The sequence below is a fragment of the Kosakonia sp. SMBL-WEM22 genome (genome assembly GCF_014490785.1).
Classification (GTDB): domain Bacteria; phylum Pseudomonadota; class Gammaproteobacteria; order Enterobacterales; family Enterobacteriaceae; genus Kosakonia.
In genome coordinates this window covers 172,867-288,209 of the sequence record NZ_CP051488.1, presented here as the reverse complement: position 1 = coordinate 288,209, position 115,343 = coordinate 172,867, and the positions used below count along the sequence as shown (strand labels likewise).

Sequence of the window (115,343 nt, the reverse complement as noted above, 5' to 3'; positions counted from 1 at the left end):
ACGGGCCAGATTTATTGACGGGATGTCAGTCAAGATCCGGGTTATGCGGGACCTTATTATTATCACACCGCAGCTCACCCGTGAACTCTTTGGCTGTATTAAAGGGATGAGCGTTACGCGCATTAATAAGCAGAAGGTGAACGCGTGGCTGAAAAAAATTCCAGGCGCGCTGGATCATACTAGGGATATCCCGGTTATTAAGCGAGGCAGAACCCAAGGCGGGACCTGAATGGTTAAATAATAAAAAAGCCGGGAATATTTTCCGGCGTTTAATCTTAATCGACTGACAAACCAAATGAGAACAATAGTCCAAGAATCGATGCCTTTTTATCTTCGGCATCAAAGTGGGTTACATCCATATCAAATTCGCACAAAAGATTTTCTTTATCCATCAGAACAAAACCATGAGAATTCAATATATTTGCCAGACCAGGAAGTGCCTGATAAACATCATCATTACAATCAATAACTTTTCCTTCGTAGAATACGAAAGCATATGTTGACACTAAAGACAAATATAAATAAATTGGTTTTTTTAAATACTCAAGCTCTAATGAAACACACACATCATAATTTAAATCAGTATGATCTTTAACTTTGAATAAAGAATAAATATCACTCAATATTTCTTTATACTTCAGAGAGTTATATGATTCCATCACAAAATTGAAATTCGGGCTACTTAAGTCACCATATGCTTTATAAATATCAGATAAAATCTTTTCTCTTTGTATAGTCATGAAAATCAAAGCTCCCTTCCGGCAGGATGCCCATGAGCTTCGCCTTTGGAATCAACATGAACCCTGACTTTAGTTTGTGAACCTCCATTAGGACCAGTTCCAATAGGGCTACCTGTTTCCAAATCAAACTTACCCGGTTGATTGGGGACTGGATTCCCGCGTTCTAATGTGTCACGAACTAATTTATCAACATCGGCTTGACTGTCAAATGCTGACGTTGGTTTCCCCTGCTTTAATCTATTTTTATATTGAGGAGTACCCTGAATATGACCCGCTTGTTTTTGCGGGTTAATTCTTATCGTCTTAGCCGCTTCAGCCCTAGAAATAAATCGACCATTTGCCCCCTGGAACCGTTGAGCTTTATCATTCCATTTTATACAACTTAAACCCAGCGGATCCACCCACCCCAGCGGATCAACCACATAGGTATAAGTGTTCAGCCCGCCCAGCAAACCAATCGGGTCCATCTGGGTGTAACACCCGCCCGCCGGGTCGTAGTAACGGAAAGTATTGTAGTGCAGGCCCGTTTCGCGGTCCAGGTACTGGCCCTGGAAGCGCAGGTTCTGCGGGGTATCCCAGTTTACCGGTGTGCTCTCGCGCAGGCTGCGGCCCCAGGCGGAGGAAGTCCCGCGCCAGACGGTGTCGCCGTTGCTGTCGGTCACGCTCTCCGGCAGGCCGTTCAGTTCCGTGTGGTACCAGAAGATCTCCGCATGCTGCCCATGGCTGTCAACACGCGCCAGCGGTTCATAGCTGTTTTCGGTGTAGATATACTGCACCGCTGCGTCCGGGTGACTGTCGCTGGTTTCACCCACCATCTGCAGGCCGGACCAGGCGTACTGCGTGCGTTCCGGTTTACGGGCATGGCGTCGCCACACCTGTTTCTCCGTACGGCGGCCTGGCGCGTCGTAGCGGTATTCTGCTTTTGTGAACTCCGCGTCACCGTCGATTTCCACCCGGCTGATGCGGTGTTCGTCATCGTAGCTGAAGCGCTGCGTCACTCTCCGGTGCGTGTCGTGGCGCACGGTCATACGCCCGAAACCGTCGTACTCACGGCTGACGCCGTCCAGACGTTTCAGCAGGTTGTTCCATACCGGTTGTAAATCCGGGGTGGTACGGTTGTCCGCCGCGTCATACCAGAAACGCTCCTCCACTTCCGGCTGCAGGCTCTGCGTCATGCGCCCTGCCGCGTCGTAGCCCCACAGGGACTGACGGTACTTCTCTGCCGGGGTGGACGGCGCGCCGTCGGTGTACATGCGGCGGATTATCTGGTCCGCGCGGTCCCACTGGTAGCGGCGCTCGGAGACCAGGCGGTCGCGCAGGTTGTCGGTGCAGCGCCGGTGCGTGATGCGCCCGGCCATGTCGTAGTGCGTCTCCAGCTCCAGCGCGCCCATCGTGCGGTGCGTCTCCCGGTGCAGGCGGTCACGCTGGTAGCCGGTGATCTGCAGCGTTTTGCCGCTCAGGGAGAGCTGCATCTCCAGCAGGTGCCCGGTGCCGTAGCGCAAGAATTTCAGCACCCTCCCGTCCGGGAAGGTGGTGGCACTGAGGTTGCTTAAGGCAACGACTATCGCAATTTTTGATACTTAATAGATAAAGTCATCTAACTAGAAATGATATTTGTAAAATTCGATAACTCAAACTTCGCTGTCCAAATCAAATATTGAATATACTCAATTTAATATGATTTGTGGTAAGATAGTACACATTAGCTTATATAGTAAAAGTTGGAGCAAGAATATCATGAAAAAAACCCAATAAATACCCCTCTACCAGAAAAAGAGATTAGAGCTTTTTATACAGAAGACTTTATTCGCGTTTACCAAGCATATTCTGACAATATTGCTGACAGCGCTCTTGATAATAAAACTTTTGTTTCTCCTCCTTTTAGCACGTCGAGAATGACATGGATTAAACCTTCTTTCTTATGGATGATGTATCGTTCGGGATGGGGCACGAAAGATTATAATCAAAGCCGTATTTTGGCAATTGACCTCAGCCACGAAGGCTTTAAAGACATTCTTTCTAAAGGCATACTAAGTAACCATAAAAGCCATGAGACAGAACAGCACACCGAATGGAAGAAAAAAATAAAAGAATCAGACGTTGTTATACAATGGGATCCAGAGCGAGACATATTCCTAAATAAACTTAATCATCGTACGATTCAGATCGGATTGCGTAATCAAGCCGTAATCGATTACTGCCAAAAATGGATAATTAACATATCAGATTTAACTAAAGATGTAAGGCATATATACAAGTTAATTAAATCAGATAATGTAAGTGAAGCAATAGGACTTCTACCGAAGGAAAGGGTTTATGATGTCACCTTATAACTAATAATTACAGGTATAAATCAGCATTGAAGAAATTAAAAAACAAAAATATATAATAAACATCTAAATTATATATTTAAAGATTTAAAATCTATAATGCTTGTTTTAAAGAATAGTGATGCAGAATTTATATTTTCACCATTTCATTCTTGATTTTACTTAATCTCTCTAAAAAAGTGAGTTATCAATTCATATTAAAAATTGGTTTAGTAAGCATCTGGTATAATAGTATCGGGCACTTAACTTTAATAAATAAGCATTAATCAACCCAATATAACTCTTGACCCTTTAATTTGTTAGTTCTAATAAGGAGTCTCAAAAACCGATACAGTTATAAACAATCTATACCCCCTAGTGTCTACCACAAGCTTACTCTAAAATTATTAATATTATTTCATTTAAAAGTCTACTAATTTTTAAAATCAACCTTTCAATAAGTTTTTCCTATAATCCATACCATTTCTTATCCAAAAGCGTTCACAATCATCCAACAAACCATCATCACAAAAATCAACTACTTCACCCACCCAATTTTGTGGTACATATTTCTCATAGTGCATATTTTCTACATATTGTGAGTAGAGTTTTTTCTCGTCGAAGTCAATAAACAAATCAGGCATAAGATCGTACACACTCCACCATGAATCTTCTATTGATAATCGCTTGTAAAATTCATCAGCGATCTCGTTCTTGTTATAAAGATATCCATCTTTAATCAGACGGCGTATGAATTCATCTGCATTTTGTTCATTAAAAACAGGGATATCATATCTTTCTTGATGAATATAAAAATTCAAATCATCAATACCATTTCTAACAAAATCCGCTACCCATTTAATTCTGTCCATTACCCACATTTCTTTAAAAGCGGCAAACCAATAATAATGGTGATTATTTTTTAATATAACTAAAACATTTTCATCTTTGTTAATATTCATAAAAACCTTCTATTATTTAGCTGTTCCAGATCCCGGGATAGCAACTGCTTCCAACCACTCAGCCCATATTGGGGGCAATTCATAAGACCTACCGGGAGTAGTAGGATCAACACGTTTTGGAGCTAACCCCCTTGATTTAATGGGTTAGTACGGTACCCCGCCTGAGGTATAGCAGTTTCTTCGATAAAGTCAGTCATCCATTTAGGCACTTTAAAGCTTACAACTTGTGCATTATTTCCCCTTATATCAAGGAAATGTTGAGCATGTGCACTATCTCCAATACTAATATTTAATGTCCCACGCTGAATCTTAGGACTTTGAGAGTCATCTAAAGTGATTCTAATACGGCTGGCATTAGGCGGAGTGCCTCCCTGAACCCTAAAAATAGATTCGGTCGTATTGCTGTTCACTGTTTTACACATCAACCCCAACGGGTCCACCCACCCCAGTGGATCAATCATATAGGTATAGGTGTTCAGCCCGCCCAGTAAACCAATCGGATCCATCTGGGTGTAACACCCGCCCGCCGGGTCGTAGTAGCGGAAGGTGTTGTAGTGCAGGCCCGTTTCACGGTCCAGGTACTGGCCCTGGAAGCGCAGGTTTTGCGGGGTGTCCCAGGTTACCGGTGTGCTCTCGTGCAGACTGCGGCCCGGATGGTGTCGCCGTTGCTGCCGGTCACGCTGTTCGACTTAAACCCCATTTTTATAGTGCTAAAAAGTCTCTACATTATTTCTCTAGATCGATACGTTTACAAAGAATGATTTATACATCAATTTATTGAATTCAAGCTTTATAAAAAGAAAAAATTTATATTTTCTGTTTTTATAAAGTAGTAAGCTTCTCTATATAATGGCCGCCTTTTATTGATACGAAAAGATCGTGGCCTATAAATACATAACCTACCCTCTCTTTTTTCTCATCTATTTCCTCATAAAACCCGGGAATAAGATCGGAACTTTTCTCATACAAAGATAAACCTGATGAGTTATCAGAGAAATAAAATTCACTAAAAGAACGAAAAATAATGTGCGCCACCCTGTATCCAGAATTATTATAGTTTTCATCAGGGATATCATCCTGAGAAATTAAACTGTTTTGTGACATATATGCATTTAAGTCTTGATTTCTAACATCTTCCCCCATAAAAACCATAAAGTAAACCTCTAATCCTTTATCGTCATAATTAAAAAATGGCTCAGTAACACTTTCCATTTTCCAAGAGGACTCCACCATCTTAAGAGTGTTTTTCATTTTACTAACCTTATAATATCTAAAATCGTATTGTTTTTTGGGCCCGGCGTAATGGGAATAGAAGACCCCGGCATGGAAAATACTTCGCCTCGAGATCTTAGTGGGGCTTCCTCTAAGCGAGCTAATAAAATATTAGTAACGGGTACTTCATGTAAAATTGTTGGCCTCATATCCGCAGCAGAAAGTGCCGCCAGTGTTCTATTACTTTCAGCTATTTTCTGGCCTGTTTCTGGATGCACAAAATAGCTAACCGGTAGTTGGTCAGGATGAAGTTTTCCGGTTCTCAAATCGTTAGCCACATCATAAATGCTCCTTCCACGAATATAGTCAGGAGCATCAGAGCCTACATCTCTGAAATTCGCACTAATCCTTTTTTGTCCAAAGGAAATATCACATCCGTTTAAGCCTAACGGATCTAAATGAATTAAAGGGTTTAATACATAAGTATATAAGTTTATACCGCCTGCCAGACCAATCGGGTCCATCTGGGTGTAACATCCGCCCGCCGGGTCGTAGTAGCGGAAGGTGTTGTAGTGCAGGCCCGTTTCGCGGTCCAGGTACTGGCCCTGGAAGCGCAGGTTCTGCGGGGTGTCCCAGGTTACCGGTGTACTCTCCCGCAGGCTGCGGCCCCAGGCGGTGGAAGCCCCACGCCAGACGGTGTCGCCGTTGCTGTCGGTCACGCTGTCCGGCAGGCCGTTCAGTTCCGTGTGGTACCAGAAGATGTCCGCATGCTCACCGTGGCTGTCGACGCGTGCCAGCGGTTCATAGCTGTTTTCGGTGTAGATATACTGCACCGCCGTGTCCGGGTGACTGTCGCTGGTTTCACCCACCATCTGCAGGCCGGACCAGGCGTACTGCGTGCGTTCCGGTTTACGGGCATGGCGTCGCCACACCTGTTTCTCGGTGCGGCGGCCTGGCGCGTCGTAGCGATATTCTGCTTTTGTGAACTCCGCGTCACCGTCGATTTCCACCCGGCTGATACGGTGCTCGTCGTCGTAGCTGAAGCGCTGCGTCACTCTCCGGTGCGTGTCGTGGCGCACGGTCATGCGCCCGAAACCGTCGTATTCCCGGCTGACGCCGTCCAGGCGTTTCAGCAGGTTGTTCCACACCGGCTGCAGCGCCGGCGTGGTGCGGTTGTCCGCGGCGTCATACCAGAAACGCTCTTCCCCTTCCGGCTGCAGGCTCTGCGTCATGCGCCCGGCCGCGTCGTAGCCCCACAGGGACTGGCGGTACTTCTCCGCCGGGGTGGACGGTGCACCGTCGGTATACATGCGGCGGATTATCTGGTCCGCGCGGTCCCACTGGTAGCGGCGCTCCGAGACCAGACGGTCGCGCAGGTTGTCCGTGCAGCGCCGGTGCGTGATGCGCCCCGCCATGTCGTAGTGCGTCTCCAGCTCCAGCGGACCCATCGTGCGGTGCGTCTCCCGGTGCAGGCGGTCACGCTGGTAGCCGGTAACCGGCAGCGTTTTGCCGCTCAGGGAGAGCTGCATCTCCAGCAGGTGCCCGGTGCCGTAGCGCAGGAACTTCAGCTCCCGCCCGTCCGGGAAGGTGGTGGCACTGAGGTTGCTTAAGGCATCGTATTCATGCTGATAGATGCCGGAGTGGTTCTCTTCGCGGACCAGGTCGCCAAGCTTGTTGCGCGCAAGGATAATGACGTCGGTGTGCGCCGGCTCGCGCATCTCCACCGTAGCATGGCGCCACTCGGTGTAGGCAAACCGTGTTTCGCCCCCGTCGGTACGAATGCAAAATAGCGGGGGCCGACGGGGCTGTTAGAACACTTATTTCTTTAAAGCACTGGGATCAAATACGATCAGATCATGGCCTTTGAGACCACAAGGCCAGCCGCCTTTTTTATAGCAATCAAATATTTCCTCAAGAAGGCTATTGAGTAGAGGATTATCTAAGAATCTATTTATTGCCACTGCAGAGAGAACAAAAAAAGCATCTTCGCGAGCATCAGAAAATAAAAAATCATCATAATCAGTGTTGAGTTTTTTTACTTTCCTCTTCCTGTATTCCAATAAAATACCAGCATGTTTGATTTGTAAGTTTGCTAAATATTCATTAACAACCTCTTCAGCATCATCAAACTTATCATGAACCCTTAAATCTTTTCTATTATTTTCAATAGCATCCTTCCAGACTTTATATGGTGAGGATAGATTTTGCTCAAAAGCAAATTCATACGCGTCACTCAAAGAATCTGTAATTACATAACTTTTAACATCTTTTGCAGATAAACCTTTAAAAAAAGAATTTGTAAAAATAAAACCTAGCGATTCAAACACATAGCTTGTATTCACCCCCCTCCTCCTTTACTGAAAATTTTGGCCCATACGTCGTTAACTTTAGAATTACCTATTGCCCCACCAGCTGTATCCATATCTAACGGCCTAAGCAGGTAACCATTTTTCAAACCGGTACGTGCAATATCCTGTATTTCAGCACTCTATGTTGAAATTGCTTTTAGACTGACTTAAGTCAATCCTATCTAATGCAGACTTAATTGCTTTAGTATAGCCATCATGGTTTACTTGATGCCGGGCCATAGCACTTATCTGTGAATCTTTTTTCCTTAAAAAGATTCCGTTTACGTTGTCATCAATATAATAATTGATTCTCTTAAGCGCAGGGTGATTAGCCAATTCTTTAGGAATGATATGGTGAGCCTGGTATCCTTTCCACGAGGTTGAACGTGGCAACCCCATCCCCTCCATCATATTTTTACCAAGAGTAGTAGAACAACCAACTAACCCCAGCGGATTAACCACATAGGTATAGGTGTTCAGCCCGCCCAGTAAACCAATCGGGTCCATCTGCGTGTAACACCCGCCCGCCGGGTCGTAGTAGCGGAAGGAGTGAAGTACAGAGTCATTTCCTTGTTCAGATAATGACTCTGGAAGCGCGACTTCAACGAGATCGCCATTTCAGTGCATTGTTTCACGCCTCGTCCATAATAATGGAACTACACGCACCGCAAGAAAAAAACTTCTACATATAATTATTGTTATATTCTATTTTTAAGATAGTAGTCTAAATATTTCTGAGGTCGATCCTGGAACGCTCTTTTTTTCCCATAGCTATATGCTTCATCAAAATACTTTATAGCTTCATCGTATTGACCAAGTTCATAACAAACCATCCCAAGATCGATCAATGGAGATGTGTCAATTTCTGAACTACGCGTTTTTAGAGAGACTTCCCCCCATTCTTTCGATGTTGTGAAATTTTCCAAATCAAAATATATACTATACAAGCAGGATGCTACCCAATTTGAAATTTCCCATTCTATCTTTGGTTCTGGAATCAAGGACCAAGCTTTGAGATATAATAGCAGCGCCTCATCTAATTTATTAACATCATGTTTTGCGTTGCCATTCTCAATGACAAAAACAATTTCACCTTCCAGCTTTTCATTAACTTTAGATAATTCTTTCATTAGCTTTCATCCTAGTCAGTTAAAATATCTCGATTTCTCAGCTGGCCCAATAAATTCCTCAATGTCTTTATATCTATCGGTCAAAAGGGCTCCTTGAGAACGGTTATGTCCGTAATACTCTAATTCATAATTATCAGGATCCAGCATCCATTTTCTGACATCTTTGGATTTAGCCCCATAGTATCCTCCCTTCTGATTCCAATGTTTGACTGCATCTGTTAAATGCGCCATATCAGCATCACGGACACTATACCATTTACCATCTGTCGAACTCTTAAACTGCATGCGAGGCCCTGTACCACGAATGCGACCCTCGCTGCGCATTCGCTCAATTACGAGTTTCCCTGTACGACTATTTTTTCCAGGTGTTCGACCCATATATTTCAGACGACAACTCGTTAACCCCAACGGATCCACCCAACCCAGCGGATCAACCACATAGGTATAGGTGTTCAGCCCGCCCAGTAAACCAATTGGGTCCATCTGGGTGTAACACCCGCCCGCCGGGTCGTAGTAGCGGAAGGTGTTGTAATGCAGGCCCGTTTCGCGGTCCAGGTACTGGCCCTGGAAGCGCAGGTTCTGCGGAGTGTCCCAGGTTACCGGTGTGCTTTCCCGCAGGCTGCGGCCCCAGGCGGTGGAAGCGCCGCGCCAGACGGTGTCGCCGTTGCTGTCGGTCACGCTGTCCGGCAGGCCGTTGAGTTCAGTGTGATACCAGAAGATGTCCGCGTGCTCACCATGGCTGTCGACGCGCGCCAGCGGTTCATAGCTGTTTTCGGTGTAGATATACTGCACCGCCGCGTCCGGATGGCTGTCGCGGGTTTCGCCCACCATCTGCAGGCCGGACCAGGCGTACTGCATACGTTCCGGTTTCCGGGCATGGCGTCGCCACACCTGTTTCTCCGTGCGTCGGCCCAGCGCGTCATAGCGGTATTCGGCTTTTGTGAACTCCGCGTCGCCGTCGATAGTGACCTGGCTGATGCGGTGCTCATCGTCGTAGCTGAAACGCTGCGTCACTCTCCGGTGCGTGTCGTGGCGCACGGTCATGCGCCCGAAACCGTCGTATTCCCGGCTGACGCCGTCCAGGCGTTTCAGCAGGTTGTTCCACACCGGCTGCAGCGCCGGCGTGGTGCGGTTGTCCGCGGCGTCATACCAGAAACGCTCTTCCCCTTCCGGCTGCAGGCTCTGCGTCATGCGCCCGGCCGCGTCGTAGCCCCACAGGGACTGGCGGTACTTCTCAGCAGGGGTGGAGGGGGCGCCGTCGGTGTACATGCGGCGGATTATCTGGTCCGCACGGTCCCACTGGTAGCGGCGCTCGGAGACCAGACGGTCGCGCAGGTTGTCCGTGCAGCGCCGGTGCGTGATGCGCCCGGCCATGTCGTAGTGCGTCTCCAGCTCCAGCGCGCCCATCGTGCGGTGCGTCTCCCGGTGCAGGCGGTCACGCTGGTAGCCGGTGACCGGCAGCGTTTTTCCGCTCAGGGAGAGCTGCATCTCCAGCAGGTGCCCGGTGCCGTAGCGCAGGAACTTCAGTTCCCGCCCGTCCGGGAAGGTGGTGGCGCTGAGGTTGCTTAAGGCATCATATTCATGCTGATAAACGCCGGAATGGTTCTCCTCGCGGACCAGGTCGCCAAGCTTGTTACGTGCCAAAATGATGGCTTCGCTGTGCGCCGGCTCGCGCATCTCCACCGCGGCCTGACGCCACTCAGTGTAGGCAAACCGTGTTTCGCGCCCGTCGGTACGAATGCAGAATGGCAGGGTCCGACGGGGCTGTTAGAATACTTATTTCTTTAAAGCACTGGGATCAAATACGATTAGGTCATGGCCTTTGAGACCACAAGGCCAGCCGCCTTTTTTATAGCAATCAAATATTTCCTCAAGAAGACTATTGCGTAGAGGATTATCTAAGAATCTATTTATTGCCACTGTGGAGAGAACAAAAAAAGCATCTTCGCGAGCATCAGAAAATAAAAAATCATCATAATCGGTGTTGATTTTTTTTACTTTTTTCTTCCTGTATTCCAATAAAATACCAGCATGTTGGGTTTGTAGGTTTGCTAAATATTCATTAACAACCTCTTCCGCATCATCAAAATTATCATGAACCCTTAAATCTTTTCTATAATTTTCAATAACATCCTTCCAGACTTTATATGGTGAGGATAGATTCTGCTCAAAAGCAAATTCATAGGCGTCACTCAAAGAATCTGTAATTACATAACTTTTAACATCTTCTGCAGATAAACCTTTAAAAAAAGAATTTGTAAAAATAAAATCTATCGGTTCAAATACATAACTTGTATTCACTCCCAACCTCATTTACTAAAATTTTTGGTCCAAACGTTTTTTACAGATTACTTCACCATGTGTATCCACATATTCAAACCCGAGCTTAAGAAAAAAGTATTTTTACTTAACGAGATTTTGTTTACACTAACATTAATATAGCAGATAAAGTTTTACTCGTAATGTGATTTAAATAATTACTCGCACTGGTTGATTTATTTTACTCAAGCAACCAAACAACTTCACTTATATTAACCAAGGGTCTTAAGGGTGTTTGTCATTCTTTATAAAACCGCCTTTTGAAGCGACTTACCATCATTTACAAAAATGAAGATACGTTATTACTTTAAGATAAAATTGCAAAAACAAAAAAAATAAAAATTTCTAATGCGATGCAATGTCGAAATAAAAATTCGACATAGACTTTGTTGCAGTGGAATTTAAAATAACATTACTAATAACACATTAAATTAGTTAGAAATGGTTGCATAAACCACTTCTAACTAAGAAGGACGTCAGTTTTATTATATGTTGTTCCAAAAATCTTGATTGGTTGCACCTGTGAACTTAATCGCATCCTGCGCGGAAATTTCCTTTAAAAATAAAGAACCCACCACTCTAATAAATAATTCAAAATCGTCTGCGACTGGTCGATCATCATTTACACTAGGTTCACTGGTGATTGCATATATCATTCCTGTAACTGTATTCAAGAGAATAGTATATGGGTCTGACAAAGCAATAACAATGATTGATTTTGGCCGTAAACTCCCTTCCCACCAATTATTAAAACCATCTCCTTCATTTAAATAAATTAATTTCTCAAGATAATCACCCCCTGTTCCAAATGATATATTCCCAAGAGAGAAATTATCTAAATTGTATTCCATGATAAAAGATAAAAAACTACCTTTTAATTTCACATGAAGGTGACTTTCAAGTTTTTCCAAGTTGTTTACGGGAGTGTCTCTTTTCCTCAAAATTAAATCATCCATTTCACCTTGAAAAGGAGAGAATTTATTATATAACTCAACCTCAATTTCTTTAATAGTTAATAACATTACACCTCCTATCATTTTGTATGCCAAATGCCGCCACTACCTACATGTGTTTGGCCCGGCACAGGTATAGCATATGGGCCAAAATCAACATGGTGATGAATAATTGTATCACCTTTATAATTTATATGCTCTGGAAAAGCGTTAATCCACGTGTCATCTATTTTTGGTGATAACCCTAGCTCTTGTATTCTATAAAGATTGTTTTTACTTAATGAGTCTGGTTGTAAATCAATCCATTGCTGCCAAAACTCTTGATTATTTCGGATGCCACCTTTTGAAGTTGGAATACCGCTATTAAATGTACGAGTATCTATCGAGAACGCTGGATCGGGTCTTCCTGTAAAATGGGGATCGATCCTACTTTGATAGGGATTATTACCTCTGGATATATTACAGAAGCTTAACCCCAACGGATCCACCCACCCCAGTGGATCATCCACATAGGTATAGGTATTCAGCCCGCCCAGCAGACCAATCGGGTCCATCTGCGTGTAACACCCGCCCGCCGGGTCGTAGTAGCGGAAGGTGTTGTAGTGCAGGCCGGTTTCGCGGTCCAGGTACTGGCCCTGGAAGCGCAGGTTCTGCGGGGTGTCCCACTCGACCGGTGTGCTTTCTCGCAGGCTGCGGCCCCAGGCGCTTGATGCGCCGCGCCAGACGGTGTCGCCGTTGCTGTCGGTCACGCTGTCCGGCAGGCCGTTCAGTTCCGTGTGATACCAGAAGATATCAGCGTGCTCACCGTGGCTGTCGACGCGCGCCAGCGGCTCATAGCTGTTTTCGGTGTAGATATACTGCACCGCCGCGTCCGGGTGGCTGTCGCTGGTTTCGCCCACCATCTGCAGGCCGGACCAGGCGTACTGCATACGTTCCGGTTTCCGGGCATGGCGTCGCCACACCTGTTTCTCCGTGCGTCGGCCCAGCGCGTCATAGCGGTATTCGGCTTTTGTGAACTCCGCGTCGCCGTCGATAGTGACCTGGCTGATGCGGTGCTCATCGTCGTAGCTGAAACGCTGCGTCACTCTCCGGTGCGTGTCGTGGCGCACGGTCATGCGCCCGAAACCGTCGTATTCCCGGCTGACGCCGTCCAGGCGTTTCAGCAGGTTGTTCCACACCGGCTGCAGCGCCGGCGTGGTGCGGTTGTCCGCGGCGTCATACCAGAAACGCTCTTCCCCTTCCGGCTGCAGGCTCTGCGTCATGCGCCCGGCCGCGTCGTAGCCCCACAGGGACTGGCGGTACTTCTCAGCAGGGGTGGAGGGGGCGCCGTCGGTGTACATGCGGCGGATTATCTGGTCCGCACGGTCCCACTGGTAGCGGCGCTCGGAGACCAGACGGTCGCGCAGGTTGTCCGTGCAGCGCCGGTGCGTGATGCGCCCGGCCATGTCGTAGTGCGTCTCCAGCTCCAGCGCGCCCATCGTGCGGTGCGTCTCCCGGTGCAGGCGGTCACGCTGGTAGCCGGTGACCGGCAGCGTTTTTCCGCTCAGGGAGAGCTGCATCTCCAGCAGGTGCCCGGTGCCGTAACGCAAGAATTTCAGCACCCTCCCGTCCGGGAAGGTGGTGGCGCTGAGGTTGCTCAGGGCATCGTATTCATGCTGATAAACGCCGGAATGGTTCTCTTCGCGTATCAGGTCGCCAAGCTTATTACGCGCGAGGCTGATGACGTCGGTGTGCACCGGCTCGCGCATCTCCACCGCGGCCTGACGCCACTCGGTGTAGGCATAACGGCGGATTTCGATGGTCAGCGCGCTGTAACGATACTCGGTGCGGTGCTCCGGGGTTTCCCGCGCCGTCATGCGCCCGAGGGCGTCATATTCATAATTCAGCACCTGCGCCGGCAGGTCGCTGCCGCGCTCCGGGTGGCGAACAAGCGAAGCCACCTGTTGCGCGGCGTTGTAGTGATACTCCGTCTGACGCCCGGCATAATCCTGCTGACAGGTCAGCAGCCCGGTCGGGGTGTAGCCGAAACGCCACTCCTGGTTGTTGGCGTTGGTCAACGTCACCAGACGGCCCGCCCGGTTGAAGCGAAAACGGGTCACATGCCCTGCCGGGTCGGTGGCTTCCGTTACCTGGCCGCGCGCATTGAGTTTCACCCTGCGCGTACTGACGCCATCGACGCTCTGTCCGCAGAGCAGGCCGGATTTTGTGTAGCTGAACTGCGTCTCGCGCCCGTCGGCACGAATATAGGTCTGCAGGCGACCGGCGGGGCTCCAGACGTAGCGGTCCGTATTGCCGAGCGGGTCTGTGCTGCGGATAAGACGCCCGGCACCATCATACTGATTCTGGCTCTGGTTACCGGAGCAGTCCTCCTCGCGGATCAGCTGGCCCAGCGCATCCCACCAGAAGCGGTGGCTATTCTCCAGCGCATCAATGCGGCGGATTAAGTCGCCCTGATCGTTCCACTCAAAGCGCGTCACGCCCCCTTCCGGATCGGCCAGCGCCACCACATCGCCGGCCAGGCTGTATTCGTACTGCCAGACGCCGCCGTCCGGCAGCACCTCTTTTAACGGGAAGTCATACAGCGGATGCCAGGTTTTCAGCGTTGCGCGTTCGAGCGGATCGCGCTCCAGCGTCATATTGCCGCGATCGTCCCAGGCATACTCCCAGCGCCCGCCGTCGGGCTGAACGGCTGACAGCAGCTGTTCGGACTGTCCTGCCCAGTTGAACTGCCACTTACCGCCGTGCACATCGGTGTACGCGGTGATGCGGTAGATCTCATCCCAGTAGTGTTCGCTGACAACGCCTTCATCGTTGCTGACGCGGGCGTAGCGTTTGCTCTCATCGGCGTCGATACGCCAGTTTTCCAGCACCGTGCCCTGCTCGTCGTGAACCTGGTACGCCTTCACGCGCCAGTGTTCTGCATCTGCGGTCGGCTGCCACTGATAATGCACTTTCAGGCCGGTAGAGAAGCCGTGCCAGGCCAGCATATCGCTGGCGCGATCCCAGCCAAACTGGCGGCTTACCACATCATCGGCATCAATGACCGCTATCAGCTGCGCCTGGTCGTTGTAGCGATAGCTCACCAGCAGCTGACGTCCGCCATCAACAATCTGGTAAACCGCGCGTAAGCGCCCGCTATGGGCGTCGTACTCAAGCTCGACATCCAGGGCTTCGTTGTCACTGGAGATACGCGCCAGCTGGCCTTGTTCGTTCCAGCTGAAGTAGTGGGCATTTTCATGGCGGTCATACATGCGGTGCATGCGCCACTCGCCCGGGCGGGTGGGATCCGGTTCATAGACCTGATGACCGTCTTCGCCGGTCTGGATCGCAATCGCACCGTTCGGGCTGGAGAAGAGCCTCAGCCCCTCGTCCGGATAGGAGATCATATCGCCGCTGAGCACTTCGCCGAGCCCCAGCTCGCGCCCGCTCATATCTTTGAAAACCAGCTGATTGTCCGCCAGACGGTAAAGACGCGTCTCAAACGGCATCATCCAGCCAGGACCGAACATGCCGGAGGCGCGGTTGCGGCTGTTGTAGATACGCTGCCAGTAGAGCGGCATACGATCCGGCAGGACAAAGTCGAGATCTTCCTCTTTGGCGAGGATCTTGGCGCCGCTGGCGATATTGACCGGAAACGCGGTGCTCGCCGCGGAGATAAGAACGGAAGAAACCACATCTGAAACTACCGCGCTGCCAAAAGCACAGACGATATTTTTCAGCACGCTGCGGGTTAGCATGCGTCGGCAGAGCATTCTTGCCAGATTGGGCAGTTCAGCGACCCCCAGCGAGCCGACAATGGCACCCAGCAAGTAGGCCAGCTGGTTTTTGCCACTGCGGATATCGCGAACGGTGATGGTGTCACCACCGATGCGAACCCGCGGATCTTCGTTGACTTTGATCTCCGCTTCGCAGGTGCTTTTCTCACCATTGCGCGCTGCAGGCTGATTATTGATTAGGACGCTTTTGGAGCCCTGGGCGATAAAGTTACTGCTGGTGACCGCATGGCCTTTTTTGCAGTCAACGGTATCGAGTGGCATCGGGGTCGCATGGGGATCGGCGCTTTCAACCAGCGGTTGCGAAAGCGATTCCCACAGGTTCGAGCCCCACTTTTTCATGTCATCAAGGGTGAGATTTTTGGCGCGTTCGGCAAGCGCTATTGTCATGCCGCCGGGCGTCACGATGAGTTTTGCCGCTTCAGCCGCAGTGGCCAGCGCCAGCACGCCAACAGCCGCCCAGTCGATGCTCTCTTCAGGAGCAGGAGGCGCGAGAAGATAATCACGGTCCACGGTTCCGGCGGCACGTGCGGCTTTTTTGCCCTTGATGTGTACGTTCTCAGAGCCGGTAACGATATGCGCGTCGGGGGGCCCGGGGTCTATCAGGCTGTCGACCAGTTTCCCGGCAGCGTCGCCAATTTTTTCCAGCTCGCCACTGAAAACCAATGCAGCAATCACCACACCGCCCACTATTGCACCGACACCTGAAAAGAGGATCCCGGCAATAATCGCCCCTTCCACAACAGCGCCGACAAAATCCGCCAGCGCTGAACTGTGAATCAGTGGGTCATCAATACGGGCCGCGATGTAATCCGTCATCGTTACGCCCCTAACTGTAAGCCCGATTTGATCGATGCCCAGAAAGCATCAGCAGGCGCGTCAAACGGCGCAGTGCGGCTGAACGTCAGCACCAGAAGATGATCCTCCACGCGGGTGATAGCCAGCTTCTCATGCACCAGCACGCCCTGATTTTCAAAGCGTAGTGAAACTTCACGGGCAGGCTGGTTCGCCACCTGGCTATCTCCCACTTCGCCCATTACGACTTTCTTCATGCTGCGCTTCACTTTCGCCAGCTGTTGGCTGATAAACGCCTCTTCCTCGCCTGGCTTGATGTCCCACGCACGGGTGATCACCAGCGTCGCGTTGCTCTCATTAAAGCGCAGCACGTTAATGCTGCGATCCTGGCATGCTTCCGGCAGGTTGAGGATGCCTTCCGAAATAAGAAACTGTGCGGTCGCCATTATTTATCTTTCCCTTGATTAAATGCTTGTTTTACCGCGTCCTGGATCTGCGAAATGGTAGGGGCAACTTCACCCTGCGGTTGTGGCTTCGATAAGTTCAAATCCAGCAGCCCGCCGGTATTAATCTGACCGTTCCCCTGCGCATCGATTTTGAAATTCTCACACTGCAGCGTAACCGTACCGTTAGCACCTAAAGTCAGCACCGATTTACCAGAAACAAGCTGAATGGCGGTGTCAGAGGCCTGCACCAGAGGGCCCTGCACTTTCTGTGTAAACCCACCGCCGATCACCTCGTCGTGGGAAAGCTGTGTCGCCTGGAAGTGGGTTCCCGCCACTTTACCGGTGTGATCGCGCGTGATGTTGACGGTCTGTGAGCCGCCAACGCTGCGCGTCTCATCGTTTTTCACATGGGTATCAAGGTTACGCTCGGCCTGGATCCACACCTGCTCTTCGCCCGCTTTATCTTCAAAGCGCAGGGCGTTGGCGTTATCCACCGAGCCATCTTTCGAGCGGCTGAGGAAGCCCATCTGCGTTGCGGCGGCAGGCAGCGCCCAGGGCGGCATGCTCGCTTCGTTGTAAACGCGGCCGGTAACAATCGGACGATCCGGATCGCCGTTGATAAAATCGATGACCACTTCGTCACCGACGCGCGGGATCTGCACACCACCATAGCCCTGACCGGCCCAGGCGCTGGAGACGCGCACCCAGCAGGAGCTGGTGTCATCGCCCTTCGCCAGCCGATCCCAGTGGAACTTCACTTTTATGCGGCCATATTTATCCGTCCAGATGCTCTCACCCTGCGGACCCACGACGCGCGCGGTCTGCGGGCCGTAAGTGCGCGGCCAGGGGGTGTGCTGCGGCGGGCGAAACACCACCGAGGAGGGAATAACGCTGAAGTCGATGCGGTGCACCGTCTGGCTGTCGGCACCGCTGGCATAGCGGTTCTCTTCAAAGTTGTAGTGCGCGGCGGTGACAAGATATTCGCCATTGTCATTAAAGAATGCGGCGTTGGTGAGCTGGAACGTGCAGCCCGGCACAATACCGATTGCCGTGGCGGTGCCTTCGATTTGTTGATGCTCAACCTGCCAGCGCTCCTGGCGAATGCGGGCGTAGAATTCGCCATGCCCATGCTCGACAAAGCGACCCGGCCAGTCATAAACATCAATCGCGCCAGGGGAAGGAGAGTTCGGGTTTTGCCGCGCCTGGAAAAGCCACGCGTTCGGTTTGCGGAAATCGTAATCATCCAGACTGTAAATCCCTGGCGTCACGCTATCTTCCAGCGCCCACTGGCTGATCCCCTCTTCATCGGTACTGCCGCCCGATGGCGTCTGGTGATAGGGAATAAACTCATAGCCGCTAAAGGGCTGATGTTGGGTGGCCGCGTCGGTCAGCACCAGCGTGTGTTTGTCCGCTTCATGCTTGAAATGGTAGGCGATGCCTTCCAGCTCCATCAGACGGCTGATGAAATCGAAGCTGCTCTCCTGGTACTGCACGCAGTACTCCCACGTGCGGTAGCTGCCGGTCAGCTTATCTTCAATATTGACCTGGTATTCGCCCAGCAGAGTTTTCACGATTTGCGGCACCGTCTGCCCCTGGAAAATACGCAGGTTGCGGTCGCGCTTCATCGGCCAGAGATCCGGCTCTACGGTAAGTTGGTAAACGGCATAACGCGTACCGCTCAGCTCGACGGCGCTTACGGCGACGCGGGTGATTTTACCGTTAAGGTAGCGGCTGCCGGACAAGCCCTGGGTTGGCAGGGTGACGGTGACCGGTTTACCGAGCAGCTGGCTGCGATCCATGCGCGCGTCAGTACCGAGCAATTGCAGGGTAAAGGAGAATGCTTCGGACAGGGCTTCACGACCAGAAATTTTCCAGAAGAGCAGCCCCTCGGCAGGTAACTGAACAGTGATGCGATTGCTCATAAAGCGGATCCTGACATAAAACGCGCCACTCCAGGCGCGTTCATCGGTTTAACGTGGCGGGCTTGATAGATAGCTACCGCACCCTTTCTGCAAGTGAAAAGGCCTCTATTGTCTGATTTTTCGGCGAAACAAGTGCCAGGAATTATCCTAATCCATAGCAAACCTACCAAAAAAAGCGTCTGTTTTTAGCGAGTTAATAACACTCTCGCAAAAATAAAGACGCTTAAATCAATGGCCTTCAGCGTAATTTGCTTTAAGTGAAAAGGATTGTGTGAGTGTGAAGCCGCAGAGTCAAATACTCACGTCGCGGTTTCGCGAGGACTCTCGCAATTTATGGCCTGAAGAATGAACATCGCTTGCGATAAAGCGGGCGCGTTCGAAGACGCTTATACCTCTTACTCCGCCAGTGCCTGTGCGCAGGCCCAGGCGCTGGACCATGCCCACTGGAAGTTGTACCCCCCCAGCCAGCCGGTCACATCCATCACTTCGCCAATAAAGTAGAGCCCCGGAACATTTCGCGCCTCCATCGTGCGCGACGAGAGCTCATGGGTATCCACGCCGCCGAGCGTCACCTCTGCAGTGCGGTAACCTTCGGTGCCGTTAGGCTGGACGCGCCATGCGGTTAATGTCTCGACCAGCTTCTCCTGGTGACGGCTATTGAGCTGCTTCAGCGTCACATCGGGGATCTGCCCGAGCTGCTGTAAACACTCCACCAGCCGTTTTGGCAACTGCATGCCGAGGGTGTTTTTCAGGCTCTGATTGGGGTGCGCATCGCGCTGCTGATTGAGAAACTCCGCCAGGTCGCACTTCGGCACTAAGTTAATGGTGACAAACTCCCCCGGTAGCCAGTAGCTGGAGATTTGCAGCACCGCAGGCCCCGACAGGCCGCGATGGGTAAAGAGCAGGTTTTCGCGAAATACCGTCCCGTTTTCAGCGGTGATAACAGAGGGTACAGAGACGCCGGAGAGGGTTTGCACCTGCTCGAGTAAAGGTTTGTGCAGGGTAAAGGGCACCAGACCGGCGCGAGTCGGCAGCACCTTCAGGCCAAACTGCTCGGCGATTTTGTAGCCGAAAGGCGAAGCGCCCAGCCCCGGCATCGACAGCCCGCCGGAGGCGATAACCAGTTTCGCCGCCTGCACCGTGCCGCCGTTCAGTTGTAAGGTGTAGCCGTTGTCATCACGCTCGACAGAGAGGATCTCCGTGCGCAGGCGCTGGGTGACACTGCCCTTCTCGCACTCCGCCACCAGCAGATCGACAATCTGCTGCGCCGAGTCGTCGCAAAAGAGCTGGCCGAGCGTCTTTTCATGCCAGGCGATGCCGTGTTTACCCACCAGATCGATAAAATCCCACTGGGTGTAGCGCGCGAGGGCAGATTTACAAAAATGGGGGTTCTGGCTTAAGTAAGCCGCCGGTTCGACATAAAGATTAGTGAAGTTGCAGCGCCCGCCGCCGGACATCAGGATCTTACGACCCGGCTTTTTGCCGTTATCCAGCAGCAGCACGCGCCGGCCCGCTTGCCCCGCCAGCGCCGCACAAAACATTCCCGCCGCGCCAGCACCGACTATAATGGCATCAAAGCTTTCCACATTTTCACCCTCTCTCTTACCTGGTCGCGAATTGTAAAGAGTTCAGGCTGGTCACACCAGCGCAGTGTGGTGAGAAAAGAAACATGCCATTGAAATTTATAAGATAATTTTAAAAATTCAGCGGAATGTAAGCGATGATGTCAAAAAAAGTCGATATTTCACTTTGCCCATACCGCCAATGTCCCTGATAATGCGCGGCGTTCGTGTCCCCAAAATGGCTTAACGACCTATGGTACATTTGTTTGCCGGCCTGGATCTCCACACCGGGCTACTCCTCGTGCTTGCACTGGTTTTTGTTCTGTTTTACGAGGCCATTAACGGCTTCCATGACACAGCGAATGCCGTTGCAACCGTGATTTATACACGCGCTATGCGTTCTCAGCTGGCGGTTGTGATGGCGGCAGTGTTTAACTTCTTCGGCGTTTTGCTGGGCGGGTTAAGCGTTGCGTATGCCATTGTGCATATGTTGCCAACCGACCTGTTGCTGAATGTTAGCTCCGCACACGGCCTGGCGATGGTCTTTTCCATGCTGCTGGCTGCCATTATCTGGAACCTCGGCACCTGGTATCTGGGCCTGCCTGCTTCCAGCTCTCACACCCTGATTGGCGCAATTATCGGTATTGGTTTAACCAATGCTCTAATGACCGGCACCTCGGTGGTCGACGCGCTGAACATCCCGAAGGTGCTGAATATCTTTGGTTCGCTGATCGTTTCACCGATCGTCGGCCTGGTATTTGCCGGCGGGCTGGTGTTCCTGCTGCGCCGCTACTGGAGCAGCACCAAGAAACGTGCGCGCATCCATATGACGCCTGCGGAACGTGAGAAGATCGATGGCAAGAAAAAGCCGCCGTTCTGGACGCGTATCGCACTGATTCTCTCTGCTATCGGCGTTAGCTTCTCTCACGGCGCAAATGACGGTCAGAAAGGTATCGGTCTGATTATGCTGGTGCTGATTGGCGTCGCGCCGGCGGGCTTCGTGGTCAATATGAACGCCTCCGGTTACGACATCACCCGTACGCGGGATGCTGTTAATAACGTGGAAACCTACTTCCAGCAACATCCGGCGCTGCTGCAAAAAGCGACGGGTGTGGATCCGCTGATCCCGACGCCGGAAGAAGTGGCCACTAAACCTGGTGAGTTCCACTGCCATCCAGGGCGCGCTATCGGTGCGCTGGACCGGGCGAAAGCGATGCTTACCGGGATTGAGAACTACGACCAGATCCCGCTGGAACAGCGCGGGCAGCTGCGCCGGATTATGCTCTGCCTCTCCGATATCACGGATAAAGTGGCGAAGCAGCCGGAAATCAGCGCCGACGATCAGCGCCTGCTGAAGAAACTGAAAGGCGATATGCTTAGCACCATTGAGTACGCGCCAATCTGGATCATCATGGCAGTCGCGCTGGCGCTGGGTCTGGGGACGATGATTGGCTGGCGTCGTGTTGCCACCACCATCGGCGAGAAGATCGGTAAGAAAGGCATGACCTACGCTCAGGGGATGTCCGCGCAGATGACCGCAGCGGTGTCGATTGGTCTGGCAAGCTATACCGGTATGCCGGTCTCAACCACCCACGTGCTCTCTTCGTCCGTAGCCGGTACGATGATTGTTGACGGCGGCGGTTTGCAGCGTAAAACCGTGACCAACATTCTGATGGCCTGGATCTTCACGCTGCCGGCGTCGATTATTCTCTCCGGCGGTCTGTACTGGATTGCGCTGAAGCTGATTTAATGTAAGCCTCAGAGACGAAAAAAACGGGTCAGGAAACTGACCCGTTTTTTTATTGCCGGAACCGTGCGCATTGCCGGATGGCGGCTGACGCCTTATCCGGCCTACGCCAAAAGCCCAGCCCGCTCATCCGTAGGCCTGATAAGCGCAGCGCCATCAGGCAGTTGTTGAAACCATGCGCATTGCCGAATAGCGGCTCGTGCCTTATCCGGCCTACGCCAAAAGCCCAGCCCGATCACCCGTAGGCCTGATAAGCGCAGCGCCATCAGGCAGTTGTTGAAACCATGCGCATTGCCGAATAGCGGCTCGTGCCTTATCCGGCCTACGCCAAAAGCACAGCCCGCTCATCCGTAGGCCTGATAAGCGCAGCGCCATCAGGCAGTTGTTGAAACCATGCGCATTGCCGGATGGCGGCTCGTGCCTTATCCGGCCTACGCCAAAAGCCCAGCCCGGTCACCCGTAGGCCTGATAAGCGCAGCGCCATCAGGCAGTTGTTGAAACCGTGCACATTGCCGGATGGCGGCTCGTGCCTTATCCGGCCTACGCCGAAAGCACAGCCCGCTCATCCGTAGGCCTGATAAGCGTAGCGCCATCAGGCAGAAACAGCGCTCAGTGCCAAATCATCAGTCCAATCAGGCTCAGCACCACCAGCCCGCACAGCGAACTGGTTAAAATAAACAGGTGACGCACCCGCTCGCAGCGGCGGATAAACTCATCGTCATGGTGATCGCGGTAGCGTTGAGCGTAGATGTACCACACCAGCCGCATCTGCTTGCCCGGCTGACCGTGGGCGGTAAAGAAACCGCCGCCATCGACATATTGATACAGCAAGGGATCGCATCCGCGAAGGACCACCAACAGGGCGCGCAGCGATGAGTAATAACGCGCCATGTTCACCACACACACCACACACAAAGCCCAAAACAGCGCAACAGTGCTGATCACCATATCCCCTCCCCGGCGAGAGCCCCTGAGTTTCACTCCAGCGCTCGCGCTCCTGAAAACCCCACTAAGGTAGACAACAAAGAGTGTAACCAAGGCTCCGGACGGACCACAACGAAGGCGATGTTCCGTAGTTGACCTCGCGCAAAGAATCAGGCCAACTTCGGGACACCGTCTCTCTCTTCCGTACGGTTTCTTAATAGTGTAGGAGATAGCGCTCTTTTTTTGCCACAAGCGCACGCAGATCCCTGCATCTCGCTGTAAATATTACGTAAGTGAATCGTGATCCAGGTTGATTGACGGTGCTGTTAGAGCGTTATAAGGTAGGAATCATTTTGAATGCGACCTGAAAAGTCGGGCGCAACGCTCACGTACAACGCAGGATGCGAGCGCAGCGCAACCCCATCAGGGTTTCACCCGGATGGCCATCGACAACTTATGGAAGGAGTAACATTATGGCTTACAAACACATCCTTATCGCCGTCGATCTCTCCCCTGAAAGCAAGCTGCTGGTTGATAAAGCCGTCTCTATGGCGCGCCCATACAACGCAAAGATCTCTCTGATTCATGTCGATGTGAACTACTCCGATCTCTACACCGGCCTTATCGACGTTAACCTCGGCGATATGCAAAAGCGCATCTCCGACGAAACGCACCAGGCGCTGACGGAGCTCTCCACCAACGCAGGCTATCCGATTACCGAAACCCTGAGCGGGAGCGGCGATCTGGGCCAGGTGCTAGTCGACGCGATCAAAAAATATGATATGGATTTGGTGGTGTGCGGCCATCATCAGGACTTCTGGAGCAAACTGATGTCCTCTGCGCGCCAGCTGATTAACACCGTTCATGTGGATATGCTGATTGTCCCGCTGCGCGATGAAGAGGACGAATAATCGTTCGTTGACCTTTCGTCAATAGCCTGAATACCGCCCGGTGCGCGCAACGCCACCGGGCTTTTTCATTCCCCGGCGCCGGGATAGATATCGAACCGGTGGCTTTTAGTCACCACCGCAGATTGCGTGGCAACACCGGCCAGCGGCGGCGCGTAGTCGGGCCGTTTTACCACCACGCGTTTAATCGCTAACTGACGCGCAGGCTCCAGTAAGCCATCGGCATCGAGATCCGGGCCAACCAGCGACTGAAAGACCCGCATCTCTTTTTTCACCAGCGCGCTTTTCTGCTTATGCGGAAACATCGGATCGAGATAGACCACCTGCGGGCGCGGCGTAATATCCGCCAGCCCCGAAAGGCTTGAAGCGTGAATCAGCGTTAAACGGTCGCGCAGCCACGGGCCGACTTCCGCATCCGCGTAACCGCGCTGCAAACCATCCTCCAGCAGAGCGGCAACCACCGGGTTGCGCTCCAGCATGCGGACCCGGCAACCGACGGAGGCCAGTACAAAGGCGTCGCGCCCAAGCCCGGCCGTGGCATCCACCACCTCCGGCAGATAGCTGCCTTTAATACCGACCGCTTTTGCTACCGCTTCGCCTCGCCCGCCACCGAACTTACGCCGGTGCGCCATCGCACCTGCGACAAAATCGACAAAGATACCGCCGAGTTTGGGCTCATCGCGTTTGCGCAGTTCAAGGTGGTTCGGGGTGCGAACCAGCGCCATCAGGTTGTCGTCATCCGGCTCCAGCCCAAAGCGGGCGATAAGATCGGATAAGGCACCGTCTCCGGTGCCTGTTTCATCCAGTAAGCAGATCTTCAAGTGTTAGCCTTCGATACCATAATGCTCAAGCATCGCGTCAATCTGCGGCTCGCGACCACGGAAACGTTTGAACAGCTCCATTGGCTCTTCTGAACCGCCGCGCGTCAGGATGTTATCGAGGAACGACTGCCCGGTTTCGCGGTTGAAAATCCCCTCTTCCTCGAAGCGGGAGTAAGCATCGGCAGCCAGCACATCGGCCCACAGATAGCTGTAGTAACCCGCGGCGTAACCGCCAGCGAAGATGTGGCTGAAGGCGTGCGGGAAACGGCCCCACGACGGCCCAGGCATCACCGCCACCTGGCGTTTGATCTCGGCCAGCGTGTCGAGGATTTTCGCCCCCTCTTGCGGGTTAAATTCCGCATGCAGACGGAAGTCGAACAAGCCGAACTCCAACTGGCGCAGGATAAACATCGCCGCCTGGTAGTTTTTCGCCGCCAGCATTTTATCCAGCAGCTCCTGCGGCAGCGGCTCGCCGGTCTCAAAGTGACCGGAGATAAACGCCAGTGCCTCTGGCTCCCAGCACCAGTTCTCCATAAACTGGCTCGGCAGCTCAACCGCGTCCCACGGCACACCGCTGATGCCCGCCACGCCTGCGGTTTCAACCCGCGTCAGCATATGGTGCAGGCCGTGACCAAACTCATGGAACAGGGTGATCACTTCATCATGGGTAAAGAGTGCCGGTTTGCCGCTCACCGGGCGGTTAAAGTTACAGGTGAGATAGGCGACCGGTTTTTGCAGCGTGCCATCGGCGCGGCGCATCTGGCCGACGCAATCATCCATCCATGCCCCGCCGCGTTTGTGCTCGCGGGCATAGAGATCGAGGTAGAAGCTGCCGCGCAGCGCGTTGTTTTCGTCATACAGCTCGAAGAAGCGCACTTCCGGGTGCCAGACATCAACATCGGTACGCTCTTTAGCGGTGATGCCGTAAATGCGTTTTACCACTTCGAACAGGCCATTAACGGCGCGGTTTTCCGGGAAGTACGGGCGCAGTTGCTCATCGCTGATGCTGTAGAGGTGCTGCTTCTGTTTTTCGCTGTAGTAGGCGATATCCCACGGTTGCAGATCGTCAACGCCAAACTCCGCTTTCGCAAAAGCGCGCAGCTGTGCCAGCTCTTTTTCACCCTGCGGACGGGCGCGTTTCGCCAGATCGGTTAAGAACTCCAGCACCTGCGCCGGGTTTTCTGCCATTTTGGTCGCCAGCGATTTATCCGCATAGCTCTCAAAGCCAAGCAGCTGCGCCAGTTCGTGACGCAGGGCGAGGATCTCCGCCATCACCGGGCTGTTATCCCATTTACCCGCGTTCGGCCCCTGATCGGAGGCGCGGGTGCTGTACGCGCGATACATCTCTTCGCGCAGCGCCTGGTTGTCGCAGTAGGTCATCACCGGCAGGTAGCTCGGAATATCGAGCGTTAACAGATAGCCCTCTTGCTCTTTGGCTTCTGCCTGCGCTTTCGCCGCGGCTAAGGCGCTCTCCGGCATGCCGGAGAGTTCAGATTCGTCGGTAACCAGCTTGCTCCAGCCCATGGTGGCGTCGAGCACATTGTTGCTATAGAGGTTGCCCAGCTCGGAGAGGCGCGCGGCGATTTCGCCATAGCGTTTCTGCGTCTCTTTCGGCAGGCCGATACCGGACAGTTTGAAGTCGCGCAGAGCGTTATCGACCGATTTTTTCTCGGCAACGCTCAGTTCAGCGTAGTGGTCGCCGTCGCGCAGATCGCGATAGGCGTTATAAAGCCCTTCATGCTGGCCGACCCAGGTGCTGTACTCGGAGAGCAGCGGCAGGGTCTGTTCGTAAGCTTCACGCAGTTCCGGGCTGTTTTTCACGGAATTCAGGTGGCTGACGGGAGAGAAGAGACGACCCAGACGGTCATCCACTTCCGCCAGCGGCTGGCAAAGATTGGCCCATGTATAGGGGCCGCCCTGCGCGACAACGCTCTCAACCGCGTTTCGGCAGTCGTCCAGCGCTTTCGTTACCGCAGGGACAACGTGTTCAGGACGAATTTGAGAAAACGGCGGTAATTCGAAAGGCGTCAAAAGGGGGTTGGTCATATGCGCAGTCCTGTTGAAAAGGGTGTTTGATTAGCATGGGGCTAACTTATGGAGATTTCAATGCCGGAGGGTGCGCTTAAGCCGGGTATCGCTGCAATAAGCGGAGGGTTGAGCGGTAATCCGCCGCGATCTGCGATAGACTGTGCGAAATCTCGTTTAATTTCTGGAATCTCCAACGCTATGCTCAGTTATCGCCACAGCTTCCACGCGGGCAACCACGCCGACGTCCTCAAACACACCGTTCAGAGCCTGATCATCGAAGCGCTGAAAGAGAAAGAGAAGCCGTTTCTCTATCTCGACACCCACGCAGGCGCGGGGCGTTATCAGCTCTCCGGCGAGCATGCGGAGCGCACCGGTGAATATATGGAAGGGATTGCGCGCATCTGGCAGCAGGACGACCTGCCTGCCGAGCTGGAACCTTACATGAATGTGGTGCGTCACTTTAACCGTGGCGAGCAGCTGCGTTACTACCCGGGTTCACCGCTGATCGCCCGCCAGCTGCTGCGCGAGCAGGATAGCCTGATGCTGACCGAGCTCCATCCGAGCGACTTCCCGCTGCTGCGCCAGGAGTTCCAGAAAGATGAACGCACTCGCGTGGCGCGTGCCGATGGCTATCAGCAATTAAAAGCCAAACTGCCGCCGGTCTCGCGCCGTGGTCTGATCCTGATCGACCCGCCGTATGAGATCAAAACCGACTACCAGGCAGTGGTGAGCGGTATCAGCGAAGGCCATAAACGTTTCGCCACCGGCGTGTACGCCCTCTGGTATCCGGTTGTAATGCGCCAGCAGATCAAACGCATGCTGCGCGATCTGGAAGCGACCGGCATTCGCAATATCCTGCAAATCGAGCTGGGCGTGCGCCCGGACAGCGACCAGCGCGGCATGACCGCCTCCGGCATGATTGTTATCAACCCACCGTGGAAACTCGAATCGCAGATGAACACCGTGCTGCCGTGGCTGCACAAAAAACTGGTGCCAACCGGTACAGGCCATACGCTGGTAAACCAGGTAGTACCCGAGTAATCGCAGCCATCGGTGGCGCATTGCGCCCGGCGCGCTACAATCGCGCCACGACTGTCGACTTCGTTCAGGATTAAGGAAACGACCATGAGCAAACATTATGACTACCTCGCCATCGGTGGCGGCAGCGGCGGTATCGCCTCAATCAACCGTGCCGCCATGTATGGTCAAAAATGCGCACTGATCGAAGCCAAAGAGCTGGGCGGCACCTGCGTTAACGTCGGCTGCGTGCCAAAAAAAATGATGTGGCATGCGGCACAGATTGCCGAAGCAATTCATCTTTACGGCCCGGATTACGGTTTCGACACCACGGTGAACCACTTCGACTGGGGCAAACTGGTCGCCAGCCGCAGTGCCTACATTGACCGTATTCACACCTCTTATGACAACGTGCTGGGCAAAAACAACGTGGATGTGATCCGCGGCTTTGCGCGCTTTGTCGATGCTAAAACCGTGGAAGTGAACGGCGAAACGATTACCGCCGACCACATCCTCATCGCCACCGGCGGTCGCCCGAGCCACCCGTCGATTCCCGGCGCGGAGTATGGCATTGATTCCGATGGCTTCTTCGCTTTGCCCGCGCTGCCGAAACGCGTTGCAGTGGTAGGCGCAGGCTATATCGCCGTCGAGCTGGCGGGCGTGATCAACGGTCTTGGCGCTGAAACGCACCTCTTTGTGCGTAAACACGCACCGCTGCGCAGCTTCGACCCGATGATCTCCGAGACGCTGGTGGAAGTGATGGCGGCAGAAGGCCCGAATCTGCACACCCACGCGGTGCCGACAGCGGTTGTGAAAAACGATGACGGTAGCCTGACAATTACGCTGGAAGATGGCCGTTCGCAAACCGTCGACTGCCTGATCTGGGCAATTGGCCGCGAACCGGAAACCGATAACTTCAACCTTGCCGCCACCGGAGTGAAAACCAACGACAAGGGCTATATCGAAGTGGATAAGTTCCAGAACACCAGCGTTCCCGGTATCTACGCGGTGGGCGATAACACCGGCGCGGTTGAGCTGACGCCGGTTGCTGTCGCCGCTGGCCGCCGCCTCTCCGAGCGCCTGTTTAACAACAAGCCGGACGAGCATCTGGACTACAGCAATATTCCGACCGTGGTCTTTAGTCACCCGCCAATCGGCACCGTTGGCTTAACCGAACCGCAGGCGCGCGAGCAGTATGGCGACGACCAGGTGAAGATCTATAAATCTTCTTTCACCGCGATGTATACCGCCGTCACCTCTCACCGCCAGCCGTGCCGCATGAAGCTGGTCTGCGTTGGGCCGGATGAGAAGATTGTCGGTATTCACGGCATCGGCTCGGGGATGGATGAGATGCTGCAGGGCTTCGCCGTGGCGCTGAAGATGGGCGCGACCAAGAAGGACTTCGACAACACTGTCGCCATCCACCCGACGGCGGCGGAAGAGTTCGTCACCATGCGTTAATGCTCCACGCAAACTGGCCCCCGCGGCCAGTTTTGCTTTTACACAAGGTTTGAAAGATGGCGGTGCAACTCCCCGTGTTTGATGGTCATAACGATCTGCTGCTGCGCCTGTGGATGGAGCAGCCAAACACGCCTGTGGAACAGGTTTTCAGCGGCCTTAACGGTGGCCATCTCGATTTTCCCCGTATGCAGCGCGCCGGTTTTGCCGGCGGGCTGTTCGCCGTCTTTGTTCCTCCCGCCCGCTATATTGCAGAGATGCGCGGCATCACGCCCGCTGAAGCGCAGGCGCTGCACGATCCGCTCCGGATCACCTACCAGCAGATCGATCTCTTCTACCGCATGGTCGACGCATCCGAGGGCAGAATGCGCGTCTGCCACAGCGCGCAGGAGATTGCGCAGTGCCTGCAAGATGGCACGATTGCGCTGGTGCTGCATATTGAAGGTGCCGATGCCATAAACGCAGAGTTAGAGCCGCTGGATGCGCTGGTCGCACGCGGCGTGCGCAGTATTGGGCCGTTCTGGAACCTGCCAAATGTGTTTGGCGAAGGGGTAAACGGCCGCTTTCCCGGTTCGCCGGATACCGGGCCGGGCCTGAGCGAGGCGGGCAAACGCCTTATTCGCGCCTGCAACCAACGGCGAATCTTGATCGACCTCTCGCATATGAATGAGCGGGCATTCTGGGACACCGCCGCCCTCAGCACTGCGCCGCTGGTCGCCAGCCACTCCAATGCTCACGCTCTCTGCCCACAGCCGCGCAACCTCACCGATGCTCAGCTGGAGGCGATTGCCGCCAGCGACGGCCTGGTGGGCGTAAACTTCGGCACCGCCTTCCTGCGTGAAGATGGCAAGCGCGACGCCCACACCCCTTTACACAAAATTTTCCAACACATCGACTATCTGCTTACTAAACTTGGTGAGGATCGTGTAGCATTCGGCTCCGACTTTGACGGCATCGACCTGCCGGACGAGTTGGGCGATGTCACGGGGCTACCGCGACTCATGGCCCTGCTGACGTCGTCTGGCATCAGCCAGTCGTTGGCAGAAAAGCTTGCCTGGCGCAACTGGCTGCGAGTTCTGAATATGACCTGGGGTAACTGAATCACACCGGTTACCTCCTCTCATCCCAAGGAGTTACGCTATGTGGACTAAACCAACGTTTGTGGATCTGCGCTTAGGTCTGGAAGTCACTCTCTATATTTCCAACCGCTAAACGCGCCCGCCCGCCTCGCTGCGGGCTTTCTTTTTTTGCTTACCGGTTTACACAGATGCTGATTACTGTTTTAGGTTCCGCAGCGGGCGGCGGCTTTCCCCAATGGAACTGCAACTGCCCGAACTGCGCGGGAGTGCGTAACGGCACAATGCAAACCTCGGCGCGTACGCAATCGTCAATTGCGATAAGCGATGATGGCAAAAACTGGGTGTTGTGCAACGCCTCGCCCGATATCAGCCAGCAATTACGCGCCACGCCTGCGCTGAACAGACCCGAACAGCTGCGCGGTACCGCCATTGGCGCGATTATCCTCACCGACAGCCAGATTGATCACAGCGCGGGGCTGCTCAGCCTGCGCGAAGGGTGCCCGCACCAGGTGTGGTGTACGCCGGAAGTGCATGATGACCTCAGCACCGGCTTTCCCGTCTTCCCGATGCTCAGCCACTGGAACGGCGGGCTGCAACACCACCCTGTCGAGCCGCTGGTGCGCTTCCAGGTGGCGGTTTGCCCGCAGCTGCACTTTACCGCTATTCCGCTTTTGAGCAATGCACCGCCCTACTCGCCCTACCGCGATCGCCCGCTGCCCGGGCACAACGTGGCGCTGTTTATTGAGGACAGCAATAGCGGGCAGAGCCTGCTTTATGCGCCGGGTCTCGGCGAGCCAGATGAGACGATTATGCCGTGGTTGCAGCGCGCCGACTGCCTGCTGATCGACGGCACGCTGTGGCGTGATAATGAGCTGAGCGCCACCGGCGTGGGCGGCCACAGCGGCAAAGCGATGGGTCACCTGGCGTTAGCCGAAGAGCAGGGCCTCGCATCCCTGCTCGCGACGCTACCCGCCCGTCGCAAGATTTTAATTCATATTAATAATACCAACCCGATCCTGAATGAAGCCTCCCCGGAACGACAGAGCCTTGAGCAACAGGGGATTGAAGTGAGCTGGGACGGGATGGTTATCGCGCTATAAGAGGTTTCATGAGCGAAGCAATATGCCTGACACCCGCGGAGTTTGAAGCCGCATTACGGGCGAAGGGTCAGTACTATCATATTCATCACCCTTATCACATCGCGATGCATAACGGTGAAGCGACACGGGAGCAGATCCAGGGCTGGGTCGCCAACCGCTTCTACTACCAGACCAGCATTCCGCTGAAAGATGCGGCGATCATGGCCAACTGCCCGCATCCGGAAGTGCGCCGCCAGTGGGTGCAACGCATTCTCGATCACGATGGCGAAGGGGAAAACGAGGGCGGCATCGAAGCGTGGCTGCGCCTTGGCGAAGCGGTGGGGTTAACCCGCGAAAGCCTGCTCTCGGAAGAGCGGGTGCTGCCGGGTGTGCGTTTCGCGGTCGATGCTTACGTCAACTTTGCCCGCCGCGCCTGCTGGCAGGAGGCGGCATGCAGCTCGCTGACCGAGCTCTTCGCGCCGCAGATCCACCAGTCGCGCCTCGACAGCTGGCCGCAGCACTACACGTGGATTGAGCCGCAGGGGTATGACTACTTCCGCAGCCGTCTCGGCCAGGCGCGACGCGATGTCGAGCACGGTTTGTCGCTGGCGCTGGAGTGGTGCGACACCGCCGAGAAGCAGCAGCGGATGCTCGATATCCTGCAGTTTAAACTCGACATCCTCTGGAGCATGCTCGATGCGATGACGATGGCCTACAGCCTCGATCGCGCCCCCTATCACACCGTCACCGCAGACGCGGTGTGGCACACAAGGAGACTGGTGTAATGCATATTCAGGCACACTACATTCCCGCCTTCCGCCGGGGTTACCGCCTGCAGTGGGAAGCCGCGCAGGATTGCCATGTGATCCTCTACCCGGAAGGGATGGCGAAGCTGAACGACAGCGCCACGGCGATCCTTTCAGAAGTGGATGGTATTAAAAACGCGGGCGAAATTATCGCCACGCTGGAGGCGCGTTTTCCCGACGCCGAAGAGCTTGCCGCCGACGTGCTCGATTTCCTGGCGCAGGCCTATGCACAAAAGTGGGTGATTTTCCGTGAGTGAGGCCGCTAAAAGCGTCAATCCGCCGCTCTGGTTGCTGGCGGAGCTGACCTATCGCTGCCCGTTGCAGTGCCCCTACTGCTCCAACCCGCTCGACTTCTCAACCCAGGAGCAGGAGCTGACCACGGCGCAGTGGATTGAGGTATTTCGCCAGGCGCGGGCAATGGGCAGCGTGCAGCTGGGTTTTTCCGGCGGTGAACCGCTGTTGCGCAAAGATTTGCCGGAGCTGATTGCTGCCGCGCGCGGGATGGGGTTCTACACCAACCTCATCACCTCCGGCATTGGCCTGAGCGAGAAGAAGCTGCACACCTTTGCCGATGCCGGGCTGGATCATATCCAGATCAGCTTCCAGGCCAGCGATCCTGAACTGAATGCCGCGCTGGCGGGCAACGAAAAGGCCTTCCACCAGAAGCTAGCGATGGCGAAGGCGGTCAAAGCGCTCGGCTACCCGATGGTGCTGAACTTCGTTCTGCACCGGCACAATATCGACCAGATCGACCGGATTATCGCGCTGGCATTACAGCTGGAGGCCGATGACGTTGAGCTGGCAACCTGCCAGTTTTACGGCTGGGCGCAGCTTAACCGCGAAGGGCTGCTGCCGAGCCGCGAGCAGATTGCCCGCGCCGAAGCGGTGGTCAGCGACTACCGGGTTAAGATGGCGGAAAACGGCAATCTGACCAACTTACTGTTTGTTACCCCGGACTACTACGAAGAGCGCCCGAAGGGGTGCATGGGCGGCTGGGGAGCGATCTTCTTAAGCGTGACGCCGGAAGGCACTGCGCTGCCGTGCCACAGCGCGCGCCAGCTGCCGGTGAAATTCCCCTCGGTGCTGGAGCACTCGCTGGAGCACATCTGGTATGACTCCTTCGGCTTTAACCGCTATCGCGGCAACGACTGGATGCCGGAGCCGTGCCGCTCCTGCCCGGAGAAGGAGCAGGACTTCGGCGGCTGCCGCTGCCAGGCTTACATGCTGACCGGCGACGCGGCAAATGCCGACCCGGTGTGCAGCAAATCGCCGCATCACGGCACTATTCTCGCAGCGCGCGAAGAGGCCAACCATAGCCGCATCGGCGTACATGAACTGCGTTTTCGCAACCGTGTTAACTCGCAACTGATTGTTAAAGGCTAACCATGCAGACCCGACAGCTCCACCTCGACAATGGGTTGCACGTCACCCTGGTGCATCAACCCGACGCGCGCCTGGCGGCGGCGCTTTGGTGCGTCAACGCTGGCAGCCTGCAGGAGCCGCAGGCCTGGCCGGGGCTGGCGCATCTGCTGGAGCATATGCTGTTTCGCGGCAGCCTCGGTTTTCCGCAGGCGCAGCGCTTAATCAGCTGGGTACCGTCGCAGGGTGGGCGGCTTAACGCCTCAACCCGCCTGGCGCAAACGGCCTACTTTTTTGAGGTGCCTGCGGATCTGCTGGAGCCGGGGCTGTTGCGGCTTACTGACATGCTGGTGACGCCACAGCTTAACGAGAGCGAGATCCTCGCAGAAGCCTCGGTGATCGACGCAGAGTATCGTCTGTTACAGCACGATGCCGAAAAACGCCGCGAAGCCGCTCTGCTCAAAATGCTGGATGGCGATGGTCAACTGGCGCGTTTTCGCATCGGTAACCACGCAAGCTTTGGCAACGAAGCCGCCCCGCTGCAGCAGGCGCTACAGGCTTTCCACCAGCAGCACTACCACGCCGGGAATCTGCGCCTCTTTTTACAGGGGCCGCAGACACTGGAGAATCTCGAAGCGCTGGCGCGCTGTAGCGCCGCGCCGCCCCCCTCTGCCAGAGAAGCCGATGCGCTGATGCCGCTCACCCTCAAACGTGGCGATTGCGCGCTGCATCAGCCGCGCGAAACCATGTTGGTGTTGAGCTTTACCCTCCCTGCCGCCGCCAGCGGTGCGCTACGTCTGCTGGAAACCCTGCTGCTGGACGAAACCGCAGGCGGGCTGATGGAGATTTGGCGCCAGCGCAACCTGGTAACCGCTATCAACCTGCAGGCCGATTGCCTGAATTGCGAAACGCTCTGGCTGCGGCTCACCTTTACGCTACGCGATGAGAGCGTCAGCGCCGCACAGGTTGAATCCCTCTTCTTCCGCTGGCTTGATGCCGTCAGCGCCCTGAGCGAGGCGCAGTGTCAGGCGCTCTGCCGCTTTACGCAGCACGCCTTTAAACAGCTCGCACCGCTTGAAGCGCTGCGCGCCCGTGCCATTGGCCTGCTGCCGCCCGATCCAGACGGCTGGCCTGCCTTGCTGGCAGCCCTCACCCCGGCAAACGCCAGCCGGTTATGGGCTTCGCCTGAAGTAAGCGGAGAAAGTGTTGAGAGCCAGGGCTTTACCCTGACGCTGGCCCCTTTTGCTGCGCAAACAGCATCTGATGAGCCGGTCACTTTTACCCCTTTTCCGACGCCTGCGCCGCTGCATGCACCTGCGCTCCCTTCAGCCGCTGCGCCGCTGGCCTGGCAAGCGGCAGAGGGCGATGCCTCGCTGCGCCTGCGTCCACAACCTGCCACGGCATTCAGCGATGAAACCGGCTGGTGGCTGGCATCGCGCCTGCGACCGCTCAGTGCGTGGGCAGCTCGCCAGGGTGGCGTGTTGACGGTGCAGCGTGAGCAGGGGATCTGGCAGTTGCACCTCTGCGGAGAGGCGCTATTAATGCAGTCCCTGCTGGCGGAAATTAATCAGATTTTGCAGCGCGAGGATGCTAACGCCGGGGTGCAGGCACACCTTGCGCTGGCACAAGAGACCGCGCGCGAAATGCAGGGCAGCGCCGTGCGCCGCCTGCTGGCGCAGCTGCCGCGTGAACTGACAGCCTCTGTCGCCCAGCCCACGCAACAGGTGTGGCAAGCGCATCTGACAGGCGGCGACGCGGCGCTGCACCAGGCGCTCTCTCGCCTGTTAAGCGACTTTATCTTTCCTATTGAGACCGAAACCGACGCGCCGCCGCTTAACGCGGTCGGCAGGCACTTCACGCTGGAGACGCAGGAGGAGGACAACGCGCTGCTGCTGTTTTTGCCAGTTGAAGAGGATATTGAGGAGATGCAGGCGCTTATCCAGCGCTACCAGCCGCTCTTCTTCCACCAGATGCGGGTAGAGCGCAGCCTTGGCTACGTCGCCCAGTGCCAGTGGTACTACTGCGCGGATCGCCAGGGCGTGCTGGTGGTGATGCAGTCGCCGACTCACTCCTCCGACGCACTGCGCGACGAGGCGCAAGGGTTCTTTGTGCAGCAGGCCAGCGCAACGCCCGGCCCGCAGACCGCGTGGCTGGCGCAGCAGTTGCCGAATGCCTGGCGCGGCACGAGCGGGAAAGAACCGTTTAGTGAAGCGCGTTAAAACTCACTGTCGTTAACAACGACAGGCTTCGCATGACCTGCGTCAATCGCGAAGGCAACATTAAAGCGGCGCGTATTGAACGCCGTGGTCTGCGCTTTGGCTTTCGAGGAGAGCACAAATGTCGCAATAAATTGCCCGCTATCAGGGAATTTATAGAGGCTGGGTGGAATGCACATTTCCCCCTCTTTTATCGTCAACCCCGGCGATTGTTGATACCAGCGCTCTTTGTACGGGGTGGTGCGCGGCGCGATTGAAATAAAGGCAGGCTGATAATCTTCAGCCTCTTTGATGGTAAAGCAGACCTGAGCGTTTTTTACCACCACCGGGGCGGTTTCTGCGGGCTTATAGCGCTGATCAACGCGGTCGCCCATCGGGCAGCCGCTAAGTAGAGGCATAAGAGCAAACAGGCTGCATTTGAGATAATTTTTCATTTTGTTATCCAGAAGCGAAGAACTTACCGCAATTAGGGGCGATGAATAGCGGTATTTGGATGCAACGTTTCCAGCGCCGAGAGCACCTGCGGGTGTGCCTGAAATACAGTAAACCACACTGACCAGTGTCCCTGCGCAGCTCCCGTCAGCACATCATTAATGACCATCGTTCCATTTTCGTAATGGGCAAGAAATAGCTCTGCAACATTGAAGGCCGCCCGTCGGGCAAGGTTTAAATGGTTTTGTGGTTGCAGGGAGTCATCAAGAGAAACGAGGTTAATGGTATTCACTACCTCCTGGTGCGTTGCCTGAGCAAGACCTGGTGCGGGCTGTACGCGACCATCAGGCCAATACTTCAGTAATTTGTAGGTGTTATGTGTGTCAGGCCAGACATAACTCAACCGGCTGTTGTTATTGCTTCTTTTGAAATCACGGTTACAGCGCGGGCAACCCAGCAGCATATTACTCCACGTGGTTGCCAGCGCAGGGTTAAGTGATTTTGGCGCCACATGCTCCACATCGAATTTATCCAGCCGTTCACAATATGAGCAGTAAGTGCCGAAAGCCTCGATCAGTGGCTGCAAATAAGCTTGATAATGTCTCACCGCCGGGCCGGTATATGCAGGACGTTCAACAGGCCTCATTATTTCGCCTCCTGCGTTTTTTTTCTGCGTTCAGCCCGTAATAAAGCCACATAGACGGGGTTATCGCCAAAATAGGTTTCCAGCCGGTCTAATTCCTCTGACAACGCTGCTACTTGAGGATCGTCCTCAGACTTACCGCTATTTAACAGGGCGTAATAACGTCTCGCTGCCTCAACTTGTCTGTTAAACAGTGCGCTACGTTGCACATTGTCCATGCCCATCCACTCCTGCGCGATATCTTCAACGCTCATCTCTTTCCCGAGGTCGGGAGTGTGGTTCACGTTGAGCTGGTCGAGGTCGATCAACTCGCCCTCTTTGACGGATTGCAGAATAAACGGCGAGTGCGTGGAGACAATGAACTGAAGGTTGGGGAAAACATCCACCAGCCGCGGCATAAACTCACGCTGCCATTCAGGATGAAGGTGCAGATCAACTTCATCAATAAGGATGATCCCTTCACAGGCCAGCGGGTCTGATGAAAATGGATTCGCCTCTGCCAGCCTGGCGGCAATATCCATCACCATCGCAAGGGTGGTGCGATATCCATCGCTAAGCTGTTCAATCTTTAATTGATGTATTTCCGATTTTTTTATGTTGCTGCTTTCGGGTAATGGCGTGAGTTTAATTTGGCTATCGGCATCAGAATCATGCGCAACATACTGCTTTTCCCAGTCAACCATGATCCCCGCAGGTTCAACAGAGCGGATATTACTGAACTGCGGCATCAGACGTTTGATCGCAAGCCTTATTGCTGAGAGTTCTGGCAGCTCAATATCAAAGGAGCGCTGCTCTTTCTGCAGGCGATTTTCTCTCTCTTCAAGGCCGTAAAAATATTGCACAAAACGGCGGAAATTGGTTCGGCTTTCAAGTGCGCCATCAAGCGCCTCAAAACGGGTAAATGTGCTTTTAAAGTCACGCTTGCGCATAGGAACATCAAAAACACCGCGCCCGGTGCCGTAATAGATGAAAACCGGCAACGTATAGTGTTCGCCATCATTGTGCGCATTAATAAACGTATCGACATGTTTGTTGAGCGCTTTTAATCCCACTGCGGGTGGAATGGCATTGAGCGTTTTTTTGGATTTGTCGCGCTTTTCTGTTCTGTCCCACACCACGCCAGAGAAACTTTCGCATTTAATACGCATGTAAGCAGGCTGCTTACCATCAGGTTTGATGCGAAAATCTGTTTTCTTGAAACTGAGGCCACTCACCCCAGGCAACCGCGTCAGAAAAGGACCTAATCCTAGTGCAATTGCGTCTAATAACGTTGATTTCCCTGCCCCATTACGCGCGATAAGAATCGTCAAACGAGGATGAAATTTAACTTCCATATTTTCAAAACAGCGGAAGTTGTTAAGGGTAATTTTAGCTATCTTCACAATCGTGAACTCCGGCTCTCAGGGCGATGCGGTATAGTTGGGGAAAATTCACACGAAAGCAATGATAACGCTTTCTATGAATTTAGATCTCCCCGTTATCTCTCTTTTGCTTATAGATCAGCGCGTTTCTGATTGCACACACCGCAATACTCCCTCCTATATCCGCACCGTTTTTAACTCATTGATCAGCCACTGCACGGCGGGCTGGTAGTCATAGAGACGGTGCGACAGCAGCAGTAAATCGTATGAGGGCGCGCCTTCTGGCAGGGTCATGATGCGCAGCGGCAACATCTTTGCCAGCTCCTGGGCGATACGAAACGGGACGCACATTACATACCCCGATGCCACCGCCACACGGCCACCGACGGCATAGCTTTGCACTACCGTCGCCAGCGGGCGGTAGAGGTGCTGGGATAAGAGCCAGTTGTCGATATGGTCCGCGCCGGAGCTGACGGCGGGCAAGTGGATTTGCGCCTCGCTGACCAGATGGCGCATCGTCAGCTGTTCCGGCAGATCGCTACGCTCCAGCGAAGCGATAGCGACAAAGTGATCGGAGATAAGCCGGTGCTTATTAAAATAGTGTGGAATGTGCTGCACATTTTCGACGCCGATAAACGCATCCAGCTGCCCATTCTCCACCCGTTCGACCTTAATCGTTTCCGAAAGGATATCTACTGAGAGCCGCACATTTGGCGCGATGGTTTTAAAACGCGCGGTGAGCACCGGCATAAACATAAATTCGAAGTAGTCGACCGCGCCGATATAGAAGGTGTGCGCATCGCGCGCCGGGTCGAAGTGGCTTGGCCCGCGCGTGGCGGTATCGAGCTTGCTCAGCGCGCTCTCAATTACCGGAATCATCCGCGCCGCGTAGGGGGTTGGCTCCATACCGCTGTGGGTGCGAATAAACATCTCATCTTTAAGTTGTTCACGCAGACGGTTCAGTGCGTGGCTAAAGGCCGACTGGGATAAATTCGCCTTCTGCGCCGCGCGGGTGACGTTTTTCTCTTTCGCCAGAATCGGGATAAGGCGCAGCAAATTGAGATCGACCACTATTATGCATCCTGTTCATGTTTTCATGATAACAATACATTTTATTCATAACGCAGATCGTTGCTATAGTTTGCGCCACAATAAGTGCTGAAATTTTGCGCTAACCGAACCGAGACCTACGGGAGATGTTTATGAGAAATGTAACTGTCGCCGCTACCCAAATGGCATGCACCTGGGATCTGGAGAAAAACGTACAGAACGCTGAGCGTCTGGTCCGTGAAGCTCACCGCCAGGGCGCGCAGGTTATCCTGATTCAGGAGCTGTTCGCTGCGCCTTACTTCTGCATCGATCAGAGCCCGGAGCACTATGCGCTGGCGCAGGAAGTGGACAACAGCCCGCTTATCAAACATTTCTCTGCCCTGGCAAAAGAGCTGGAAGTGGTGCTGCCGCTGAGCCTGTTCGAAAAGAGCAATAATGCCTACTACAACTCGCTGGTGATGATTGATGCCGACGGCAGCGTGCTCGACACCTACCGTAAAACGCACATTCCGAACGGCCCGGCGTACCAGGAAAAACAGTTCTTCATCCCCGGCGATACCGGCTTCAAAGTGTGGAACACCCGCTATGCGAAAATCGGTGTCGGCATCTGCTGGGATCAGTGGTTCCCGGAAACGGCTCGCTGCCTGGCACTGCAGGGCGCGGAACTGATTTTCTACCCGACCGCTATCGGTTCAGAACCGGCATACCCGGATATCGACAGCCAGCCGCACTGGACCCGCGTCCAGCAGGGCCACGCTGCCGCGAACGTTGTGCCGGTTATCGCCTCTAACCGTATCGGTACCGAAGCCAGCAAATATATTGAAGGCCTGGAAATGACCTTCTACGGCTCCTCTTTTATTGCCGATCAGACCGGTGCGCTGGTTGAGCAGGCAAACAAAACCAGCGAAGCTGTGCTGGTTCACACGTTCGATCTCGATGCGATTGCCGCACAGCGCGCCTCCTGGGGCCTGTTCCGCGACCGTCGTCCGAACATGTACACCGCGCTGGCAACCTCCGATGGCAGCGTAAGGAGCAAGTAATGTCACAGCTGACCATGCCGGTAAAAGACGGATTCAGCATGCCCGCCGAGTGGGCGCCACATCAGGCCGTGTGGATGATCTGGCCCTACCGTACAGATAACTGGCGTGCTGACGCCGCACCCGCGCAGCAGGCTTTCTCTGCGGTGGCAAAAGCGATCTCCCGTACCACGCCGGTCATTATGGGCGTGCCGGCAGCGGAAATGGCGAAAGCGCGGGCAGCAATGCCCGCCGACGTCACGCTGGTGGAGATGGAGAGCGACGATGCCTGGATGCGTGATACCGGCCCAACGGTCGTGACCAATGCCGCGGGCGAAAAGCGCGGCATTAGCTGGACGTTCAACGCCTGGGGCGGCCTTAACGGCGGGCTCTACGCCAGCTGGGATCGCGATCAGTTAGTGGCAGAACAGGTGGCAAACTACCACCAGATGCCGTGCTACCATACGGACCTGGTGCTGGAAGGCGGCTCAATTCACGTGGATGGCGAAGGTACACTGCTGACCACCGCAGAGTGTCTGCTTAACGCCAACCGCAACCCGAACCTGAGCAAAGCGCAGATCGAACAGCAGTTGCGCGACTACCTTGGCGTATCGCAGATTATCTGGCTGCCGGACGGCGTGTTTAACGATGAGACCGATGGTCATATTGATAACATGTGCTGCTTTGTGCGCCCGGGCGAAGTGGCCCTGCACTGGACCGATGATGAAAACGATCCGCAGTACGCCCGCTCAATGGCAGCGCTTGAAGTGCTGCAAAGCGTGGAAGATGCGCAGGGCCGCCGCCTGAAAGTGTGGAAAGTGCCCTCTCCGCAGCCGCTTTATGCCAGCGCGGAAGAGACGTGCGATGTCGAGAAAGGCACGGCGATTGAGCGTCACGAAGGCAACCGCCTGGCGGGCTCCTACGTTAACTATCTGGTCAGCAACCAGCAGATCATTTTCCCGCTGCTGGACCCGGCGACCGATGGCACAGCGCAGGCGCTGTTTAGTGAGATGTTCCCGGATTTCATCATCACCGGCGTGCCGGCTCGCGAGATCCTGCTCGGCGGCGGTAATATCCACTGCATTACGCAGCAAATTCCCCGCTAATTCCCTTCCCGGCGGCCCTGGTCGCCGGGACTCTTCACTCTTTCTTTCGCGCCGTATGGCGGGTATGACGACATTGCTCTAACGTATTAAGAGCGTATTCTGATTTCTTTCCCCAGCGATAAAATGAACGACCCTGTTCAGCCGTGGTCAACTGCGTAATACCGGGTTTATTCATAAATCGTTGCAAAACGAATGCTCCGAAATTTACCGCTACTTAAAGCATAGGAATAAGTCATTTATTCGTGCTTTATCAGACAGTTGTGGATTTTTAGCTGCTGTAAGGCCGATTTTAAAATGTGATCATCCGCACACTTTGATCACCAGAGATCGAAGCGAATGACTAAGCTTTATAGATAGCCGGGCAACACCCGTAGTTTTTTACGACGACATCCGGAGGCCAACGTCACTATGTTCAACCAGAAACTACAAAGCGCAGAATTAATGGAATGGGTATTCGAAGATGAAACCTACGACACCGATCCGTGCGAGTTAAAACTGGATGAAATGATCGAGGCGGAACCGGAACCGGAGATGATTGAGGGGATGCCCGCATCTGATGCGCTCACGCCTGCCGATCGTTATCTGGAACTGTTTGAGCATGTGCAATCATCGCGCATCTTCGCCGACAGCAAAACCTTCCCTGACTGTGCGCCGAAGATGGATCCGCTCGATATCCTGATTCGCTATCGCAAAATTAAACGTAAACCGGAATTCAACTTACGCCAGTTCGTGAAGGCGCACTTCTGGATGCCGGAAAACTACGCCAAAGAGTATGTCTCCAACCCGGAAAACTCGCTGAAAGAGCATATCGACCAGCTGTGGCCGATCCTCACCCGTGAGCCGCGAGACCATATTCCGTGGTCCTCCCTGCTGGCGCTGCCGCAATCCTATATCGTGCCCGGCGGGCGTTTCCGTGAGACCTACTACTGGGACTCCTACTTCACCATGCTGGGGCTGGCAGAGAGCGGGCGCGACGACCTGTTGCGCTGCATGGCGGATAACTTCGCATGGATGATTGAACGTTACGGGCATATCCCTAACGGTAACCGCACCTACTACCTCAGCCGTTCCCAGCCGCCGGTCTTTGCGCTGATGGTCGAACTCTTTGAGGAGGATGGTGTGCGTGGCGCGCGGCGCTACCTCGACCATCTGCTGATGGAGTATGACTTCTGGATGGATGGCGCGGAGTCGCTGGTGCTGAACCAGGCGTACCGCCATGTGGTGCGTATGCCGGACGGCTCGCTGCTTAACCGCTACTGGGATGATCGCGATACGCCGCGCGATGAGTCGTGGATTGAAGACGTGGAGACTGCACGTCACTCCGGTCGCCCGCCAAATGAGGTCTATCGTGACCTGCGCGCTGGCGCGGCTTCCGGCTGGGACTACTCCTCCCGCTGGCTACGTGATGCGCACCGTCTGGCGAGCATCCGCACCACGCAGTTCATCCCGATCGATCTGAATGCGTTTATGTTTAAGCTTGAGAGCGCGATTGCCAACATCTCCGGGCTGAAAGGTGACCGGGAGCGTGAAGCGCTGTTCCGCCAGAAGGCGAGTGACCGCCGTGCGGCCATCAACCGCTATCTGTGGGATGACGAAAGCGGCTGCTTCCGCGACTACGACTGGCGTCGCGAGGAGATGGCGCTCTTCTCTGCTGCGAGCATTGTGCCGCTCTATGTCGGCATGGCAACGCATGAGCAGGCTGAACGGCTGGCGGAAGCAGTTACCAACCGTCTGTTGACGCCGGGCGGCATTCTGACAACGGAGTATGAAACCGCCGAGCAGTGGGATAAACCTAACGGCTGGGCACCGTTGCAGTGGATGGCGATCCAGGGCTTTAAGCTCTACGGCAACGATGAGCTGGGCGACCAGATTGCCCGCAGCTGGCTGAAGACGGTGAATGTTTTCTATCAGCAGCACCACAAGCTGATTGAGAAGTACCATATCGCCAGCAGTACGCCGCGCGAAGGTGGCGGCGGTGAGTATCCGTTGCAGGATGGTTTCGGCTGGACCAACGGCGTGGTACGCCGGTTAATTGGCCTTTACGGCGAGCCAAAAATGGACGAGCCGGAAGAAAAACCGCAAGAGTGATAACGCTGCACACTCCGTAGGCCGCCATCCGGCATTCAACGCCTGAAGCGGCTTACGCCTTATCAGGCCTACAAAACCTCACCTTGCCAATCTGTAGGCCGGATAAGCGCCTGCGCCATACGGCAAATCCTGCCTGATGGCGGCTTACGCCTTATCAGGCCTACCAAACCTCACCTTGCCAACCTGTAGGCCGGATAAGCGCCAGCGCCATACGGCAAATCCTGCCTGATGGCGGCTTACGCCTTATCAGGCCTACAAAACCTCACCCTGCTAACCTGTAGACCGGACAAGCGCCAGCGCCATGCGGCAAACCCTGCCTGATGACGGCTTATGCCTTATCAGGCCTACAAAACTTCTCCCTGCGAACCCGTAGGCCGGATAAGCGCCAGCGCCATCCGGCAAACCCTGCCTGATGGCGGCTACGCCTTATCAGGCCTACGGGATTACGGACCCTTCGAGCCTTTACTCAATCGATGGCGTTATAAATGGCGGTGTGGGTCTCTGACCATTTACGGTTCTCATCGCTAGGATTCGCCTCAAAACGTAGCTGCGCCTGCTCCATCTCATAACGCTGACGATCAACTACCGGTTTGGTGGTGCAAAACGCCTGCAGGTAATTTTTGGTAATGGAGGTGAGCGGTTTATTATTCGCCACCATCTCATGGGTCAGGGTGGTAATAAAACGTCGGCACGGGCGCTTCTCATCCATCTGCAAGCGGTAGCGCAGCAACAGATCGAGCACGTCGTTGTAGTCCGAAATCACCGCATGCTCGGTCCAGGAGAGTTTCCAGTTCATCCCGGTGCGCAGGAAGAGCGACACCACTCGGGTATCGTTGCGGTCGATAGCCGAGCGGAAGTTGTTCTCATCCCGTGGTAGCCCCATTGAGCTGAGCTCCTCTTTCGCCGACGGTTTCTGACGCTCTTCGGCAATGGGCACCGTAATATTGGTCTGACGCGCCACCGGCGCTGAGACACCGCCCATAAAGAGCCAGAACGCGCCAATCACGATCGCTAAAGCGAAGACGCCAACCGCCCCCCAGAGTACGCCAGAGACCATCTGTTCGCGCTCTTCGCGGCTGCGCACCTGCCGGGTCGCCGGTTTATCGATACTGTCGCGAATCGGTTGCGTATCGCCGCCTGCGGCGCGATCTTTTTTGCGCGCCTGCTCCCAGTAGGTGTCCAGCTCGCCTGCGGCCTCTTTCAGTAACGCGGCGGGGTTAACCTTGCCACGCCCCTCATCGTAGGCGCGCTGTACTGGCCCGGCGATCTGCGGATAGTAGCCCTCAAGCATCGCTAACTGGTTAGAACTCAGCGCATTGCCGGCGATGACGCTGGCGCGGATTTCACGCACATCATCTAACAGGGTTTGCAGGGTTTTGCGCGGCTCAACAAACAGGCTCAGACCGGGCGCATCATTGAACAGGTTGGCGTAGCGCTGGCCATACTCTTTTTTATCCACCAGCAGCAGCGCCAGCTCGCTAAAGCGCATGCCGCTCAACACATCATTACGATCGCCAAGGCGCAGCCAGCGGCGAACGCGATCGGCGCCAAACTGCGTTTTCAGGTGATTGCGCAGGCGCTCCGCATCGGGCCACGCCTGCATCACCAGCCCTTTCATCATCATTTCCATCGCGCGCAGGTGTTGCAGCCCGCTCTGCTGCGAAAGCGGATCGTTAGGGCCAAGCGCGGTACTGTAGGTCAGCAATTTCTGCTTCTTACGCAGGTTCTCCAGCGCGGCGATAAAGCGCAGCGCGGCAATAAGCTGGTTTTCAGTGACGCTCTGTCCATTCTCATAGCGCGGCACCAGCTGTTGCAGGTGGCGAAGCTGCAACGTGAACTGCGTTAATTCTGCATCGTTAAGCTTCAGTCTTTTCGCCACCGCCCCCCAGCCACCCAAACTGAGACGTGCAACATCGAGCTGTTCCAGAAACCAGCGCGGATCTTTGCCTTCATCAAAATGCACATTCAGCAGCAGCAAAATTTCGACAGAGGCCTGCCGAATAATAGCGATGCATTTTTCAAACTGTTCACCTGAAGTAACAGGGGCAGGAGTTGTCATTATTTTCCCTTAAGTACAACTTAAAACATATTGGACTGGCCCGATCAGCGGGTAATTTTTTCTTTAGTTATTAGTCGCTAAAAGATAGCTCAGCGGCGAATGATTATCAGTGATACCTGTTTCAGAATAATAAAAACAGCCCCAAATATTCACGATATTTATTTTTCATCCGCAGCCGCTTTTTTTATAAGAGGAGGAAAACAGACAAATCGCCTGTACAGTTGCCCGCTCTCTGCCAGGCTTAAAGGCGTATACGGGTAACAATCAGGAGAAGTTATGAAAAAAATCGTGCTTTCCGCCTGCTTAGCAGCTCTTTTTTCGATGTCAGCATTTGCAGAAGAGGCACCCGGCCTGAAAGCGGATAAAGCTCCGCCGCCGCCGCATAAAATGGATGACGGTTACCGGGGGATTGAAGATGCGCGCAGCATGAACGTCAAACAGGCGAAGAGCCTGCATGACGGCGCTTCCGTTTCGCTGCGCGGCAACCTGCTAAAGAAAGAGGGGAACGATCTCTATCAGTTCCGCGATAAAACGGGCCATATTCAGGTGCAAATTCCGATGGCGGTGTTTGAAGGTAAATCCTTCTCACCGGACGATCTGGTGGGGATTAGCGGCTCGCTGGATAAGAAACAGAAGCCCGAGCGCGTAAAAGTCACTCATTTCCAGGTTGAGTAACCTGACGCCCGGTAGCCGCTACGCTGCCGGGCATTATGCGCATTACAGGAACATCCCGCCAGAGACCTCCACCCGTTGCGCCGTCATCCATGCCAGCTTATCGCTAAGCAGGGCAGCAATCGCGTCGCCAATATCATCCGGTTGTCCAACCCGTCCGAGTGCCGTCTGCGAGGCGATATAGTGGTGAACCTGTTCATTGTCCCGCACCACGCCGCCGCTAAAATCGGTAGCAATCGCCCCCGGCGCGATGATATTCACCGCGATACCACGCTCGCCCAGCTCTTTCGCCTGGTAGCGGGTCAGCACTTCCATTGCCCCTTTCACCGCCGCATAGCTGGCGCGCCCCGGCTGGCAGAAGCGCGTTAACCCGGTAGAGACATTCAGAATGCGCCCACCGTTTCTGATCAGCGGCAGCAGTTTCTGCGTCAGGAAAAAGGGGCCTTTAAAGTGGATGTTGACCATCTCGTCAAACTGCTCTTCGCGCGTCTGGGCAAATGCAGCTTGAACACCGGTTCCGGCATTGTTCACTAAATAGTCAAAATTATCACGCTGCCAGAGAGTCTGTAGCTTTTCTTGCACCTGATAGATAAACCTATCAAATTGGCTGATATCGCCGACATTCAACGCTAATGCTGCCGCCTTACCCCCTTTTTCTTCAATCTCTTCCACCACTTTTTGCGCTTCAGCCTGGTTGGTATTGTAGGTCAGGATGATGCCAATTCCGTTTGCCGCCAGCTTCAATACCGTGTTTTTACCCAGCCCACGGCTGCCACCCGTTACAATTGCGATTGGTTGTGTCATATAAACCTCGTCTCTGTTGATAACCTGCACAACAAATAGGTTATTGACTGCATGCAAAACAATAAAGGTGCTAAATTACGCTTTACTGTTTCATTAAAAACAACAATAGTAGCCAGTAATGGATAAAATTTACGCAATGCAGCTTTTTGTCCGCGTCGCGGAGCTTTCGAGCTTCTCTCACGCCGCGGAGTCAATGGGGTTACCGAAAGGGAGTGTCTCGCGCCAGATTCAGGCGCTGGAAACCGCGCTGGGTACGCAGCTGTTGCACCGCACCACGCGCCGCGTACAGCTGACGCAGGATGGCATGGTCTATTACGAGCGGGCGAAAGATCTGTTGGCGAATATGGAGGAGCTGGACGGCATGTTCCTGCACGATCCCTCAACCATCAGCGGGCGCTTGCGGGTCGATATGCCGGTCGCGGTAGCGAAAAATTTAGTGATTCCGCGGCTGCCCGATTTTTTGCAGCACTACCCCGGCATTGAGCTGGAACTGAGCAGCAGCGATCGGCTGGTGGATGTGATCCGCGAAGGTTTTGACTGCGTGGTGCGCGTCGGCACGCTGAAGGATTCCGGCCTGATTGCCCGCCAGCTTGGCAGGCTGTCGATGATCAACTGCGCCAGCCCCGATTATCTGGCGCGTTTTGGTTACCCGGAGTCGCTGGAGGATCTCGCCTCCCACGCGCTGGTGCACTACACCGTTAACCTCGGCGCCCGCCCGCAAGGCTTTGAAGTGTGGCTGGATAAGCAGACGCGCTGGGTGAAAACCGGCGGTATTCTCACCGTCAATAGCACAGAAACGTACCACGCGGCCTGCGTGGCCGGGCTGGGCATTATTCAGGTGCCGCGCGTCGGCGTGCGCGAGGCGTTACGCAGCGGAAAGTTGGTGGAGATCTTGCCGCAATATCGCGCCGAGCCGATGCCGGTTTCGCTGATCTACCCGCACCGGCGCAACCTTTCGCGGCGCGTACATCTGTTTATGGAGTGGCTCTCCACTGTGCTGAAGGATTATGTCGACCAGTAGCGACTATAATTCTGCATACCACACATTCAGGAGAAGGAAATAAAACCTGATGAAAACGGAAGATGTCGAAAAACGTCCCACGCAAGACCTTGAGTATGAGCCTGTCAGGAAGATGGCAGAGACCCCGGAAAAGCCGGAAAAAGAGAGCTCTGAGAAAGATAGCGGGGCGATTGCCGCTGTCACCGATACGGCGAAAAAGATCCAGCGTAAACCGCTGGTGGCGCATCTTATTCGCGCCGCAGAACGTTTTAACGATCGCATGGGCAACCAGTTTGGCGCAGCGATCACCTACTTCTCCTTTCTCTCGATGATCCCCATCATGATGGTCTCGTTTGCCACCGCCGGGTTTATCCTCGCGTCGCATCCGACCCTGTTGCAGGACATCTTCAATAAGATCCTGCAAAGCGTCAGCGACCCGACTATGGCCTCGACGCTGAAAAACACGCTGCATATCGCCGTGGAGCAGCGCACCACCGTCGGGATTGTCGGCTTTGCTATCGCGCTCTACTCCGGCGTGAACTGGATGGGCAACCTGCGGGAAGCGATTCGTGCCCAGTCGCGCGATGTCTGGGAGCGTAACGCGCAGGATGAAGAGAAGATTTGGGTAAAGTACTTCCGCGACTTTATCTCGCTGATTGGCCTGCTGGTGGCGCTGGTGATCACCCTCTCCATCACCTCGGTGGCTGGTTCGGCGCAGGAGCTGATCATCTCCACGCTGCACCTTGATTATATCGACTGGCTGAAACCGGCCTGGGGGCTGATTGGCCTGATGATTTCAGTGCTCGCCAACTATCTGCTCTTCTTCTGGATCTTCTGGCGGCTGCCGCGTCACCGCCCACGTAAGCGCGCGCTGATCCGCGGCACGTTTATCGCCGCCATTGGCTTTGAAGTGATCAAAATCATCATGACATGGACATTGCCATCGCTGGTGAAATCCCCTTCCGGTGCGGCATTTGGCTCCGTGCTGGGTCTGATGGCGTTCTTCTACTTCTTCGCCCGCCTGACGCTTTTCTGTGCTGCGTGGATCGCCACCGCGCAGTATAAAGATGACCCGCTGATGCCGGACAGACGCCGTCGCCGCGCCGCTAAATAAGCTATCGGGCTGATAGATAGCAGGAAAATATCAGCTCGATCCATAATTCCAGCATGAAAATCCAGTCCGTAACTTTTATTTAACCTAAAACCAGTTTTATCCGCTAACTTCTAAAATATGTGAAGCATTTCATAGATGCGAATTCGTAAGTCTGAAAATTATTCGCTTTTTGCCGCTTTTTTGCCCGCCCGCCGGCTTTGTTACAGATTGAAATAACGCTTTTGCTGTGACTAATATGCTCGTTCGTTCGCCTAAAAATAAGAAAACATTATGCAAGCTACAGCCACAACCTTTGACAACGAGCAGGAAAATCCCCCGGTAAACTCGCGCAAAAAAGTCGTCGTCGCCTCGCTGATTGGCACCGCCATTGAGTTCTTCGATTTCTACATTTACGCCACCGCCGCGGTTATCGTTTTCCCGCATATCTTCTTTCCCCAGGGCGATACCACCGCAGCTACGCTGCAATCACTGGCCACTTTCGCCATCGCCTTTATCGCCCGTCCTATCGGCTCTGCCGTGTTTGGCCACTTCGGCGATCGCGTCGGGCGCAAAGTGACACTTGTCGCTTCGCTGCTGACCATGGGTATCTCAACCGTCGCGATTGGCTTGCTGCCGGGTTATGAGACCATTGGCGTGCTGGCTCCGCTGCTGCTGGCGCTGGCCCGCTTTGGTCAGGGCTTAGGTCTTGGCGGTGAATGGGGCGGCGCAGCGCTGCTGGCCACCGAGAACGCGCCGCCGCGTAAACGCGCGCTGTATGGCTCCTTCCCGCAGTTGGGCGCGCCTATCGGCTTCTTCTTTGCCAACGGCACCTTCCTGCTGCTCTCCTGGCTGCTGACCGATGAGCAGTTTATGCAGTGGGGCTGGCGCGTGCCGTTTATCTTCTCCGCCGTGCTGGTGCTGATTGGTCTCTATGTTCGCGTCTCGCTGCATGAAACACCGGTCTTCGCCAAAGTGGCTGCGGCGAAGAAGCAGGTGAAGATCCCGCTCGGCACGCTGCTGACAAAACATGTGCGCGTGACGGTGCTTGGCACCTTTATCATGCTGGCGACCTATACGCTGTTCTATATCATGACCGTATATTCGATGACCTTCAGCACCTCGCCGCAGGGCTTAGGCATGCCGCGCAATGAAGTGTTGTGGATGCTGATGATGGCGGTGATTGGCTTTGGCGTGATGGTACCAGTTGCCGGCCTGCTGGCGGATGCCTATGGCCGTCGCAAGAGCATGATTGTTATCACCACGCTTATCATTCTCTTCGCACTGTTCGTCTTCCCGCCGCTGCTGGGTTCCGGTAACCCGGCGCTGGTGATGACCTATCTGCTGATTGGTCTGAGCCTGATGGGGCTGACTTTTGGTCCGATGGGCGCGCTGCTGCCGGAGCTGTTCCCGACGGAAGTGCGCTATACCGGCGCTTCGTTCTCCTATAACGTCTCGTCGATCCTCGGTGCCTCGGTAGCGCCTTATATCGCCACATGGTTACAGGCTAACTATGGCCTGATGTACGTTGGCTTCTACCTGGCGGCAATGGCGGGCTTAACCCTTATCGCCCTGCTGCTGACCCACGAAACAAAGCATCAATCCCTCTGATGATTCCCCCTCTCTGTCGCCAGAGAGGGGTTTTCCTTTTAGCGTTTCATCTGTGACAGAATCGCCTGGCACTGGTTCTCTTCGCCTTCTGATGGAGAGATCAGCGCCAGTAGCGCGGCGGCTGGCGTCACCAGCGTTGCCAGCGCGGCCGCTACTGCGCCACGAGCAATTAGCGGGCCTGCTTTTACACCCGCCTGCGGATTTTTAAAACTGCCGCGCACATAGAGCGGTGAACGCAGCGTAACGATGCGCACCCCTTTGCTCTCCGGATTGATAGTCAGATCGAGCTGTTCAGAAGCCATGCTGGCGGTGCCGGTAATGTTGATCAGCGCGTTTTCCGTATCGAAGGCGAAGATCTGCGGGCGGGCAACGCCGTTAACCAGATCGAGGTTAGCTGCCGCACAGTTGACGCGCACCTCATCATCGCCAAACAGCTGACCAACCACATAGTTACCGACGTTGAGGCCGACAATCTCCATCAGGTTGCGGCTTATCAAGCCGTCATTCATCAGCAGCTTCAGGTTGCCGTTGCTGGTGCCGAGCAGAGCGGCAACCGAGTTGCCGACGCCGCGGAACTCAGCGTCGCCATTCATCTCACCAAGCGTTTTCTGCATCAATTCAACATCAGGCATCAGCTGTTTCAGCTTCAGCTTACGCGCCTGTATGCTGGCGCGGCCCTGCATCGGTTTCTTATCCCCTTCGAGGTGAATATTCGATGAGATAATGCCGCCCGCGAGGCCAAACTTCAGCGGTTGCAGGCGCAGGTCAGCATTTTTCAGCAGGATATGGGTCGTGAGATCGCTAATCGGCAGCGAAGAGCCGTGCTCAATGCGGCGGCCTTTAAAGCGCACATCCGCATCCATCACATTCCACTTATCGGTTTCAAAGCGGTCATAAGGCAGCACTTTGTCGGCAGGCTGCACCGATTTTTCACCCTTCTTCTGCTCCGATTTTTTCGACTGCTCGGCTCCTTTGCCGGAATCGACACCAATCAGCGGCCCGAGATCGGCCAGACGCAACTGGCGCGACTCGACATCGCCCTCCAGTTTCGGGCGCGGTTTGCCGTTGGTGTAGGTCAGCGTGCCGTGAATATCACTCTCGCCGATATGGCCGTTGAAGTTGCGATAGTCATAGACTGCGCCCTTGTCACCGTTGAGTTTCGCCACCAGCCGACCATCCGTTTCAAACGGTGGCGTATCGGGCAGCAGCACGCCGGTCAGCTCATAGAGATCGCCCAGCGAATCGCCGCCAAACTTCAGCTTCAGATCGACGCCGCCCATATTCATCGGATCCTTCACCGTGCCGACAAACGCCACACGCGTGTTTCCGGAGCGGAAATCCGCCTGCACCGGGAACGGCGTCGTTTCGCTGCGCAGCGACAGCATGCCACCGATTTTCCCTTCGCCGCTCAGCGGCTGGTTGTTGTAGCGCCCTTTCGCCTTCAGGCCAAAGACATAATCGCCCGCTTTGTTGCTGTCATCCTTTTTGCCAGTCACTTCGCTAAACGGCAGCGGTTTACCGAGCGGATCGACCTGAATGGTGATATCGGCGCGGCTCACCGCGTCATCAATGGCGATTCGCCCTTTATCAAACAGGATGTTATCGAGACGGAATGACCATGAAGAGGGTTGAGCGTTGGCATCGTTTTTCTCATCCGCTGCGAGAGTAAAGGTCCAGTTGTTGAGCTTTTCCGAGCGGCGAATCAGCCGCGCATCGGGCTGTTGCAGCTTGATCCAGGGCAGGTATACGGTTTTGGTAAACAGCGCTAACGGCGAAATTGTCGCGTCTACGCGCGGCAGATGCACCATGGTGATCTCATCGATCCCCGGCGGGTTGCCGAGAATAATATCTTCGGCGTGAATATGCGGCCACGGGATCCAGCTACGCCAGCCGGTCTCCTCTTTTTGCCGCGCCCAGTTGACGCCAAGATCGCCGCGGATCGCGAAGGGGCGATTCAGCTCAGTCGAGACTTTTTCATTAATGGTGGGTTTAAGCCGGTTCCAGTCAAATGTCGCAATGATGACGATGGCCACCACAATCACTAATAGCAGCGTCGACGCAACCGCCGTCACTATTTTGCCCGTTCTTGTCATTGTTATGCCTTTTCCTTTAAAGCCTTACCTCTCATAAAGATAGTAGACCTGACGGAAAGGGCAGCGGTTAAAGATCGAGTATCACATTCTCAAGGTTGGCTAAAGGAACCGGACGCGAGAGGAAATAGCCCTGTGCGGCGAAGGCGGGCGAGTTTTGCACATCGCGCCACTCCTCCAGCGTTTCGACGCCTTCGACGATCACGCCCTGGCAATAGTGGTTCATCAGTTGCAGCAGCAGGGTGAAGAGATTCTGCCCTTCCGGCGTTTTACGCAGCATCATAAAGAGCTCCCGCGCGACTTTAATGTAGTCGTAACGCACTTCGCTCAGGGCGGAGAAGTTAGCCATGCCGGTGCCGAAATCATCCAGCCACAGCGGGCCAATCTCACAGATGGAAGCAAACGACGAGTCCTGCGGTAAGCGGATATGCTCCACCAGTTCGAAGCGGATCCACGGCAGCGAATCGACCAGCGCCATGATGTCGCCATACTGCCGCATCGCCAGCAGCGTTGGGCCATCGACATTCACCGACGCCAGCACGCCATGCTGCGCAAAGAAATCTTTCTGCTTCGCCAGCAGCGCAAGCTGCTCATGCACCACATCAATGCGCTGGCGCACCGGCACTTCGGAGAAGTAACGATCGGGGGCGATTCGTTTTTCCGGCTGCGAGGGGTGGGTTACAACGGTCAGCACTTCAATCGCCATCAGACGACCATCAGTTTTATAGATGGGCTGGTAAGTGTACGCACGCTCACACTGCAGCCAGTAGCGGTGCTCATGCAAGCTTTCGACATTCATATGAGGAATGTCTGGCGGCTGATTGACCTGCTGTAACGTCATTTCTGCTGTCCTGTCGATGGGGATGACCTGGAGGAACTCGTCAAAAGGTTATCGGCGCTTGTTCAGATAACTTTACGTCAGCTTGCCCGGCAAAAAGGAAAAAGCATAGCGTGCTAATTGCAAGGAATAGGCGTTAGCTCAAAAAAATAGTGGAACGTTGTTTTAATATAGTTGACCACAAAACAGCCCCATCGCACACTAGCGATAATTTATCTGATTCAGGTTACGACTATGTCCAGGAAAATTGCCGTCATCGGCGAATGCATGATTGAGCTGTCACAAAAAGGCGCAGAAGTTAACCGTGGCTTTGGTGGCGACACGCTAAACACCTCTGTTTATATCGCCCGTCAGGTCAATCCGGCGGCGCTGGCGGTGCATTACGTGACCGCGCTCGGTACCGATAACTTCAGCCAGCAGATGCTCGATGCCTGGCAGCAAGAAGCGGTTGATACAAGCCTGACGCAGCGTATGGAGAACCGCCTGCCGGGTCTCTACTACATTGAAACCGACAGCAGTGGCGAGCGCACCTTCTACTACTGGCGTAACGAAGCGGCGGCGAAATTCTGGCTGGAGAGCGAGCAATCGGCGGCGATTTGCGAACAGCTGGCGACCTTCGACTATCTCTACCTGAGCGGCATTAGCCTGGCGATTTTAAGCCCCGGCAGCCGGGCAAAACTGCTTTCGCTGCTGAAAGAGTGCCGCGCCAACGGCGGCAAAGTGATTTTTGATAACAACTATCGCCCGCGCCTGTGGGCGAGCAAGGAGGAGACCCGCGAGGTCTATCAGCAGATGCTCGCCTGTACCGATATCGCCTTCCTGACGCTGGATGATGAAGATCTGCTCTGGGGCGAGCAGCCGGTAGAGACGGTGATTGAGCGCACCCAGCGCGCGGGCGTCAACGAAGTGGTGATCAAGCGCGGCGCGGATTCCTGCCTGGTGGCGATTGCCGACGAAGCGGTAATTGAGGTTCCGGCGGTGAAGCTGCCGAAAGAGAAGGTGATCGATACAACCGCAGCGGGCGACTCCTTTAGCGCCGGCTACCTTGCCGTGCGCCTGACCGGCGGTGACGCTTCCGAAGCCGCAAAACGCGGACATCTTACCGCCAGCACCGTTATCCAGTATCGCGGTGCGATTATTCCGCGCGACGCGATGCCGGAGTAATAGCGTTAAGTCGCCCCGTCGTTATGTGGGGCGACCTGTTTTAGTTCTTTAACGCACTCACCACCAGCCTGTTACCCTGCTTCGATACTGCGAACCGAGCCTCATATGAACGTAACCCTGTCCTCACAGAGACGTTATATTTATTGCCCTCTTTGAAGGCAAAGGCTTCCAGGCCAGAAATGCATTTGCCAGGCTCAAGCAACTGTGGCGCTGTAGCGTATGATTTTTCATAGACATAGTGTGTCGTGCTGTAATCCCACACCGATACCGCCAGAATCTTTTCCCTGGCATCCGGTTTGTCGACTGACACGCAGAGCTGGTTGTTCACTACAGTGGATTGCGCGATGCGCATATTAATGCGATCGCCCATCGGGCAGCCCGCCAGCAAGAGAGGAAGCAGAAGCGCGAAAGCGTTTTTCATCACAATAACCCTGTTTTCGATGAACAAGCAAAAGTTAAAACGGAGCCGCGTCCCCGGCTCCGTTTTATGCTGAGTTATTGCTGCGGCGGGATATCCGACACGTCTGGGTGCACATCGTCGCTGGCGGCGGCGGGTGCGGCGGTCTGCGGTTTCATCACCTCCTCCCACGTTGCCTGTAGCTCCTGCATGTTATGCTCCGGCTCGCCTTTTGGCTGCGTCAGCACCAGTGTCATATCTTGCGACAGCTGCTGATGCAGATCCTGATTTAGCATCTGCGGGGTCAGGTTGTCGAGAAAACGCTGGCGCAATTTCTGATACTGCTCCGGCGCGATATCCACCACCTGATTTTGCAGAGAGCGCATCCGCTGGCTGATGAGAATATCGGTATCGGCGCGCGCATAAGTCGCGAACAGCTTTTGCAGTTCAAGGGATTTCTGCGCAATCAGCGCTTTAAGCTCCTCTTCCGGCAGCCCTTTTTCCCGCACTTTCGCCAGCTCGCGCGCAATCACGCCGGTGTTGGCATTCAGCTTATCATTTGGCGAATCGACGTTAATGGCGCACTGCGCACGCTGGAACAGCACGCGGCAGTCGAAGCCGAGGCTCAAATCTTTGGCGTTGTTCTTGTTGAGGCTCTGCTGAACGTGCCAGAAGAGCGCTTCACGGGCTAAATCCGCCCGCCAGTAGCGCTCCAGCTCCGCCGATTCACGGATCGGTTGCCATGCCGACTCCCACATGATCGACAGACGATCCTGGTTGACCGCCTCACTCATCAGGCTTACCGGCTGATGCGGCAGCGGCGAAAGCGTCGCCACCGGCGTTGGCGTCTGGCGTTTGCCTTTCAGCTCGCCAAAGGTTTTGGTGATCTGCTCGGCGACCGCGCGGCTATCGACGTTGCCAACCACAATCAGCGTCATCGCATCTGGCGTGTACCATTTGTCATAAAAATCTTTTAGCTGCGCGGCATCGACCGGCGCTTTCACCTCGGCCGCCGGATCGTGGCTCAGCAGCGTCGACCCTTTCAGGCGGTAGCGCCACCAGCTCTCTTTGGTGTCGGCAGGCCAGGTCGCGACCATATCATTGCTGCTCAGCGCGTAATTGACTGTTTCAGGGGTAATAGTGAGCTTCCCGGCGGCATCGGCCAGGTAGACCATTGCCTCTTTCAGCAGATCGCTGCGGTTATTCGGCAGACTGAGGTTATAGAGCGTGTATTCGTAGGAGACCAGCGCCGGCGGCAGCGGGCGTTTTGGGTCAATGCCCTGTTGCCAGAGAGATCGCACCTGCGCCGGTTCGAGGCGGCCGCTATGGGTTAAGGCAACGCGGGGAATAACGTGGCTGAAACCGCTCTGCTGCGCATTTTCGGTGAGCGAGCCGGTATCAATTGAGAGACGGATTTCAATACGATCGCTGGGGCGCTGCGGTGTGGAGAGAACCTGCCACTGGAAACCATTCGCCAGCTTGCCTTGTTGCCATGCCGGATCGGGCTGGAGCGCCTCTGCCTGCACATAACCGGCCGCTGCCAACATCAGCAACCCGCCTGTTAACAATCGAATTTTTGTGCCCTGCATGAGAACCCCTAATCAACATTCCTGGTTAAAAAGTATGCCGCCCATAGGTCAATGGACAGACATAAAACACTCCGCTTTTAGACCGCAGGAAACGCAAAACGTCACAGCGCGAAGTGAAGAATCCCGAAAATTCAGCGTGAATTGTGACGGAAGCAAGGGGGTAATTATGCTTAGCTGCCCGTAGTCAGACAAGGACTACGGGCGTAAGTCTTGAAATTATGAAGAAATTTCTGACGTTTTTGCGGCGCTGGTTCGATTATTAAGCGTATCGTTGAGCTGTTTTTCATCCAGCTCTTTAACCCATTTCGCCACCACAATCGTCGCCACGCCGTTACCAACCAGGTTAGTCAGCGCACGCGCTTCGGACATAAAACGGTCGATACCGAGGATCAGCGCCAGGCCCGCAACCGGCAGGTGGCCGACCGCAGAGAGCGTCGCCGCCAGCACGATAAAACCGCTACCCGTCACCCCGGCCGCCCCTTTGGAGGAGAGCAGCAGCACCACCAGCAGGGTGATCTGATGGAAAATATCCATATGGCTGTTAGTCGCCTGGGCGATAAACACCGCCGCCATCGTCAGGTAGATGGAGGTGCCGTCCAGGTTAAAGGAGTAGCCCGTCGGGATGACCAGACCCACCACCGATTTGCGGCAGCCCAGGCGCTCCATCTTCTCCAGCATGCGCGGCAGCGCCGATTCCGAGGAGGAGGTCCCCAGTACAATCAGCAGCTCTTCGCGGATATAGCGGATGAATTTGAAGATGTTGAACCCGGTCACGCGGGCGATAGAGCCCAGCACAATTACCACAAACAGGATACAAGTGGCGTAGAAGCAGATGATCAGCTGACCCAACTGCACCAGCGAGCCGACGCCATATTTACCGATGGTAAAGGCCATCGCACCAAACGCACCGATGGGTGCCAGGCGCATAATCATATTGATGATGCCGAAAATCACCTGCGAGAAGCTTTCGATGACATTAAAAATCAGCTGGCCTTTGTGGCCCAGGCGATGCAGGGCAAAACCAAACAGCACAGCGAAGAGCAGCACTTGCAGGATGTTGCCGCTGGCAAACGCGCCAATTACGCTCGCCGGGATGACATCCATAATAAACGCCACAATCCCCTGCGATTGCGCCTGTTCGGCGTAAACCGCCACCGCCTTGGCATCAAGCGTGGAGGGATCGACGTTCATCCCTGCGCCGGGTTGCACGACGTTGACGATAATCAGGCCGATGATCAGCGCCAGCGTACTGACAATTTCAAAGTAGAGCAGTGCCACCGCGCCGGTACGCCCGACCGCTTTCATACTCTCCATCCCGGCAATACCGGTAACAACGGTACAGAAGATAACCGGCGCGATGATCATCTTGATGAGCTTCACGAAGCCATCACCAAGGGGTTTCATCTGTGCGCCGAGTTCAGGGTAGTAATGGCCAAGCAAAATACCGATAGCGATCGCTGTCAGGACCTGAAAGTAGAGACTTTTAAACAGGGAGGTTTTCATAAGGTGTCCTTGAGATTAACCTCAGGCTTTATAGGGTTTTCGGTTAGCCTGCGGATTAAAAATAACACCCGTCTAACATGACAGAAATGTGCTTACGGCGTTTCTGAAACAAGAATGTTAAAAACTTTGAGCTGACTCGCACAATCTCGTAACAAAGTAACTATTTTAATCAGCGCCCAAATAGCGCTTCTCAAAAGCATCCGGCGACACCACTTCATCCGCGCCAGAAAAGGGCTGAGGTTCGCAGAGATCGAGCCGCAACCTCTGGGGCGGAAGATCGTAGTGCCGCAACCGCTCAGCCACGCTGGCAACCTTCGCCTGCTGCAACAGCGCTTCGGCAGGCAGGGCCACCGCCAGCGGCAGGGTAATGCCCCGCGCCTGCCAGTCGGCCAGCAGGTGGCACGCCTCTTCCAGCAACCAGTCGCACACCTTGCCGGTCAGCCCGCAGGCTTCGATTTGCGCGAACAGCGCCGCGTCTGCGACCTCATTATCATCAGGTTTGCGTAAACGTAGCAGCGCGCGGGCGCTGACCACTTCGCCAGCTGGCTGCGCGCGCAGCGGCTGCAGCCAGAGCGCAAAACGCTGCTGCTCAAAGGCTGAGAGAATTTCAGCCTCCTGCGACAGCCAGCGTAGGGCTGCGTCACGCTGCTCTGCATCAAAGAAGTGGATCTGGTTTTTGCCCGTGCGCTGGGCGGCGGCAAGCGCGGATGTGGCCTGCTGCAAAAGTGCCTGGGCAGAGTGTGTGCTGCCCGTCATCGCCACACCAAGATTGGCGTGCGGGCGCAGCTGAATACCTTTCAGCGGCACACGCTCGTTGATAACCGTGAGCACTTGCTTACTTAATTTCATCGCCTGCCAGGGTGCTTCGATAGCGGGCGCGAAGAGGGCGAAATCGCTGATATTAAGCTGCGCCAGCATCATGCCCGGCGACAGCACCGATTTAAGTTTCTCTACCAGCGTCAGGAGCAGCACTTCTCGCTGATCTTCATGCAGGACGCCGGCGGTATCGCGCAGAGTGTCGCTGGAGATAATTAACAGCGCCGCGCGCGTATCGGCGGCCACGGCCTGCTCAAGCAGGGCCAGCAGAACGGCTTTATTCGGCAGTTCAGAGACCGGGAAGCGAACCGATTGCGCATGGCTCTCCTCCTGCTGATGCTGCAGCTGCTGCTGGTTGCGGTTATAGCTGCGCACGATGCGGCCAATTTCATCATCTTTATGGTGACGCGGTAGCGGCAGCTGGTGGCCGGGCAGCGCCTGGGGCGGGATCTCATCCAGCTCGCGGGCGATTTTACGCAGCGGGTGCATCACCAGCCGGTTGATACACCAGGTGAGCGCCACGGTGAGCATTAACGTCAGCAGTAAGTAAGCCGTCACTAACGTCGACAACGTACTGATCACAAACTTATAGACGCGGTAGGAGTCTGCCTGCAGCACCAGGTAGGCCAGCGGCTGCGGGTTGACCGGGCGCTCCAGCGAGTAGATGGGCAGTGAAATCTGGATCGGCAGCTCAAACATGCGGGTGATAGTCACCGGCACCGGGCGCTCGGGAATAAAGCGCATGCGCAGCGCCTGGAACTGGTTGGGCAGCATCACGTCGGCGCGGCTTACCACCCCGGCGGGTTTAATCTGTTTGATGATCGCTTCAGCTTCAGGAATATCCGCCTTTAAAATTGCTGCCGAGAGGGGTTCGCGCACAGAGCGGGCGATACTTTCCAGTTGTGTAGCCGTGTTATAGCGATTCTGCTGCAGGAAATGGAACAGCAAAATGACGCAAAAAATAAGCACAAAGAACATGGAGACAACAGCAACCATGGCCATTTGTTTGATGGTTAAAGAACGGCTAACACGCAAAATCACTCTCCAGAGAAACAATCGGCGCAGAGGATGGGTCAGGATGACTCTGCCGCCAGAGTATACTCTATCGCGATGCGATTAAGATAAGGGACTACGCAGATTCTCATTGGCCCGCGAGTGGCGCAAAAAGTAGTAATAACGCTTTGAATCTTATGCGTTTAATCGCCGCGCAACGCAGCCAATGCGCGGCGATCTTCCGCCAGGAATAGTCTATTTTTACCAGTCAGCCTGTGGCACCAGCGGTTGCAGCGGCATATCCATGTCGCCCTGCCAGCCCGCGCCGGAGTAGCGCACATAAATCATCCCGTGGCTTGGGGTGTAATCTTTCGCCTGCTGAATATCAATGCCCGCACCGACAAACCAGTTATTGGTCACCCGCCGCTCAACCAGCGCACGTGCGGTATAACCAAAGCCGTTACTGTGGCTTCCCGTCTCCGGCACGCCGCGCAGCTGGTCGCGGAAATCCGCCGGAAGCAGGCCAGCACGCGGATAGCGCGGCATGGTTTTGTTACGCGAGTGCGACCATGAAGCGGAACCGCCCAGCTCCCACGACCAGTTCTCCGTGCGTTCTCGCCACAGCACCGGCACCGCAAAGGAGAGGTACTCCTGCGGGCTGTAGTAACCGCCCTGGCCCAGCGTGTAGTTGCTCAGATCTTTGTCGTAGTGCCAGATCATGTTGTTCAGGCCAACCGTGACGCGCCGATTGTTCTCATTAATCAGCTTGTAGTAGTAGCCAGTCATCCAGCGCACGCGCCAGTTGTCGTCGACGTTTTTCCCCTGCAGCGTATCCGCGCCGAGACTTGCCCAGACGCCATTGGCTTCACCCTTATCGTAACTAAGGCTCAGTGTCCCGCCGTTGGCGCGCACCCCGCCCCAGGTCTTCCCGGTGTTGGGATCTTTCTGCCCGCCAAAGGCCAGCAGCGAGCTGGAGATGGCGCGGCGGTGCAGATCAACGGTGTAACCGAGCGGCCCGACATCCCCGCTGTAGCTCACGCCGCCAACCACATCGACAACGTTAAAACCCATCGGCGTGGTGCCGATATCCATTTCCCAGCGCTCATTACGCCAGCCTGCGCCAATGCTGACGCCGCGATCGGACTGATGGCGGTTACCACCCACACAAGCAATGTCTCCGCAGGTACCGAAGTTCGGGCTGTAGGAGCCATCGGCGTTCTGGCTGAAGGTACCAACATCCATATTCACCATGTCAGCACGCAGCAACAGCCGCCCGTCCGCCAGCGGCGTATCCGCCTGCAACATGGTGGTGTGGCCTTTCAGATCGGAATAACCGCCGGTGCCGCTGGAGCCGGAGTACTCATGCTGCAACGTGACGTTAAGATCCTGCTGGCGATAGAGATCCGCCGCATCGCTGCGCACGCCGCGCTTCAGCCAGTCATCGCGCTCATCGTTACGCGTCAGGCGCGTAAAGGTGTCGTTATCGGCAGGGCGCTGCGGCGTAATGCCTGCGGCAACCATCGCCTCTTTATAGCGCTCCAGCGCCTGCTGCGGCGCGCCGTTCTGCGCCTCAAACCGTGCGGCATCGCGCAGCACCAGCGCGCTCTCCATCGACGGCGGCTGCGCTTTGGCCTGCGGCACAATAACGCTGAAGATGCGTTGTGCGCTGGCACTGTCGCCAAGCTGATTCTCTACCAGCGCCAACCGCCGCTGAGTGTTGATTGAGGGCGGCTCGCCGGTCGCTGAGGCCGCAGGCAGTTTTGCCAGCTGCGCCCGCGCCGCCAGCGGATTGCCGCTGTAGGCGTAGAGTTCAGCCAGCCCAAGCAGGGCCTCTTCGTTAGCCGGTTCGCGCTTGAGCGCACGCTGATAGTAATCTTGCGCCTCGCTGGCATCGCCGCGCTGCTGCGCCCAGTCGGCGAGGGTTAAATCGAGCCGCGTGCTGGCTGGCTGCTGGTTTAACAGCGCGATAGCTTCATCTTCATGGCCGCTGTCACGCAGACGGTTGGCCCGCTCCAGCAGCTGATTGCTTTGCAGCCGGTCAGCCAGCTCCTGAATATTGCTGTTCCACTGCGATTTCGGCAGCGTATTGAGGTGGTTTAGCGCTGCCTGCGCCCGTTCGGTGCCGGAAAGGTAGAGCCCGTAGGCGTAAACCTGCTCCGCATCGCCCGCTTTCTGCGTCGCCAGCTGGCGCATCAGGCTGTCCGCTTCGCTCGCCTGCCCGGCCTGGCGCAGATCGCTTGCCAGCCGGTAGGTGATCCAGACGCTGCCCGGATCGAGCGCGAGCCGCTGGCGTTGCAGAGCGGCGGCCTGCGCCCACGCCCCTTTGCTCTCCAGCGCTTCAGCCTGCTGCGATAGATGGTCATTGGTCAGGCCGCGCTCAATATCGTCAATGCTGCGTCGCTGGCTGGCGTTAAGCGACTGAATAAAGCTTTCCGCTTTTTCCGGCGACTCGGCGCGGTAAATATTGGCCAGCCCGCGCACGGCATTGGTGTTCTCGCGGTCCATGCGCAGCGCCTGGCGGTAGAAGGTCTCGGCCGCCGCGTTATTTTTACGCGCCGCCGCCGCGTCGCCGAGGCCAAGTACCGCGTAGCTGTCGCTGTTATCCGTTGCTCTCGCCTGCTGGTAGTAACGCTCGGCCTGCGCCGGGTTATTGGCTTTTAACGCCGCATCGCCCTGCTGGATCAGCAGCCAGTAGCGGTTGGTTTGCAGCAGGCTATCCCACTTGCTGCGATTGCCGCTGTTCGGGTCCATAGCGATCGCTTTTTCAAACTGCGCCACTGCGCGGGCGCGATCGCCGCGTTGGGAATAGGCCTGGCCTAGTGCGCCGACGGCTTCGCTGTCGGCACTGTTAGCATTAACCGCCTGCTGTAGCTCACTAATCGCTTTTCCGCCCTGCCCGGCATCCACCGCCGCAAGGCCGGTGGCACGGGCGCGAAACGCCGGGTCAGCCAGCTGTTTTTGCTGCGCCGCCAGCAGGGAACGGGCGTTATCGACCGTGTCGCCAGCGGAGAAGAGGGTCAGAAAATGTTGTAATGCTTTCACGCTGGCATCGCTAACCGGCATGCGCTGGATCTGCTGATACCAGAGCCCGGCTGCGGTGTCGCGCCCGGCGTTCGATTTCGCCATCTCCTCCAGCAGCGCGTAGCCCTCGGCGTCGCGCCCGTCGGCAAACAGCATCTGCGCCAGACCGCCCTGCAGCTGCGCATTGCCGGGGTTACGGCTGTTCAGTGTCTGAAGTCGGCTGACCGCCTCGTTGTGGCGCGCCGGGACTTTTGCCACCAGCAGCCAGTACTCTACGGCAATATCACCCTCCGGCGGGTTGCCTTTAAACAGCGCGTCATAGGCGGCAATCGCCTCCTGGGTGTGGCCGGTGGTGGCCTGTAAACGCGCCTGTTGCAGCGCCTGGCGGCCTTCAGCCGAGGAGAGCGCCATTGTCGTTACCGACGCTTTGTAAGCGCTGGAGTCCGGTGCCAGCTGCTTTAAGCGGTCGAGCTGCTTCTGCGCACCGGCACTGTCGCCCTGGCGCAGCAGATAGCGCAAACGCGCTGCCACCACGTCAGGGTTATCGGGGTCGATCAGTTCAAGGCGGTAGAGTGACTGGCGCACCAGATCCTCGCGGCGGGCGCTTTCACCCAGCCGCACCTGCGACAGCAACTGCTGCTGCGCGCTGGTCGGCTCGGCCGCCCCGGCGGCAGGTGCCAGCGAGAGGCCGATGGCAACACAAAGAAACCTTACGACGAACTTGTGCATTCCGCGCCCCAGTCAGGTTGTAACTCACCGCGAGGGGTGAAACGAAAACGGTGTTGATCCCAGCCCTGTCCGAACAGCGTCAGCACCGCGCTAAAGTAGGCATCATCGCCGGGATAGTGGTCAGCAACGCGCTGGCGCTGCACGGCCTGTGCGTCGCGATCCTGCAGGAAGGGGAGCATTGAGGCGGAAAAACCGACCGGGCCATCGCCGCGGATCTGCCCGCTGGCAACATCCACCTTCTCCGGCACCACGCCATTTTTAATCGTCGCGGTCGCCATCGGCTTCAGTTTGTTGAGCAGGCGCGCTTTCTGTGTATCGGCATCATTCATCATCCCGACCCAGAGGTAAACGCGGATGGCATCGTAGCTGCTGATCAGTGTTTTACCAGGCTGCAACTGCCACCCTTTCCCCTTCTCATAGCGCACCCAGTCCGGCGAGAAGCCTTTCGGCGCGGTCTCCAGCAGCAGGCGCAGGTTGGTTTCACGCAGCGTCGACCACGGCGCGCCGAAGCGGGTGAAGTAGCTCGCCAACTGCGGCGGGAGGTAGCTCGGGTTAAAGCGCCACGTCGTCGGTTCAGCGAAACTGACCTTACCCGGCAGCAGCATGGAGCCCAGCCCCGGCACCGTGACCACTTCCTCTTTCGCAATCCGCGCCAGCAGGGCTTTACCCAGCTGAGTATAGCGATCCTCTTTCCACAGCCTGCCCGCCTCCAGCAGCGACCAGGCGATCCAGATATCGGCATCAGAGGCAGAGTTGGTGTCGAGCACCTCCCAGCTGTTATCGGCCTTCTTGCCCCACAGCCAGGCGGGAAGCTGCTTATTCAGCGAGCCTGCGGCGAGGTTATCTTCGGTCCAGCGCAATACTTTATCGAACATGGCGCGATCGTTAGCCGCCAGCGCGAAGAAGAGCGCATAACTCTGCCCTTCCGAGGTGGTGATTTTGCGCGAATCGCTCGGGTCAATAACGCGCCCGCCGTCGCTGATATAGGCCTGTTTAAAGTGGTCCCAGGCCGGCCAGTTACAGGCGGCGCGAACGTTCATCGCCGCCATCACCAGCATCGCCATCACCACCCAGCGTACGCTTTTCATTACCGTTTACTCATGATCCGAAGGGTCAAGACGGCGGCGGCTGATGATACGCAGCAGACGCCACAGCACCCACGCCATCAACACCACGCAGACCGCGGCCAGCACCGCCAGCAGCACCGGATGGTTCGCCAGCGCATACCAGATGCGCTCAAACCACGGCAGGTGGCCAACATAGTAAATATCGCCCACGCGCAGGCCGTTGACGCCTGATTCACGGATCACCGTTACCGAGCCGTAGATTGCCGCGCGCTTGCCGCTGTCGTTAATCGCGCCGTTCAGCAACTCATAACCGCGCGGGCTGTCGGCCAGCAGGGCCACTACGCTGCGCTGGTCGTTGTACGGCGACTGGAAGCCGATAATCGCCGCCATCGGGCCATTGGAGGTAATGCCGGTTTGCGCATCGGCCTGACGGTCGGCGGCATCCGGTACAATCGACGCGAACGGTGTCTGGCGCAGCGGGGTTTTTACCCAGCTCTGCGCGGCATTCACTAATAGGTCGATATGCTTATCATCTTTCAGCTCAGGCGGAATGGCACCGATAATCATAATATCGGCGTCTTTATCCTTGATCTGGTTGCCATCGTTGGTTAACTGCACGTTAATGGCCGGGAAACCGGTCTGCGCGCCCACCGTGCCCAACGAGTCAAGCAGCGTGGTGACCTGCGCCGGATTCGGCTGCGGCGGCGTCACGACGATGGTTTGCGATAGATCCGCCATACGGCTAAACGGGAAACCGGCGTTGGCAAAGGCGCGTAGATCCGGCATCGCGAGGAAGTGGTAATACTTCGAGAAGTCGATGGTGGAGTCATCGCCAATCACTACGCGGTTCGGCACCTGCTGGAAGGTGACGCAGTTTTCAATCGTGCCGCCCGGCATCGGGTTCATATACTGGAAATCGAAGCGCAGCTGGTTGACCGCGCCCAGCTTCAGCGCCGGGATTGAGACATCGGTTTTGCTGTCGAGCAGCCCTTGCAGTACCGGCAGGCGCAGCAGCAGGTTGTTGCTCTCCTGGTTGCCGGTCAGGTTGAAGTATTGCAGGTACTGATTATTGAGGCTGATATCCATGCGCGAGCCATCTTTGGTCGGCGGCGCGGTGTAGCGATAATTGAGGTTCATGTCGATGCCGTTACTGCGCAGCAGATAGAGATCCGGCGGCAGGTTCAGCGACAGGTTGATGGAGGACGGCTGGAGGCCGGTCGCCTGTAGCTGCTCTTCGTAGCCTTTTAGCTCGCCAAAGGTGACCGCACGGTCGGTGCGTACCCAGTTTGGCGCATCGTAAGGCTGGCGCGCCAGCAGCGGTTTCACCTCATCCACTGTCACGCTCTCACCGCGGAACAGCACATTGCCCTGGGCAATGCCTTTCGCCGCCTGCAGCAGATCCTTATCGTCACGTCCGCTGATCACCAGCAGCTTCAGGTAAGGGTTGTTTGGGTGGTTGACCATTGAGATGGTCGGCCCCTTCGCCGGCGGCAGATCTTTAAGGAAATCAGGGCGCTTGTCGTTGGTGGCGAAGATAATGGCATTGCTCTCCGGCAGCGCGTTATAGGAGACCGGGAAGGTCTGCCCGCGCCAGCCGGTGCGTGAACCGAACCACGAAGCAACAATCGCTGCCGCCTGCTGCTGGGTAATATCCGGAGCACTGGCGAAAACCACCGGCAGCGTCAGCGGGCGGTTATCACGCGGGTCATAGAACGGGATCGGGAAGTGGGAGAGATCGTTTTTCACCGACAGCTTCTGGTAGGTGAGATCGAGCGAACTGCTGCGCCCGATATCGAGCCACAGCGTTGAGCTGGCCGGGTTCTCACACACATCGCGGTAGTGGCCGACAAACTCCAGCCGCACGCGGTTAAAGTCGGTGATAAACAGCGGATTGATCGGCATCTGCGCCTGGGTTTTCTTACCCAGCTGCTCTTTCGTCACCGGCAGCACGCCCATCAGCTCATCGTTCAGGTAGACCTTCAGCTGCGACTGCACCGGTAACAGTGACGGCGATGGCGTGTACTCAAGATTGAGCACCGCATTGGAGACCACCTCATCGCTGCGCGTGCCGAACTCAATCCCGCCATTCGGGTTGATACCGCGCAGCACCATGCTGCCCGGCGGCGGCGCGATCTCGGCGAAGGTGAGTTTCACATCGCGCGACGGCGCATTGGCTGCCACCACGGGCGCATTCGCTCCCTGCACACCCGGCATCACCTGGCCGATAACGGTCTGGCCCTCTGTCGGCATGGTTGGCGTAACGCTCTCGGTCTCTCCCGGCGCAGGCGTGACCACCGGTTGAGTCGCTGGCGCGACGGCGGGCACGCTCGGCGCGGGTTGCGCCGGCGCTGCGTGGGTCATCATCGGGGCCAGCGTGCTCATCCCCACTGCCACTGCACACATCCAGGATAATTTTCTTTTCATCGCGTATTCATCATTGTTAAGCCAATCACGTCATCGGTTGCTGCACGGCCACATTCCGTTCCGGGCGGCGCGGAATAAATGACACCACCCAGGACACCAGCGCGGTGAGCGAGCGGAAAATCACTTTGACGGACGATGGAGCAAATTCCGCGAGATGGCGGTAGCCGCGGAAACCCAGTTTTAAAATATCCAGCAGGCTCTCCAGAGGTTTATCCTCCGGGAAGCTGTCCTGCCACAGCGCCCAGGTATCGGCGCGGGCGAAGGTACACTGCACAAAATCGATATGCTGTTTGGTGGTCAGCGGCAGCAGTTGCAGACCCACTTCGTTGCCGTTGACGCGCGCCACGGTTGCCGGGAAGGCATACTCTTGCTGGCCGCGTTTGAGCAGCAGGCTCACTTTCTGCCCCTCCAGCACCTGCGCCTGGCCATTGATCTTGATGCCCAGCCCACCGTCAGAGAAGTCCTGCACGGTACAGGAGAAGAGATGTCCATCTTCACGGGCAATGGCAGCAGGCATGGTCATTTCAACGCGGTGCGCCCGGCGCACCTGCTTGCTCTCTACCGACACCGCCACCGCGCCGCCGAGGATCACCATGTTGTAGAAGACCCACGCGATACTGACGAAGACGGTGAGAATTTCATTTTCCGGGCCGTAGAAGTAGCGCCAGATACCGACCGCCACGCCGAGCAGGTTGAGCAGCACCAGGAAGATATAGGGGCGCGAGATCACCCAGTCGACATACTCCTCTTCGACCAGCCCGCCTTTAGCGGTAACGTTGAACTTCCCTTTGTGCGGGTTAATCAGCGCCACCAAGGTTGGCGGTGCGATATACCACGCCAGCACCGTTTCGTAGATCTCACTCCAGAAGGAGTGACGGAATTTGCCCTGGATTTTCGAGTTGGTCAGGCTGGCGTGCACCATATGCGGCAGTACGAAGAGCGCGATCATGATCGCCGGGGCATAGATGATGTAGGCGTGCAGCAGCAGAAACGCCAGCGGCGCGGTCAGGAAGATAAGCCGCGGAATGCCCGACAAGAAGTGAAACATGGCGTTGACGTAGCAGAGCCGCTGGGCAAACTTCAGCCCTTTACCCATTAGCGGGTTATCGAGGCGGAAAATCTGCACCATGCCGCGTGCCCAGCGGATACGCTGGCCGATATGCGCCGAGAGGCTTTCGGTCGCCAGCCCCGCCGCCTGCGGAATGCGCATATAAGCAGAGGTGTTGCCGAGTCGGTGCAGACGCAGTGAGGTGTGCGCATCTTCCGTCACCGTCTCAACCGCAATGCCGCCAATCTGGTCCAGCGGCCCGCGGCGGATCACCGCACAGGAGCCGCAGAAGAAGGTGGCATCCCACATGTCGTTGCCATCCTGCACCAGGCCATAAAAGAGGGTGCCTTCGTTCGGCGTTTTACGAAAACGCCCGAGGTTGCGTTCAAACGGGTCCGGCGAGAAGAAGTGATGCGGCGTCTGCATCATCGCCAGCTTCTTCTCTTTCAGGAACCAGCCCATCGTCATCTGCAGGAAGGAGCGCGTCGGCACGTGGTCGCAGTCGAAAATCGACACGAACTCCCCTTTCGCATACTTGAGGGCATTATTGATGTTGCCCGCTTTCGCATGCTCATGGGTAGTGCGAGCAATGTACTCAACGCCGACCTGTTTGGCGAACTGGCGAAACTCTTCCCGGCCGCCATCATCAAGGATCCAGACCTTTAATTTCTCTTTCGGCCAGTCGATACCCAGCGAGGCGTAAATGGTGTTTTTCACCACGTTGAGATCTTCGTTATAGGTCGGCACGAAAATATCGACCGACGGCCAGAGCGACATATCTTTCGGCAGCGGCACCGGCTGGCGGTTAAGGGGCCAGATCACCTGGAAGTAGCCGAGCACCAGCACAATCCACGCGTAGGTTTCAGCAAACAGCAGCACCAGGCCGCACACCAGGCTGACGGGATCATCCCAGTTTAGCGTTGAGGTGTAGCGCCACCAGATATAGCGGCAAGAGACCGTCAGGGAGAGCACCACCAGCATCAGCACCGAGAAGCGCCCCGGAATGCGCCGCACCAGCAGCGCTACGCCCCACAGCAGAATCAAAAAGACGAATTGTGACAGCGGGTTAAAGGGCTGGGTAATACATAAGATGGCGAGCAGAAAAGAGAAGACCACCACGGTGCCGAGAATAATACGCCGCACTTTCGGGTTGATGTGCCCCAGCTCTTTTTTATGGTCCAGATGTCCGGTGCGCTGCGTCATGCGCTCCGGCAGCGTTTCAAGGAAGTGGTGCCAGCGCCCGCGCAGCACGCGCATACGGGCAAAGTGCTGGCGACGCGGCGATCGCGGCGCACCCAGCGGGAGCGTCACCATCAACCACAGGGTCTGAATCAGGTAGCGCGCCGGGTCGAGCGGGCGCGGGCGGTCGGGATCGATATGCGGAAACCAGTGGTTCTGCTGCGCGCGCAGCTGCTGCCAACGCGGGTGCTCCAGCGGGATAAACACCCAGGCGAGGATCGCCCAGAAACAGCCCAACGCGGCGCTAAAGCGCGGTGCGCCATGATCGCGGTAGTGCTGAAAGCGCGCATTCAGCCGCGCGCTCACCGGCGGAATAAGCAGCCAGGTGGCAAGGCGACTCATGCCTCACTCCCCTGAGCGGCAGGTGCGAAATGGAGCAGGCACCAGTTGGCAAGTGTCAGGATCTCCTCTGCCGCCAACGCATCGCTGCGGTATTCACCGAGCGGTTGCTTGGCGGCCAGGCACTCTGCCATCGCCTCATCACGGTGAATCACCATCGGCATCATGCGCGGCTGGCTTTGCAGCCACACCTGCCAGAGATCATCCTGTAACTGGCTGCCAATGCGCAGATCGTTAATTAACAGATGCGCGCCGGTGGGCAGCGGCTGCTGGTGCAGGCGCACATGGCAGTTGGTATCGGGTTTGATAACGGTAAAGAGGTTGTCGCAGAGATCGATAAAGTGCCGCGCCAGCGGTGATACGCCGTGCGGCAGGTCAATCAGCACCCATTGATAGTGCTGCTGCGTCTTTAAGCTTTTCAGCGCAGAGGTCAACTGTGCGGCCACGGCGTCAAGCTGCGCGGCATTCTCCCACTCGTTTGCCGCCAGGCGGCCAAACGGCAGCAGGTCGAGCTGCGTGGTATAGCGCATACCGGCATCGCGCCACTCGTTGCCATCAAGCAGCGACCGCGCCCAGCCGGTTGGGTTCTCATACTCGACATTAAATGAGAGGCGCAGAAGGTTATCCGGGCAGGCATCAATTACCAGCACCGACTCACCTAAGAGTTGCAGTGACCAGGCCAGAGCCGCAGTGATCGAGGTCGTCCCCACGCCACCACGGATCCCCTGTAGTCCCAAGATGGTCATCCACGGATCCTTTATTGTTGACGGGCTAATTCAGCCAGCAGCGGCCAGCGCTTAATCGCGGCAGCCAGTTGTTCGCGCTGGGAAATATCGGCATAGTCGATTTCAGGCAGGGAAAATACCCGGCTAAGCACCAAAAAATCGTTCTGGAATGTGTAACCCAGAGTCGGGTCAGATTGCGTAACGGGTTCATTTTTTTTCATGTTGGCCCGATCCCAGTTGCATATAAAATGATGTAAGAAGTCACAAGGCATCGTGCCCAAGAAAATGCGTTTACATGCTAAATCTGATGTTCTTTAATTTCAATGTTAGGTTTATTTCTCGGCTTTCGCTAGTAAACTGAGTTACAGATAAATTCGCTGCAAGAGGGACACCGTGAACCCCATATTTTCTATCGGCATCCAATCATTATGGGACGAATTGCGTCACATGCCTGTGGGCGGGGTCTGGTGGCTGAACACCGACCGTGAGCAGGACGCCCTGAGCCTGCTCAACCAAACCCTTGCCGCGCAGGATAAGGCGGCGAAAGTTGCGGTAGCGGGCATGGGTCACGACCTGCGAAACCTCATTAAATTAGATAAAAATCACGGCCCGGAAAAAATCGAGCTCTTCTCCATGCCAAACCAGGAGAATAGTCTATACTTTTTCACCCGCGACCTGCTCAGCTCTATTGACCCGGACAAATATTTAGTGTTCCTGTTCTGTGCTAATAATGCCTGGCAGAATATTCCCGCCCCTAAATTACGTAAATGGTTAGAAAAAACTCACGCCTGGGCGAAATATAATAATTGCACTCTGGTGGTAATTAACCCCGGTAGCAACAATGACAAGCAAGCCTCAATTCTGATGAGTGAATATCGCTCGCTTTTTGGTCTTGCGAGCCTCCGATATCAAAATGGCATTCCGCTATATGATGTAGCGTGGTGGTGTAATGAAAAAGGGATCAGCGCCCGTCAGCAATTACTGCTCACAGAAGTTGAAGGCCAGTGGCAATTAGCCAAACAGGAAGAGGCCTCCGTTCAGCCACGCAGCGATGAAAAACGTATTTTAAGTAATGTCGCCGTGCTGGAGGGCGCGCCGCCGCTCTCGGAACACTGGAACCTGTTCGCCACCAACGAGGCGCTGTTTGAAGAGGCGCGCGCCAGCCAGGCGGCAACGCTGATTTTCGTTCTCGCGCAGAATAGCCAAATCGACGGTCTGGCGCGCCAGATCCACACCTTGCGCCGCCAGCGCGGCAACAATCTCAAAATTATCGTGCGTGAAACTATCGCCAGCCTGCGCGCCACCGATGAGCGCCTGCTGCTCGGCTGCGGCGCGAATATGGTGATCCCGTGGAACGCCCCGCTTTCGCGTTGCCTAACGCTGATTGAGAGCGTGCAAGGGCAGCAGTTTACGCGGCTGGTGCCAGAAGATATCTCTACACTGCTCTCTATGACACAGCCACTGAAGCTGCGCGGCTTCCAGCCGTGGGCAGTGTTTTGCGATGCGGTAAGCAATATGGTCAACAACACGCTGCTGCCGCCGGATGGCAAAGGGGTGCTGGTGGCGCTGCGCCCGGTGCCGGGCATTCGCGTTGAGCAGGCGCTCACACTCTGTCGACCCAACCGCGTCGGCGATATTGTCAGCATGAGCGATAACCGGCTGGTGCTCTTCTTATCCTTCTGCCGGGTTAACGATCTTGATACCGCGCTGAACCACATCTTCCCGCTGCCGACGGGCGATATCTTCTCTAACCGCATGGTGTGGTTCGAAGATAACCAGATTGCCGCCGAAGTGGTGCAGATGCGCGCCCTGCCGCCTGAGCGCGCCTCGAAGCCGCTGCCTGCCACTCGCCAGGAGAAGAAGTTGATTAACGCCGAACACGATGGCACCAGCTGGCGTCGTATTCCCCAACCGCACCGGTTATTAAGCGATGTGACGGAGTCCTCCTCATGATGTCAGTCAGCGATATTATTCAGCTTATTGTGCTCTGCGCGCTGATCTTCTTTCCGCTGGGCTACCTTGCGCGCCACTGGCAGCGCCCGTTGCGTACCGCGCTCCGTTTAACTTTTACTAAACCCCGCTATGTAAAACCGATTGGCGTTTTACGCAGGGATTCGCTCGCCAAGGCAGACCGTAAACATGACAAATAATACGATCCTCCCCTCTGCGCCGTCGCCGCTGTGGCAATACTGGCGTGGCCTTTCCGGCTGGAACTTCTACTTCCTGGTGAAGTTTGGCCTGCTGTGGGCAGGCTACCTCAACTTTCATCCGATGCTAAACCTGGTATTTATGGCGTTTCTGCTGGTGCCGCTGCCGCGCCTGAGCCTGCATCGCCTGCGCCACTGGGTGGCTCTCCCGCTTGGTTTTGCGCTCTTCTGGCACGACACCTGGCTGCCCGGTCTTGAAAGTATGATGAGTCAGGGCTCACAGGTGGCGGGCTTTAGCGCCGATTACCTGCTCGATCTGGTGACGCGCTTTATCAACTGGCAGATGATTGGCGCGGTGTTTGTGCTGCTGGTGGCGTGGCTCTTTTTGTCACAGTGGCTACGCGTCACGGTGTTCGTGGTGGCGATCATGATCTGGCTGAACGTGCTGACCTTAACCGGCCCGGCCTTTAATCTCTGGCCCGGCGGCCAGCCGACGACCACGGTCACCACCACCGGTGGTTCGCAGGCGGCAACGGTCGCGGCCGTTGGTAACACCCCGGTTGTCGGCGATATTCCGGCGCAAACGGCTCCGCCAACGTCGGAGAACCTCAACGCATGGCTCGCCAGCTTCTATGCGGCGGAGGAGAAGCGCCAGAGCACCTTCCCGACGCAGCTGCCTGCCGATGCGCAGCCGTTCGATCTGCTGTTTATTAATATCTGCTCCCTTTCCTGGGCCGATATTGAAGCCGCCGGTCTGGCGTCGCACCCGCTCTGGTCGCATTTCGATATTGAGTTCAAAAACTTTAACTCGGCGACCGCCTACAGCGGCCCGGCGGCGATCCGCCTGCTGCGCGCCAGCTGCGGCCAGCCGTCGCACAAGAATCTCTATCAGCAGGCGAATAATCAGTGCTACCTGTTTGATAACCTGTCGAAACTCGGCTTTACCCAACAGCTGATGATGGATCATAACGGCGAGTTTGGCGGCTTCCTGAAAGAGGTGCGCGACAATGGCGGCATGCAGGCGCCGCTGATGAACCAGGCGGGGCTGCCGCCGACGCTGCTCTCCTTTGACGGCTCGCCTATTTTTGACGATACCGCGGTGCTGAACCGCTGGATGGAGTCAGAGAGCTTTAAACAGGGCAAACCGACCGCCACCTTCTATAACCTGCTGCCACTGCACGATGGCAACCACTATCCGGGCGATCGCAAAACGGCGGATTACAAACTGCGCGCGCAGAAGCTGTTTGATGAGCTGGATGCCTTCTTCACGCAGCTCGATAAGTCCGGGCGCAAAGTGATGGTGGTGCTGGTGCCGGAGCATGGCGCGGCGTTGCAGGGGGATAAGATGCAGGTCTCTGGCCTGCGCGATATTCCAAGCCCGTCGATTACCAACGTGCCGACGGCGATTAAGTTCTTCGGTATGAAAGCGCCGCATCAGGGCGCGCCGCTGGTGATTAACCAGCCGAGCAGCTTCCTCGCGGTCTCGGAGATTGTCACCCGCGTGCTGGATGGCAAAATCTTCACCCAGGATAGCGTCGACTGGGAGAAGTTGATCGGCAACCTGCCGCAAACCGCGCCGGTATCAGAGAACGCCAACGCGGTGGTGATCCAGTACCAGAACAAGCCGTATGTGCGGCTTAACGGCGGCGACTGGGTGCCCTATCCGCAGTAACACCTTTGCCTGATGGCGCTGCGCTTATCAGGCCTACGAAAACCGCTCCGGTGGTATTCGCAGGCCCGGTAAGGCGCAGCCGCCCCGCCCATTGATACCGCACACGTAGGCCGGGTAAGGCAAAGCCGCCACCCGGCATCAGGCACCACCCATCCAGACCGCACATTACGTAGGCCGGGTAAGGCGTAGCCGCCACCCGGCATCAGACGGCATTTGTTAACGCTGCTGCGCCAGCCAGACCAGTATCTTCAGGCTGGCGGAGTAGTAATCATCCTCGGCGGTGATCTGCGGCTCGCCCGTCGCCTCGCCAACGGTTAAGTCCCGCACCGCCAGCAACCCCTCATTCATGTTGTAAGGTGCATTTTCGTTGTTGGTCACATTGACCCACGCCGGTGTTTTGCTGCGCTCAAACCCCTGCCACCAGCTGCGCCATGGCGTTAATAACACGCTCTGCGGATTGTGCCAGGCAAGATAGAGCGGCACGCGAATGGCGTCGTAGCTCATACGCGGCGGCCACTCCGTTGCCGGACTAAAGGTACCGTCCGCCGAGAGAGATACCCAATCAGTCGGCAGGTGCGGTTTGCCGAAGGCCATCTTGCCGACCATTTTTTGTCCGTCATCAATCAACTGCTGCCAGATTGTCCGGTGGCTGCGGTTGGCGAAATCCTGCCACGCCGGAAAGATAAAGTAGGAGGGGTTTAGCGTCACCCGGCTATGGAGGTTAAAGCCTTTCGCCCCCGGCAGCATCACGTGATAGCCAGCAAAGGTGGTCACAGTATGTTTCAGCACTGCCTGGGTAATGGCGTCCGACGCGACGGTATAGGCAGGCAGATTCCAGCGCTCGCCCGCCTTCAGCAGCGCCCAGGCGATAAGGATATCGCCATCGGTGGCATCGTTTTTATCGGCGATCGGATCGGCCTCCACCGGGTTATAGCGCCAGTAAAAAAGACCGTTTTCCTTGTCTTGCAGCGTGGTGTGCGTCCAGTGCCACATGCTGTCGAACGCCGCTTTATCGTTATTGCCGACCGCCATCAGCATGGCAAAACCCTGCCCTTCGGTGTGGGAGACGTTGTTATTGCCGGTATCGACAATCCGACCGTCGGGCATTAAAAAGCGCGCTTTGTAGCTCTCCCAGGCGGTCGCGGCCTGCGACACGGTGGAAAAGAGCAGGCTGGTTAACATCACCATCGCGGCAAAAAGGGGTTTAAACATCGTGAGTCTCACTCTGGGTTAGCGTAGCGAAAGAGAACATCCGAGACAGAATAGAGCGCTTCCCGGCTAAAAAAGAGGCGCGCATCGCCGCCCTGATCCTGCATCCAGCGGCCATAAAGCCCCTCCAGTACGGCGCAGAAAGCGTGGCACCAGCGCGTCTGCTGCGCCTCATCGCGGGCGACGGGCAGCGCGCGGTGGCGAAAGGTCATGCCGCTGTCGCTGGCCTCAATATCAATCACCCCCCAGTTGAAGGCGGCGAGTCTGGCGTTGATCGCCGCTTCCAGCTCGCCGACGGTGGTCGATGCCATAAGCGGCATCTGCACGGCCAGCGTCTCGCCCATCTGGCGCAAAAACGGCAGGCTCTGCGCTTCGCCGACGTTTCTCACCATGCCATCGACCATCACGCTAAGTAGATCAAACCAGCCCGGCGGTGTCTGCTGTTGCTGATGCCAGGCCAGTTCAGGGGACAGGTTGGTGGTCATTATTTCTCTCCCAACATATACCGCAGCCAGATGCCTGCGGTGCTTTCGTTATAACTGCCGAAGGTGTCATACCCGACGTTGCCGCCCACCGACATATTTTTGTTCACGTTGTAATCGAGCCCGGCGCGGAAGTTGTAGCCGATGCCGTTTTGCGACGAGCCACGGTACTGCGCCTCTTTGATAAAGCCGAGCGCCGCCAGCTGCTCCAGCATCCCCTGCGCCTGTGGGGAGGTCGGGAAGTAGTCGCTCTTATCCTGGGTGTAGGATTGATACCCCACCGCGCCGCCAAGACGCACTCTCCAGTTATCGATCTTCTGCGTGAAGTCCACCGGCAGCGAGACGCTGACGTAGTTCTGCGGGCTGAAGTAACCGCCCTGGCCGAAGGTGAAGTAACTGAGGTTTTTCGCGTAATCCATCCAGCTAATGCTCAGCCCGGTCTGCAACTGGCGGAAGTCATCGTGCCACGGGCGTAAATAGACCCCGGCGTTAGCGTTGAGGCTGCTGTTGCTGGCCACGTTTTCGCCGAGGTAGCTATAGCCACCGCCGCCGACATAGAACCCGGCATCGCCATCATCGTAACTCAGCTGCGCGCTGCCGCCGTTTTTGGTCACCCGCCCCCAGCGCTCGCCGGAGAACTTATCCTGCAAGCCGACGTAGGAGAGCAGGCTGTCGGTCACCGCGCGCCGCTCGCCGGTAAGGATCAGCGTCAGGTAGTTGGTCAGCTTCGGCGACCACTTCACGCCACCCACTAGCGTGCTGAGATCCTCCCCCAGCGGCGTAGTGCCGATATCGAGCTTATAGCCCTCGCCGCTCAGTGCCATATTCAGCTCAACGCCGCTGCCGTTCTGCGCATCGGTCGAGGCGCGAATCGGATCGTTATAATTTTTCTTGTAGGTCGACTCGCTCAGACTCTGTAAACGGCGCGAGCCGAGCAGCGTACTGAGGTTGTCGAAGCCCTCTTCGGTAAAGGGCGATAACTTCCCGGCGTCGGCGTAGCGGGCAAGGTCGCTGAACTTATCGCTGCCGTCGGTGGCGGTTGAACTGTTCGCCGTTTTAATGGAGGCCGCCAGATTGGTTGCGGCATCCGCCAGCGGGTTGCTGCCGTAGCGCCGCCAGGCATCGCCCGACGCGCTGCCGGAACTGAGGGAGACCGGCGTGGCGGTCAATTCAAAGCGCGACTCGCCAAACGGCGAGCTGGACCAGGTAAGCGGCGCTTTCGCCTCCGTCAGCTTGCTGGTGCCCGTCTCGCCATCGCGCCCGCGGATCGCCACCCCGCCCTGTAACCACATGCCGGTCTTCTCGTTCATCTGCTGCATCATCTCGTCCACCTGCCGCAGGGTGCGGCTTTGCGTGGTCTCGATCGGCAGATCGGTTCGCGCTGTGCCCGGCAACTGGCTGCCCGGCTCGCGCGCCGTCTGCGCCACCTGCCACGGCATAGCTTGCCCATAAGGCGACGGCGTTTTACTGGTGGTGGTGAAGGGGTTATCCGCCAGCAGCACGCCGCCGAGGGTTGGCGTGCCTGTGCCGTTGCTGGCTTCCAGCCCGACCAGCTTGCCGCGCGCGCTGCGCAAATAGGTCATCGCCTGCTGGTGGTTGCCTTTCGCCTCCTCCAGCCGCGCCAGTAATAGCAGCCGGTCCGGCGAGGTGTCGCTGCGCAGGCCGCTGGCGAGGGTTTGTGCTTTATCGACGTTATTCTCTGCCAGTGCGACATCAATCGCGCCGACGCGTGCCGCCTGATCGTCGCTATCGCGGGTCATCAGGTAGTCATAGAGCACACCCGCCTCTTTATTCATCTTGCCGGACTGGTACAGGCGCCCCATGGCGAACATCAAATCGGTGTTTTGCGGGTCGTTTTGCAAGGCGCGGATCAGCGTGTCGTACGCGGCAGCGTAATTCCCCTGCTCGCGCAGCCTGTCGGCCTCGTTGATGACATAACCGTTGCGTACCCCGGCAAGCTGCGCTGGCGTGCTACGCGCCTGCATCTCGGGGCTGTCGACAAATGCCTGCGCTTCGGTGTTCAATCCCGCCTGGTTGAGCACGGCAATCTGATCGGCGTAATCCCCGGCGTTGCCCTGCACGCCCTGGCGCATATTGCCGCGCACCAGCGCCACCGCCGAGGTGAGATCGCCGCTGCGCGCCAGCATACGCGCCAGTTTCCCGGCATCGACGGGGCTTACGGGCGAAGTTTGCGCCAGCGCCTTCAGGGTGTTGGCGGCAGCGGTCATATTGCCCTGCGCCAGATAGCGCTCGGCGGTGACCATCTGTAAGTTGTAGTTGGCCCGCTGCGCCAGCTCGCGCATCTGCGCCGTCTGGCTGGCAGGTGAAATACGCCCCAGCAAGGCGTTGGCCTGCTGCCAGCCCCCCTGCTCACTGGCAAACAGCGCGGCGGCATAGAGCGCGCTGGCCCCTGCCCCCTGACGCTGCGCGGGCAACATCACATTCGCCGCCTCGTTCTCCTGCCCGGCTTGCACCAGCAGACGCGCCAGATCGAGACGCAGCCAGGCATCATCCGGTAAGCGCGCCACGCCCTGGCGCAGCAGGGCAATCGCCTGCTCACGCTTGCCGCTGGCCGCCAGCTGTTGTGCTTCGCGGCGTAGCGGATCGCCAGGCGTGCCGCTTACCGTGCGCGGTTGCAGCTTCGCCTGTAGCGCGGTGGGCAAGGTGCGCAGAATAGTTTGCGCTTCAGCGGTTTTGTTCTGCTCACGCAACACGTAGTAGAGGTTTTCCCGCGCCGGAGCGTTTTGCGGCTCGCTATTGAGCACGGCGCGCAGCGCCTGCTCCGCCTGCGGGTAATCTTTGTTCTGGCGCAGGACATCGGCGCGAAACAGCTTCGCCGCGGTGCCGCGATCGCCGTTTTGCTCTGCCAGCGGCGCGGAGATCGCCAGCGCCTGGCTGAGGTTCCCCCCTTTTAGCGCCTGCTGCGCCTGCGCCAGTTGCCCATAAAAGGCGGCATCTTCCGCCTGCGCCCGACGCTCGTCGGAGGCCTCGCCGCCCTGGCTTGCCGCCCGGCTAAGATATTGTGCCGCCGCCTGGTAATCGCCGTTGCGCTGGGCGATATAGCCCATCCCTGCCAGCGCGTCGGCATCCTGCGGGTTGGTTTGCAGCACCTGGGCAAACTGGCGTTTCGCCGCGCTGCTGTCTCCGCTGTTAAGCGCTTCAAAACCTGCGCCTTTCGCCCGCCCGCCGATGCTTTTGCGATACCAGGCCTGCATTTCGCTATCGTCCGGATGGCGCTGCAACCAGGTGTCGTAGAAACGCTCATCGCCCGCCTGCGGCGCGAGCCATAACAGCGCCTGGCGCAGCCCTTCGTCGGCCTCTTTGCTACCGCCCGCCATTGGCTCCAGCGCCAGCATCCCTTCGCGGCGCGTCGCCTCTTGCCAGGTGAGCAGTTTGCCGAGCGCAATGCGCGCGGCGTTATCCTGCGGATGTTGCTCAACCAGCGCACGCAGCTGCGCCAGCGCCTGCGGGTAGAGGCTTTTATCGCTCGCCATGGTGAGGTAATACTCTGGCGCCAGGCTCTGCGGCGGCGTATCGCCGTTGAACAGGCCGTGCCAGGTTTCCAGCGCCGCCGGAATATTGCCGCTGCGCGCCTGCTGTCGCGCGAGGGTTAGCTGCCCCTGCGGCACCTGCGCAAGGGCATTGGCGTTATCAAGTGCTTGCAGGCTGCCATCGGCCGGCGCGGTTTGCGCCAGCCGCGCGCGCCACTGCGCAGCACGTTGCAGATCGCCATTTTGCTGCGCCCATAGCGCCAGCAAATAGAGCGCCTGCGTATTGTTGGCATCGACCATCAACACCTTTTGCAGCGACGCCGTCGCCAGATCGTCATGGGATTTCTCATGCCAGTAGTTAGCCTGATCAAACAGCGCTTTTAACGCCGCCTGGTTGGGCGCAGCCTGCGCCTGACCGAGCGCTGCGAAGCTGAGCGCGCCGGAGAGGCAAAATAACGCGGTGACCTTTCTCATTTCTGCTTCTCCGGGTTGAGTCGTTTACGCTCGCGCTGTTTCAGGGTGCGGTAGAGCAGCCCGCCGCTCACCGCGCCCAGTAGCAGACCGAGCAGCGCCAGCAGCGCCGAGTGTTGGTTGGCGTACCAGATAATCATCATTTGCGGCGGCATCTCGCCGCTCGGGAACTGCTCGCCGACGCGAAAGCTGCGCACGCCGTTCTCATCGGTGATGATTGCCGCATCACCGCGAATCCCGGCGTTAATGGTTGCCGAGGAGAGATCGTTATGCAGTTGTGCCAGTTGGCCGTCGCTGCTGCCGAGCGCCAGCACCACCAGCCGTTTGCTGTTCCACGGCGAACGGAAGCTGACAAACCCGCGCCACGCTTCGTTGGAGGAAAAATAGCGATCCGCCTCCAGCCCGTCGGCGGCCCAGTCGCCGGTCATCCAGCGCTGCACCTTCTGCCACGCGCCCGGTTTACGCACGCCGAGCGTGCTGTCATGGGCGGTGAAGGGCGAGTCGGCGAGCAGCGCACGGTTAAACGCATGCTGATCCATGCCGCTTATTGCCAGTACATCGCGGTTCTCCAGTAGCTCACGCCCCTTGTCGCCGGAGGGCATGCCGAGCAGCACGCGGTTGTGGGTTAATGGCGTGCCGGTGGCGTTACCGGCGCGCGCGGCCATATCCAGCAGCGTGGCGAGTTGCGTTTCGCTTGGCGCGGGCGGCAGCATCAGCACCGTTTCGGCGTAGTCCGCCAGCCGGGTGAAGGGGAATGACGCGCCGACAAAGTAGGAGAGATTGGGCAGCAGCGCGAAGTGGCGCGTGTGGCTGAGATCGATCCATGAATGCTCATCAATGCGGCTTTTGATGTTGTTGTTCAGCAGAGTGCTGCACGGCGCTTCCGCCTTCGGCACGATGTTGAAGTAGAGGGAGAGCTGGTTGTCGCCATAGATCATGTAAGGCTCAAGCGGCATATCAAACTGCTCCTGGCGGGCATCACCGCCGAGCTTGTGCCACAGATTTTCCAGCGCGCCCTGCTTGTTCACCGGCAGATTGTGCAGGAAGGTGTTGTTAAGCGTCATGCTCAGCCATGAGCGCTCCTCATCGATCCAGTTTTCGGTCGGGAAGCGATAACCGATATGCAGCGGGATGGTCTCGCCGTCCCACAAAAAGAGATCCGGCGCGGCGCGAAACGCGACCTGCAGAGACGGGTGCCAGATGCCGGTAGCGGTCAGGCTTTGATCCTTGCGGATCAGCTCTGAGAGCATCACCGGACGATCGGTGGCGATCCAGCGCGGGGCATCATAAGGCTGGCTCAATGGCAGCGTCTGCGCGGCAACTTCTGTGGCAGCCGTTTGCGCATTGAACTCGCCGCGCGTCAGCCGAAAGGCCGCCGCTCGCAGCGCGTCATCATCTTTGCCCACCACCAGCAGCAGCTTATAGACCGGGTTAGCCGGGTTATCGATGATCTTCAGTAACGGCTGTTGGCTCTGCGGTAGCATCAGGCCGCCGATCTGCTCGCCTGGGTGACCAATCAGAATGCCGTTCTTTTCCGGCAGGCGGTCGTGGTATGCGGCAAAGGCGACGCCGCGATAATCGGCCTCAATGCCCAGCCATGAGGCGATCAGCGCCCCGGCACTGAGGGCATCGGGGCTAAGTTTCGCCGAAAAAGCGATGGCAATGGCAGCGGGCGTCATCTGCATGCTGTCGAAAAAGGGGCGCGGGAAGTGGCTGAGATCGGCGCCCATATCGAGTTGCTGTCCCTCCAGCTCAAAACGCGACTCCGGCAGGATAGTCACGTACCTTTTGGTGTCGGCATCACGCTGGCACTGCGCGGCGTCGCCGCCGTTAATTTTGAAGCTGAGGTTATTGCTGGAGACCATCAGCGCCGCCGGGACATCAAGCTGGTAGCGGGCGGTCTCGCCCTCGATGGCGCTCAACGGCACGGTGCCGAGCGGTTGCCCGTTCAGCATCAGTTGCAGCGTGGCGTTAGCCGCCGCCAGCGCCGGGGAGATTTTCAGGCTCAGCGCCAGCCGCGCGTTAGTCACCACTTGATCGACCGGCAGCGTGAAATCAACGCCACCCTGAAACTGCCCGCCGCTGAGCGTCAGGCCCTGCGGCTGGCCCATCTGCGCCAGCGACACGCTCTCGACGCGCGAGGGGGCAAAAGCGGAGACTGCGGGCAGCAGCGCGTTAACGGAGGTCGGCTCGCTATGCAGCGGCGCGGTAACCAGCGCGCTCGCCAGCAGGGTTAATAAGGTGAGACGTTTCATACCCGGCCCTCCTCCTGCGCCATGTTGGCCGCTTTTTCATGGCGCAGGCGGCGGTTTTCGCGGCGTGAACGCCAGGTAAGCCAGAAGAGGTCAAAGACGCAGCGCACAATGGTCAACATCGAGCGGAACGGGTTGTCCTGCGGCTTTGGCGGGTGGATCCACGCATCGGCGCGCGCCAGCACCACGCGCACCAACTCACGGCGGCGCGCCAGTGGGATGTCATTGAACATCAAGCGGATAGCGTTCTCATCGCTGGCAATGGTCTGCACCGGCAGGGCAATCGCCCCGGAGTGCAGCAGCAGCTCGATCTCCTCGATCTCATCGTTCAGGTGACGATCGTCCGGGGCGACAATGCGGCAGCCGCCCATCGAGAGATCCGCCGTCTGGCTGCGGGAGACAATGCCGCTGGCGTAGTGGATCAGCACCGGGATTTCAACCTCAATGCGGATGGTTTTACGGGTTTGCCGCGTTTCGCGCGCTACCGCAATCGCCGCCAGCAGGAAGATGAGGCTGTATAACCCCCAGCCGACGTTGAGGGCAATCACGCGCGGATCGACGCCGAAGTAGTCGTGAGCACAGGCGCGGACAATCCCGGCGATCACCCCTGCGCCAAGCAGCAGGGCGATAATCAGGTGCGGGCGCACCACGCTGAAGTCGAAATAGCCGACATTAAGCAGCCCGCCTTTGTCGGTAACGTTGAATTTGCCGCGTTTCGGAAACAGCATCGTCACCGCCGTCGGCAGCACAATGTGGAAGGCGAGCACCAGGTCGTAAATCTCGCCCCAGAAGCTGTAGCGAAAGCGCCCATTCAGCCGCGAGTTTACATACACCGCGAGAAAGAGGTGCGGTAGCGCGTAGGCGAAGATCAGGCTCGCCGAGGAGTGAATAATGTTGAGGTTAAAGAGCAAGTAGGCCAGCGGCGCGGTTAAGAAGGCAATGCGCGGCAGGGCAAACTGGTAATAGAGCATCGCGCTCAGGTAGCAGAGCCGCTGTTGCAGCGTCAGCCCACGTCCAAGCAGCGGGTTATCGAGACGGAAGATCTGCGTCATGCCGCGCGCCCAGCGGGTGCGCTGAATCACATGCAGCACCAGCCGCTCCGTCGCCAGCCCCGCAGCCAGCGGGATATCAATAAACGCCGAGCCCCAGCCGAGACGCTGCAACTTTAGCGCGGTGTGGGCATCTTCGGTTACGGTTTCGACCGCAAAGCCACCAATCTGATCGAGTGCGCTGCGGCGGATCACGGCGCAGGAGCCGCAGAAGAAGGTAGCGTTCCAGTTATCATTTCCCTGCTGGATTGGGCCATAGAAGAGCGCGCCTTCGTTGGGAATATTGCGCCCGACCGAGAGGTTGCGCTCAAAGGGATCCGGCGAGTAGAAGTAGTGCGGCGTCTGCACCAGCGCCAGTTTCGGGTCTTGCAGAAAACCGCCGACGGTGGCCTGTAAAAAGATGCGCGTCGCCACGTGATCGCAGTCAAACACACAGATTAACTCGCCGTGGGTCAGCTTCATCGCATGGTTGAGGTTGCCCGCTTTCGCATGCGCGTTGTCATTGCGCGTGATGTAGCCGACGCCGACGTCGGCGGCAAACACCGCGAACTCGCTGCGTTTACCATCGTCGAGCAGGTAGATCTTCAGTTTGTCGCGCGGGTAGTCGAGGCACTGCGCCGCCAGCACCGTGTCGCGCACCACCTCCAGCGGCTCGTTGTAGGAGGGGATATAGACATCGACCGTCGGCCACAGGCTGGTGTCATCCGGCAGCGGCACAATGTCGCGCTTTAGCGGCCAGGCGGTTTGCAGGTAGCTAAGCAGCAGCATCACCCAGACATAAACCTCGGCCAGAAACAGCCCCATGCCGAGCAGCGTTTCAATTTCTGAATTGAAATGCAGCGTCTGCGTCAGGCGAAAGTACATGTAGCGGGTGGAGAGCAGCACTGACATCGCCACCATTACCAGCGAGACGCTGCGCTTTTTACTGATAGTCCCGGCGATAAACAGCGCGCCGATGCTGATGAGGCCGAAAATGTACTGCTTCTGGCTGTCCATCGGCGTGATGATCACCAGCAGGGCGAGCGGCAGCATAACCAGCGCCAGCAGGAGAGAGAGGATCTTTTTCATAGTTGTCCTGACGCTTAGAGCCCCGACATGCGCGGCGAGGTATGCAGCGTGCCGTCGCCAATGGTGACGCCCAGCATGCCAGCGGCGCGTTTGGCGATAAGCTCAATATCAAATGCCGCAGCCGAAGCCGGGCTGAAGTCGAACACCGACTGCTGTGAGGCATTGGCTTCCACCACGCTCTCATCGCGGTGCAGCACGCCGAGTAACTGGTTGCCGAGGCGCTGCTCCATAAACGCGGTGACATCGCGGCTGATCTGGCGGCGGTTATCGCTCTGGTTGAGCACCACAAAGTGGCCCGCTTTCTGGTTCAGCACATCACCGGTGAGGTGCTGGTTCTCAATCTGCGGCAGCAGCGAGAGTGAGGCGCTATCTGCCAGCAATGGAATCAGGTGCAGATCGGCCTGCCGCGACAGGGCAGTTAACGCCGCCGAGGGGCCTGTCGGGAAGTCGGCGACAATAATCAGCCCCGGGTAGTTAAGCAGCGTATTCAGCCCACGGGTGAGGAAGTGCTCATCATGAGTGAGGCGCTCCTCAAAGTCGCGCCGCTGCGCCACGGTGGCCTCGCCATAGGGCAGAACAAAAATATTACCGCCTGCGGTGAGGACAAACTGGCTCCAGTCGGCGGCATCCGCGGCGCGGGCAACGTAGCCGCGCGTATCGGAGAGCGGTACGCCAAAGTGCAGGCGCAGGCTGTTTTGCACGTCGAAATCGAGCGCCAGCACTTTGCTGCCGTTGCGGGCCAGCGCATAGGCGAGGTTCGCCGCGAGGGTCGTTTTCCCTGTCCCACCCTTCGGCGAGCAGACACAGATCAGCGGCATGCGGCAATCCTTTCTAGCAACGGTTGTAGAGGCTGGTTCTTCTGGCTGCGCGGTTTGTTCTGTGCGGGCCTGGCGGCAAATAGCTGATCGTAATGAATGCTGACGTCACGCTGCGAAGGCGGGGCTGCACGCTGTGCAGGGATGTTTTCGGATTGGCTGGCGCTCGGGGTCGGCGGAGTACTTATTCGCGCCTCATAGGCGAAGCACTCGCTATCAATGGGGTGTGGAACCGGAGAGGCAACATGCCCGCCCAGCGCCAGCCCGGCATTTTCATCAGCGGGTGCGAGCTGATTGAGGATCGCCCAGTTGCCCTGGCCGGCGGTAGGAGATTGGGTAGAGAGGTCTTTAAAGGCGTGATGCTGTTTGCCGCTCTTCTCCCTGAATCTCTGCAAATCATCATAATACTTCATTGTTAAATCCGTGATTTACGCAATAAACGAGAACTCCCCACCGGCAGGAGAGGCTCTTCTGCCACGCGTAGGGTGATGAATGTGTTTTATTGTTGGTGCTTTTTATGAAGGTACAGGTGAATGAAACGGCGATGACCTGCGGCCTGCGGTTGCGCTAGTAATTTTAGTGATGCTAATTCGCGCTTTAACTGGCACTAAATATATAAACAATACTGCTGTTTGCATCTTTTTTTTTAGGCACTAAGAGGGGCGACAGCGTTAATCGCTGACAATAAATAGACGGGCGATATTTATACCAACACCAAAGGTAAATTAGTTTATTTAAACAGCGCTTATTGGCGAGAAAAGAGCATAAACAGAATAATGCAGCACGAAGAGCCTCTGAAACCGCGTAGGCCTGATAAGCGAAGCGCCATCAGGCATTTTCTCCGCCGCACCATTGCCGGATGGCGGCTGCGCCTTATCCGGCCTACAAAACCGCAACAACCCGGATCAAATCCCCCGGCATTGATTGCCGGATGGCGGCTGCGCCTTATCCGGCCTACAAAACCGCGCTTTCAGCGACACTGGTGCGGCTTTATATCTGCAATATGACAGCGAGGGGATTGTGTCCCCGCTGAAATCGGCGAACCGAAGCGGGAATGACAAGGTCTGGACGCCATGGATGGCGGACAGAGGCGAACCGAGACAGGACAAAATTGCCGGGAGCAATTTTGAACAGCGCTTGCGCTGGCCCCGAAGGGGCGAGTCCCATGGATGGGACGAGTAAACCGAGTTCCAGAATGGAACGAGTAAGTCGAGTCGAGCCGGCCGCGGTCAGGCACGCGGGAGGTGAGCGCAGTGCGCAGCACCGATTTCCTTGCGGGGCCGCGGGGATTGACAAGGGGAGCGCGGCCGCTCCCTTTGTCCCGTTCACCGCATAAGTGGTTAATGAAACTCCCCAGCGCCTGGTGAACGGAACCATTCCTCTGAGGTAATCTCATTGCCGGATGGCGCTACGCTTATCCGGCCTACAAATCAGCTTACACCTGCGGGATCTCGCGGTTCTCATCCTTATCCACCGCGAAACAGGCCACCAGTTGACCGTTGTACTCCTTCAACTGCGGCTGCAACTGCGTGCAGGGGCCGAAGCGACGGCTACAACGGGCATTAAAGGCACAGCCCGGCGGCGGGTTAAGCGGGCTCGGCAGCTCGCCGGTGAGCTTAATGCGCTCGCGGCGATCGTCCGGGTTAAGGCGTGGTGTCGCGGAGAGCAGCGCCTGGGTATAAGGATGCCGCGGGTTGGCAAAGATCTGCTCTTTGCTGCCCTTCTCCACGCAGCGGCCGAGATACATCACCATCACCTCATCGGCAATGTGCTCGACTACCGACAGGTCGTGCGAGATAAAGACGTAGGAGAGCCCCAAATCCTGCTGCAGATCCATCATCAGGTTCAGCACCTGCGCACGCACGGAGACGTCGAGCGCTGAAACCGGTTCGTCGGCAATCACCACATCCGGGTCGAGCATCAGACCACGGGCGATGGCAATACGCTGACGCTGACCGCCGGAGAACATATGCGGATAGCGGTCGTAGTGCTCGGTTTTCAGCCCCACTTTCGCCATCATCGCCAGCGCTTTCTCGCGGCGCGCCTCTTTGCTGAGCGAGCTGTTAATCAACAGCGGCTCTTCGAGGATCTGCCCCACTTTTTTACGCGGGTTGAGCGAACCATAGGGGTTCTGGAAGACGATTTGGATTTTCTGCCGACGCAGCTTCTGCGCCTGCGGATCGTGCTTGAGCAGATCCTGGCCCTGGTAGTAGAGTTCGCCGCCGGTCGGCGTTTCAATCATCGTCAGCAGGCGGCCAAGCGTTGATTTGCCGCAGCCGGACTCGCCGACCACCGCCAGGGTTTTGCCGCGCTCCAGCGAAAACGAGACACCGTCCAGCGCTTTAACCAGGCGCTCCGGGGCGAAAAAGCCCTTCTTCACCGGGTAGTGTTTTTTCAGGTCGATCGCCTGCAACAGCGGCTGCTGCGAAGTGGCCTCATGCGTACTCATAATTCGGCCTCCCGGCATCATCGAGTGGGTAGTGACATTTGGACTGGCGGCCGCCGTCGACGGTGTTCAGATCCGGCTCATCGACGCGGCATTTGTCCGTCGCATAGGGGCAGCGCGGGTTGAGCAGACAGCCGCTCGGACGGTCATATTTCCCCGGCACCACACCCGGCAGCGATGCCAGACGCGCTTTGTCCTGGGCAAACTCCGGCAGCGCGCGCAGCAGCGCTTGGGTGTATGGGTGACGCGGCGCGCGGAAGATATCCCGCGCTTCGCCCGCTTCCACCACCTGGCCTGCATACATGACGATGATTTTGTGCGCCGCTTCCGCCACCAGCGCCAGATCGTGCGTGATCAGGATCAGCGCCATGTTCTTCTGCTGCTGCAGCTCCAGCAGCAGCTCGATAATCTGCGCCTGAATAGTCACGTCGAGCGCAGTGGTCGGTTCATCGGCAATCAGCAGCTTCGGCTGGCAGGCAATCGCCATCGCGATCATGACGCGCTGGCTCATACCACCCGAAAGCTGGTGCGGGTAAACGTCCAGCCGCGAAGCCGGGTCGGGAATGCCAACCTGGTTGAGCAGGTCGATCGCCCGCTGGCGGCGGGTTTTCTTATTACCGCCCTGATGCACTTTGATCGCCTCCATAATCTGGAAACCGACCGTGTAGCAGGGGTTAAGGCTGGTCATCGGATCCTGGAAAATCATCGCCACTTCCGAGCCGACCAGGCTGCGGCGCTCTTTTTCGGAAATCCGCGTTAAATCCTGACCGTTAAACTCCAGCTTCTCTGCCATCACGCGGCCGGGGAAATCAATCAGTCCCATGATTGCCAGCGAGCTGACCGATTTACCGGAGCCGGATTCGCCAACGATGCCGATCACTTCGCCCTGGTTTACGCTGTAGCTTACGCGGTCTACGGCGCGGAACTCGGCACCAACATCGCCGAAGTGCACCGATAATTTATCTACATTTAATAACGCCATCTCGAACCTCTTACTGCTTCAGTTTGGGGTCGAGCGCATCACGCAGTCCGTCACCCATCAGGTTAAATGCCAGCACCGTCAGCAGGATCGCCAGACCCGGGAAGGTCACGACCCACCAGGCACTCTGTGCGAACTGCAACACGTCGGAGAGCATGGTGCCCCACTCCGGTGTTGGCGGCTGTGCACCCATGCCGAGGAAGCCAAGGGCAGCCATATCGAGAATGGCGTTAGAGAAGCCGAGCGACGCCTGTACGATCAGCGGCGCAAGGCAGTTCGGGAAAATATTGACGAACATTTGACGCATCGCACCTGCCCCCGCCACGCGGGAGGCGGTCACATAGTCGCGGTTCACCTCCACCAGTACGGCGGCGCGCGTCAGACGCACATAGTGCGGCAGGGCGACAAAGGTTAGCGCCAGCGAGGCGTTAACAATCGACGGGCCGAAGATCGCCACCAGCACCAGCGCCAGCAGCAGGCTCGGCAGTGCCAGCATGATATCGACGACGCGCATAATGATGTTGTCGATAAGGCCGCCGAAGTAGCCCGCCACCAGGCCGAGGATAATCCCGGCGACCAGCGACAGCGCCACCACCAGGCAGCCAACCAGCAGCGAGAGGCGCGCGCCGAACATCAGGCGCGACAGCGTGTCGCGGCCCACATCGTCGGTGCCGAGGATGTGCGTCCAGGTGCCGCCATCCTGCCACACCGGCGGCGCCAGCAGCGCATCGCGGAACTGCTCTGCCGGGTTATGCGGCGCGATGAAGTTGGCGAAGATGGCGATAATCAACATCACCACGACATAGGCCAGGCCGACAACTGCGCCTTTGTTGCGTTTGAAGTAGTGCCAGAACTCCTGCATCGGCGTCATTGGCACCGGCGCAGTGATAACTTTATTTTCAGTAACTTGTGACATGATGGCCCCTTACTTCTTATGCCGAATACGCGGGTTCACCACGCCGTACAGCAGGTCGACCAGCAGGTTGACGAGGATAATCATCGTCGCGACCAGCAGCACCCCGCCCTGCACCACCGGATAGTCGCGGCGTTGCAGTGCATCAATCAGCCAGCGGCCAAGGCCCGGCCAGGAGAAGATGGTTTCCGTCAGAATCGCCCCTGCCAGCATGGTGCCGACTTGCAGACCGATAACCGTCACCACCGGCAGCATCGCGTTGCGCAGGGCGTGGACGATAATCACCCGCATACGGGTCAGCCCTTTGGCGCGCGCGGTGCGGATGTAATCTTCGCCCAGCACTTCCAGCATCGAGGAGCGCGTCATACGCACAATCACCGCCAGCGGAATAGTGCCGAGCACGACTGCCGGCAGGATCATGTGCGCGACGGCATCAATAAAGTTGCCCTCTTCGCCCCAGATGGCGGTGTCGATGAGCATAAAGCCGGTGAGCGGGTTGGTGTCATCGAGGAACACCATATCGCTGACGCGCCCGGAGACCGGCGTCAGGTTTAGCTGCACCGAGACCAGCATAATCAGCATCATGCCCCACCAGAAGATCGGCATGGAGTAGCCGGTTAGCGCCAGGCTCACGGCGGTGTGATCGAAGATGGAGCCGCGTTTGACCGCAGCGAGTACGCCCACCGGAATGCCGACGGCAACGGCGAAGATCATCGCGCAGACGCCCAGTTCTAGCGTGGCTTTAAAGCGCGGCACGAATTCGTCCCACACCGGAAGACGGCTCTTCAATGAGAGACCTAAATCGCCGTGCAATACGCCCCACACATAGTGGACATACTGTTCCCACAGCGGCTTGTCGAGACCGAGCTCGGCCAGCAACTGAGCGTGACGCTCAGGGGAGATACCACGCTCACCCGCCATGATCATCACCGGATCGCCGGGGATCATATGGACAAAGGCAAAGGTGAGAAGGGTGATACCGATAAACGTCGGGATAACTAACCCCAGACGTCGGAGGATGAACTGCAACATAACCCGGATTCTCAGTAGTGACGCGACGCCTGGCGACGGCACGTCTGTATTGCTCACAAATGTATTTCCACTCTCATTAAAAGAGGGAACAGACCTTTCCCCCTCTCCCAGCGAAGAGGGGGAAGTCAGGCATTTTACTTATTATTCGACAGAGACGTTTTCGAAGTGGTGTTTGCCTAATGGATCAACCACATAGCCTTTCACCTCTTTACGCACTGGCTCATAGACGGTGGAGTGCGCGACGATCAGCGCCGGAGCCTGGTCATGCATCACTACCTGCGCTTGTTTGTAGAGCTCAATACGCTTGTTGTGATCGTCAGTGGCGCGCGCCGGCTGAATCAGATCTTCAAACGGCTTGTAGCACCAGCGTGAGTAGTTGGAACCATCTTTCGCCGCTGCGCAGCTGAACAGGGTGGCGAAGAAGTTATCCGGATCCCCGTTGTCACCGGTCCAGCCCATCATGACAGCCTGGTGCTCGCCCGCTTTCGCGCGCTTGAGGTATTCGCCCCACTCGTAGGTAACGATTTTGGCCTGTACGCCCACTTTCGCCCAGTCAGACTGAATCATCTCAGCCATACGGCGCGCGTTCGGGTTGTAGGGACGCTGTACCGGCATCGCCCACAGCTCAACGGTGAAGCCCTTCTCATGACCGGACTCTTTCAGCAGCTGCTTCGCCTTCTCCGGATCGTAGGTGTAGTCTTTAACGTCGTCGTTATAGCCCCACATGGTCGGCGGGATCAGGTTCTTCGCCGCCACGCCCGCGCCCTGATAGACCGCTTTGATGATCGCTTCTTTGTTTACCGCGTAGGTCAGCGCCTGGCGCACTTTCACGTCATCAAACGGTTTTTTCTCGGTGTTGAAGGACATGTAACCGACGTTCAGGCCAGCCTGCTCCATCAGGTTAATGTTTTTGTCCTGCTTCATGCGCGCGATGTCAGCCGGGTTCGGGTATGGCATCACCTGACATTCGTTTTTCTGCAGCTTGGCGTAACGCACGGAAGCATCCGGCGTAATGGAGAAGACCAGGCGATCGATCTTCGGCTTGGTGCCCCAGAAGCCTTCAAACGCTTTGTAGAGAATGCGCGAGTCTTTCTGGTATTGCAGCAGCTGGAACGGACCGGTACCGATTGGGTTGAGGTCAACTTTGTCCGGCGTGCCCGCTTTCAGCATGTTGTCCGCGTACTCTTTGGAGAGGATGGAGGCGAAGTCCATCGCCAGATCCGCGAGGAACGGCGATTCCGGGCGCGTCAACACGAACTGCACGGTGTGATCGTCGACTTTTTTCACTTCGCTAATCAGATCTGGCAGGCCCATGCCTTCGAAGTATTCGTAGCTGCCGCCAGAAACTTTATGGTACGGGTTCTGGGCGTTTTTCTGGCGATCGAAAGAGAACACTACGTCATCGGCGTTGAATTCACGCGTCGGTTTGAACTCTTTGTTGTCCTGCCACTTCACGCCTTTACGCAGGTGGAAAGTGTAGGTTTTGCCGTCTTCGCTGATGTCCCACTTCTCGGCCAGACCCGGAATCACTTCCGTGGTGCCGGTTTTGAACTCAACCAGACGGTTATAAATTGGCACAGAGCTGGCATCGTAAGTGGTACCAGAGGTGAAAAGCTGTGGGTTAAAGCCTTCGGGCGAACCTTCAGAACAATAAACCAGGGTTTTAGCCTGCACGCTTGCCGCGACGGTCATGGCCACCAGGCTAAGACCGAGCTTCAGCATCCCTGACTTCTTCAAGGAAATACTCATTGATTCTGCTCCAATGTGATATGTGTTGTTACCCATGCAGTGGGTATGTCCGACAGGCCTTTTTTTGTTTTTTACCCGGTCTGGTCGGTTGTGCCCGCAGGCGTTATGAGAGATGGGGATTCCTTTCACAAGGTTGACTGAGTTGCAGTACAGATTCTCCATGAAATGCCCCTCATGCCCTACAATCTGTCAACAGAATGTCAAAACGTCAATACAGGTAACCGGGATTTACAACGACGGTGAGAATCGGCAAACAAAGTTAAAAAAAAGTTCAAGCCGCCATATTCAGCAGGGAAATTTATGCTAAGGGCGAGAAAGCAGGATATTCCCCTTATAAAGCGCCCTTACCCAGTGATTAACATTCATGCAGATTATGAAAAATTTCTACCAGGATGATGATTATCTGAGCGGTATATCCCGCGAACGCTAAAACGCACAGCGCAAAATGCTGAGTTTATCCATAAGCAACGCGAAAAAAGATCGTTAGATATATAAATAAATACAATGGAATATCGCAAAAAATAACCGTCAGGCAGCGGGAAGCAGGGATAAGGGGAGTTTCGGTGAGTTTTGATTTTTGCCGGATGGATTGACTGCGGAATTGGCGGTTTGCCGGATGACGCGTGAACGCTTATCCGGCCTACGGATGCATGAATCGATGGTTTTGCCGGATGGCGCGTAAACGCTTATCCGGCCTACGGGGCACTGTCTGCGGAATCGCTGGTTTTGCCGGATGGCGCGTGAACGCTTATCCGGCCTACGGGGCACTGCCTGCGGAATCGCTGGTTTTGCCGGATGGCGCGTGAACGCTTATCCGGCCTACGGGGCACTGCCTGCGGAATCGCTGGTTTTGCCGGATGGCGCGTAAACGCTTATCCGGCCTACGGGGCACTGCCTACGAAATCGCTGGTTTTGCCGGATGGCGCGTGAACGCTTATCCGGCCTACGGAATTGATGGTTTTGCTGGATCGCGTAGGCCTGATAAGGCGAAGCCGCCATCAGGCAATGGTGCGGACGCAGAAAGCAAAAAACCCAACCTTGCGGTTGGGTTTTTCTGAATTTGGTCGGTGCCAGAGGATGACTCGCCACTGCGTGGCTCGCCCTGCGGGCCGTTGCTGCGCAACGTTCTCTCGCTGCGCTCGAGTCGAACCTCCACCCCCGGAGGTTCTCATCCTCTTTACTTCAGATGCAAAAAACCCCGCCGAGGCGGGGTTTTCAAATTTGGTCGGTGATAGAGGATTCGAACCTCCGACCCCTTCGTCCCGAACGAAGTGCGCTACCAGGCTGCGCCAATCACCGAATGCGGGGCGCATCTTACTGCCGCCGGCATGCTCCGTCAATCCTTTAATCGAAAAAAGCTAACTGACTGGCGAGAAAGCCAGCAGCGCGTTACTTCGCGCCCTGCGCCGGCAAACGGCACCAGTTGTTGTTCTCGTTAATCCCACCGTCCGGCGAGGTATAACCGAGGCAACCCATAATGGTGTCGTACAGCTCAACGTGGCGGCGCGGCGCTTTGTAGGCCGCCTGCTGCTTAAGCTGCGCCAGCATTTGTGCCTTCTGCGGGTCTTCAAGGTACTTATCAGACATCCACACCATCATCGGCACGCGGAACTGCTCCGGCGGTGCCATATGGCGCGGCGTGCCGTGCAGGTGCTCCTGCTCATTGATCGACTCACCGTGATCCGCTGCGTAAAACACAATCGCTTTACGGTCGCGCATCTTATCGATCACGCTATCAATAAAGTGATCGACATAGGTCACCGAGTTATCGAAGGAGTTAATCATCTCCTCTTTACTGCACTTGCGATCCACGCCCATACACTCCGGTTTCCACTGCGCGAAGCTGCGCGGGTAACGCTGGGTGTAGTTAAAGTGCGAGCCTTTGGTGTGGAGAATAATCATATGCTTACCGTTGGCGTTATCCGCCAGCGAGCGATCCATCTCGTCGACCAGCAGCATGTCATCAACATGCTTGCCGCGGTTGCGCGGCTCAGCGCCAATCTGCTCTCGGTAGGCGATATTGTCCGCCATGGTGTTGCTGTAGAACCACATTTCGCTCTGCATGGCGTAGAGATCGCTGGAGAAGCCAAGCTGCTTGAGCACCGCGAAAATATTCTGCTCTTTCAGCGTACGCTGCGGGTTGGGCTCCGCGCCGCCTTCGCGCACAAACATACAGCGCAACGAGAGTTTGGTTGCGGTATCGCACGAGTATCCGCGGAAGGCGACGAGGTTCTTCTCCTGCGCCAGCTTCGGCGTGGTATTACGCTCATAGCCGAGCATGCCCATATGGTCCCAGCGCGTGGTCTCGCCGATGATAAACACCACCCAGGTGTCATCAAGATCCTTCGGCGCAACGTAAGTGAACTTCGTCGCCGGGTTCATCAATGAGCTGTTGTCTGAAGACTCATCGACCCGCGCCCAGGCATAAAGCCCCAGCGCCGAAAGCCAGTTGGAGGGCAGATAGGAGTTTGCGACTACGCCGCCGTAGCTTGGCAGATCCACGCCCGAGGCGCGTTCGGTCTGCTTCTGCTGCACATCCATCAGGCGAATCGGCCCCCACACCAGCAGCCCGGCTAACACCACCAGCCCTGCGCTGCGCATGCGCGCGCCAGGCTGACGCAGCTGGCGCAACAGGGTGTCGCGGCAGCGGTTATGCCAGATAAAGAGCAGCGGCAGCGCGCTCACTGCCACGATCCAGGCGAACAGCTGCCAACCCACCACCTCTTTGGAGAGATCAATATCCGTGGTCATCACCGAGGCGATGATGCCGTAGCCAATCACCACGTTAAGGAAAGTCATGTAGTAGCTGGCGGCGGCGGAGAAGACCACAATCAGCGAGGTAAGGATACGCCAGACGCGTCGGCCGAACAGCGACAGGACACGGAGCAAGAAGAAGGTAACCAGTACGGTCGCGACCAGCTCAACGGCAGCGGAGAGCCCTTTCAGCGGGGTGAATGCGTGCGCGTAACCATCGAACCGACGGTAAAACACAGCGCTATTCATAAACAGGCCGATATACAACGCAAGCAGGAAGCTCAACTTCTGCTGGGTTATCGCTTTGATATAGTTCATGCAAGCAACTCAAAAAAGAGGAAAAAGCTCCTGAAAGCGAGAGTCATTCACGCGTCAGGCTAAAAATTGCGAAGGAAGTTAATACGTGAAACTTCTGAAGCGCGCTAAGTAGACCATAGCGGCAGGGAAAAGTGTCAATGGGAAGTGAGATTCGGCCATATATTTACAAAAAATAGATGGCCGATGACAAAAATGTTAACCGCAATCGGTTATCAGGAGGTGATTACATTGAGTTTTACATCAATGTTGCCGCGGGTGGCATTAGAGTAAGGGCAGACAATATGCGCCTTTTGCACCAGCTCTTCCGCCTCTTTGTGATCCATGCCCGGCAGGTGGATATCCAGCTGCGCTTCGATACCAAAACCGGTCGGCAACGGCCCAATACCTACCTGACCTTCAATGTACGCATCCTGCGGCACGTGCTTCTTCTCGCTCGCCGCAACGTGTTTTAGCGCGCCAAGGAAACAGGCCGAGTAGCCCGCTGCGAAAAGCTGTTCCGGGTTGGTTACTTCGCCGCCTGGGCCGCCCATCTCTTTCGGTACGCCCAGTTTTACATCCAGCACCCCATCAGAGGAGGTTGCACGGCCATCGCGTCCCCCGGTTGCTTTCGCTTTAGCACGGTAAACCACTTTCTCTAAAGACATTTGTGACTCCTTCTGTTGGATGAACCTGATTAATAAGGATAGTCGCTTTGCGGAAAGTGTGCGGCGCAGAGAGAGAAAAGCCTCGCGAAAGCGAGGCCAGGCATTAAAGATTTACGTAGTGGTAGCGGCAAGAAACGATGATCAGCGAGTCATCTTTTATGTAGTAAACGAGTCGATGCTCTTTGGTGATGCGGCGCGACCAGAGCGGTTTATGGTGCTTAAGCGCTTCCGGCTTTCCGAGCCCCTGAAAAGGGTGCTCAAGCGCATCCCTGACGAGGGTATCAATCTTCTGCTTTACCTTAGGGTCGTTCTGCTTCCAGAAATCTATATCAGCTTGCGCTTCCGGCGTTATCCTGGGCGTCATTCAAATGTATATTCCTGTAGGTCGCCGCTTTCCGCCTGTTGGATGCTGCGCTCAATATGCGCGGCGTTGACCGGATTACTGAACAGATGAAGCGTCTCTTGCATAGAGGCAAACTCCTCGGCATCGATAACCACCACGCTTTTAGCCCCTTTGCGGGTGACAAGGATCGGTGCCAGCTCGTCATTTGCCTGCTGCATCAGCGAGGCCAGGTTCTGGCGGGCGTCGGTGTAGTTAACATGTTGCATATTCATCTCCCAGGTTCTGTTACGCGAGACACTATAGCTCACGTACAAGTACCTGTACATATAGAACCCCACCCTTTACGCAACGGATGGCAGGGCGAAATCATAGCGGGCCGTGAAAGTTAGCATTGCGATCGCCCGCAACAATCGTTGATGGCGTGAGAAATTCAGAAAATAACAAGGCCGCGACGATTGTCGCGGCCTGCAAAGGTGTAGCCAGTTCGTTATTACGCGTGCGCTTGCTGGTAGACCTCGCGCTGCGGCTGGCGAATGGTGGTGGAGAGCGCCAGCGAGAGGATCAGCAGGGCGAAGATGACACAGAAGGTGACATAAAAGCCGCCGAACAATGAGGCGATAATCGAGCCACAGATGCTACCGATACCGAAACCGAGGTAAATCACGCCGTAGTTTTTCGCCAGGTTGTTGAGGCCGAAGAACTCACTCACCAGCGATGGGAAGACGGTGATGGTGCCGCCGAAGTTGAAAGCAACGCAGGCGATGGCAGCAAAGAAGCTCACGGCGTTCAGCGGTGCGAAGAGCAGTGCGGCCATGCCGACTAATGAAATCACCTGGCCGATAGTAATGACGCGGATGCGGGCAATCTTGTCAGAGAGGATACCCAGTACCAGGCGGCCGCTAAGGTTGGCAATCGCAATCACCGTTACCGCATTGGCAGCCGTCGCCATATCAAGATGTACCATCCCCTGCGCGATATCTTTCGCCACACCAATTACATACAGGCCGCTCATGCAGGCGGTCAGGAACATTACCGCCAGCATCCAGTACTGCGGTTTACGCATTGACTGCGCCAGCGTGAAGTCGTTTTCCACCACACCGTTAATGGTGGAGGCTTTCTGCAACGGTGCATCGGTCATCAGCATCGCGCCGAAGACAATCATCACCAGCGTGATGGCGCCCCAAATCATGAAGGTCTTTTCCAGGCCGACGGTTGCCAGCAGGTGGCTGTCGATAAATTTAAAACCGAGGCTACCAAGGCCGTAAGAGCCAATGGAGAAGGCAGAGATCAACCCTTTGCGCTCCGGGAACCACTTCACGCAGTTAGAGAGGGTTAACAGGTAGCCCGCGCCATCTGCCAGGCCAACCAGCACGCCTGCACTGAGCCACAGCATCATCAAATTGGTCGCATGCGCGGTAAGGAAGAAGCCAAGCCCGAGCAGCAGGCCGGAGGCGATGGTGACGCGTTTCACGCCAAAACGCTCCTGCAGTTTACCGGCTACCGAGGAGGAGAGCGCGAGGCCAAGGCTCAACAAGCCAAAGGAGAAGGCGACCTGGCTTACCGGCTCCCCCAGTTTTTCAGCCAGCGAACTGTTGAACAAACTCCAGGTATAAACCGACCCTAACGCAAACTGCGTGATGATGGTGCCGACCAGCGTCAGCCAGCGAGTGTGTTGAGCAAAGGAACTATTCATGGCAGTTGTCCCGCAGAAGAATAAAAAGGAATTCACTGCCGACAACCATAACGAAGCGCATTTCATGCCTGGGTAAAAAAGGCATGAAATGCAGCGAGAGAGGAATGAAATGCCGCGGAACGGGAATGAATGACCGCTCGAAATATCACTGTAGCGAATAGTAAGTGTGAGTTAGTACATACTATCAATATAAAACGCGCCGCTATTGTTTCCAGAGTGTAAAAAGATTGTTTTAATCGGGCTAAAAACGGGCGCTGACCCCCACGCTGTAAAGGTAGTTCTGCCCCCAGGTCTCGTTTTCCGACTGCGACAGCGAGGCATAGGCGGCGAGGTGCGGGTTGAGCAGCATATCGGCACCCAGCGTCACATCCATCCAGTTACCGTACTGGTTGGCGGCGGTAAGGCGATAGAGGCCCGACTGGCTCTTCCAGACATTTTCGCCAAACTGCTGATTAACGCTGACCTGCGCCCACGGGCGAAGATCGCCAAAGCGGCTATCGACGCGCCAGCCCAGCGAACTGACGCTGGCGTGCCACAGCGGATCGCTGTACTGCACGTTGGTCGCGCTGTCGCCAAATTCGTTATACATTGAGGTCGTTGAGCCATCGTAGTGCCACACCGCCACCGGGCCGGTAGTAACGTGACTTGAGAGTGGAATATTCCAGCCCAGACTCATGGTGCTAATCGTATCGAGCGGCGACGTATCGGATAGATTAATCGCCAGCCCCGGCGAGTTTTGCGTCGAACGAATGCGCTCTTCAAGAATATCGTTATAACGGGGTTGCCGCTCGCTATCCCAGCGATAGCGTCCATCGGTATCATCAGCACCGACATACTCTTGCTGCCACGCCGCCGCCGTCTGAGAAAAAAGCAGACAGGCAGGCAGCAGCGACATCATCAGGCCACTGCGGGTTATTTTCATTGTTTTACGACTCCAGAGAAGAGCCGAAATCGGCGTAATAGTTATCGTTGTTAGAACGGGAAAAATCCCTGTAATAAATATTGTCTTTCTGGAGTTTACGTCAAGGCAGGCCGACGTTTATTTTTCCTGCACAAACGGAGTATGGATATGCAGCGTTGTGGTTGGGTGACGCAGGACCCGCTCTATCTCGATTATCACGATAACGAGTGGGGCGTCCCGCAAAGAGAGGGTAAAAAGCTGTTCGAGATGCTCTGTCTCGAAGGGCAGCAGGCGGGGTTGTCATGGATTACGGTGTTGAAAAAGCGTGAGAATTATCGTCACGCTTTCCACAACTTTGACCCACAGCGCGTGGCCGCCATGACGGCGCAGGATGTGGATAATTTGTTGCAAAATGCCGGGATTATTCGCCATCGCGGCAAGATTGAAGCGATTATTGGCAATGCGCGCGCCTACCTGGCAATGGAAGCCAACGGCGAGTCATTTTCAGATTTTATCTGGGGATTCGTCGATAACCAGCCGCAGATCGCGCACGCCGCCCTGCTCGCAGAAATCCCCGCCTCAACGCCCGTTTCCGATGCCTTATCAAAAGCGCTAAAAAAACGTGGCTTTAAATTTGTCGGTTCAACTATCTGTTATGCCTTTATGCAGGCCTGCGGCCTGGTTAATGACCACGTCGTCGGCTGCATCTGTTACCCAGGAGGAACACATGATTCGCGCATGGAATAGTGAAGACTTAACCCCGCTGCTGGCGCTATGGCTGGAGAGCACCACCCTCGCGCACCCCTTTATTAAAGCCAGCTACTGGCAGGAGAGCGAAGCGCTGGTGCGTGACGCCTACCTTCCCTCGGCGAAAACCTGGGTTGTTGAGCAAGAGGGCCAGTTGCAGGGGTTTATCAGCGTGATGGATGAGCAGTTTATCGGCGCACTGTTTGTGCGCCCGCAGGCGTTTGGCCAGGGATTCGGGAAAGCGCTGATTAATCATGTTAAACAGCACTTTTCCCGCTTAAGCCTTGAGGTTTACCAGCAGAATGAGCGGGCGGTGAACTTCTACCATGCGCAGGGCTTTACCATTACCGAACGCGCATGGCAGGAGGAGACCGCTCATCCGACGTGGATCATGAGCTGGCAGGCGGATCAAACGCCGTCAGCGTAAGCGCCGGGCCGCGGTATTTCTCGACCCACGCCAGCGCCGTGTTGCCAGCGCAGCCATTGCCCAGCCGCGAGCTGGGCAGATCTTTGGTCAGCACGTTCACCGCGCCGTTTTTACACAGCCCGTCTGCCGCTGGCTCAAGATCAGGCCAGGCCCCTTCATGAATGCAGATCACACCAGGCTTAATGCCGCTGCTCACCACCGCCCCCGCCAGCACCTGCCCGCGCTGGTTCCACACCCGCACCACATCGCCCGGCGCAATGCCGCGCGCCTGCGCATCGAGCGGATGGAGCGTAATTGGCTCGCGCCCGGCAACCGCATACTCCTCGCGCAGACGGGTAAAGTTGAGCTGGCTGTGCAGGCGGTGCGCCGGATGCGCAGAGAGCACCTGCAGCTGCTCCGGCTCGGCGTTGCCGTGCCACTCATCCGGCTCCAGCCATGTCGGATGCGGCGGGCAGTCGGCATAGCCAAAGCTTGCAATGCGCTCAGAGAAGATTTCGATTTTACCGCTCGGCGTTTTCAGCGGGTGCGCCTGCGGATCGCGACGGAAATCGGCGTAACGCACAAAGCGCGCGTTCTGCTCACTCTGCGGCATCTCAATCAACTGGTTAGCCTGCCAGAACTCCGCGAACGGCGGCAGCGTCACCTGCTGGCTCGCCCCGCGCTCGCCAGCGATGATGTAGAAGGTCTCCAGCCACTGTAGATCGCTCTTCCCTTCGGTAAAGCGCTCGCGCCCGCCCGCTTCCCAGCGCTCGCTTAAGTCCGCAAACACCTCGAAGTCATCGCGCGCCTCAAACTGCGGCGGCACCACGCGCTGCATCGGCACCAGGTGCTGGTTGCTGTAATCGCCGGTCATCGTCAGATCGTTACGCTCAAACGAGGTAGTCGCAGGCAGCACGATATCGGCGTGTTTCGCCGCAGCCGTCCAGAAACACTCGGAGATCACCACCAGTTCCGGCTTCTGCCAGGCGCGGATCAGGCGGTTAGTATCCTGATGATGGGTAAAGTTGGCGCCGCCTGCCCACCAGACAAAGCGGATATCCGGGAAGTGCCCGTTGATGCCGTTGTGCTGGTAAGGTGCGCCTGGGTTCTCCAGCGCTTCAACGATGCGCGCGACGGGGAATTTATGTACTGCGTCGGTACCGCCTTTGACCAGCCCCTGCATTGAAGCGAGCACCGCCGCGCGGCGTGTCGGGTTGCCGCCGTTGGCAAAGTGATAAGAGAGGCCAAACCCGCCGCCCGGTGTGCCGATCTGCCCCAGCATCGCCGCCAGCGTCACCAGCATCCAGTGTTTTTGCTCGCCAAACTGCTGGCGCTGCATCCCCCAGCCCGCCATCAACATGGTGGTGTTTTTATGGAAAACATCTGCCAGTTCGCGGATTTTAACCGCTTCAATGCCGCAAATGCCTGCTGCCCACTCCGCCGTTTTCGCCACGCCATCGCTTTCGCCGGTGAGGTAGGCGGCAAAAATCTCGTAACCCACGGTGCAACGAGCAAGAAAGTCATTATCCTGCCAGCCGTTCTCCACCAGCGTATGGGCGATGCCGAGCATCAGCGCCACGTCGGTGCCCATATGTGGCGCGATCCACTCGGCGCGATCGCCGAGGAAATCGACGGTCTCCGATCGCATCGGATCGATACAGATCACCCGCTTGCCGCTGTTGCGCAGCGCGTCAAAGTAGGGAATACCCTGCTCATCCGAGGCGTTCCAGGCGATCTTAAGGGTATTCAGCGGGTTGGCGCTCCACAGCACCACCACATCGCTGTGTTCGAGGATCAGCGGCCAACTGGTCTGCTGCTGGTAAACTTCGTTGCCGCCAACCACATGCGGCATGATCGCCTGCGCAGCGCCGGTAGAGTAATCCCCCAGATGGCCGGTATAGCCCCCCGCGAGACTCATATAGCGCTGTAACAGCGTGGCGGCTTTATGCAGCACGCCGTTGGAGCGCCAGCCATAGGAGCCGGCAAAGATTGACGACGGACCATAGCTTTCACGAATACGTTTGTGCTGCTGATGGATCAGATCCAGCGCCTGATCCCAGCTGACGCGCACATACTCATCCTGCCCGCGCACGCCCTGCGGGCTGTCGGGCGAGGCGAGAAAGCCTTTGCGCACCATCGGATAGCGCACGCGCGTCGGGCTGTGAACCTGCTCCTGCACCACGCTTTGCAGCGAGTTGGGGAAAGGGGTCGGCAGCGCGCCGCGTGAGGCGAGCACCTTTTCACCGTCGGTGTCGACCAGCATCGGGCCCCAGTGGGCCGCCGTTAGAACTGTTTTGATAGCAGAGTTTGCCAAAGCGCGCTCCTGAATAGCTTGCAGGTGGTGTCGGATGTGTTGTTTGCGCTCTATCATCCACGGCGAAGCGCGTTTGGCAAAGAATTAAACGTCATTACCGCCGCGCGGCGGGTGATAAGCGCAGGTTAGTGCTTGATTGCCCGCGATTTCGCGCTAAGGTGTGGGCAACCAGTTACGGCGAGGGAAGCAACAATGGCGAAAATGACGCGCCCAACCATCAGCGATGTGGCGAAAGCGGCCAACACCGGAAAAACCAGTATTTCACGCTATCTCAACGGTGAAAAACATCTTCTTTCCGATGCCCTGCTGGCGCGCATTGAGCAGGCCATCGCCGCACTTGATTACCGCCCCAGCCTGATGGCGCGCGGCCTTAAGCGCGGGCGCACCCGGCTGATTGGGCTGATTATCGCCGACATCACCAACCCCTACTCCGTGCACGTGCTGAGCGGTATCGAAGCCGCCTGCCGCGAAAAGGGGTTTACGCCACTGGTCTGTAACACCAATAACGAAGTCGATCAGGAGCTGCACTACCTTGACCTGCTGCGCAGCTACCAGGTGGAGGGGATTGTGGTGAATGCCGTGGGCATGCGCGAAGAGGGACTAAACCGCCTGCAACAATCCTCCCTGCCGATGGTGCTGATTGACCGCAAAATCCCCGATTTCGCCTGCGATGTCGTCGGGCTGGATAACACCCAGGCCGCAACTACCGCCACTGAACATCTGATTGAACAGGGTTTTGAAGCCCTGCTCTTTCTCAGCGAGCCGCTCGGCACCGTCAACACTCGCCGCGAAAGGCTAAACGCTTTTCACACTACCCTTGCCCGCTACCCCGGCGTAGTGGCGGAAGATGCGGAAGTGGTGCTGCACGAAGCAGCGCAGCTGGATAACAATCTGCGCCAGTTCCACGCCCGCCATCGCGGCATGCGCAAAGCGGTGATCTCCGCCAACGGCGCGTTGACCCTACAGGTGGCGCGATCCCTAAAGCGTATTGGCCTGAACTGGGGCAGCGATATTGGCCTGCTCGGCTTTGATGAGCTGGAGTGGGCAGAGCTGGCGGGCGTCGGCATTACCACCCTCAAACAACCGACCTGGCAGATCGGTTTTGCCGCCGTCGAGCAGGTGGTGCGCCGCATTGAGGGCCACAGCGACACGGTTCACGAGCGGGTTTTCTCCGGCGAACTGATCGTGCGCGGCTCGACATCGCGTTAATTCTCCCCTTCGTGATGTCGATCATAAATTCGACATAGTGAACTTTTCTTTGGAACCGGTTCCATCTAGCGTTAATGGAAGCTAATCACCCTGCCGTTATCGGGGAACCGGAAGATGGAAAGAAAAATTATTGTTGTTACCGCCGCCTATGGTCATGACCAGGTGGCGGCGCTGGGCGGCCAGGTCGGTACGCTGCCGATCATTGCCGATGCCGGTGCCGACGGCGTGGAGATTCGCCGCGAACAGCTGAACGACGAAGAGTTGTCGCACCTGCCGTCGCTGGCCTTCGCGATTGATATGCACAACCTGCTGGTCTGCTACTCCGCGCCGGAACCGCTCTGCCTGCAAGATGGCACCCTGAACCCGCGCCTGCCTGCCCTGCTGGAAGAGGCCCGCACGCTGAAAGCGCTGTGGCTGAAGGTCTCACTGGGTCATTTCAAAGATAACGCCGTGCTGGAGACGCTGCGCGGCTGGCTGGCGGCAAGCGATGTGCCGCTGGTAGTGGAAAACGATCAAACCGAGTGCGGCAAGCTCGCGCCGATGCTGCGCTTTAAAGCCGCCTGCCACACCGCGCACCTCCCCGTCACGCTCACCTTTGATACCGGCAACTGGCTGTGGGTTGGCGATGAGCCGGAAGAGGCCGCACGCCAGCTCGCGCCCGCCGTGAGCTATGTGCACGTTAAAGCCGTTGAGCACGTAGGCAATAAACACCGCGCAACACCACCGAATGGCGAAAACCCGCGCTGGCTGGCGCTGCTCGACGCACTGCCTGCCGATGTACCGCGCGGTATCGAGTTTCCGCTTGAGGGCGATGATTTGACCGCCGTCACCCGCCACTATGTCTCTCTGCTGCGTAAGGAGTTCAGCCATGCATAACGCGCTGGATGTCATCACCCTTGGCGAAGCGATGGCGATGTTTGTCGCCACCGAAACCGGCGATCTCGCCGAGGCCGGGCACTTTATTAAACGCGCGGCCGGTGCCGAATTAAACGTTGCCACCGGTCTTGCGCGTCTGGGGCTGAAAGTGAGCTGGGTGAGCCGCGTCGGCGATGACAGCTTTGGCCGCTTTATCCTTAATACGCTGCGCAAAGAGGGGATTGATACCTCCGGCGTGACGCTGGATACCCGCTACCCGACCGGCTTTCAGCTGAAATCGAAGTGTGATGATGGAACCGATCCCACCGTGGAGTATTTCCGCAAGGGCTCCGCTGCCAGCCACCTTTCGCCGGAGGATTTTAACGCCGCGCTGTTCAGCGACGCGCGCCATCTGCATATGAGCGGCGTGGCGGCGGCGATCTCCACCACCTCTTACGCCCTGCTTGAGCATGCGGCGAAGGCGATGAAATCCCAGGGCAAAACCCTGTCGTTTGATCCCAACCTGCGCCCGGTGCTGTGGAAGAGCGAAGCGGAGATGGTCGAGAAGCTTAACGCGCTCGCCTTCCAGGCTGACTGGGTGCTGCCGGGGCTGAAAGAGGGCGTCATCCTTACCGGGCAGCAGACGCCGGAAGGAATTGCCGACTTCTATCTGCAACGCGGCGTGAAGGCGGTGATTATCAAAACCGGCCCTGACGGCGCGTGGTTTAAAACCGCCGATGGCGAACAGGGTGCAGTTGCGCCGGTTATCGTCGAGAACGTCGTCGATACCGTCGGCGCGGGCGATGGTTTTGCCGTCGGGGTGATCAGCGCCCTGCTGGAAGGAAAAACGCTGCACGATGCGGTGCGCCGGGGCAATGCCATCGGCGCGCGGGCGATCCAGGTGCCCGGCGACAGCGAAGGATTGCCCACCCGCGCGGAGCTAGGCGCGCTGTAAGCGCCCGTTTCGCCGATACTCAAACCGCCTGTACCCTACATGACAGGTGGAAAATAACCTCAACCATAGAGGCAACCTTATGAGCAACGCCACCAACTCAGCCAAACGCTGGCTCTATATCATGCCGATTGTGTTTATCACCTACAGTCTGGCTTACCTCGATCGCGCGAACTTCAGTTTCGCCTCCGCGGCCGGGATTAACGAAGATCTCGGCATCACCAAAGGCGTCTCTTCGCTGCTGGGCGCGCTCTTCTTCCTCGGCTACTTCTTCTTCCAGATCCCCGGCGCGGTCTACGCCGAACGGCGCAGCGTGCGCAAACTGATCTTTATCTGCCTGATTTTGTGGGGTGCCTGCGCGTCATTAACCGGCGTGGTGAGTAATATCCCGATGCTGGCCGCCATCCGCTTTATCCTCGGCGTGGTGGAAGCGGCGGTGATGCCGGCGATGCTGATTTACATCAGTAACTGGTTTACCAAATCAGAGCGCTCGCGGGCGAATACCTTTTTAATCCTCGGTAACCCGGTCACGGTGCTGTGGATGTCGGTGGTCTCCGGCTACCTGATCCAGTCCTTCGGCTGGCGCGAGATGTTTATCATCGAAGGCGTGCCGGCGGTAATCTGGGCCTTCTGCTGGTGGGTACTGGTAAAAGATAAACCGAGCCAGGCGAAGTGGTTGAGCGAAGATGAGAAACGCGCGCTGCAAACGCAGCTTGATAAAGAGCAGCAGGGCATTAAAGCCGTTCGCAACTACAGCGAAGCCTTCCGCTCGCGCAATGTGGTGCTGCTCTGCCTGCAATATTTTGCCTGGAGCATTGGCGTGTACGGTTTTGTGCTGTGGCTGCCGTCGATTATCCGCAGCGGCGGCGACAACCTCGGCATGGTGGAAGTGGGCTGGCTCTCTTCCGTACCCTACCTGGCAGCGACCATTGCGATGATCCTCGCTTCCTGGGCCTCCGATAAGCTGCAAAACCGTAAACTCTTTGTCTGGCCGCTGCTGCTGATTGGTGCATTCGCCTTTATCGGCTCGTGGGCGGTGGGCGCGAACCACTTCTGGATCTCCTACACTCTGCTGGTGATTGCCGGGGCGGCAATGTACGCACCGTATGGCCCCTTCTTCGCGATTATTCCGGAGATGCTACCGCGCAACGTTGCGGGCGGCGCAATGGCGTTAATCAACAGTATGGGCGCGCTCGGCTCCTTCTGCGGCTCGTGGTTTGTCGGCTACCTCAACGGCGCGACCGGCAGTCCGTCCGCATCTTACATCTTTATGGGGGTGTCGCTTTTCGCCTCTGTATGGCTTACTTTAATTGTTAAGCCTGCTAACAATAAGCAGATTCCGGCAGGCGCACCGTCACAAGGGAGAACCGCATGAAGCCATCTATCATCCTGTACAAAGCCTTACCCGATGATCTGCTCGCACGACTGGAGACGCACTTTACCGTGACCCGGGTTGCCGACCTGAAAGCGGAGACGGTGCAGCAACACGCCGAAGCGTTTGCCAACGCGCAGGGGCTGTTAGGCTCCAGCCAGACGGTGGACAGCGCGCTGCTGGAGAAGATGCCGCAGCTGCGCGCCACCTCCACCATCTCGGTAGGCTATGACAATTTTGATGTGGATGCGCTGAACGCACGCAAGATTGCCCTGATGCACACACCAACCGTGCTGACCGAAACTGTCGCCGACACTATTATGGCGCTGGTACTGAGCAGCGCCCGCCGGGTAGTGGATGTGGCTGAGCGGGTCAAAGCGGGCGAGTGGACAAAAAGCATCGGACCGGACTGGTTCGGCATTGATGTACACCATAAAACGATGGGCATTGTCGGTATGGGCCGCATTGGCCTGGCGCTGGCGCAGCGCGCGCACTGTGGCTTCGGCATGCCGATCCTTTACCACGCCCGCCGCGAGCACGCCGAAGCGGAAGAGCGCTTTCAGGCGCGACACTGCGATCTTGAAACGGTGCTGCAGGAGTCCGATTTTGTCTGTGTCGTGCTGCCGCTCACTGAGGAGACGCAGCATTTGATTGGTAAAACTCAGTTCGCGATGATGAAGAAATCCGCCATCTTTATTAATGCCGGGCGCGGGCCGGTAGTGGATGAAGCGGCGCTGATTGAGGCGCTGCAAAACGGCGAAATCCACGCCGCCGGGCTGGATGTCTTTGAGCAAGAGCCACTGCCAGCGGACTCACCGCTGCTGTCGCTGCCAAACGTTGTGGCGCTGCCGCATATTGGCTCTGCAACCCACGAGACGCGCTACAACATGGCGGCCTGCGCGGTCGATAACCTGATTGATGCGCTGAATGGCAAAGTGGAGCAGAACTGCGTTAACCCGCAGGCCGTTCGCTAAGGTCAATCGGGCAATAAAAAATGAGGCGTTCCTGTCGCCTCTTTTTTATGTCTGTATTCGACGGCTACCGTGTTGCGGGCAACCGATATCAGGGTAACTCGACGTGATGCTGTCCCTCAGGATCGACGATGTATTCAACGGCAGTTTTTGGAGGGTTAAGACTGTATTTGAGCACCACAGACGCGCCATTCTTAATGAGCCTGGCTTGCGATACAGGTATAACGCCCGCGGCTTTCAGTACCGTTTTTTTTCCGCCGATAGTGCTCTCCAGCGTAAACTCGTAGAAGTAGTCAAAGTTACGCATGACATTTAACTGTTTCCAGTCAATGATGGTTGCAGCAGTCACGTCACCTTGCCATTTGTCTTTGGTATTCCACTGCATAATTAACGTGGTCTCTTCTTTATTGACTTTTATTCCTTTAAATGAATAAAAAATCATTATTCCAACAAGTATCCATGGAATAAAATGTAAATACTTAGTCATTTCCATCGAAAAACCACCTCTAAATAAACATATGAATGGCGCTTATAGCGAGATTTTGAATTGAATCTTCAACCCTTGTTAAAGATCTCGTAAAGTTCATTGGCGCATTAACGATGCTGGTCAAGGAAGTTGAAATAGACATCGGAGTCCAGGAATAATTTATCCCATTAATAGAAGCGTTTGCACCGTATGCGGAGAATGAAACAATTTTGTAGGTTGCATGATCTTTGACGAAATCAGAAACTTTGTCTGACCATTTTGTTTTGTTGGAGTCAATCTGCTCTATATGAGGTGCGTCGAGAGTTATTTTAGTCGTACTTTTAATTTTTATATCAGCGCCTGAGCTTACATCAACTTTCCCACTGACGTTTTGCTCGAAAAAACCACCGGTTATAGTGTAAACGACATCGCCCTCAACGGTATCCGTCCTTCCGCCAGCTATTATTGTTGTATCCTGCCCGCTGTCGTAGTTTTCAGTGAGCCTTTGGGTAACGTGATGAACCTCTGTTCCCTCAACAGTAGTATGCCTTTCTCCCTTGACGGTAACCGTGTCGCCACCGCTGGTTATATCCAGTGTACGCCCATTTGTGATGGTTTCCGTCTGCCCGTTATTGAAAATGGTACTTTCTGCTTTTTCGACAGTGGTGGTGCGGACATCCTTATAGTGAAACGTGGCTGCACCAGTAATAGCGTCTTTCTGTTCGCCTTTTATCGTAGTCGTTCGGGAACCATCAATCCCCACCGTTTTATTGTTCTCCACGGTGATATTCATATCTTTTTCAGCATGAAGATCGACTTTTTCCGCACCCGCTTTATCTTCAAACAAAAGATGGTTAGCGTTGTCACGACTCCCGTCTTTTGAGCGGCTCATAAAGCCCATTACCGTGGCAGCAGCAGGAAGCTCCCAGGGGGGCATGCTGGATTCGTTGTAGACGCGTCCGGTGATAATCGGTCTGTCGGGATCACCGTTAATAAAATCTACTACGACTTCATCGCCAACTCTGGGGATCTGTACGCCCCCAAATCCCTGCCCGGCCCAGGCGCTGGAAACTCGTATCCAGCATGAGCTGGCGTCATCCCCTTTTGACTCTCTGTCCCAGTGAAATTTCACTTTCACCCGACCATAACGGTCTGTCCATATACTCTCGCCGTCTGGCCCCACGACCCTGGCCGTCTGAGGCCCGTAGGTTCTTGGCCACGGCGTTTTCTGCTCCGGCCTGAAAGGTGTAGAGGCCGGGATAACGATAAAATCGGTCCGATGCTCGCTTTTGCTGCTATCGGAGGTCGAGTAGGGGTTTTCCTCAAACTGATAGGCAGTCCGGATGATGGTGTAGCTTCTGTTACCATCAGGGAATGGGGCGTTTTCAAGCTGGAATATATGCCCCGGTGCGATAGCGCTGGCGGTAGAGGTACCGGATGTCTGCTGATGCTCAACCTGCCATCGCTCCTGGTGGATTTTGGCGTATTTGTCACCATGATTGTGGTCCACAAAACGGCCGGGCCAGTCATAGACGCTTACGGTTCCCGGCTGGGGAGCAACATTGTTTTGACGGGCCTGAAACAGCCAGGCATTCGGTTTGCGGAAGTCATAGTCATCCAGGCTGTATAATCCTGGGGTAATGCTCTCCTGCACGGACCACTGGCTAATACCTTCCTCGCCCGTGACTCCCCCTGATGTCGTGTGGTGATAGGGAATAACCTCGTAGCCAGGGAAGGGCTGTAATTCAGAACCTGCATCAGTCAGCACCAGCGTGTGGCTGTCGGTATCATGGCGGAAATGGAAAGCTATCCCTTCTTGTTCCATCAGACGCCTGATGAAATCGAGAGAGCTTTCCTGATACTGAACGCAATACTCCCAGGTGCGGTACTCTTCTGTCAGTTTGTCGTCGGTCTTGACGTTGTGCTCACTGAGGATCTTTTTGACAATTTCAGGCACTGTTTGCCCCTGAAAAATCCGCATGTCCCGATTACGCTTTAAAGGCCAGAGATCGGATTCGACAGTCAGTGTATACGCCGTATAGCGAGTACCGTCATGTTCAACTGGAGTGGCGGCGGCAGAGGTTACTTTGCCGTTAAGATAACGAGGAACCATCACGTTCTGCGTTGGAATGGTAATAGTGACGGGCTGACTTAGCAGTTTACTGCGATCTATTTGCGCATTTTCACTAAGTAGGGTAAGTGTCCAGGCAAAAGGCTCTGATATGGCTTCTTCTCCTTCCATTCGCCAGAAGTGAAGCGTCTCACCTTCTTTAACATTAACGGATATCCTGTTAGTCATATGTCATTGCCTCAGGTTGATCGTCTTGTTTTTGCAAGAGTAGCCTGGTGTGTTCCCCGTTGCGGGTACATCTGAAAAAACGAGGAACGGAACGACCACGTCAAGTCGTTCCTTTACAGGCCCTGATTTTGTAACCGTTGCGCCAGCCGTTGACCAGCGCGCTACATCACAACGTCTACCCTGGTATCTATTTCATCCCGGAGACGGTTGCCGTCCAGGCCTGGGTAAACGCCTGGTGTTGCGCCGCCAGCGGCCCAATCAGTGCGTTATACTGGCTGGCCTGTTCGGAGGTCGGGAACTGGATACCGTTTGCCGTAAAGCTCACCTGCGTGCCCTGCTGCGCGATGAAGTCGCCAACCTGCACTAACTGCTGGGTGAAGACCTGCGCCGCCGGGATCAGTGGTTGCAGCGCGTTAGCCGGATTGGTCACCACTTTGGTATAGACCTGGTCATAAACCGGTTTCAGATCGTCTGCCTGCTTGAGTGCGGCATGGGAGGCATCGGCCTGCATTTTCGCATTTTGCAGCTGCTGGCTCAGCACACCGAGAGAGCCGTTGGCCTGGCGGAGCGGCTCGCGCTGCGTCATATAATCCTGCGGCACGCGAATGGCGTTAACGCTATCAACCACCGGGCGTAGACCGGAATCCATCGCCTGATTTACCTGCTGGGAATAGCCATAGATAACCGCATAATCAGAGACGAACGGGCCGAACTGTTTTTTCTGATCCGCCGTCAGCGCTGGCAGGCGTTCGCTGCTGCGCATTGCCGTATTCTGCAGGAAATCAATAAACGCTTTACGTTGATCGCCTTCTTTATCAAAGCACCCACTCAGGCTTACCACCATTAATAGCGCCGCAATAGACGCAAACCAGCGAGAGCAGGACTGTCCTGTCGCCATTTTATTACTCCTTTCACCCATAAAACCGCTTCTCGGCACACGCGTGCCCAACGGCCTACAAGGATAGTCCAGGTCAGCCTCGCAAGATACCCCTTCATTACACACAAAAGCGCGCGGATCCGTATTGGCACGATATTTTCCGTGATCGCGGTCAGATTATTCTTAATCCAAATTTTTGCTAACGATTTACAAATTTATACCGAGCAAAATTGCTCTCTTATTAATCAATCGATTAAGCAAAATTTAAGCGGCAGAAGGTGTATTTTGAGCACATCTACCCCGCTTACATCGCAAATAATCACTGGCGAAATCATACGCCAGGTTTTTTCCCGACTATTCTTATCAGGCTGTATCACGATATCCGCTGTGTGATTTTATGAGGAGTGCTCAATGGAGTACAAAGACCCGATGTTTGAACTGATGAGCAGTCTCGAACAGATCGTATTTAAGAAAGATGTTGCGCAGACGGGAACCCTGAGCAAGAAGCCGAATTCCTTTAGTGACTTTGAACAATTGCGACGTGGAACCGGTCTGAAGATTGATGACTTCGCTCGTGCGATGGGAGTCTCGGTCTCAATGGTGCATGAGTGGGAATCACAACGTATAACACCCACCGCCACCGAGATGAAACTGATGCGCCTGATTCATTCGAATCCGATGCTCAGCAAGCAGCTTATTGACTAAGCTGCAACGGTCAGAGCCCCCGCCACGCCGGGGGTTTATGCTCTCCCCGCCTTAACGCGATTTCAACCTTAACGTCCTCGCCACCCTTGTCAGACGCTGTGTTCGACAATAAAGCGCAAACAGTACAAACCCTTCGCCATTCAGTAGCCGCCGACACCCCGCTAATGCCGCCAGCGCAATCAACAGCGGTATCGCCGCGCCGCCGCCCGTAAGCAGATTCATCACCAATTGCGCCACGGTTACCAGCAGTAAGCCGCTAAAGAGATACGCAAAACCGGCAAGCCCGGCGCTAAATCCGCGTGCCAGCATAAACATGCTGCTGATAGTGGTCGCGAGCACCACCAGCGCCGGCACAAAAAAGGCGAGCGCGTGCAGCGGCGGCGTCAGCCCCGGTAAGAGGCGCAGCAGGGTCAGCAGATTGAGCGCAAACGCCAGCAGCAGCAGCAGCATCACAAACGCCACCGGGAAACCGTTCTGCCGCGGCTGCTCAGCGCCTGTTTTGTCAAAGTGGCGCTCCAGCTCGGGCGTGGAGCGCGACAGGACACGTTGATCTTTGTTGGCAATCAGCGGTTCGATTTCACGTCCGTGCTGCCATAAATCGTAGAAGACCGATCCCGTCAGCCAGCTCAACAACGACATCAGATCACCGCCAGCGACTGAATTGTTCCGACAATATAGCGCCCGGTGCGCGGCACGTTGCCCGGTGTGCCAATTACGCCACTCACCCCGCTGCCGATCATTGCCGCCGCGCTGGTCACCACCTGTCCCAACTGGCGGGTCAGCTCAACCTGTACCGGCTCGACGGGGAAGCGTTTGGGATAGAGACCGGCGCGGATGGCGGCCTTGATGCCTTTGTTGCTGATACCGGGATTCTGCGCGCGGATAATCAGTTCCGTCAGGCGGGCACGATCCTGGCGCGGATACTCTTTCAGCCACTGCGTCGCTTTCAGCGAGGAGACCGACTTCATCGCCTTCCAGGTCGCCAGCGCCTCTTTCAGCGCGCCACCGGCGCTCGCCAGCGAGATCAGATCCAGCGAAGTCGAGGTGGCGACATACCACTCCTGCGAATCAAGCCAGGCGACGTTTTCACCGCCATTCTCCACCAGATCGTACACGCGATAGATACCGTTAAGGCACTGCAAACCGGTCGCCACGGTACCTGCATAACCAATCGCCACCAGCGCGGTGCTGCCGCCAGCGGTAAGCGGTGTTGCGGCGGTACCAGCGGCCATCACGCCCGCGGTGATAATCATCGCGCCGCAGGAGAGCACCGTTGAGGCTATCTCGGTGCCCATTGAGGTTGCAGAGACCGCTTCCGTCAGCGCTTTACCGTTGCTGGAGTTGGTCGGCTGTGCGGCGGCTTTGGTGACGATAACATGGGTGACGATGCCGCTCTGCCCGTTGGGGTGGCGTTTACTCGGACGCACCAGATAACGCTCGGGGCCATCCGCATAGATGATGCCGGCCTCGGCAAATTCACGGGTACAATCCATTGCGGCGCCAAGGGCTTTAAAATCAAAGTCGTTGGCTCCTGAGCCGGTCATACGGGCAAATTCGTACCCCGGCAGATTTCTTTCGGGGTTCATTCCTGGCAGGTTCATCATCGTTTCCTTGTGGCGGTGGAATTAGCAGAGCCGGTTCAGCCGGAGCTGAACCATGAGCATATCTAGCGCTTTCACTTATGTTACTTCTTATTAACAGCAGGCAACCGTATCGCGTTTATTTTCATCACTCAAGTGTAGAGCAGAATTGGCTGCGAGAATTGGTTGCCCGCTCATGCTTGCTGCCAGCGCCATCCGCTAGTGCGCCATGTCAGGCTGTGCGTCAGCCGAAGCCCGGCAAGAAACGCTTCATCATGAGAGACTACCAGCACTGCGCCGGGAAAATCCGCCAGCGCAGCTTCAATCGCGCGCGTGGAGGCGAGATCGAGATGGTTGGTCGGCTCGTCGAGCAGTAACAGCTGCGTGGCCTCGCGCTGCCAGAGCACACAGGCGAGCGCCGCTTTCAACCGTTCGCCGCCGCTCAGGGCGGCCAGCGGCAGCATCACCTTCTCCGCGCCCAGCTGTAACTGTGCCAGACGGCTGCGCAGCACCCCCTCCTCCAGCAATGCGTCGGCTCGCTGAAGGTGCTCAAGTACCGATAACGAGAGATCGAACCGGGAGAGATGCTGATCCAGCCAGGCGCAGCTGACCGAGCGGCGACATTCGCCTGCCAGCGGCAATAGCTCACCGAGGATCACCTTTAACAGTGTCGATTTGCCGCAGCCATTTGGCCCACGAATGGCAACGCGCAGCGGGCCGTCAATGCGCAGGCTTAAGGGAGGAATCGCGACGTGCGGCAGCACCACTTCGTTTAGCACCAGCACCTGTTTGCCCGGCGGCACCTGGCTACCGGGCAGCGTAAACAGCACCGGCATCTCCTCCTCGACCCGCTCACGCGCCTCGGTGACCGCAGCGTTAAGCGCTTCGTTTTGCTGCTGGTGCTGCTTGCGCCAGCTCGCCGGGCGCTCTTTGGCGAGGTTTTTATATTTCACCCGCTCAAAGGAGGCAATGTTGCGCGTATCGACGGTACGCAGCGTTTTCGCCGAACGCCGCAGGCTGGCGTCATGCTCCTTCTGCATCCGGCTGCGTGTGCGCCGACGCTCAACGGCGGCATGATCCAGCATTGCGCGGGCGGCCTGCTGCTGCGCCTCGCGCTGCTGCTCGTAGTCGGCGTAATTGCCGCCGTAGCTGCGAAGCCCGGCGGGCGTCAGCTCAACAATGCGCGATATCTCACCGAGCAACTGCCGGTCGTGAGTGGCGATCAAAGCTCCGCCTTTATGCTGCCGGAGCAGATCGCGAAACCATGCCCGCCCTGCACCATCAAGGTGATTCGTTGGTTCGTCGAGTAGCAGATAATCCGCGCCACTCATAAAC

91 protein-coding genes, 1 tRNA gene, 1 other RNA gene and 3 pseudogenes (1 of these 96 running past the window's edge) are annotated in these 115,343 nt (G+C 56.4%); 32 read left to right on the top strand and 64 right to left on the bottom strand.

Annotated features, from left to right (window positions below; translation table 11 throughout):
• Nucleotides 1–275 precede the first annotated feature (275 nt).
• Both HF650_RS01350 and HF650_RS01345 read right to left on the bottom strand, forming a co-directional pair.
• Nucleotides 276–740: a hypothetical protein gene (locus tag HF650_RS01350; RefSeq protein ID WP_187800873.1), complete on the bottom strand. Its 465-nt coding sequence runs from the start codon at nt 738–740 to the stop codon at nt 276–278.
• A 380-nt stretch (nt 741–1,120) separates the two neighbouring features.
• Nucleotides 1,121–2,296, bottom strand: a pseudogene (locus HF650_RS01345) (RHS repeat-associated core domain-containing protein); the annotation flags it as partial.
• Between the two features lie 165 nt (nt 2,297–2,461).
• On the opposite strand from HF650_RS01345, the gene HF650_RS01340 reads away from it, so the two are divergent.
• A complete protein-coding gene (locus HF650_RS01340) occupies nt 2,462–3,073 on the top strand; it encodes a DUF4291 domain-containing protein (protein ID WP_223284249.1) in 612 nt (203 codons plus the stop codon).
• Between the two features lie 422 nt (nt 3,074–3,495).
• Here HF650_RS01340 and HF650_RS01335 read toward each other — a convergent pair whose 3' ends face one another.
• The 14 genes and pseudogenes from HF650_RS01335 to HF650_RS01270 all read right to left on the bottom strand — a co-directional run bounded on the left by HF650_RS01335 (nt 3,496) and on the right by HF650_RS01270 (nt 20,495).
• Entirely contained in the window at nt 3,496–4,011 is a 516-nt protein-coding gene (locus HF650_RS01335; RefSeq protein WP_187800872.1) for a hypothetical protein, read from the bottom strand.
• Between the two features lie 122 nt (nt 4,012–4,133).
• Complete coding sequence (locus HF650_RS25080; protein ID WP_249118861.1) at nt 4,134–4,571, bottom strand: RHS repeat-associated core domain-containing protein; 438 nt, start codon at nt 4,569–4,571, stop codon at nt 4,134–4,136.
• Nucleotides 4,572–4,833: 262 nt separating this feature from the next.
• Entirely contained in the window at nt 4,834–5,262 is a 429-nt protein-coding gene (locus HF650_RS01325) for a hypothetical protein (RefSeq protein WP_187800871.1), read from the bottom strand.
• Complete coding sequence (locus tag HF650_RS01320) at nt 5,259–6,941, bottom strand: RHS repeat-associated core domain-containing protein (protein WP_187800870.1); 1,683 nt, start codon at nt 6,939–6,941, stop codon at nt 5,259–5,261. Before HF650_RS01320 ends, HF650_RS01325 begins: the two co-directional genes overlap by 4 nt.
• Nucleotides 6,942–7,040: 99 nt before the next feature.
• Nucleotides 7,041–7,565, bottom strand: a complete 525-nt coding sequence (locus tag HF650_RS01315) for a hypothetical protein (RefSeq protein WP_187800869.1) — start codon at nt 7,563–7,565, stop codon at nt 7,041–7,043.
• 138 nt (nt 7,566–7,703) lie between these two features.
• On the bottom strand, nt 7,704–8,078 hold the full coding sequence (locus tag HF650_RS25075) for an AHH domain-containing protein (RefSeq protein ID WP_249118857.1): 375 nt from the start codon (nt 8,076–8,078) through the stop codon (nt 7,704–7,706).
• A 191-nt stretch (nt 8,079–8,269) separates the two neighbouring features.
• A complete protein-coding gene (locus HF650_RS01305) occupies nt 8,270–8,701 on the bottom strand; it encodes a tetratricopeptide repeat protein (protein WP_187800868.1) in 432 nt (143 codons plus the stop codon).
• Nucleotides 8,702–8,716: 15 nt separating this feature from the next.
• A pseudogene (locus tag HF650_RS01300) lies at nt 8,717–10,417 on the bottom strand (RHS repeat-associated core domain-containing protein); the annotation flags it as partial.
• Between the two features lie 60 nt (nt 10,418–10,477).
• Nucleotides 10,478–11,002: a hypothetical protein gene (locus HF650_RS01295; protein WP_187800867.1), complete on the bottom strand. Its 525-nt coding sequence runs from the start codon at nt 11,000–11,002 to the stop codon at nt 10,478–10,480.
• 503 nt (nt 11,003–11,505) lie between these two features.
• Nucleotides 11,506–12,042, bottom strand: coding sequence for a nuclease (locus HF650_RS01290; RefSeq protein WP_187800866.1), 537 nt, complete (start codon nt 12,040–12,042; stop codon nt 11,506–11,508).
• An 11-nt stretch (nt 12,043–12,053) separates the two neighbouring features.
• Entirely contained in the window at nt 12,054–16,565 is a 4,512-nt protein-coding gene (locus HF650_RS01285; protein ID WP_187800865.1) for an RHS repeat-associated core domain-containing protein, read from the bottom strand.
• Between the two features lie 2 nt (nt 16,566–16,567).
• Nucleotides 16,568–16,987: a DcrB-related protein gene (locus HF650_RS01280; protein ID WP_187800864.1), complete on the bottom strand. Its 420-nt coding sequence runs from the start codon at nt 16,985–16,987 to the stop codon at nt 16,568–16,570.
• Nucleotides 16,987–18,909 (bottom strand): type VI secretion system tip protein TssI/VgrG, encoded by a 1,923-nt coding sequence (gene tssI, locus HF650_RS01275; protein ID WP_187800863.1) that lies wholly within the window; start codon nt 18,907–18,909, stop codon nt 16,987–16,989. The genes HF650_RS01280 and tssI (HF650_RS01275) overlap by 1 nt, the downstream gene beginning before the upstream one ends.
• Before the next feature lie 395 nt (nt 18,910–19,304).
• On the bottom strand, nt 19,305–20,495 hold the full coding sequence (locus tag HF650_RS01270; RefSeq protein ID WP_187800862.1) for an NAD(P)/FAD-dependent oxidoreductase: 1,191 nt from the start codon (nt 20,493–20,495) through the stop codon (nt 19,305–19,307).
• Nucleotides 20,496–20,724: 229 nt separating this feature from the next.
• Between HF650_RS01270 and pitA the strand changes: the two genes are divergently transcribed.
• Entirely contained in the window at nt 20,725–22,221 is a 1,497-nt protein-coding gene (gene pitA, locus HF650_RS01265; RefSeq protein WP_187800861.1) for an inorganic phosphate transporter PitA, read from the top strand.
• A gap of 606 nt (nt 22,222–22,827) precedes the next feature.
• On the opposite strand, the gene uspB is transcribed toward pitA, so the two are convergent.
• Entirely contained in the window at nt 22,828–23,163 is a 336-nt protein-coding gene (uspB, locus tag HF650_RS01260) for a universal stress protein UspB (protein ID WP_187802572.1), read from the bottom strand.
• Between the two features lie 452 nt (nt 23,164–23,615).
• Between uspB and uspA the strand changes: the two genes are divergently transcribed.
• Nucleotides 23,616–24,053: a universal stress protein UspA gene (uspA, locus tag HF650_RS01255; protein WP_042713217.1), complete on the top strand. Its 438-nt coding sequence runs from the start codon at nt 23,616–23,618 to the stop codon at nt 24,051–24,053.
• Between the two features lie 65 nt (nt 24,054–24,118).
• Here the strand turns inward: uspA and rsmJ are convergent, their stop codons facing one another.
• Both rsmJ and prlC read right to left on the bottom strand, forming a co-directional pair.
• Nucleotides 24,119–24,871, bottom strand: coding sequence for a 16S rRNA (guanine(1516)-N(2))-methyltransferase RsmJ (rsmJ, locus tag HF650_RS01250; RefSeq protein ID WP_187800860.1), 753 nt, complete (start codon nt 24,869–24,871; stop codon nt 24,119–24,121).
• Nucleotides 24,872–24,874: 3 nt separating this feature from the next.
• Nucleotides 24,875–26,917, bottom strand: a complete 2,043-nt coding sequence (gene prlC / locus HF650_RS01245) for an oligopeptidase A (protein ID WP_187800859.1) — start codon at nt 26,915–26,917, stop codon at nt 24,875–24,877.
• A gap of 180 nt (nt 26,918–27,097) precedes the next feature.
• On the opposite strand from prlC, the gene HF650_RS01240 reads away from it, so the two are divergent.
• The 9 genes from HF650_RS01240 to pqqF all read left to right on the top strand — a co-directional run bounded on the left by HF650_RS01240 (nt 27,098) and on the right by pqqF (nt 35,916).
• Complete coding sequence (locus HF650_RS01240) at nt 27,098–27,940, top strand: 23S rRNA (adenine(2030)-N(6))-methyltransferase RlmJ (protein ID WP_187800858.1); 843 nt, start codon at nt 27,098–27,100, stop codon at nt 27,938–27,940.
• An 84-nt stretch (nt 27,941–28,024) separates the two neighbouring features.
• Entirely contained in the window at nt 28,025–29,377 is a 1,353-nt protein-coding gene (gorA, locus tag HF650_RS01235) for a glutathione-disulfide reductase (protein ID WP_187800857.1), read from the top strand.
• Between the two features lie 56 nt (nt 29,378–29,433).
• A complete protein-coding gene (locus HF650_RS01230) occupies nt 29,434–30,474 on the top strand; it encodes a dipeptidase (RefSeq protein ID WP_187800856.1) in 1,041 nt (346 codons plus the stop codon).
• Between the two features lie 40 nt (nt 30,475–30,514).
• Nucleotides 30,515–30,586 (top strand): pyrroloquinoline quinone precursor peptide PqqA, encoded by a 72-nt coding sequence (gene pqqA, locus HF650_RS01225; protein ID WP_071789594.1) that lies wholly within the window; start codon nt 30,515–30,517, stop codon nt 30,584–30,586.
• A gap of 55 nt (nt 30,587–30,641) precedes the next feature.
• Nucleotides 30,642–31,553, top strand: coding sequence for a pyrroloquinoline quinone biosynthesis protein PqqB (pqqB, locus tag HF650_RS01220; RefSeq protein WP_187800855.1), 912 nt, complete (start codon nt 30,642–30,644; stop codon nt 31,551–31,553).
• An 8-nt stretch (nt 31,554–31,561) separates the two neighbouring features.
• A complete protein-coding gene (gene pqqC, locus HF650_RS01215; protein WP_187800854.1) occupies nt 31,562–32,317 on the top strand; it encodes a pyrroloquinoline-quinone synthase PqqC in 756 nt (251 codons plus the stop codon).
• Between the two features lie 5 nt (nt 32,318–32,322).
• Nucleotides 32,323–32,595 (top strand): pyrroloquinoline quinone biosynthesis peptide chaperone PqqD, encoded by a 273-nt coding sequence (pqqD, locus tag HF650_RS01210; protein ID WP_187802571.1) that lies wholly within the window; start codon nt 32,323–32,325, stop codon nt 32,593–32,595.
• Nucleotides 32,588–33,721: a pyrroloquinoline quinone biosynthesis protein PqqE gene (gene pqqE, locus HF650_RS01205; protein ID WP_187800853.1), complete on the top strand. Its 1,134-nt coding sequence runs from the start codon at nt 32,588–32,590 to the stop codon at nt 33,719–33,721. The genes pqqD and pqqE overlap by 8 nt, the downstream gene beginning before the upstream one ends.
• A 2-nt stretch (nt 33,722–33,723) precedes the next feature.
• A complete protein-coding gene (gene pqqF, locus HF650_RS01200) occupies nt 33,724–35,916 on the top strand; it encodes a pyrroloquinoline quinone biosynthesis protein PqqF (RefSeq protein WP_187800852.1) in 2,193 nt (730 codons plus the stop codon).
• On the opposite strand, the gene HF650_RS01195 is transcribed toward pqqF, so the two are convergent.
• The 4 genes from HF650_RS01195 to HF650_RS01180 form a co-directional block, all read right to left on the bottom strand.
• Nucleotides 35,913–36,347, bottom strand: a complete 435-nt coding sequence (locus HF650_RS01195; protein ID WP_187800851.1) for a putative T6SS immunity periplasmic lipoprotein — start codon at nt 36,345–36,347, stop codon at nt 35,913–35,915. The two genes, pqqF and HF650_RS01195, sit on opposite strands and share 4 nt — an antisense overlap.
• Before the next feature lie 32 nt (nt 36,348–36,379).
• Complete coding sequence (locus tag HF650_RS01190) at nt 36,380–36,991, bottom strand: HNH endonuclease (RefSeq protein ID WP_187800850.1); 612 nt, start codon at nt 36,989–36,991, stop codon at nt 36,380–36,382.
• Nucleotides 36,991–38,370, bottom strand: a complete 1,380-nt coding sequence (locus HF650_RS01185) for an AAA family ATPase (protein ID WP_187800849.1) — start codon at nt 38,368–38,370, stop codon at nt 36,991–36,993. The genes HF650_RS01190 and HF650_RS01185 overlap by 1 nt, the downstream gene beginning before the upstream one ends.
• Before the next feature lie 156 nt (nt 38,371–38,526).
• Nucleotides 38,527–39,420 carry a LysR family transcriptional regulator gene (locus HF650_RS01180; RefSeq protein ID WP_187800848.1) on the bottom strand — a complete coding sequence of 298 codons (894 nt, stop codon included), beginning with the start codon at nt 39,418–39,420 and terminating at the stop codon, nt 38,527–38,529.
• A 131-nt stretch (nt 39,421–39,551) separates the two neighbouring features.
• On the opposite strand from HF650_RS01180, the gene aguB reads away from it, so the two are divergent.
• The 3 genes from aguB (at nt 39,552) to HF650_RS01165 (ending at nt 43,609) form a co-directional block, all read left to right on the top strand.
• Complete coding sequence (gene aguB / locus HF650_RS01175) at nt 39,552–40,439, top strand: N-carbamoylputrescine amidase (RefSeq protein WP_023481996.1); 888 nt, start codon at nt 39,552–39,554, stop codon at nt 40,437–40,439.
• Entirely contained in the window at nt 40,439–41,521 is a 1,083-nt protein-coding gene (gene aguA, locus HF650_RS01170) for an agmatine deiminase (protein ID WP_187800847.1), read from the top strand. The genes aguB and aguA overlap by 1 nt, the downstream gene beginning before the upstream one ends.
• Before the next feature lie 408 nt (nt 41,522–41,929).
• Nucleotides 41,930–43,609 (top strand): alpha,alpha-trehalase, encoded by a 1,680-nt coding sequence (locus HF650_RS01165; RefSeq protein ID WP_187800846.1) that lies wholly within the window; start codon nt 41,930–41,932, stop codon nt 43,607–43,609.
• A gap of 466 nt (nt 43,610–44,075) precedes the next feature.
• On the opposite strand, the gene HF650_RS01160 is transcribed toward HF650_RS01165, so the two are convergent.
• Entirely contained in the window at nt 44,076–45,668 is a 1,593-nt protein-coding gene (locus tag HF650_RS01160; protein ID WP_187800845.1) for an STY4199 family HEPN domain-containing protein, read from the bottom strand.
• Nucleotides 45,669–45,944: 276 nt separating this feature from the next.
• Here HF650_RS01160 and HF650_RS01155 point away from each other — a divergent pair, with 276 nt between their 5' ends.
• Complete coding sequence (locus tag HF650_RS01155; RefSeq protein WP_187800844.1) at nt 45,945–46,343, top strand: YdeI family stress tolerance OB fold protein; 399 nt, start codon at nt 45,945–45,947, stop codon at nt 46,341–46,343.
• A 42-nt stretch (nt 46,344–46,385) separates the two neighbouring features.
• Here the strand turns inward: HF650_RS01155 and HF650_RS01150 are convergent, their stop codons facing one another.
• Entirely contained in the window at nt 46,386–47,144 is a 759-nt protein-coding gene (locus tag HF650_RS01150) for an SDR family oxidoreductase (protein WP_187800843.1), read from the bottom strand.
• Between the two features lie 118 nt (nt 47,145–47,262).
• Between HF650_RS01150 and HF650_RS01145 the strand changes: the two genes are divergently transcribed.
• From HF650_RS01145 to HF650_RS01135, 3 genes are all read left to right on the top strand, one after another.
• Nucleotides 47,263–48,165 carry a LysR family transcriptional regulator gene (locus HF650_RS01145; RefSeq protein ID WP_187800842.1) on the top strand — a complete coding sequence of 301 codons (903 nt, stop codon included), beginning with the start codon at nt 47,263–47,265 and terminating at the stop codon, nt 48,163–48,165.
• 49 nt (nt 48,166–48,214) lie between these two features.
• The gene (yhjD, locus tag HF650_RS01140; RefSeq protein WP_187800841.1) at nt 48,215–49,258 is read left to right on the top strand and encodes an inner membrane protein YhjD; all 1,044 of its coding nucleotides are present in this window, start codon (nt 48,215–48,217) and stop codon (nt 49,256–49,258) included.
• Nucleotides 49,259–49,528: 270 nt separating this feature from the next.
• Entirely contained in the window at nt 49,529–50,845 is a 1,317-nt protein-coding gene (locus HF650_RS01135) for an MFS transporter (RefSeq protein ID WP_187800840.1), read from the top strand.
• A 38-nt stretch (nt 50,846–50,883) separates the two neighbouring features.
• Here HF650_RS01135 and HF650_RS01130 read toward each other — a convergent pair whose 3' ends face one another.
• Together HF650_RS01130 and pdeH are read right to left on the bottom strand one after the other, a co-directional pair.
• Entirely contained in the window at nt 50,884–52,938 is a 2,055-nt protein-coding gene (locus HF650_RS01130) for an AsmA family protein (RefSeq protein WP_187800839.1), read from the bottom strand.
• A gap of 67 nt (nt 52,939–53,005) precedes the next feature.
• Entirely contained in the window at nt 53,006–53,776 is a 771-nt protein-coding gene (gene pdeH / locus HF650_RS01125) for a cyclic-guanylate-specific phosphodiesterase (protein WP_187800838.1), read from the bottom strand.
• 231 nt (nt 53,777–54,007) lie between these two features.
• Here pdeH and HF650_RS01120 point away from each other — a divergent pair, with 231 nt between their 5' ends.
• Complete coding sequence (locus HF650_RS01120; protein WP_187800837.1) at nt 54,008–54,937, top strand: sugar kinase; 930 nt, start codon at nt 54,008–54,010, stop codon at nt 54,935–54,937.
• Between the two features lie 40 nt (nt 54,938–54,977).
• Here HF650_RS01120 and HF650_RS01115 read toward each other — a convergent pair whose 3' ends face one another.
• From HF650_RS01115 to bcsR, 10 genes and pseudogenes are all read right to left on the bottom strand, one after another.
• Nucleotides 54,978–55,358 carry a putative T6SS immunity periplasmic lipoprotein gene (locus HF650_RS01115; protein WP_223284247.1) on the bottom strand — a complete coding sequence of 127 codons (381 nt, stop codon included), beginning with the start codon at nt 55,356–55,358 and terminating at the stop codon, nt 54,978–54,980.
• Between the two features lie 74 nt (nt 55,359–55,432).
• On the bottom strand, nt 55,433–56,923 hold the full coding sequence (locus tag HF650_RS01110; RefSeq protein ID WP_187800835.1) for a pitrilysin family protein: 1,491 nt from the start codon (nt 56,921–56,923) through the stop codon (nt 55,433–55,435).
• 216 nt (nt 56,924–57,139) lie between these two features.
• Nucleotides 57,140–58,426: a dicarboxylate/amino acid:cation symporter gene (locus tag HF650_RS01105; RefSeq protein ID WP_124967047.1), complete on the bottom strand. Its 1,287-nt coding sequence runs from the start codon at nt 58,424–58,426 to the stop codon at nt 57,140–57,142.
• Between the two features lie 240 nt (nt 58,427–58,666).
• Nucleotides 58,667–60,277: pseudogene (locus HF650_RS01100) on the bottom strand (EAL domain-containing protein); the annotation flags it as partial.
• A 219-nt stretch (nt 60,278–60,496) separates the two neighbouring features.
• Nucleotides 60,497–63,985, bottom strand: a complete 3,489-nt coding sequence (gene bcsC, locus HF650_RS01095) for a cellulose synthase complex outer membrane protein BcsC (protein ID WP_187800833.1) — start codon at nt 63,983–63,985, stop codon at nt 60,497–60,499.
• On the bottom strand, nt 63,967–65,073 hold the full coding sequence (bcsZ, locus tag HF650_RS01090; protein ID WP_187800832.1) for a cellulose synthase complex periplasmic endoglucanase BcsZ: 1,107 nt from the start codon (nt 65,071–65,073) through the stop codon (nt 63,967–63,969). The genes bcsC and bcsZ overlap by 19 nt, the downstream gene beginning before the upstream one ends.
• A 6-nt stretch (nt 65,074–65,079) precedes the next feature.
• Entirely contained in the window at nt 65,080–67,476 is a 2,397-nt protein-coding gene (bcsB, locus tag HF650_RS01085; protein WP_187800831.1) for a cellulose biosynthesis cyclic di-GMP-binding regulatory protein BcsB, read from the bottom strand.
• A gap of 25 nt (nt 67,477–67,501) precedes the next feature.
• Entirely contained in the window at nt 67,502–70,105 is a 2,604-nt protein-coding gene (gene bcsA / locus HF650_RS01080) for a UDP-forming cellulose synthase catalytic subunit (protein ID WP_187800830.1), read from the bottom strand.
• A complete protein-coding gene (gene bcsQ / locus HF650_RS01075; RefSeq protein WP_187800829.1) occupies nt 70,102–70,848 on the bottom strand; it encodes a cellulose biosynthesis protein BcsQ in 747 nt (248 codons plus the stop codon). Before bcsQ (HF650_RS01075) ends, bcsA (HF650_RS01080) begins: the two co-directional genes overlap by 4 nt.
• Before the next feature lie 11 nt (nt 70,849–70,859).
• The gene (gene bcsR / locus HF650_RS01070; protein ID WP_023482010.1) at nt 70,860–71,048 is read right to left on the bottom strand and encodes a cellulose biosynthesis protein BcsR; all 189 of its coding nucleotides are present in this window, start codon (nt 71,046–71,048) and stop codon (nt 70,860–70,862) included.
• A gap of 172 nt (nt 71,049–71,220) precedes the next feature.
• Here bcsR and bcsE point away from each other — a divergent pair, with 172 nt between their 5' ends.
• The 3 genes from bcsE to bcsG are packed head-to-tail and all read left to right on the top strand — an operon-like array spanning nt 71,221 to nt 74,646.
• Complete coding sequence (gene bcsE, locus HF650_RS01065) at nt 71,221–72,780, top strand: cellulose biosynthesis c-di-GMP-binding protein BcsE (RefSeq protein WP_187800828.1); 1,560 nt, start codon at nt 71,221–71,223, stop codon at nt 72,778–72,780.
• A complete protein-coding gene (bcsF, locus tag HF650_RS01060) occupies nt 72,777–72,977 on the top strand; it encodes a cellulose biosynthesis protein BcsF (protein ID WP_187800827.1) in 201 nt (66 codons plus the stop codon). Before bcsE ends, bcsF begins: the two co-directional genes overlap by 4 nt.
• Nucleotides 72,967–74,646, top strand: coding sequence for a cellulose biosynthesis protein BcsG (gene bcsG / locus HF650_RS01055; protein ID WP_187800826.1), 1,680 nt, complete (start codon nt 72,967–72,969; stop codon nt 74,644–74,646). The genes bcsF and bcsG overlap by 11 nt, the downstream gene beginning before the upstream one ends.
• Before the next feature lie 216 nt (nt 74,647–74,862).
• Here the strand turns inward: bcsG and HF650_RS01050 are convergent, their stop codons facing one another.
• The 12 genes from HF650_RS01050 to dppA all read right to left on the bottom strand — a co-directional run bounded on the left by HF650_RS01050 (nt 74,863) and on the right by dppA (nt 92,602).
• Nucleotides 74,863–75,858 carry a glycosyl hydrolase family 8 gene (locus HF650_RS01050; RefSeq protein WP_187800825.1) on the bottom strand — a complete coding sequence of 332 codons (996 nt, stop codon included), beginning with the start codon at nt 75,856–75,858 and terminating at the stop codon, nt 74,863–74,865.
• Between the two features lie 8 nt (nt 75,859–75,866).
• A complete protein-coding gene (gene bcsD, locus HF650_RS01045; protein WP_187800824.1) occupies nt 75,867–76,340 on the bottom strand; it encodes a cellulose biosynthesis protein BcsD in 474 nt (157 codons plus the stop codon).
• Nucleotides 76,340–80,302, bottom strand: a complete 3,963-nt coding sequence (locus HF650_RS01040; protein WP_187800823.1) for a cellulose biosynthesis protein BcsC — start codon at nt 80,300–80,302, stop codon at nt 76,340–76,342. The genes bcsD and HF650_RS01040 overlap by 1 nt, the downstream gene beginning before the upstream one ends.
• Nucleotides 80,299–82,554, bottom strand: a complete 2,256-nt coding sequence (bcsB, locus tag HF650_RS01035; protein WP_187800822.1) for a cellulose biosynthesis cyclic di-GMP-binding regulatory protein BcsB — start codon at nt 82,552–82,554, stop codon at nt 80,299–80,301. Before bcsB (HF650_RS01035) ends, HF650_RS01040 begins: the two co-directional genes overlap by 4 nt.
• Complete coding sequence (gene bcsA / locus HF650_RS01030; RefSeq protein ID WP_187800821.1) at nt 82,551–84,668, bottom strand: UDP-forming cellulose synthase catalytic subunit; 2,118 nt, start codon at nt 84,666–84,668, stop codon at nt 82,551–82,553. Before bcsA (HF650_RS01030) ends, bcsB (HF650_RS01035) begins: the two co-directional genes overlap by 4 nt.
• Before the next feature lie 14 nt (nt 84,669–84,682).
• Nucleotides 84,683–85,486 carry a cellulose biosynthesis protein BcsQ gene (gene bcsQ, locus HF650_RS01025; protein ID WP_187800820.1) on the bottom strand — a complete coding sequence of 268 codons (804 nt, stop codon included), beginning with the start codon at nt 85,484–85,486 and terminating at the stop codon, nt 84,683–84,685.
• Nucleotides 85,477–85,896 carry a cellulose biosynthesis protein BcsO gene (locus HF650_RS01020; protein WP_187800819.1) on the bottom strand — a complete coding sequence of 140 codons (420 nt, stop codon included), beginning with the start codon at nt 85,894–85,896 and terminating at the stop codon, nt 85,477–85,479. The genes bcsQ (HF650_RS01025) and HF650_RS01020 overlap by 10 nt, the downstream gene beginning before the upstream one ends.
• 1,022 nt (nt 85,897–86,918) lie before the next feature.
• On the bottom strand, nt 86,919–87,932 hold the full coding sequence (dppF, locus tag HF650_RS01015; RefSeq protein WP_187800818.1) for a dipeptide ABC transporter ATP-binding subunit DppF: 1,014 nt from the start codon (nt 87,930–87,932) through the stop codon (nt 86,919–86,921).
• A complete protein-coding gene (gene dppD / locus HF650_RS01010; RefSeq protein ID WP_187800817.1) occupies nt 87,919–88,911 on the bottom strand; it encodes a dipeptide ABC transporter ATP-binding protein in 993 nt (330 codons plus the stop codon). Before dppD ends, dppF begins: the two co-directional genes overlap by 14 nt.
• A gap of 10 nt (nt 88,912–88,921) precedes the next feature.
• Entirely contained in the window at nt 88,922–89,824 is a 903-nt protein-coding gene (dppC, locus tag HF650_RS01005; RefSeq protein WP_187800816.1) for a dipeptide ABC transporter permease DppC, read from the bottom strand.
• 9 nt (nt 89,825–89,833) lie between these two features.
• Nucleotides 89,834–90,853: a dipeptide ABC transporter permease DppB gene (gene dppB, locus HF650_RS01000; RefSeq protein WP_187800815.1), complete on the bottom strand. Its 1,020-nt coding sequence runs from the start codon at nt 90,851–90,853 to the stop codon at nt 89,834–89,836.
• Between the two features lie 141 nt (nt 90,854–90,994).
• The gene (dppA, locus tag HF650_RS00995; RefSeq protein ID WP_187800814.1) at nt 90,995–92,602 is read right to left on the bottom strand and encodes a dipeptide ABC transporter periplasmic-binding protein DppA; all 1,608 of its coding nucleotides are present in this window, start codon (nt 92,600–92,602) and stop codon (nt 90,995–90,997) included.
• Nucleotides 92,603–93,459: 857 nt separating this feature from the next.
• Here dppA and HF650_RS00990 point away from each other — a divergent pair.
• A complete protein-coding gene (locus HF650_RS00990) occupies nt 93,460–93,660 on the top strand; it encodes a hypothetical protein (RefSeq protein WP_187800813.1) in 201 nt (66 codons plus the stop codon).
• Between the two features lie 3 nt (nt 93,661–93,663).
• On the opposite strand, the gene HF650_RS00985 is transcribed toward HF650_RS00990, so the two are convergent.
• The 8 genes from HF650_RS00985 to HF650_RS00950 all read right to left on the bottom strand — a co-directional run bounded on the left by HF650_RS00985 (nt 93,664) and on the right by HF650_RS00950 (nt 99,252).
• Nucleotides 93,664–93,795: non-coding RNA, RtT sRNA (locus HF650_RS00985), on the bottom strand.
• Nucleotides 93,796–93,824: 29 nt separating this feature from the next.
• Nucleotides 93,825–93,901, bottom strand: a tRNA-Pro gene (locus HF650_RS00980).
• Between the two features lie 90 nt (nt 93,902–93,991).
• Nucleotides 93,992–95,674: a kdo(2)-lipid A phosphoethanolamine 7''-transferase gene (gene eptB / locus HF650_RS00975; RefSeq protein WP_187800812.1), complete on the bottom strand. Its 1,683-nt coding sequence runs from the start codon at nt 95,672–95,674 to the stop codon at nt 93,992–93,994.
• Nucleotides 95,675–95,886: 212 nt separating this feature from the next.
• Nucleotides 95,887–96,318, bottom strand: a complete 432-nt coding sequence (locus tag HF650_RS00970) for an organic hydroperoxide resistance protein (protein ID WP_187800811.1) — start codon at nt 96,316–96,318, stop codon at nt 95,887–95,889.
• Between the two features lie 103 nt (nt 96,319–96,421).
• Entirely contained in the window at nt 96,422–96,682 is a 261-nt protein-coding gene (locus HF650_RS00965) for a Txe/YoeB family addiction module toxin (RefSeq protein WP_054802690.1), read from the bottom strand.
• Complete coding sequence (locus HF650_RS00960) at nt 96,679–96,969, bottom strand: type II toxin-antitoxin system Phd/YefM family antitoxin (RefSeq protein WP_223284246.1); 291 nt, start codon at nt 96,967–96,969, stop codon at nt 96,679–96,681. Before HF650_RS00960 ends, HF650_RS00965 begins: the two co-directional genes overlap by 4 nt.
• A 182-nt stretch (nt 96,970–97,151) precedes the next feature.
• Nucleotides 97,152–98,354: an MFS transporter gene (locus HF650_RS00955; protein WP_187800810.1), complete on the bottom strand. Its 1,203-nt coding sequence runs from the start codon at nt 98,352–98,354 to the stop codon at nt 97,152–97,154.
• Between the two features lie 241 nt (nt 98,355–98,595).
• A complete protein-coding gene (locus HF650_RS00950; RefSeq protein WP_223284348.1) occupies nt 98,596–99,252 on the bottom strand; it encodes an autotransporter domain-containing protein in 657 nt (218 codons plus the stop codon).
• A 171-nt stretch (nt 99,253–99,423) separates the two neighbouring features.
• Here HF650_RS00950 and tag point away from each other — a divergent pair, with 171 nt between their 5' ends.
• Nucleotides 99,424–100,002 (top strand): DNA-3-methyladenine glycosylase I, encoded by a 579-nt coding sequence (gene tag, locus HF650_RS00945; protein ID WP_187800808.1) that lies wholly within the window; start codon nt 99,424–99,426, stop codon nt 100,000–100,002.
• Nucleotides 99,983–100,429: an N-acetyltransferase gene (locus HF650_RS00940; protein WP_187800807.1), complete on the top strand. Its 447-nt coding sequence runs from the start codon at nt 99,983–99,985 to the stop codon at nt 100,427–100,429. The genes tag and HF650_RS00940 overlap by 20 nt, the downstream gene beginning before the upstream one ends.
• Here HF650_RS00940 and HF650_RS00935 read toward each other — a convergent pair.
• On the bottom strand, nt 100,392–102,671 hold the full coding sequence (locus HF650_RS00935) for a molybdopterin guanine dinucleotide-containing S/N-oxide reductase (RefSeq protein WP_249118880.1): 2,280 nt from the start codon (nt 102,669–102,671) through the stop codon (nt 100,392–100,394). The genes HF650_RS00940 and HF650_RS00935 overlap by 38 nt on opposite strands.
• Nucleotides 102,672–102,914: 243 nt before the next feature.
• On the opposite strand from HF650_RS00935, the gene HF650_RS00930 reads away from it, so the two are divergent.
• From HF650_RS00930 to ghrB, 5 genes are all read left to right on the top strand, one after another.
• On the top strand, nt 102,915–103,931 hold the full coding sequence (locus HF650_RS00930; RefSeq protein ID WP_187800805.1) for a LacI family DNA-binding transcriptional regulator: 1,017 nt from the start codon (nt 102,915–102,917) through the stop codon (nt 103,929–103,931).
• Between the two features lie 114 nt (nt 103,932–104,045).
• The gene (locus tag HF650_RS00925) at nt 104,046–104,807 is read left to right on the top strand and encodes a sugar phosphate isomerase/epimerase (protein ID WP_187800804.1); all 762 of its coding nucleotides are present in this window, start codon (nt 104,046–104,048) and stop codon (nt 104,805–104,807) included.
• Complete coding sequence (locus HF650_RS00920; RefSeq protein ID WP_187800803.1) at nt 104,800–105,741, top strand: sugar kinase; 942 nt, start codon at nt 104,800–104,802, stop codon at nt 105,739–105,741. The genes HF650_RS00925 and HF650_RS00920 overlap by 8 nt, the downstream gene beginning before the upstream one ends.
• 79 nt (nt 105,742–105,820) lie before the next feature.
• Nucleotides 105,821–107,113: an MFS transporter gene (locus tag HF650_RS00915; protein ID WP_187800802.1), complete on the top strand. Its 1,293-nt coding sequence runs from the start codon at nt 105,821–105,823 to the stop codon at nt 107,111–107,113.
• Nucleotides 107,110–108,084: a glyoxylate/hydroxypyruvate reductase GhrB gene (ghrB, locus tag HF650_RS00910; RefSeq protein ID WP_187800801.1), complete on the top strand. Its 975-nt coding sequence runs from the start codon at nt 107,110–107,112 to the stop codon at nt 108,082–108,084. Before HF650_RS00915 ends, ghrB begins: the two co-directional genes overlap by 4 nt.
• A gap of 88 nt (nt 108,085–108,172) precedes the next feature.
• On the opposite strand, the gene HF650_RS00905 is transcribed toward ghrB, so the two are convergent.
• The 3 genes from HF650_RS00905 to HF650_RS00895 all read right to left on the bottom strand — a co-directional run bounded on the left by HF650_RS00905 (nt 108,173) and on the right by HF650_RS00895 (nt 111,744).
• Nucleotides 108,173–108,574, bottom strand: a complete 402-nt coding sequence (locus tag HF650_RS00905; protein ID WP_187800800.1) for a hypothetical protein — start codon at nt 108,572–108,574, stop codon at nt 108,173–108,175.
• A gap of 13 nt (nt 108,575–108,587) precedes the next feature.
• Nucleotides 108,588–110,846: a type VI secretion system tip protein TssI/VgrG gene (gene tssI, locus HF650_RS00900; RefSeq protein ID WP_187800799.1), complete on the bottom strand. Its 2,259-nt coding sequence runs from the start codon at nt 110,844–110,846 to the stop codon at nt 108,588–108,590.
• Between the two features lie 187 nt (nt 110,847–111,033).
• Nucleotides 111,034–111,744, bottom strand: coding sequence for a DUF3053 domain-containing protein (locus tag HF650_RS00895; protein WP_187800798.1), 711 nt, complete (start codon nt 111,742–111,744; stop codon nt 111,034–111,036).
• Nucleotides 111,745–112,134: 390 nt separating this feature from the next.
• On the opposite strand from HF650_RS00895, the gene HF650_RS00890 reads away from it, so the two are divergent.
• Nucleotides 112,135–112,428, top strand: a complete 294-nt coding sequence (locus HF650_RS00890) for an HTH-type transcriptional regulator (RefSeq protein ID WP_042718609.1) — start codon at nt 112,135–112,137, stop codon at nt 112,426–112,428.
• A gap of 51 nt (nt 112,429–112,479) precedes the next feature.
• On the opposite strand, the gene HF650_RS00885 is transcribed toward HF650_RS00890, so the two are convergent.
• From HF650_RS00885 to HF650_RS00875, 3 genes are all read right to left on the bottom strand, one after another.
• The gene (locus tag HF650_RS00885; protein WP_187800797.1) at nt 112,480–113,067 is read right to left on the bottom strand and encodes a hypothetical protein; all 588 of its coding nucleotides are present in this window, start codon (nt 113,065–113,067) and stop codon (nt 112,480–112,482) included.
• Nucleotides 113,067–114,029 (bottom strand): hypothetical protein, encoded by a 963-nt coding sequence (locus HF650_RS00880; protein ID WP_187802569.1) that lies wholly within the window; start codon nt 114,027–114,029, stop codon nt 113,067–113,069. Before HF650_RS00880 ends, HF650_RS00885 begins: the two co-directional genes overlap by 1 nt.
• 173 nt (nt 114,030–114,202) lie before the next feature.
• A protein-coding gene (locus HF650_RS00875) for an ABC-F family ATP-binding cassette domain-containing protein (RefSeq protein WP_187800796.1) crosses the window boundary here: on the bottom strand, nt 114,203–115,343 show its 3' portion. The gene runs 479 nt beyond the window's last position; 1,141 of the gene's 1,620 nt are visible here — the last part of the coding sequence; the start codon falls outside the window, past its right edge; it ends in the stop codon at nt 114,203–114,205.

What these genes read in the sequence shown, in the direction of transcription:
- HF650_RS01110 (WP_187800835.1), bottom strand. Translation starts at nt 56,923, where the DNA reads ATGCAGGGCACAAAAATTCGATTGTTAACAGGCGGGTTGCTGATGTTG.
- HF650_RS01135 (WP_187800840.1), top strand. Translation starts at nt 49,529, where the DNA reads ATGCAAGCTACAGCCACAACCTTTGACAACGAGCAGGAAAATCCCCCG.
- HF650_RS01155 (WP_187800844.1), top strand. Translation starts at nt 45,945, where the DNA reads ATGAAAAAAATCGTGCTTTCCGCCTGCTTAGCAGCTCTTTTTTCGATG.
- dppB (WP_187800815.1), bottom strand. Translation starts at nt 90,853, where the DNA reads ATGTTGCAGTTCATCCTCCGACGTCTGGGGTTAGTTATCCCGACGTTT.
- dppA (WP_187800814.1), bottom strand. Translation starts at nt 92,602, where the DNA reads ATGAGTATTTCCTTGAAGAAGTCAGGGATGCTGAAGCTCGGTCTTAGC.
- pitA (WP_187800861.1), top strand. Translation starts at nt 20,725, where the DNA reads ATGGTACATTTGTTTGCCGGCCTGGATCTCCACACCGGGCTACTCCTC.
- ghrB (WP_187800801.1), top strand. Translation starts at nt 107,110, where the DNA reads ATGAAGCCATCTATCATCCTGTACAAAGCCTTACCCGATGATCTGCTC.
- HF650_RS01335 (WP_187800872.1), bottom strand. Translation starts at nt 4,011, where the DNA reads ATGAATATTAACAAAGATGAAAATGTTTTAGTTATATTAAAAAATAAT.
- HF650_RS00890 (WP_042718609.1), top strand. Translation starts at nt 112,135, where the DNA reads ATGGAGTACAAAGACCCGATGTTTGAACTGATGAGCAGTCTCGAACAG.
- pdeH (WP_187800838.1), bottom strand. Translation starts at nt 53,776, where the DNA reads ATGACGTTACAGCAGGTCAATCAGCCGCCAGACATTCCTCATATGAAT.
- aguB (WP_023481996.1), top strand. Translation starts at nt 39,552, where the DNA reads ATGAGAAATGTAACTGTCGCCGCTACCCAAATGGCATGCACCTGGGAT.
- HF650_RS01160 (WP_187800845.1), bottom strand. Translation starts at nt 45,668, where the DNA reads ATGACAACTCCTGCCCCTGTTACTTCAGGTGAACAGTTTGAAAAATGC.
- dppC (WP_187800816.1), bottom strand. Translation starts at nt 89,824, where the DNA reads ATGTCACAAGTTACTGAAAATAAAGTTATCACTGCGCCGGTGCCAATG.
- HF650_RS00925 (WP_187800804.1), top strand. Translation starts at nt 104,046, where the DNA reads ATGGAAAGAAAAATTATTGTTGTTACCGCCGCCTATGGTCATGACCAG.
- aguA (WP_187800847.1), top strand. Translation starts at nt 40,439, where the DNA reads ATGTCACAGCTGACCATGCCGGTAAAAGACGGATTCAGCATGCCCGCC.
- HF650_RS00990 (WP_187800813.1), top strand. Translation starts at nt 93,460, where the DNA reads ATGGCGCGTAAACGCTTATCCGGCCTACGGGGCACTGCCTACGAAATC.
- HF650_RS01165 (WP_187800846.1), top strand. Translation starts at nt 41,930, where the DNA reads ATGTTCAACCAGAAACTACAAAGCGCAGAATTAATGGAATGGGTATTC.
- HF650_RS01040 (WP_187800823.1), bottom strand. Translation starts at nt 80,302, where the DNA reads ATGAGAAAGGTCACCGCGTTATTTTGCCTCTCCGGCGCGCTCAGCTTC.
- pqqF (WP_187800852.1), top strand. Translation starts at nt 33,724, where the DNA reads ATGCAGACCCGACAGCTCCACCTCGACAATGGGTTGCACGTCACCCTG.
- pqqC (WP_187800854.1), top strand. Translation starts at nt 31,562, where the DNA reads ATGAGCGAAGCAATATGCCTGACACCCGCGGAGTTTGAAGCCGCATTA.
- HF650_RS00880 (WP_187802569.1), bottom strand. Translation starts at nt 114,029, where the DNA reads ATGAACCTGCCAGGAATGAACCCCGAAAGAAATCTGCCGGGGTACGAA.
- HF650_RS00940 (WP_187800807.1), top strand. Translation starts at nt 99,983, where the DNA reads ATGATTCGCGCATGGAATAGTGAAGACTTAACCCCGCTGCTGGCGCTA.
- HF650_RS01020 (WP_187800819.1), bottom strand. Translation starts at nt 85,896, where the DNA reads ATGAAGTATTATGATGATTTGCAGAGATTCAGGGAGAAGAGCGGCAAA.
- HF650_RS00920 (WP_187800803.1), top strand. Translation starts at nt 104,800, where the DNA reads ATGCATAACGCGCTGGATGTCATCACCCTTGGCGAAGCGATGGCGATG.
- dppD (WP_187800817.1), bottom strand. Translation starts at nt 88,911, where the DNA reads ATGGCGTTATTAAATGTAGATAAATTATCGGTGCACTTCGGCGATGTT.
- HF650_RS00955 (WP_187800810.1), bottom strand. Translation starts at nt 98,354, where the DNA reads ATGAATAGTTCCTTTGCTCAACACACTCGCTGGCTGACGCTGGTCGGC.
- eptB (WP_187800812.1), bottom strand. Translation starts at nt 95,674, where the DNA reads ATGAACTATATCAAAGCGATAACCCAGCAGAAGTTGAGCTTCCTGCTT.
- prlC (WP_187800859.1), bottom strand. Translation starts at nt 26,917, where the DNA reads ATGACCAACCCCCTTTTGACGCCTTTCGAATTACCGCCGTTTTCTCAA.
- tssI (WP_187800863.1), bottom strand. Translation starts at nt 18,909, where the DNA reads ATGAGCAATCGCATCACTGTTCAGTTACCTGCCGAGGGGCTGCTCTTC.
- bcsA (WP_187800830.1), bottom strand. Translation starts at nt 70,105, where the DNA reads ATGAGTCGCCTTGCCACCTGGCTGCTTATTCCGCCGGTGAGCGCGCGG.
- HF650_RS01285 (WP_187800865.1), bottom strand. Translation starts at nt 16,565, where the DNA reads ATGACGGATTACATCGCGGCCCGTATTGATGACCCACTGATTCACAGT.
- bcsD (WP_187800824.1), bottom strand. Translation starts at nt 76,340, where the DNA reads ATGACCACCAACCTGTCCCCTGAACTGGCCTGGCATCAGCAACAGCAG.
- HF650_RS00895 (WP_187800798.1), bottom strand. Translation starts at nt 111,744, where the DNA reads ATGGCGACAGGACAGTCCTGCTCTCGCTGGTTTGCGTCTATTGCGGCG.
- HF650_RS01115 (WP_223284247.1), bottom strand. Translation starts at nt 55,358, where the DNA reads ATGAAAAACGCTTTCGCGCTTCTGCTTCCTCTCTTGCTGGCGGGCTGC.
- HF650_RS01145 (WP_187800842.1), top strand. Translation starts at nt 47,263, where the DNA reads ATGGATAAAATTTACGCAATGCAGCTTTTTGTCCGCGTCGCGGAGCTT.
- HF650_RS00885 (WP_187800797.1), bottom strand. Translation starts at nt 113,067, where the DNA reads ATGTCGTTGTTGAGCTGGCTGACGGGATCGGTCTTCTACGATTTATGG.
- HF650_RS01350 (WP_187800873.1), bottom strand. Translation starts at nt 740, where the DNA reads ATGACTATACAAAGAGAAAAGATTTTATCTGATATTTATAAAGCATAT.
- HF650_RS00970 (WP_187800811.1), bottom strand. Translation starts at nt 96,318, where the DNA reads ATGTCTTTAGAGAAAGTGGTTTACCGTGCTAAAGCGAAAGCAACCGGG.
- bcsF (WP_187800827.1), top strand. Translation starts at nt 72,777, where the DNA reads ATGATGTCAGTCAGCGATATTATTCAGCTTATTGTGCTCTGCGCGCTG.
- HF650_RS01240 (WP_187800858.1), top strand. Translation starts at nt 27,098, where the DNA reads ATGCTCAGTTATCGCCACAGCTTCCACGCGGGCAACCACGCCGACGTC.
- bcsA (WP_187800821.1), bottom strand. Translation starts at nt 84,668, where the DNA reads ATGAAAAAGATCCTCTCTCTCCTGCTGGCGCTGGTTATGCTGCCGCTC.
- HF650_RS00935 (WP_249118880.1), bottom strand. Translation starts at nt 102,671, where the DNA reads ATGCTGGTCGACACCGACGGTGAAAAGGTGCTCGCCTCACGCGGCGCG.
- HF650_RS01120 (WP_187800837.1), top strand. Translation starts at nt 54,008, where the DNA reads ATGTCCAGGAAAATTGCCGTCATCGGCGAATGCATGATTGAGCTGTCA.
- HF650_RS00905 (WP_187800800.1), bottom strand. Translation starts at nt 108,574, where the DNA reads ATGGAAATGACTAAGTATTTACATTTTATTCCATGGATACTTGTTGGA.
- uspA (WP_042713217.1), top strand. Translation starts at nt 23,616, where the DNA reads ATGGCTTACAAACACATCCTTATCGCCGTCGATCTCTCCCCTGAAAGC.
- bcsB (WP_187800822.1), bottom strand. Translation starts at nt 82,554, where the DNA reads ATGAAACGTCTCACCTTATTAACCCTGCTGGCGAGCGCGCTGGTTACC.
- bcsC (WP_187800833.1), bottom strand. Translation starts at nt 63,985, where the DNA reads ATGCACAAGTTCGTCGTAAGGTTTCTTTGTGTTGCCATCGGCCTCTCG.
- bcsR (WP_023482010.1), bottom strand. Translation starts at nt 71,048, where the DNA reads ATGAAAAAAAATGAACCCGTTACGCAATCTGACCCGACTCTGGGTTAC.
- HF650_RS01305 (WP_187800868.1), bottom strand. Translation starts at nt 8,701, where the DNA reads ATGAAAGAATTATCTAAAGTTAATGAAAAGCTGGAAGGTGAAATTGTT.
- bcsG (WP_187800826.1), top strand. Translation starts at nt 72,967, where the DNA reads ATGACAAATAATACGATCCTCCCCTCTGCGCCGTCGCCGCTGTGGCAA.
- HF650_RS01050 (WP_187800825.1), bottom strand. Translation starts at nt 75,858, where the DNA reads ATGTTTAAACCCCTTTTTGCCGCGATGGTGATGTTAACCAGCCTGCTC.
- gorA (WP_187800857.1), top strand. Translation starts at nt 28,025, where the DNA reads ATGAGCAAACATTATGACTACCTCGCCATCGGTGGCGGCAGCGGCGGT.
- HF650_RS01130 (WP_187800839.1), bottom strand. Translation starts at nt 52,938, where the DNA reads ATGACAAGAACGGGCAAAATAGTGACGGCGGTTGCGTCGACGCTGCTA.
- HF650_RS01190 (WP_187800850.1), bottom strand. Translation starts at nt 36,991, where the DNA reads ATGAGGCCTGTTGAACGTCCTGCATATACCGGCCCGGCGGTGAGACAT.
- HF650_RS00965 (WP_054802690.1), bottom strand. Translation starts at nt 96,682, where the DNA reads ATGACGCCCAGGATAACGCCGGAAGCGCAAGCTGATATAGATTTCTGG.
- HF650_RS00915 (WP_187800802.1), top strand. Translation starts at nt 105,821, where the DNA reads ATGAGCAACGCCACCAACTCAGCCAAACGCTGGCTCTATATCATGCCG.
- HF650_RS01230 (WP_187800856.1), top strand. Translation starts at nt 29,434, where the DNA reads ATGGCGGTGCAACTCCCCGTGTTTGATGGTCATAACGATCTGCTGCTG.
- tag (WP_187800808.1), top strand. Translation starts at nt 99,424, where the DNA reads ATGCAGCGTTGTGGTTGGGTGACGCAGGACCCGCTCTATCTCGATTAT.
- bcsQ (WP_187800820.1), bottom strand. Translation starts at nt 85,486, where the DNA reads ATGCCGCTGATCTGTGTCTGCTCGCCGAAGGGTGGGACAGGGAAAACG.
- HF650_RS01290 (WP_187800866.1), bottom strand. Translation starts at nt 12,042, where the DNA reads ATGTTATTAACTATTAAAGAAATTGAGGTTGAGTTATATAATAAATTC.
- pqqB (WP_187800855.1), top strand. Translation starts at nt 30,642, where the DNA reads ATGCTGATTACTGTTTTAGGTTCCGCAGCGGGCGGCGGCTTTCCCCAA.
- dppF (WP_187800818.1), bottom strand. Translation starts at nt 87,932, where the DNA reads ATGAGTACGCATGAGGCCACTTCGCAGCAGCCGCTGTTGCAGGCGATC.
- HF650_RS01105 (WP_124967047.1), bottom strand. Translation starts at nt 58,426, where the DNA reads ATGAAAACCTCCCTGTTTAAAAGTCTCTACTTTCAGGTCCTGACAGCG.
- HF650_RS01195 (WP_187800851.1), bottom strand. Translation starts at nt 36,347, where the DNA reads ATGAAAAATTATCTCAAATGCAGCCTGTTTGCTCTTATGCCTCTACTT.
- HF650_RS01325 (WP_187800871.1), bottom strand. Translation starts at nt 5,262, where the DNA reads ATGAAAAACACTCTTAAGATGGTGGAGTCCTCTTGGAAAATGGAAAGT.
- bcsB (WP_187800831.1), bottom strand. Translation starts at nt 67,476, where the DNA reads ATGAAAAGAAAATTATCCTGGATGTGTGCAGTGGCAGTGGGGATGAGC.
- bcsZ (WP_187800832.1), bottom strand. Translation starts at nt 65,073, where the DNA reads ATGAAAAGCGTACGCTGGGTGGTGATGGCGATGCTGGTGATGGCGGCG.
- HF650_RS00930 (WP_187800805.1), top strand. Translation starts at nt 102,915, where the DNA reads ATGGCGAAAATGACGCGCCCAACCATCAGCGATGTGGCGAAAGCGGCC.
- HF650_RS01320 (WP_187800870.1), bottom strand. Translation starts at nt 6,941, where the DNA reads ATGCGCGAGCCGGCGCACACCGACGTCATTATCCTTGCGCGCAACAAG.
- bcsQ (WP_187800829.1), bottom strand. Translation starts at nt 70,848, where the DNA reads ATGACCATCTTGGGACTACAGGGGATCCGTGGTGGCGTGGGGACGACC.
- tssI (WP_187800799.1), bottom strand. Translation starts at nt 110,846, where the DNA reads ATGACTAACAGGATATCCGTTAATGTTAAAGAAGGTGAGACGCTTCAC.
- HF650_RS00950 (WP_223284348.1), bottom strand. Translation starts at nt 99,252, where the DNA reads ATGATGTCGCTGCTGCCTGCCTGTCTGCTTTTTTCTCAGACGGCGGCG.
- HF650_RS01280 (WP_187800864.1), bottom strand. Translation starts at nt 16,987, where the DNA reads ATGGCGACCGCACAGTTTCTTATTTCGGAAGGCATCCTCAACCTGCCG.
- HF650_RS25075 (WP_249118857.1), bottom strand. Translation starts at nt 8,078, where the DNA reads ATGGACCCGATTGGTTTACTGGGCGGGCTGAACACCTATACCTATGTG.
- HF650_RS01150 (WP_187800843.1), bottom strand. Translation starts at nt 47,144, where the DNA reads ATGACACAACCAATCGCAATTGTAACGGGTGGCAGCCGTGGGCTGGGT.
- yhjD (WP_187800841.1), top strand. Translation starts at nt 48,215, where the DNA reads ATGAAAACGGAAGATGTCGAAAAACGTCCCACGCAAGACCTTGAGTAT.